This is a genomic window from Pseudomonas sp. 10C3 (genome assembly GCF_036346185.1).
GTDB lineage: Bacteria > Pseudomonadota > Gammaproteobacteria > Pseudomonadales > Pseudomonadaceae > Aquipseudomonas.
Window position 1 is genome coordinate 115344 of sequence record NZ_JASJVE010000003.1, and the last position, 115343, is coordinate 230686.

The following is a 115343-nucleotide window of genomic DNA, read 5'->3' on the forward strand; positions in this document are numbered from 1 at the left end:
CGATAACGTGCGCAGTGGCCTGAGCAGTGATTTGGGTGTGTGTGCCAAATCGCGAACGGAAAATATCCGCCGAATGGCGCACTTTGCTCGCCTAATGGTAGATGCTGGCTTGGTGGTGATTGTCTCGGCGACCTCACCTTTGCGCCGGGAGTGGCAACCCCTTCGATACAGTCGACCTAGGGGCTGTTCACCCTGTGTTAATATCGCGCCCCTGTTCATTTTGTATTTGGGTTGCCCATGAAGTTGTCCATGCCGCGTTTCGATCAAGCGCCTGTCTTGGTAGTTGGCGATGTCATGCTCGACCGTTATTGGCATGGCGGTACCTCACGGATTTCACCGGAGGCACCGGTGCCGGTGGTCAAGGTCGAGCAGATAGAGGATCGCCCAGGCGGTGCTGCCAACGTTGCCTTGAATATTGCAGCCCTGGGTGCGCCAGCCTCGCTGGTGGGTGTAACCGGGGAAGATGAGGCGGCCGAAAGTCTGGCCAATAGCCTGAAAGCGGCGGGTGTGACCGCACGTTTTCAGCGCATCGCCCATCAACCGACCATCGTTAAACTGCGGGTCATGAGTCGTCACCAGCAGTTGCTGCGTATCGACTTCGAAGAACCGTTTGCCACCGATGCCTTGGCGCTGAGCGCAGATGTCGAAGACATGCTCGACGGCATCAAAGTGCTGGTGCTGTCCGATTACGGCAAAGGCGCGCTGAAAAACCATCAAGTATTGATTCAGGCTGCGCGTGCTCGGGGTATCCCTGTCCTTGCTGACCCTAAAGGTAAGGATTTTGCGATCTACCGCGGCGTCAGCGTGCTTACGCCGAACCTCAGTGAATTCGAAGTCATTGTCGGCCATTGCTCCGATGAGGCTGAACTGGTCGCCAAGGGCGCGAAGTTGATGAGTGAGCTGGAGCTGGGTGCATTGCTGGTGACCCGTGGCGAACACGGCATGACCCTGTTGCGTCCTGACTGTCCGGCCCTTCATTTGCCGGCGCGTGCCCGTGAAGTGTTTGACGTCACGGGTGCGGGCGATACCGTTATTTCTACCTTGGCGGCGGCGATTGCTGCCGGTGAAGAGCTGCCGCACGCCGTTGCGCTGGCCAATCTGGCCGCCGGCATCGTGGTCGGCAAGCTGGGTACAGCCGCTATCAGCGCGCCGGAGTTGCGTCGTGCGATCCAGCGTGAAGAAGGCTCGGAGCGTGGGGTGTTGAGCCTCGATCAATTGCTCCTGGCAATCGACGATGCGCGTGCGCACAAAGAATCGATCGTCTTCACCAACGGCTGTTTCGATATTCTCCATGCCGGGCATGTGACCTACCTGGAGCAGGCGCGCGCGCAAGGCGATCGGCTGATCGTTGCGGTCAATGATGATTCGTCTGTCAGCCGCCTGAAAGGGCCTGGACGGCCGATTAATAGTGTCGACCGACGCATGGCTGTGCTGGCGGGATTGGGCGCTGTGGATTGGGTGATCAGCTTTCCTGAGGACACCCCGGAAAACCTCCTGTCCCACGTCAAGCCTGACGTGTTGGTCAAGGGCGGGGATTACGGCATCGATCAAGTGGTCGGTGCTGAAATCGTTGAAGCCTATGGTGGCAAGGTGAAGGTGTTGGGGCTGGTTGCCAATAGTTCGACCACCGCTATCGTCGAGAAAATTCGCAGGCAGTGATGGGGGGAGGCGTCAGCCGTGCTGACGCCTTCATCGCGAATAAGACTGCGCGTTCCGATTGCTCCCGCACTGCGACTGCTCCGCAGCCTTCGGCAACTCCTACAGGTGAGACGCCAATCTGTGGGATCACTTGCTCAGGGTGCTTCGGGCAAGGTCGATCAATTGCCGGGCTTTGCTCGTCAGGCGCTTGAGGCCGGTCTTCTTTGGCGCTGGGGTCAAACCCTGTTGCCGGAGCCAATCCTTCCAGCGAATCCGCTCATCACGCACAACCCAACCTTCCTGCGGTGCAAAACTTTCGGCCAGGTACAGGCCGCGGGTGCTGGCCGGTTGCAGCTTGTCGCGCTTGAGGGTGTACAGCTCGGGTTTGGGCAAGCCATTTTCCAGGGGCATCAGGTACAGGTCGGGGCGGCTGCGGTTGAGTCGTGCCACCAACTGATCGTTTTCCAGGCTCTCATCAACGTGAAACAGGCTCATTGGCCGCGCTTCTTTGGGCACTTCCAGACGCATGTCGTAAATCAGCTGCAGAGACGACGTCGGCAGGTGCACGTAAGCACGCGGGCGCTCAATCAGGGGCATGCTCCCGCAGCGCACGGGTCTGGCAGCACCGGACAGCGGGCTTAAACGAAAAGGCAGGGCTTCGCGGTAATGCAGCGCCGAGGCATAGGGCGCAGGCAGCCAGGTGTCATTGAAGCGTCCGCTCAGCCAGCCTTGCGGGGTTTCGATCAAGCACTCTTCAGCGACTTCCTGAATGGCGGTGTGCAGTGGCAGATTCAATTCGTGCGCGGGCACGTAGCCGGAAATCAATTTCAGTACGACATCGCCACGGTCTCGCCGACGCTGTCTGACCAGCACCCAGTAATCGCGGTTCTGCCAGTTCAGGGTCAAGCGCACCGACACCCCGAGGTTGGCCAGCTCCACAGAAAAGCGTTCCACATCGGCCACTTCGATCTTGCGTCGACGTTGCAGGGTCTGGGCGAAATTCAACGGCATCCCGATGCTCTGGTAATTCAGGCCTTCGGGAGTGGCTTCGACAGCGAGCGGCAGGGTTTTAAAGTTGTTGGGGTTTTTTCGAATCAACGTTCGCGGCATGTCGGCTCCTTCTTGCGTTGGGGTCGGCCGCCGCCTGAATCAGGTTTGACGGCGAATCACGGCGGCGGCAGTCGCCACGTTATGGGCCAGGTGCAGCGGATTAATAGTCCCGACAATAGCACTGGCGACACCCGGATGGGCAAACAGCAACTCGAAGCTGGCCTGCACCGGGTCCACGCCGGGGCTCAGGCACACATGACCGCTGGCCAGCGCCTTCTTCACCAGGATGGCTTTGCCATGGCTGGCGGCGTAGTCCAGTACCGGCTTTTCACTTTGTTCGTTGAGATTGTAGGTGACCATCGCGCAATCGCCTTCGCGCAACGCCAGCAGGCCGCCTTCGACAGTTTTTCCGGAAAAACCGTAGCCGCGAATCTTGCCTTGCTGCTTGAGTTCGGCCAGTGCTTGATACACACCGGAATCGTTGAGCACGGCCAAATCATTGCCGTCGGAATGGACCAGCACTAGGTCGATGAAGTCAGTCTCAAGGCGCTTGAGGCTGCGCTCCACCGACAGCCGCGTGTGTTCGGCACTGAAGTCGTGGCGCGATTGGCCGCCCTCGAACTCCTCGCCGACTTTGCTGACAATCACCCATTCTTGACGCTGCCCTCGCAGCAATGGGCCCAGGCGCTCTTCGCTGGTGCCGTAGGCGGGGGCCGTGTCGATCAGGTTGATGCCCAGATCGCGAGCCAGCTTGAGCAGCATCTGTGCTTCTCGATCATCGGGGATCGTGAAACCGTTGGGGTATTTGACCCCTTGATCACGGCCGAGCTTGACGGTGCCCAGTCCCAGTGGCGAAACACGCAGACCGGTACTGCCGAGCGGGCGGTGCAGTTCATGCAGGGTTTTCATGGCAGCAGTTGATCCCAAATCGGTTGGGCCATGGGCGGTTTCGGCAGGCCGACGGCTGGCGACTGCGGTGTCGGATGGACACCGTCGCGGGCCAGTGCGGCCAATACCCGATCAGCAAAGTCAGGGGCCAGCGCCAGCTTGGTCGGCCAGCCCACCATCAGGCGTTGTTGCACGGAAAGATAGGCGTTGTCCGGGCGCACCAGGCCGGACTGCGCCGGTTCGGCCCGATCAATACGCAAGGTCGCCCATTGCGCCTGGCTGAGGTCGACCCACGGCAGCAAGTTGCCAAGTTCTTTTTTGGCCGCAGCGATCTGAGCCTCGGGTTCGCGGGCGACGCCCTCAGCTTCGGCCAGATCCCCTCCCAGGTACCAGACCCATTGGCCATCGGCTGCGGGGTGGGTGGTGACGGTGACCCGAGGTTTCGGCCCGCCGCCCAGGCAATGGGCATACAAGGGCTTCAAGGTCGGTCCTTTGACCAACACCATATGCAGCGGGCGGCGTTGCATAGGGGGATGGGACAGCCCCATGGACTTCAGCAGCTCGGCGTTACCCGCGCCCGCGCTCAAAACCACACGCTGGGCGAGGATCTCGCGGCCATCGACCCGCAGGCCGATCAGATCTTCACCTTCGAACAGGGGTTCGATTTTTGTGCCCGCCAGCAGGCTGTCGCCGGACAGTTCGGCGAGACGCTCGACCAGACTGGGCACGTCGATCACCAGTTCGGCCAGTCGATAGACCTTGCCCTTGAACCCGGGACTCTGCAGCGCCGGAGGCAGGTCATTGCCGGTGACGTGATCGACCCTGCCGCGTACGGCCTTGCTGGCGAAAAAACTGGTGAGGTTGCCGGCGAGGGTGCCGGGTGACCATAAGTAATGCGCTTCGGACAGCAAGCGTACGCCAGACAGGTCCAGCTCGCCTTTGCCCGCGAGCGCATCACGCCAGCGACGCGGCATGTCGGCAATCGCTTCGGAAGCACCGCTCAGTGCGCCGTGCAGCGCATATTTGGCGCCGCCGTGGATGATCCCCTGAGACTTTGTACTTTGCCCGCCGCCGAGGCTGGCGCTTTCCACCAAAACGGTCGAGAACCCTTGACGGCGCAGGCGCGCATTGAGCCAAAGACCGGCAACACCGGCGCCGACGATCAGGACGTCAGTGGTCATAGGGGATGGAGTGAGCGCAGATGGCATGAGCGACCTCGGTGGCTAAACGGATGTCGCCATTATAGGGGATCGCGTTTTCAATGCCCGGCGGTTTTCGAGAACAGTTGAATCACCACCACGCCGAGGACGATCAGGCCCATGCCAAGCATCGCGGGCACGTCGAGTTTCTGCCCGTAAATGAACAGCGCGGCGATGCTTACCATGACGATGCCCATGCCCGCCCAGACCGCATACGCGACCCCCACCGGAATGCTGCGCACTACCAGCGTCAGCATCCAGAACGCAATGGCGTAACCCACGATCACCAGCAGCAATGGCAGTGGCGTGCTGATGCCTTTGACCGCTTTCATCGAGACGGTAGCGATAACTTCTGCGCAGATGGCGATGGCCAGATAGTAGTAGGCGGTCATGACGGGATTCCTCTTCATTAGCCACGCATTCTAGAGATTGCTTGGATGGGGTAAAGTCATTACCTATCTTTCTGCGCGATAGGTTGGTGTGCTTTGCAATGGAACCTCGAGCAAATTCGTTTATTCGTCAGCGTAGCCGAACAGCGCTCGTTTTCGGCCGTGGCGCGTGATCTGCAGCGCGCACAATCGGCGGTCAGCAGTGGTATCGCGCTGTTGGAGGCTGATCTGGGAGTCAGCCTGTTCGACCGCAGCAGTGGCCGTCAGCCACGCTTGACCGAAGCCGGTAGTGCGTTGCTCGAAGAAGCGCGAGAGCTGTTGCGCCAGTGTGAGCGTCTGGACGGTCGGGCACTGGCCTTGATGCGTGGCGAAGAGGCCCGCTTGCGACTGGCGCATGACGAAGCCATGCCTTATCAACCGGTGCTGGACAGCCTGGAGGCGCTGGCTGAACAGTTTCCCGGTCTGGAGGTGCAACTGGCCAGCGGCGCCCAAGGTGATGTGGCGCGCAAACTGGTGGAGCGCCGCGCCGATCTCGGGCTGCTGTTTCATCATGAGCAGATGCCCGAAGCTCTGGAACGCCGGGTGCTGGGCAGCGTCGAAATGGTCACGGTCTGTGCAGTGGGGCATCCATTGGTCAACGCGTCACGGGTCAGTCGTCAGCAGTTGGGGCGCCATCGGCAGCTATTGATCGCGCCTCAGCAAAGCGGCTATCCCGGTGGCGAACCCATCAGTGCACAGGTCTGGCGTGCCGACAGCTTTTACGTGATGGCTGAATTGCTCATGCGTGGCCTCGGCTGGGCCTGGTTGCCCCGGCATGTGGTGCAGTACCCGGCTTACCAGCATCAGATGGTCGAGCTGATCAGCGACTGGACCCCGCCGGCCCTGGTGGTGGAGATGGTCTGGCGCCGTGACGAACCACTTGGTCCGGCGGCCCGGTGGCTGGCCGAATGCTTTGCCCGGCATTTGCAGGCGATTGGCTGATAAACTCCGCCGCCATGAATAGAACTCTTTATACCCTGCTGTTTCATCTCGGTTTACCTCTTGTCGCGCTGCGCCTGTGGTTGCGGGCGCGCAAAGCCCCGGCGTACGCGCAGCGAGTCAGCGAGCGGTTTTCGTTCGGTCTGCCGCCCATGCAGCGCGGCGGCATTTGGGTGCATGCAGTGTCGGTGGGTGAAAGCATCGCAGCGGCGCCGATGATTCGCGCCTTGCTGACGCGTTATCCACAGTTACCGATCACTGTGACCTGCATGACGCCGACCGGTTCGGAGCGGATCAAGGCGCTGTTCGCTGACGAGCCGCGCATTCAGCATTGTTATCTACCCTACGATTTGCCTTGGGCAGCCGGACGTTTTCTCGATCATGTCGCGCCTCGGCTCGGGGTCATCATGGAAACCGAACTGTGGCCCAACCACATTCACCAATGCGCCAGGCGCGGTATCCCGGTAGTCCTGGCCAACGCCCGACTGTCAGAGCGCTCGGCACGCGGTTATGGGCGTTTCACCAAGCTGACCCGACCGATGCTTGCCGAAATGAGCGGATTCGCCGTGCAGACCGAAACCGAGGCCCAACGCTTTCTCGATCTGGGGGCGCGGCGCGATTGCGTAGAAGTGACAGGTTCGATCAAGTTCGACTTGAGCATCGACCCGCAGCTGTTGATGCGCGCCGCTGAGCTGCGTGAGCAATGGCACACGCGCCAGCGCCCGACATGGATCGCGGCCAGTACCCACGCCGGCGAAGATGAAACCGTGTTGGCGGCGCACCGTCAGTTGCTCCTCCGCCATCCCGATGCGTTGCTGATCCTGGTCCCGCGTCACCCCGAGCGCTTCAACAGCGTTTACGATTTATGCCAGCAGCAAGGCTTCGAGACGGTTCGTCGCTCGACGGCGCAAGCGGTGACGTCAACCACGTCGGTGTTGCTGGGTGACACCATGGGTGAACTGCTGTTTCTGTACGCGTTAGCCGATTGCGCGTTTGTCGGCGGCAGCCTGGTGCCCAATGGCGGGCACAACCTGCTGGAACCTGCGGCATTGGCCAAGCCGGTCTTGAGCGGCCCGCACCTGTTCAACTTTCTGGAAATCGCTGCGCTGCTGCGTCAGGCTGGCGCGTTGGAAGAAGTGAGTGATGTGGCGGGGCTGGCGGTCGCGGTGCAGCGCCTGTTCGATCAGCCGCAGTTGGCGCGCATCATGGCCGATGCCGGCCTGACAGTGATGCGTGCCAATCAGGGCGCTTTGCAGCGGTTACTGGCAATGTTGGCGCGGGTGGCGAAGCTGTAAGGCCGTCGCAAGCCTCTGTGGGGAAGGCCGTCAATACTCCGAAGGCTTCTCCAGGTTTTTCTGTGCCGCCTTCGCCAGGTCTGGTGGCAGGAAGTCTTTGTCCGGGTTGTAGTCGGCTTTGAGGTAGCGCGACAACCCCTGCAAGTCAGCCGGGCTCAGCGTGCCCGCCGCCTGCTTCAAGCGCAGGTTGTCGATGAGGTAGTCATAGCGCGTGTTGTTGTATAAACGCACCGAGTTGTACAGCTGGCGCTGGGCGTCGAGCACATCGACGATATTGCGCGTCCCGACCTGATAACCGACTTCGGTCGCTTCCAGTGCACTTTGGTTGGAAATGATCGATTGTTTGCGTGCCTGAACCTGTTCGACATCGGTGTTCACGGCGCGGTGCAGGTTGCGGGTATTTTCCACGACCTGACGACGCAAGGCTTCGCGGCGCTGCTCGATCTGGCTCAGGCGTGCATAGGCTTCACGCACTTGTGAACTGGTCAAGCCACCACTGTAGATCGGAATGTTCAACTCAACGCCAACGCTGCGTTGTTCGACGTTGCCGCCATAATTCTGACCCGTGAAGTTGGGGTTGCTGAAACCCAGCGCGTCGTTATCCCCGCGCTTGTACGAAGCGACCGCATCGAGAGTCGGCGCATGCCCGGCTTTGCGTTGGCGCAGGGTTTCTTCAGCGGCGCTCACCGCGTAGTTACTGGCAAGCAGGTTCAGGTTCTGTTGCGACGCGGTGTCGACCCAGGCTTTGGCATCGTTGGGCGTTGGCGCCAACACGGGCAGGGTGTGGACGATGCCTTCGATGGCGTTGTAGTCGCGGTTGGTCAAGGTCACCAGCGCCTCGAACGCATCGTCTACCCGACGCTTGGCGGCGATTCGGTTGGCGCGCGCTGTGTCGTAACTGGCTTGGGATTGCAGTACGTCGGTCTTGTCCGACAGGCCAACGTCAAAGCGCTCGTTGGCTTGATCCAGTTGGCGCTTGAACGCGGCTTCTTCAGCCTTGGTCGAGGCCAGGGTGTCCTGGGCGCGCAGGACCTCGAAGTAGTCTTGCGCACTCTGCAAAATGAGGTTCTGCTCGGTCGCGGAAAGCTCCAGCGCCGCCTGTTCGTTGACGGCCTTGGCGGCCTGTAACTGGAACCAGCGATCCGCGCGGAAGATGGGCTGGCTCAATGTTGCTTGATAGGCCGTGCCGCTACGGGTAGCGGTCATTGATGGCTGATCCATTTGAGTGCGGGTATTGCTGACACCCGCGCCTGCAGACAGGTTAGGCAGCAGACCGGCGCGAGCCTGGGGCACGATTTCCTTGCGGGCCGAGTAATCAGCGATAGCGGCAGCCAGGTCTGCGTTGTTATTCACGGCATCCTGGTACACGTTGACCAGGCCGGTCTTGGTCGGTATGGGCGCGTCTGCTGCCCAGGCCATTCCGTTGGAAGCACAAGACACGGCAAGCGCCAGTGAAAGTTTGCGCAGCATGAGACGTTCCCTAGAGTTGATAGTGCAATGAGGATGTGAAGATCGCTGCTACGGGGCACGATCCGCAACGCAGCGAGTGTAGTTCTCGGGGTTGCTCACAACAATCCTGTATATCCGCCATTTATCGAACGATATAAGAGGAAGTTGGCGTTCTGTCCATATCTTGCACTAGACTGGTCGGGTTCTTGTCGGGGTGCCTTGCTATGAGGCTGAGATCGGTTAATCCGGATCCCGTTGAACCTGATCAGGTTAACGCCTGCGTAGGGAACAAGATTTCTCGTCTCCCGGCGAGTCCTCTTGAGTGTCGTCCGGGGTCGATTGTTCAATAAATGAACAGTACGCCTCCTTTCTATACTCAGCGCCAGCCTTGGTGCGTCCGTGTCATTCAGGTTTGCTCCGACAATTAATCCGCCGCTGGATGATGCCTGGAGTGCCCGTGATGAGTAAAAAACTAAAAGACGCCACCAATTTGAGCGATTCGGCCAAGGTCGACTCGGGGTCAGTGCAGCCCTTTACCCGCTCGCAAAAAATCTATGTTCAGGGTTCGCGCCCGGACATTCTTGTGCCGATGCGTGAAGTGACTCTGGGTGTGACGCCCACCGACTTTGGCGGCGAGATCAACGCGCCAGTGGTTATTTATGACACCTCGGGCCCTTACACCGATCCCAACGTGATCATCGACGTGCGCAAAGGCCTGGCAGACATCCGTTCGCCGTGGATTGAGTCGCGTAACGACACCGAGCGCCTGGCGGGGCTGAGCTCCAACTTTGGCCAGGAACGTCTGAGCGATGCCGAACTGACAGCCCTGCGCTTCGCCCATGTGCGCAACCCGCGCCGGGCCAAGGCCGGCGCCAACGTAAGCCAGATGCACTATGCGCGTCAGGGCATCATCACCGCCGAGATGGAATACGTCGCCATCCGCGAAAACATGAAACTTCAGGAAGCCCGCGCCGCCGGTCTGCTGACTCCGCAGCACGCGGGTCACAGCTTCGGCGCCAGTGTCCCGAAAGAAATCACCGCTGAATTCGTCCGTGACGAAATCGCCCGCGGTCGCGCGATCATTCCGGCCAACATCAACCACGTTGAACTGGAACCGATGATCATCGGCCGTAACTTCCTGGTGAAGATCAACGGCAACATCGGCAACAGCGCGCTGGGTTCTTCCATCGAAGAAGAAGTCGCCAAACTGACCTGGGGCATCCGCTGGGGTTCTGACACTGTCATGGACCTGTCCACCGGCAAACACATTCACGAAACCCGCGAATGGATCATCCGTAATTCGCCGGTCCCGATCGGCACCGTGCCGATTTATCAGGCGCTGGAAAAAGTCGACGGCGCGGCTGAGGACCTGACCTGGGAGCTGTTCCGCGACACCTTGATCGAGCAAGCCGAGCAGGGCGTCGACTACTTCACCATTCACGCTGGCGTGCTGTTGCGGTATGTACCGCTGACCGCCAAACGCGTGACCGGGATTGTGAGCCGTGGTGGTTCGATCATGGCCAAGTGGTGCCTTGCGCATCACCAGGAAAACTTCCTGTACACCCATTTCGAAGACATTTGCGAAATCATGAAGGCCTACGACGTCAGCTTCTCGCTGGGCGACGGCCTGCGTCCGGGCTCGATTGCCGATGCCAACGATGCGGCGCAATTCGGCGAGCTGGAAACCCTCGGCGAGCTGACCAAGATTGCCTGGAAGCATGACGTGCAGACCATGATCGAAGGCCCGGGCCATGTCCCGATGCAGCTGATCAAAGAGAACATGGACAAGCAGCTGGAATGCTGTGACGAGGCGCCGTTCTACACCCTCGGGCCGTTGACCACCGACATCGCACCGGGTTACGACCACATCACCTCGGGCATCGGTGCGGCCATGATCGGCTGGTTCGGTTGCGCCATGCTCTGCTACGTCACGCCTAAAGAACATTTGGGCTTGCCGAACAAGGATGACGTGAAGACCGGGATCATTACCTATAAAATCGCGGCCCACGCGGCGGACCTGGCCAAAGGGCACCCTGGCGCGCAGATTCGCGACAATGCCTTGAGCAAGGCGCGCTTCGAGTTTCGTTGGGAGGACCAGTTCAACCTCGGCCTCGATCCTGATACCGCACGCTCGTATCATGACGAAACCCTGCCGAAGGACTCGGCCAAGGTCGCGCACTTCTGCTCCATGTGCGGACCGAAGTTCTGCTCGATGAAAATTACCCAGGAAGTTCGGATATACGCCGCCAACCAGCACATCGAAACCGTGGATGCGGCCGTGCAGGAGGGCCTGCGAGAACAGGCCGAGCGCTTCAAGCAGGAAGGCAGTCAGCTGTACAAAAAAGTTTAAGTCTTTTGGCCTGAATGCGGGGTGTCTGACACCCCGCATCCGCGAAGAGGTCAGGCAAGGCACCAAAAAAACAAAGGGTTAACCCCTATCATCTGCTCCTCTGAGATAACCCCGTGAACCCTTCAACCAATACCTATTCCCCCGACGTCGCGGTGCCTGCGGGCAAGCGTGTGTTCGGCGGTCGTGATTTGTTTTCCCTGTGGTTTTCCCTCGGCATTGGCCTGATGGTCCTGCAAACCGGCGCGTTGCTGGCGCCGGGGCTGGGCTTGTCAGGGTCACTGCTGGCGATTTTTCTTGGCACCCTCGTCGGCGTTTTGCTGCTGGCCGCCGTGGGTGTGATCGGTAGCGATACCGGGCTTTCGGCCATGGCCGCGCTCAAGCTCAGCCTTGGCACCCGTGGCGCGTCGCTGCCAGCGGTGCTGAACCTGCTGCAATTGGTGGGTTGGGGCGCTTTCGAGATCATCATCATGCGTGACGCCGCCAGTCTGCTGGGCGCGCGTGCGTTTGCCGAGGGCAGTCTATGGGCTAACCCTCTGCTCTGGACGTTGTTCTTCGGCGCGCTGGCCACCTTGCTGGCGGTCAGCGGACCGCTGACTTTCGTCCGTCAGATACTGCGCAAGTGGGGCATCTGGCTACTGTTGGCTGCGTGTGTGTGGTTGACTTGGAACCTGCTGACCAAAACCGACTTGTCCGCACTCTGGTCGCGTGCCGGTGACGGTTCGATGCCGTTTGCCGTGGGTTTTGATATCGCCATTGCCATGCCGTTGTCCTGGCTGCCATTGATCGCCGACTACTCGCGGTTCGGCAAACGCGCCAAAAGTGTCTTTGGCGGCACAGCGCTGGGCTTCTTTATCGGCAATTTCTGGCTGATGAGCCTGGGCGTTGCCTACACCCTGGCGTTCGCGCCGAGCGGTGAAATCAATGCGTTGCTGCTGGCGTTGGCCGGTGCCGGACTGGGTATTCCACTGTTGCTGATTCTGCTCGACGAGTCAGAAAACGCGTTCGCCGATATTCACTCGGCGGCGGTGTCCAGCGGGATTCTGCTGCGTTTGAAGGTAGAGCATCTGGCATTGGCCATCGGTGTGATCTGCACCCTGATCGCCTGCTTTGCACCGCTGGCGCAGTACCAGAACTTCCTGCTGCTGATCGGCTCGGTGTTCGCACCGTTGTTCGGTGTGGTGTTGGTGGACCACTTCATCCAGCGTCGCCGCCGCAGCCAGATGGCAACAGTAGGCTTTCGCGGGATGACGCTGTTGGCCTGGCTGGGTGGCGTCAGCACCTATCACCTGCTGGCCAACATGTACCCTGACGTGGGTGCAACACTGCCAGCCCTGATTGTGGCTGGCGTGCTGCAACTGTTGCTGGGTCAGACATTCAACCGCGGCGCGGGAACAGTTCCGGCTTGAGGATGCCATTGAGCTGAAGGTAAGACATCTTCAGCTCAATGTGGCCGTTGGCATAAGGGGCAATCGTCGCCACCTCGTATTTTAGAATGACTCCGCCAGAGGTCAGGGCGACGTTAGGGGTTTTCTGGAACAGCCACGTCTTCACGAACGCGGGGTCCTGAGTGAACCGGGTGTTGATCATCCATTCTTTGTGGGCTTGCTGCGCTGTCAGCCAGAATGCCTCTTCCTGGCCCGGTAAAAGCATGTCTTGCAGGGTCAGTGCTCTGTGTTGCTGACGGGAGTAGTTGATGAATCCGCGACCGGGTGTTCCCTGTTCGTCACCGGTGTCCAGATAACTGGACAGTTCGACAATCACCAGACCGTCATGCTGGTCGCGTACCTTGGCTTGCAGATAGCTGCCGTTGTGGCTTTGCGCTTCACGCAGGAATTGTTCTTCATAGACTTTGAGCGACACCGGCAACGGTGCGTTCGGCGAGGTACGGGTCATTTTCAGCAAGGACTTCTCGACAAGACTGTCGAGCGTCGGCTCGCTCTGAAAATGCACCGTATCGACGTTCACCAGTGGGCAGTCAGCCACGGTGCAGCCCGGCTTGATCTGTTCCGAGGCATCACGCCGGACTTCAAGCGGTGCACGCATGTCGGGCTGGAACAGGCTCTGGCAGGCGCCCAGCATCAGTGCGATGCACGCGAGCGAAGTGATCCTCAAAATTGACATGTTGATCCTTGGCAGTAACAAAAAAAGCGAGTTGACGTGTTTCGACTGCAAGCAGCCCCATCAGTTCGCCACTAGGCTAATTAGAAGTTGTTTGCGACCTGGCCGTCTACCCCGGTTGCCCCAATGACTGGTTTAAAGGGCTGCATCCGGTGAAAGACCGCGCTAGGATGGCGCGAAGTCGACGTGGGCCAGTAGCGAGAACTATATGAGTGATACGACCAGATCCGTCCCGGTGGCGGTGGCAATTACGAAGCGTGAAAACTGCTTCAAGGGTTTTTACCGCCTCGACCGCATGCACCTGCGCCACGAGCTTTTCGGTGGCGGCATGAGCAACGAAATCAGCCGTGAGTTGTTTGTTCGTCACGATGCGGTGTGCGTGCTGCCCTACGATGCCAAGCGCGACGAGGTGGTCCTGATTGAGCAGTTTCGAGTCGGTGCACTGGGCAAGGTCGATAACCCGTGGTTGATTGAGCTGGTGGCCGGTCTGATCGACAAGGACGAGGAACCAGAAGAGGTTGCCCACCGCGAGGCAGAAGAGGAAGCTGGACTTACTTTCAGTGCGATGTTGCCGATCACCAAGTACTTTCCATCGCCGGGTGGCAGCAGTGAATACGTTCACCTGTACTTGGGGCATTGCGAAAGCGAGGGGGCGGGAGGGTTACACGGGCTGGAAGCGGAAGGCGAGGATATTCGCGTGACGGTGTGGTCGCTGGACGATGCGCTACAGGCCGTACGTGATGGACGAATTTTCAACGCGGCCACTCTTATTGCATTGCAATGGCTGGCATTGAACCGTACTGAAGTCAGGGGGCAATGGTCGTGAACCTTGTGCGCGAGCGCTACCGTGTTGACCTTGTCGGGCTGCAAGCGGCCTGCGAGGCCAACTATGCGCGCTTGATGCGATTGCTCCCCGACATGCGCAACCAGCAACGCTCGCGTCGGGTGGCCGTCACCCAGGGCGATCAAATGCTCGGTGTGCTGGCCGTCGAAGTGCTGCTCGATTGTCCGTACACCACCACCCTGCAAGTGCGTCAGGAACACAGCCTGCCGTGGCTGCCGGTGCCCAAGCTCGAAGTGCAGGTCTATCACGACGCCCGCATGGCCGAAGTCATCGGCGCCGAACATGCCCGCCGGTTTCGCGGCATCTACCCTTATCCCAATGCCGCCATGCACCAGCCGGATGAAAAAGCCCAGCTCAACCTGTTTCTTGGGGAGTGGCTGAGCCATTGCCTGGCGTGCGGGCATGAGTTTGAAGTGGTGCGCTAAGGCGGCTGTGGAAGGGCTCTATTAAACAGCTACGCGCGGGGAGTTTTCCCCTGTCGCGCGCTGAAGTGACGTGAATCCATTACAGACTTACTGTTTTGTGGGGGCACTGCGGACGGCGATCAAATCATGCTTGAACAGACTAAATGATGCGGCCAACAGTACAGCGTCTTTAATAAGGAAAGAGGTAGCGCTGCCCATGGCAGGGAAACCGCCAGCAGATGCTTCCCATCCACCTGGTGTAGAAATGATGAGTGTCAAGGTAGTGAGGAACGTGACGACGGAGGCCGCGGCTGCGACGACAGAAACCCTTGGTATCCAGGCTCCGACCACCAATCCCAAGCCAATGGCCCATTCGGCCACGCCCAGCGCATAGCTTGCGCCTTGCACGCCAAAGGCCAGGTACAGCCATGAGAATAGCGCGCTGTTAGACATCAGCGGGATCAGCGATTGTGCCTCGTAAGGGAACCATTTGGTGTAACCAAACAATGCAAAAATCAACACGAGCGTCCAGCGCATGAGTTGAACATCGATGTTGGAGTGGCAAAGGCGATTCAGGGCGCATCCGTGCATGGGTAAATCTCAGTGTTATGGGGGAGATTTCAATATAGCCGGCGTCTTGTTCTGCGTTGCCGTGTAGACATATCTGGAATGAACTTTGCTGGCTAAGTCCGCTCGTTACCCTCATTGTTCGGCCTCCATGTGAGGGAAAGAGTCTTGCACGCTATGTCTGGTTGTCTGTCAGAGATAAGTCGATGTAATGCAGATTTTGATATCCCCTCAAATGTAAGCCGAATCGTTGGACAGGTTTGCCGCCTCTACCATCGGCCGCCATAATCGTCGCAGACCCCGCTCAAGGAGATGGCCTTGCCGAGCCCCCCCAACCCTATCGCCGATTCTTCAGTCCTGCTGGTCCAGCTAACCGACAGCCATTTGTTTGCCAATGCAGACGAAAAGCTGCTGGGCATGAGTACCTTTGAAAGCCTGAACAAGGTGATTGAGTGCGTCCTGGCTGAGCAGTCGCAGATCGACCTGCTGATCGCCAGCGGTGATTTGTCCCAGGACGGCAGTCTTGAGTCCTACCAGGCGTTTCGTCAGGCCAGTGGGCGGATTCAGGCACCGGCGCGTTGGTTTCCCGGGAATCACGATGAGGTGCCGGCGATGACCGAGGCTGCGCGGCAGAGCGATTTTCTCGCGCCGATCATCGATCTCGGCCATTGGCGTATCACCCTGCTGGACTCTTCGGTGCCTGGTTCGGTGCCGGGGTATTTGCAGGATCAGCAATTGCAGCTGTTGGCGCAGTCCCTGAGTGAAGAGCCTGATCGCCACCATCTGGTGTGCCTGCACCACAATCCGGTGAACATCGGTTGTGCCTGGATGGACCCCATCGGCCTGCGTAACCCCGAGGCGCTGTTTGCCGTGCTTGATCGATTCCCGCAGGTGCGCGCTGTACTCTGGGGCCATGTCCATCAGGAATACGACCAGCTGCGCAATGGCGTACGGCTGCTGGCCTCACCGTCCACCTGCATTCAGTTTGCACCGGGCAGTGTCGAGTTCAAGGTCGACAGCACCGCGCCAGGCTACCGCTGGTTGCGTCTGCACGCAGACGGCCGCCTTGAAACCGGTGTGTCGCGGGTAGAGGGGCTGGCCTTTGACGTGGATTACAGTGGCCGAGGTTATTGAGCGATCCGTCCTGATTTGAGTGGGAAATGTCTGAAGGCGAGTCAACGGGCGGCAGTCCCTGTAAACTGCGCGTCTTTGCTTGCGCTCAAAAGTTTCAGGAGGGAATGTGACCGGCGAACCATCCACACTGTTGTATATCCATGGTTTGAACAGCTCGCCGCGCTCAAAGAAGGCCAGCCAGTTGTCGACCTTGATGCAAACGCTTGGCCTCGATGAGCATTTGCGGGTGCCGGAGCTGCATCATCACCCGCGTCAGGCGATTGCTCAGCTCGACGCATTGATCACCGAGCTGGGTCGACCGCTGCTGGTCGGCAGCTCCCTCGGCGGCTACTATGCCACTCACTTGGCTGAGCGCCATGGCCTCAAGGCTCTGCTGATCAACCCGGCAGTCATGCCACATCGGCTGTTCGACGGGTATATCGGTACCCAACAGAATCTTTACAGCGGTGAAAGCTGGGAGTTGACCCACGACCATGTGCAGGCTCTCGCCGAACTGGAAGTGCCCGCCCCGCAGGATCCGTTGCGCTTCCAGGTGTGGTTGCAGACAGGTGATGAAACCCTGGACTACCGCAGTGCCCAGTCCTATTACCGAGCGTGCGCCTTGCGCATTCAGCCTGGCGGCGATCACAGCTTTCAGGGCTTTACCGAGCAGTTGCCGGCGTTGCTGGGTTTTGCAGGCTTTGCCCCGGCGCTGCTCCAGGCGATTGATCGTTCTGTGCTGTAACACCTGTAATCAATTGACTGATATTCCGAAATTTCACGAACGACTGATGACGAGACCCCATGGCCAATCCCAGCGCTAGCTCTTATAACGCAGACGCCATCGAAGTCCTCTCGGGCCTCGACCCGGTACGCAAACGCCCGGGCATGTACACCGACACCACGCGGCCGAACCACCTCGCCCAGGAAGTCATCGACAACAGCGTCGATGAAGCCCTTGCCGGGCATGCGAAATCGGTGCAGGTCATTCTTCACGCCGACAACTCGCTGGAAGTGTCCGATGACGGTCGCGGTATGCCGGTGGACATTCACCCGGAAGAGGGTGTGTCTGGCGTCGAGCTGATCCTGACCAAACTGCACGCGGGCGGCAAGTTCTCGAACAAGAACTACCAGTTCTCAGGCGGCCTGCACGGCGTGGGGATTTCCGTGGTGAACGCGCTCTCGAACCATGTTCGGGTCCGGGTCAAACGCGACGGCAACGAATACGAAATGACCTTCGCTGACGGCTACAAAGCCAGCGAACTGGCGGTTATCGGCACGGTTGGTAAACGCAATACCGGGACCAGCGTGTACTTCGCTCCGGACCCTAAATATTTCGACACGCCGAAATTCTCTGTCAGCCGCCTCAAGCATGTGCTCAAAGCCAAGGCGGTATTGTGCCCGGGGCTGTTGGTCAGCTTCGAAGACAAAGCCACCGGCGAGAAAATCGAGTGGCATTTCGAAGACGGCTTGCGTTCTTACCTGCAAGATTCGGTCAGCGAGTTTTTGCGTCTACCGGATGAACCATTCTGCGGCAGTTTCGCCGGTAATAAAGAAGCCATCGATTGGGCTTTGCTCTGGTTGCCCGAGGGTGGCGACAGCGTTCAGGAAAGCTACGTCAACCTGATTCCTACCCAGCAGGGCGGGACCCACGTCAACGGCCTGCGCCAGGGTTTACTTGACGCGATGCGCGAGTTTTGCGAGTTCCGCAACCTGCTGCCGCGTGGCGTCAAACTGGCGCCCGAAGACGTCTGGGAGAAGATCGCGTTCGTCCTGTCGATGAAAATGCAGGAGCCGCAATTCTCCGGCCAGACCAAAGAGCGGCTGTCATCGCGTGAAGCGGCGGCGTTCGTCTCTGGCGTGGTCAAGGACGCATTTAGCCTGTGGCTCAATACGCACTCCGAACTCGGTATGCAGTTGGCGGAATTGGCGATCAACAACGCTGGTCGTCGCCTTAAGGCCAGCAAGAAGGTTGAGCGTAAACGCGTCACTCAAGGCCCCGCGCTGCCTGGCAAGCTGGCCGACTGCGCCGGACAGGACCCGATGCGTTCCGAGCTGTTTCTGGTCGAAGGCGACTCCGCTGGCGGTTCGGCCAAACAGGCGCGAGACAAAGAGTTTCAAGCGATCTTGCCGTTGCGCGGCAAGATCCTTAATACCTGGGAAGTCGATGGCGGTGAAGTGCTCGCCAGCCAGGAAGTGCACAACATCGCCGTGGCCATCGGCGTTGACCCGGGTGTGGCCGACATCAGCCAGCTGCGTTACGGCAAGATTTGTATTCTCGCCGACGCCGACTCCGACGGCCTGCACATCGCAACGTTGCTTTGTGCGTTATTCGTCCAGCATTTCCGCCCGCTGGTGGACGCGGGCCACGTCTACGTTGCAATGCCGCCGCTGTACCGGATCGACCTGGGCAAAGAGATCTACTACGCGCTGGATGAGTCGGAGCGTGACGGGATTCTTGATCGTCTGATCGCGGAGAAAAAGCGCGGTAAGCCACAGGTCACCCGATTCAAAGGCCTGGGTGAGATGAACCCGCCCCAGCTTCGCGAAACCACCATGGACCCGAACACCCGGCGCCTGGTCCAGCTCACCCTGGACGATTACGCGGCGACCTCGGAAATGATGGATATGTTGCTGGCAAAAAAACGCGCGGGCGACCGCAAGACCTGGCTCGAATCAAAAGGCAATCTGGCCGAGGTTCTCACTTGATGAGAGGCTGGTTCGTCGCGTTATGGCTGATCGCTTCACCGGTATTCGCAGCGCCGCTGGCTGAACTGAAGATGCTGTCCGAACATGCGGTCGAGGGCATGGTGGGCGGTAATCTGTCGGGACTGGCGTCTTGCAATGGCGAGCTGTGGACAGTATCGGACCGCGATGATGCCTTGCTGTACAGGCTCGATACCTCTTCGGTGGTGTGGAAGGCCGAGGCGAATACCATTGACGTGCCGACCGTGCCGGACAGTGGTCTGGCGTTGAGTGTGCGTTCGATGGTCGGGGCGTCGTCGCTGGTTCGTGGGGGCGCCCTGGATTTCGAAGGCGTGACGTGCGACGCGGCGGGGAATCGTTACCTGGTCAGCGAGGGGTACGCGGCGGTGCTGCAAGTGCCTGTTTCCGGCGCGCCGAGTTGGTTGAAGCTGCCGCCGAGTCTGGTCCGCCAGGCGCGTGCCAAGGGAATGCTCCAGCACTTCAATGCGATCTTCGAGGGTATCGCGATCAATCCGGCCGGAGATCGGCTGTGGCTGGCGGCCGAGCGGCAGAAGCGCGGGTTGCTGGTGGTCCATCGTGATCAGGCTGCCTGGAGCTGCAAAGGGGGTTGCGTGATCCTCAGTGAGGCGGGCAAGCAAACCATGCCGGCGCAAATGGACAGTCGCGAGGCGCCAAAAGACTTTTCCGATATTTCGCTGTTCAACGGCAAGCTGTTTACCCTGGAACGCGCCGCATATCGAGTCTGTCGTCGCGATCTGGACACTGGGAAGGTCGAGCTTTGCTGGTCGTTCGCCGATGATGCATTGGTGCCGTCGCGACGTTATTCGCAGCCTTACGGACTGGCCGAGGCGCTGGTTATAGACGCGGAAGGCGCCTGGATCGGTGTCGACAATAACTTTGGCGCCCGAGCCGATGGCGAGAAACGTCCGATAGTCTGGCGTTTCGCGGCACCCGAGGGTGGTTGGAGCGCCAAGCCGTGAGTCAGCAACTTCCCGGCAAGCGTGCGGGCCGCGTGCTGATGATTCTGGCGTGGGGTGCTGCGCTGTTTCTGGCCACACGCTTTTTCGGGCAGTGGGAGGCGCGCCAGGAAAACCCCAATACGGAGGTAACTTCGCAACACGGTGATGGCTATATCGAAGTGCAACTGCTGAGCAACGGCCAGGGCCATTTCGTCAGCAGTGGTCAGATCAATGGCCAGACGGTGCAGTTTTTACTGGATACCGGCGCCACCGACGTTGCGATTCCCGGCAAGGTAGCCGATACATTGCGACTCAAACGCGGCACGCCGGTGACGGTCAATACCGCCAATGGCCGGAGCGAGGGTTTTCGCACCACGATCGACCGTCTGCAAGTGGGCGATATCGTCCTGCATGACGTACGCGCCCTGGTGGCGCCCGGTCTGGAAGGCGAACAGATACTGCTGGGCATGAGCGCAATGAAACAACTTGAATTCACCCAGCGCGGCGGCACTATGCTGCTGCGCCAGACCACGAAATGATGAGGCTTGCATGAGCAATTCCCTTGACCTCAGCCTGGATGGCGTAGAACGCCGATCACTGGCTGACTTCACAGAACAGGCCTACCTCAACTACTCCATGTACGTGATCATGGACCGTGCCCTGCCGCATATCGGCGACGGCCTGAAGCCTGTACAGCGGCGTATTATCTACGCCATGAGCGAGTTGGGGCTCGATGCCGACTCCAAGCACAAGAAGTCGGCGCGTACCGTCGGCGACGTTCTCGGTAAATTCCACCCCCATGGCGACTCGGCCTGCTATGAAGCCATGGTGCTGATGGCGCAGCCGTTCAGCTATCGCTACACGCTGGTCGACGGCCAGGGTAACTGGGGCGCGCCGGATGATCCGAAGTCCTTCGCCGCCATGCGTTACACCGAAGCCCGGTTGTCGCGCTATTCCGAAGTGCTGCTCAGCGAACTGGGTCAGGGCACGGCGGATTGGGTACCGAACTTCGACGGAACCCTCGACGAGCCGGCCGTGTTGCCGGCGCGCCTGCCGAATATTCTGCTCAACGGCACCACCGGCATCGCCGTGGGCATGGCCACTGATGTACCGCCGCATAACTTGCGTGAAGTCGCCTCTGCCTGCGTGCATTTGCTCGATGAGCCCACGGCCACGATCGAAGAGCTGTGTGAGCACATTAAGGGCCCGGATTATCCGACCGAAGCGGAAATCATCACCCCGCACGCCGATCTGCTGAAAATGTACGAAACCGGCAAAGGCTCGGTGCGCATGCGTGCGGTGTATCGCATCGAAGACGGCGATATCGTCGTCACTGCGTTGCCGCATCAGGTGTCCGGCGCCAAAGTGCTGGAGCAGATCGCTGCGCAGATGCAGGCCAAGAAGCTGCCGATGGTCGCCGATTTACGCGACGAGTCGGATCATGAGCATCCTTGCCGCATCGTGATTATCCCGCGTTCCAATCGGGTCGAACTCGACGAGTTGATGCAGCATCTGTTCGCCACCACCGAGCTGGAATCCAGCTACCGGGTGAACATCAACATCATCGGTCTCGATGGCAAGCCGCAACTCAAGAACCTCAAGGCGTTGCTCAGCGAGTGGCTGGTGTTCCGTATCGGCACCGTGCGCCGACGTTTGCAATTCCGTCTGGACAAGGTCGAGCGCCGCCTGCACCTGTTGGACGGTTTGCTAACGGCTTACCTGAACCTTGATGAAGTCATCCATATCATCCGCACCGCGGAACACCCGAAAGCGGAGCTGATCGAGCGGTTCGCGCTGTCGGAAATTCAGGCTGACTACATCCTCGACACGCGTTTGCGTCAACTGGCTCGCCTGGAAGAAATGAAGCTGCGGGCCGAGCAGGATGAGTTGCGCAAGGAACAGGCGCGTCTGCAATCGCTGCTGGGCAGCGAAACCAAGTTGCGTAAGCTGGTGCGCACTGAGCTGATCGCGGACGCTGAAACGTATGGCGACAACCGTCGCTCGCCTATTGTGTCCCGCACTGAAGCCAAGGCGTTGTCGGAAAACGAGCTGATGCCGACCGAGCCGGTCACAGTTGTGCTGTCGGATAAAGGTTGGGTGCGTTGCGCCAAGGGTCACGATATCGACGCCACCGGTCTTTCCTACAAAGCCGGGGATAGCTTCAAGACCTCGGCCGCCGGGCGCTCCAACCAATTTGCGGTTTTCATTGACTCTACGGGGCGCAGCTACTCGCTGCCGGCACATACCTTGCCGTCCGCCCGTGGCCAGGGTGAACCGTTGAGCGGTCGTCTCACGCCGCCGCCGGGTGCGAGCTTTGAATGTGTACTGTTGCCGGACGACGACGCGCTGTACGTCATCGCTTCCGACGCAGGCTATGGCTTTGTGGTTAAAGGTGAAGACCTGCAAGCCAAGAACAAGGCGGGCAAGGCGTTGCTGAGTCTGCCTAATGGCGCCAAGGTGATTCTGCCGCGGCCAGTGGCTGATCGTGAGCAAAACTGGCTTGCGGCAGTGACCACTGAGGGACGCTTGTTGATTTTCAAAGTCAGTGATTTGCCGCAGCTGGGCAAAGGCAAGGGCAACAAAATCATCGGTATTCCGGGCGAGCGTGTGGCCAGCCGCGAAGAGTACGTGACCGACCTGGCGGTGGTCCCGGAAGGCGCGACATTGGTGCTGCAAGCCGGCAAGCGCACCCTGTCGTTGAAGGCTGATGACCTCGAGCATTACAAAGGGGAGCGCGGTCGACGCGGTAACAAGCTTCCCCGAGGCTTCCAGCGTGTGGATGCATTATTGGTCGAAAGTAGCCTGTAATGCCGGAATAGAGCGCTCGGTCTTCATTTGGCCATGATGGCCGACGCATAATCGCTGGAGTCATGAGCAATATTCACGGATGATATGACGTCTTGAGTCACCAGCGTGGCTGAGTGCCTTCATGTATTTTGTGAGTATTGACGCTGTGGTGTGCCTTGTGGCGACTACCTGGATGGGATGATGAATTTTTTACGCCTTCCTTTTGTTTTATTAATGACCGGCGTAATTGGGCTTGCCGGTTGCAGCATGCAACAACCGACTTCGTTATATCAGCTTGACGCCGGTGAGCCGGGTCAACCTAAACAAAGTGCAGGGCTGGCTGTTTTGTTGGGGCCGGTTTCAGTGGCCGATTACCTTCAACGTGAAACCCTGTTGCAACGGCAGCCGGATGGCAGCCTGACGGCATCGGCCGATGGTCGCTGGGCGGGTAGTCTGTCTTCTGACATCGATCAACTACTGTTGCGCCGACTGGCCTGGAAGCTGGACAGTCAGCGGGTGGTGCTGGCACCGGCTGTCGCTGGTTTTACACCGGATGTGCAGGTCTTATTGTCCATTACCCGGCTTGATTCGGGTGTAAGCCAACCAGCGGTGCTCGATGCTCAGTGGCGCTTGCTTGATCGCAGGGGCCAGGTTCGCGATAGCCGACTGATTCACCTGGAAGAGCCCCACGTCGGGACCTCTGCTGCACAGGTAAAAGCGCAGGGCGTACTTTTGCAGCGTCTGGCCGATCAGTTGAGCGTTGCGGTCAAACCCCTGGCCAACCAGCCTGCGGACGAACCTAAAAAGCAGCCTTCGGCTCAGACTCGCACTAATAAAGAGCAAGATCAGGGCAGACCAAAGATTCCCTTGGCTTCACCGATTCGTACGGATATGGAAGTGTTCCGCTTCTAAGGAAGTGGCTCCACCGCCCAATAAAAAGCCCACAGCGATGTGGGCTTTTTATTGGGCGGTGACTCACCAACACCTTCAGGCTGGCGCAGGCTTATCCGCGATGGCGGTATCCGCTAAACCTTGCCCCGGCTCTCATGCATCCGCGCCAGTTGGCGTTCGAGCATGGATGGGTAGGGTTCCATCAGCCGTTCGACGCAGCAAGCGCCTTCCGGGCTGGCGATAGGTCGGATACGGGCGCGTTGGCGGATCAGGACATCATCACTGATCTTGCGCTCCACCAGCAGCAGGTTCCGGCTGTGTTGTGACAGCGCAAGTGCATCTTGGGCGGTTTCGGTCAGCAACAGGTCGATTTGACTCAAACCGAACAGCCCGTCACTCAGGGTCAGGCCTAACTGCAATTGCAGAGTGATGCCGCTGTCGGCGACCTCGATCTGCAAGGCATGGCCCAGGGCGCGCAGGAGCTCGCCACAGCAAATTGCGTTGGTCAGGTAATCCTCGCCACTGTCCTGGCTATGGAACAGCATCAGCGTGCTGCCATCGTTCAGGGTGTGCAGTTCGCTTTGATACAGCGATGCCGCCTGATCCAGGCAGTCACGGTAACGTTGCAGCAAATCGGTCAGGCGAGCGCGGGGCAAACGGCGCAGTTGATCCTGGGCGCCAAGCTGTACGGCCAGTACCGCACTGTGTTGCGGCTGGCTCGGGACAATCGGAGCGTGCTTGACCACGGGTGCGGGGGTGGAATGATCACGCAGATCGGCGAAGGGGTCTTCTTCGTCCTCTTCATCTTCTTCCGCGACGATGCGCCTCGGCGCTTGCGCTGGCAGGCGAGGTTTAGGTGCTTCATCGAAACCAGGTTCGTGCAGGTCGTTCGCGGTAAACCCGGGTTCGTCGTCCTCTTCGGTTTCAAGGTGCGGATCGTTGCCAGCGTGTTCGTCGTATTCGGGTTCCGGAACGGGCTGAGGTTCAGGCGGTTCGGGCGCGAACGAGGCGTGCAGTTGACGGGCCAGGTCGCCGATTTCATCCTGACGCTCGGTGGCGGGTGTGTGCTCGTCGATATCGCGCAGCCACACGCGCAATTGCAGCAGGGGCGTCGAGATATAACGACCCAGACGCAAGCTCAGCGCCAGTGCCAATGCCAGCAGAATGCCGCTGAGGATGCCCATGCTTTGCAAGCTGATGGTCATCGGCTGCTGGAATTGCGCCATGTCCAGGCTGATGCGCAGATGCCCGGCGATCACGTCCTGGAAGGTGATTTTGATCTCGTACAAGCCTTCGGCTTCACCCAGCAGGCCGTTTTTAGGGCGCTGACCGGCTTCTGCAAGGATGCGGTTATCCACGCTGTAGATGGCTGCGTGGGCCACTAGCGGGTTCTTCACCAGATTGCCCAACAGTACGTTGAGACTGAGGATGTCGTTGGACACCAACAGTTCCGTGGCGGACGTCGCGGTTTGCGTGGTCAGGGCCTGGCCGAGGGCATCAGCCTGTTCGTGCATGGCCTGCTTGAACTGCAGGCCCATCACGCAGGCATAGATCACCAACGCCAAGGCGACCAGAATCACGTTATGGCTGGCTATGCGCAAAGCAAGCGGTACACGCCTATGGCGCAATGCCCGAAAGATCAGCAGGAAAAAATTATCGGTTTTAACTGGCGTGGGCCGGTTCACTGAGCACGGTTCTTTTGGTGAAGTTGCCGGGCAGTATAGCGACCGACCCTTGAGCGGCAAAGCGCTCGCTGTGCCCGATGGTCACTGAAAGTGGTTAGAATGCGGTTTTTTTCCACTGCGGGGGTGCGCCTTGCGCGAAATCGTCCTGATAAACATCACTGGTGAAGACCGTCCGGGTCTCACTGCGGCCATTACCGGGGTGCTTGCCCAGGGTGGGGTGAATATTCTCGATATTGGTCAGGCGGTGATCCACGACACGTTGTCGTTCGGCATCCTGGTTGAGATTCCGGGAACCGAACAAGGCTCCTCGGTGCTTAAAGACATCCTGTTCACGGCTTACAAGCTTGATCAGCAGGTGCGCTTCACGGCAGTTTCCGAAGAGGACTACGCGCACTGGGTCAACGGGCAGGGCAAGGCGCGGCATATCGTGACGTTGCTCACCCGTAAGGTCACGGCCGAGCAATTGCAGCGTGTCAGTTCCATTACCGCCAAGTATGGCCTGAACATCGATCAGATTGATCGCCTGTCGGGACGCATGCCGCTCGATACGCCAGCCGATAAAGGCAAGGGTTGCATCGAGTTTTCCGTGCGCGGCGAGCCGGCCGATCCAGGTGCGATGCAGGCCGAGTTCCTCAGCGTGGCGCAAGAACTCAATGTTGATATCGCGTTCCAGCAGGACTCGCTGTTTCGGCGCAACCGCCGTCTGGCGGTATTTGACATGGACTCGACGCTGATCGAGGCTGAAGTTATCGACGAGCTGGCCAAGGCGGCCGGTGTCGGCGAGCGGGTGTCGGAAATTACTGAGCGGGCCATGCGTGGCGAACTGGATTTTCGCGCCAGTTTCAAAGAGCGACTGGCGCTGCTTAAAGGCCTGGACGTCAGTGTGCTGGATGAAATAGGGGCTTCGTTGCGTCTGACCGAGGGCGCCGAAACCCTGTTCGCCGAGCTCAAGAGATTGGGCTACAAGACTGCGATTCTGTCGGGTGGTTTCACTTATTTCGCCAAACAGCTGCAAGCCAAGTTGGGCATCGACTACGTGTTCGCCAATGAATTGGAAGTGGTCGATGGCAAGGTTACCGGCGTGGCCATCGAGCCGATCGTCGATGCTCGACGCAAAGCCGACCTGCTGCGTGAGTTGGCGCACAAAGAAGGCCTGAGCCTTGAGCAGACGATTGCCGTCGGTGACGGGGCCAATGATTTGCCGATGTTAGCGATTGCCGGTCTTGGCGTCGCTTTCCGAGCCAAACCGCTGGTCAAACAGTCGGCCAAACAGGCGATCTCGACGCTGGGGCTGGACGGGATTCTATACCTGCTCGGTTTTCGTGATCGGGATGGGCGGGGCTTATAAGGTTTTTGCTCCCTCAGTCTGACTGGGGGAGCAGGCTTGCCTACCAAGTGCTACCAGGTGCGCCGCCTGTTACAAAGACGTCCACAACGAGTCGAACTCTTGTCCGGACGTCGCATCTTCGGCGCCGCCGGCGATGCCTTTCTTGCGTGGTGCCTCAATCGTCTGGTATTCGAACTGATTGAAGCTGCCGGTGCCGGTACGACGCTTGCCCAGGCCGGCCCGACGCTCTTCGCCGTTGGTGTTGATCCTTACCTTGTTGCCTTCCTGAAAGGGCAGGCGCGGCGCCAATAACGTCGCTGGCTGGTCGATTGCGCGCACTTCAGGCAGCAGCAGTGCCCGCAGGTATTGGCTGCTTGGCTCGCTGACGCGTACCAGTTGCAGGCCGCATGGCTGAGCATAGGGTGCAACCAGTTCAATACCCATTTGCGTGCCGCCACCGCGAACCTGACGAATCCAGCGCACGACCGCGATACTCCAGCCCTGACCGGCACCGTCTTGAATGCCGACCATTTCCCCTGCCTGTAACTGAGGCGGAACGTCTTTGGGCCACGCCAGGCAGTAGCCGCCCGGACTGTGGTTGATAACGTTCAGGGCGTGGGTCGGGAACGTCTGCTGGGCGTTGGACACCGGGTCGCCACCGTCCACTTCGGCCTGCTGATACTGAATCTCCTCGTACGGCAGCATGCTGTCCGATGTGCCGTCACGCTCACTGTCGAAGGTGGTGGCCCACGCATCGGTGGAGGCGATTTTGGCGAACTGCGTCGTGAACTGTGCAGTCTGACTGACGGCGGGCAGTTTGAGCATCTCGCTGAACGACTTCTGTCCGCCCAGGTAATAGTGCAGGGCGTTCATCCCAAGGCACAAGGTCAGGGTGCCTTGGCCGGCCGTGCGCTGAAACGTCCGTTCGGAGACGTCGCCCCAGGCCGCCGCCAGGTGTTGCAACAGATCCAGAGTGAAGCCGTGGGGTACTAGCAGCGGCGATTGCCCGCGTTTCTCCTCGGGCAAGTCCAGGTAGTCCTTGATGGCTGCCGCCAGTGGCAGTGGATTGATGCCCAGCAGACCGGGCAGTTGCTCATCAAGGAACAGTGACTTGTAACGCGGTGGCGCATCGACGGTCTGTGCTACAGCGAACAGGCTGGAGTCTTCCGCTGGCGATTGCAGCTTGATCAATGCACTCCAGGACCCGAGGACTTCGGCCAAGCGGCCGATATTGAGCTGACGCATCTGGTTACAGCGCGAACAACCCAAGAGCAAAGCCACCCCATACGTTTGCTCGATGCTCAGCGTCTGGGTATGGCTCGCCAGGCTGTCGGGCACGGCGATGTTATTTAACTGATGCTGACGCGCAATCAGATAAATCTGATGCAGCTCAAGCCACAGGCCCTCTGGTACGGGGCAATACAGTTGACTGGCGCGAATCAAAGAGCCATTGAGGCAGTGCATAGCGCGCTGCATGGCGGTGGTCAGCAGCGAAGCTCTATCTTTAGTCAGGTTCGGCGAGACGCGCGCGATGATCTGTTTGTAGCCAATGGCCAAGTGGTTTTGCAGGGCCTGGCAGAGGTTCGCAACTTTACGCGGGCGTTCGTCGAGCACAATCGCCTGACTGAGGAAGTGCCGCTCAAGGTTCTTGCAGACGTAATAAACCTCGGGGCGCAGGAGTTCGAGCAATTGCAGGCGGTTGTCGCTGGGCGTCAGTAACTGGCTGAGCTCGCCCATACTTTGGTAGAGCAGGCGGGCGGTTTCACCGAGATTGGCTTTGGGCAGGCTTGAGATCCAGCGTTTCAGGTCGCGCGGAGTGGCATCGCAGAACGACAGGCTCGACTGCGTTGGCGTGGGTACACGCAGCAACAACTCCAGACTTGAATTACTCATTTGCCCGACAAACTCCAACAGCACAATGGCTCGAGCGGCTGCTCATCTGAACATTGCCAGATTCGACTTTAGCAGCATAGGCGTGCAGTCGCAGCCTTTGATGATCGAGTGCCGCCGACGGGCGGCAATACTCGCCCGTCAGTCTATCGGATTGAGGGTATTGAGCGGCGTGACTTGACGTCACGCCTGGGCAGCCAGGCCTATGGCTTGCCCCATCTGCACCGGAGTGCCTGCGGCAAGCTGTTCGGCCCACTTTACTTGATTTGGCCCGAACAGCACGATGGCGGTGGAGCCCAGTTTGAAGCGTCCAAGCTCAGCGCCTTTCTCCAGATGAATCGGCGCGCGAGCAGCTTCGTCATAGCGTACGGTTTTCAGCTCGCGTTTGGGCGGTGTAACCAAACCGGCCCAGACTGTTTCAATCGAGGCGACGATCATCGCGCCCACTAACACCACGGCCATTGGGCCACGCTCAGTATCGAACAGGCAAACTACGCGTTCGTTACGGGCGAACAGCTCAGGGACGTTTTCGGCTGTGGTCTGGTTGACCGAGAAAATGCGTCCTGGCACGTAGACCATTTCACGCAAAGTCCCGGCCAGCGGCATGTGGACCCGATGGTAGTCTTTTGGCGACAAGTAGATCGTCGCGAATTCACCACCCATGAACGGTGCGGACAGGTTTGCATCACCGCCCAGCAGTTCCAGCACGCTGAAGCTGTGACCCTTGGCCTGGAAAATTCGACCATGATCGATTGGGCCCAATTGGCTGACTGCGCCGTCGGCAGGGCTGAGGATCGCGCCAGGCGTTTCATCCAGCGGTCGTGCGCCAGGCTTCAGGGCGCGGGTGAAGAAAGCGTTGAAATGCTCATAAGCGGTCAGGTCTTCGACCAAGGCTTGCGTCATGTCCACCTGATAGCGCCGGGCGAACCAGGCGGTGAAGGCATTTTTGAACCAGCGCACCTTGCACTCGGCAACGCAGCCCGCCAGACGAGACAACAAATGGTGTGGCATCAGGTACTGGCTGAGGATAAACAAACGCTGTTTCATCAAAATTCCTAAAGCGAAGCATCTATAAAAAGTTGCAGTTAAAAGAGGTTGCAATACGGGCCCTGGTCAGCGGTGACCCGGGCTGATGGATCGCCTCATTTTTCGACAGGCGTATCTGGGTGGTTACCCCATTCGCCCCACGAGCCGGCGTAACCTTTGACGCGCGGATAACCCAGCGCCTTGGCCACCAGATAGGTGAAGCCGGAGCGATGGTGGGTCTGGCAATGGGTGATCACTTCCTTGTCCTTCGTGATGCCCAGGCTTTCAAGAATCTGCGGCATGTCCTTGCGGATGCGTAAATTGCGTGCCGGGTCCATGCCAGCGGTCCATTCGAAATTGACCGCCCCGGGGATGTGCCCACCCTTGGCTGCGAGGACTTTTTCGCCTGAGTATTCAGTCGGTCCGCGTGCGTCCCAAATTGCCAGATCAGCAGCGCCCAGACGACATTGCAGGTATTCGCGGGTCGCGGTCGGCTCGCCGTGCAGGGTCAATGGCACGGGGCCTCCGACGTTCGGCGGAACCTCGCTCGAGAGTGGCCGCGCTTCAGCTCGCCAGGCATGCAGGCCGCCGTCGAGGTAGTGATAGCGTGAGTGACCAATCACGTCCAGCAACCAGATAAAGCGTCCGGCCCAGCCGCCGCCTTCGTCGTCATAGACCACGTAAACCGCTTTAGGATTATGCCCCAGCTCACCGAACAGGACTTCAAGCTGGGCCTGCGACGGCAAAAGGCCCGGCGCGGGTGGGTGGCCCATTTGTGTGCGTTTCGGATCGACGAAGCGTGCGCCGGGAATGTGTCCGGCGCTGTAGCTCGCGCTACTGGTCAGATCGACAAGAATCAGTTCTGGCGCGTCAAGGCGGGCCAGCAGGTCGCTGGGCTCGATGACCAGCGGCAAGCTAGAGAAGTCCGGCATTTAGTTCTCCAGATCAGAAAAAAGAGGCAAATTGTAGCTTACGCGTCAGGCTTTGCGGGCGCTAAAGCTGCTTAAGGCGCGCTCGATACATTGCGCGGTTTTACCAAAGGCCTGCACGCTGATTTCCGAGAGTGGTCCGCCGCCTTGATCGGCAAACACCAGCATGACCACCTTACCGTTGCTGCTGAGTGAGCGTAGCAACAGATGCTCGCCGGTAAACAGCCCTTTCAGCTGTCCGGGCAACAGCGCCGAAAACTGCGCGTTGTTGGCTGGATTCAAGCGCAATTGGGTCGGTTGCGCGAGCAAGCGTTGCAAGACGGTGCTTTCACTGATTTGCAGCGTGAGGTTGGCCGCGCTTTTGTCCAGCCCTGCAATTTGATGAACGCGCAGGGTGGTCATGTTGCGGTCCGTCATCAATAGCATGACGCGCTGCATGCCGCAGGCCACTAACGCATCGCGGGCGGAAGTAGTCAGGTGCATTGCGTTGTTGAAGCCGCTGGGCTCGACCAACAGCTCGGTGCAGCATTTGCGCCAGGCCAGCAGTGCCTCGGCCGACGGTGGCGGCGCAGGCAGCAGGCCACGGTGCATCCGCCGTGTTTCCCACGGCCAGATCAACGCTTCTGCAGGGTGCCAAAGCCCGCGCGCCCAATGTTGGCGAGCGCTTTGCACCGCCTGTTGGTGCAGTTGCTGTTGCACTTCACTCAGGGGTTGTTGCAGGTACAGGCTGGTGAGCAACTGCCAGCGCAGGCTGTGCGGGGTATCCCAGGCCTGTTGCGCCGACAGCGCGATGCCGTTGGCCAGCAGGATGGTATTGGCCGGATGGTTGAGCCAGCGTTGCAGGGCAGGGTCCTCGTCCAGCAGTTGCCGCTGGCGTAACGGGTGGAGATGGTCGCGGGAAATACGTATCGCTTTGACCAGCAATCGGCGTTCACTGATCAGCAGCCGATAACCCTGCGTGACCCACATGGGCAGGCGCCAGGCTTCAGCCACTGTCAGGCACAGTTTGAGCAGGCTGACGCCGAACAATTGGGTTTCAACGATCAGCGCCGACTCGCCCTTGTGAATCACCCTCAGCTCCCATTCCTCAAGCAGTGTGGGATGGGCGACCGCCATTGGCCACAGCGGCGACAAGAACAGCAAACTGCCCCAGTGAATATCCTGCCAGAGCCGAGCCAGGCGACTGGCGAACAGCCCGTTGGCCTGCTGCGTTGCGTGCTGGCTGATCAGCTGTAACTGGCGCAGGGCTGGTGGTATGTCCTGCGGGGCCCGCGCGGGCAGGCGCTGGAGCAATTCTTCGGTACGTTTCAAGCCCAGGCGGTTGATGGCGACTTCAAGACTTTCCGCCGGTTCCGACAAGCCCGTACTGTGATGATTGGCTTCACGCAATACGCTGAGCACCAGCGACGGACTTTCCTGCATCAGCTCGGCAATCTCGCGCAACGAGCGGCGGCTATCAGCCAGTGCACCGAGCACGCGTTCGTGGCTGGCGATTGGCACAGGCAAGCGGATGCTCTCCAGTTGCTTGAGCCAAGCGTCGAGGCTGCGTGGGACGGGAAGCTGTGCTGAGGTTTCTGGGGGCATGCAGGGGCCTGTACGGCTAAGAGGTCAGGATAATGTCGTATGCCGGGTTCAAGGACCGATCGACGCCAGACTCCCCGCTATGCGGGCCGAACTGGCTTTTCGCCTTAACTGACTATAGTCTGGCGCACTTATGCCGATAAGTAGAAGAAGAGTTTCAAGAACTTCCGCTCATGACCTCGAACCCGACTCAGTAAGAACTTTCTATCTATGGCTAAAATTATCGGCATCATTGTCGTTTTCGCTAGTGTGCTCGGCGGATACGTCCTTTCTCACGGCAAGATTGCCGCGCTGATCCAGCCTTTCGAGGTCATGATTATCGGTGGCGCGGCATTGGGTGCGTTCCTCCAGGCCAACCCTGGTTACACGACCCTCCTCGTGATCAAGAAGTCGCTGAAGATGTTCAGCACGCGCTTCAATCATGCGTTTTATCTGGAAGTTCTCAGCCTGATCTACGAGATTCTCAACAAAAGCCGCCGCGAAGGCATGATGGCGATTGAAGGTGATATCGAAGATGCCGCGGCCAGCCCGATTTTCGCCAAGTACCCCGGCGTGCTCAAAGACGAGCGCATGATCGCTTATATCTGCGATTACCTGCGGATCATGTCGTCAGGGAACATGGCGCCGCACGAGCTTGAAGGCTTGTTCGACATGGAATTACAAAGCATGAAGGAAGAGCTGGACCATCCTTCCCACGCGGTCACCGGGATTGCCGATGCGATGCCCGGTTTCGGTATCGTCGCGGCGGTGCTTGGCATCGTGGTGACCATGGCTTCGCTGGGTGAGGGTGACCAGGCTGCGATCGGCATGCACGTGGGTGCCGCACTGGTGGGTACCTTCTTCGGTATTCTCGCTGCGTACGGTTTCTTCGGCCCGTTGGCCACGTCTCTGGCCCATGACGCCAAGGAAGAGCTGAACGTTTTTGAAGCCATCAAGGCGTCGCTGGTTGCCTCGGCCTCGGGCATGCCGCCATCACTGGCTGTGGAGTTCGGTCGCAAGGTTCTGTATCCAGCGCATCGCCCCAGCTTCAGTGAGCTGGAGCAAGCGGTTCGCGGTCGCTGAGTCATGGAAAATAATCAGCCGATAATCGTCAAGCGCATCAAGCGCTATGCCGCCGGGCACCACGGCGGCGCCTGGAAAATCGCTTTTGCCGACTTTGCGACGGCGATGATGGCGTTCTTTCTGGTGTTGTGGCTGATGTCCTCGGCCACTCCGGAACAGAAACTTGCCATTTCCGGGTACTTCAAGGATCCGATCGGTTTCAGTGAAAGCGGCACGCCGTTCATCATTGACCTGGGGGGGTCGCCAACGCTTGCGCCCGACAAAACCTTGAATCCCGAAGTCGAGACCGTGCCGCAGCAAGACAAAATCAAGATCGAGAGCGAAAAGGTCGACGCCGTTGCAGAGCAAGTCGAGCAGGAGCGTCTGGATATGCTGCTGCAAGAGCTGCAGAACAAGGTCGAGGAAAATCCGGAACTGAAGAAGTTCAAGGACCAGATATTGTTCGAAATCACCCAGGACGGTTTGCGCATACAGATCATGGACGCTGCAAATCGGCCGATGTTCGACATTGGCAGCGCTCGTTTGAAGCCGTATTTCGAAGATATCCTGCTGGCCATGGCAGACACTATCCGAACTGTGCCGAACAAAATCAGCATCAGCGGTCATACGGACGCTACGCCTTATGCCGGGACCAAAGAGTTCGGCAACTGGGAGTTGTCGTCGAACCGAGCCAACGCTGCGCGTCGGGCGTTGGTCGCGGGTGGTTATCCTGAATCGCAAGTGGCGCGCGTCGTCGGGTACGCGTCGTCATCCTTATACGATCATGAAAACCCGCAGAACCCGGTGAACCGTCGTATCGACATCATTGTGCTGACCAAGAAAGCCCAACAGCGTATCGAGGGTACCCAGTCAGCACCGCAAACGCCTGAGTCCGGGACGCCAGCACCCGGTGCCGCTGCTCCGGCTGTCACCCCTGGTACTTCAGTAGATCCGGCCCCGCAAGCACCCCTGCAGCCCCATGAACTGCGAGACAAGCTCAACATCTTTGAAGATGGCGTGTTGAAGATGGATGAGACCAAGAAGTAGGGTGGGTCAACAGGTGCAAAAAAGCCGCGATGATCGCGGCTTTTTACTGCGTGCAGGAAAGCTTAGTAACTGTTTTCAGGCAGGCTGGCGATGATCGAGCGGTAGCTGTTCATCCGTTGTTGCTGAACGCGGCCTTCTTCAAGGGCCTTGAGCAGGGCACAGCCCGGTTCGCGATCATGTTTGCAGTCGCGGAAACGGCAGGTTCCGATCAAATCATTGAATTCGATGAAGCCAGCTTCGACATCGGCGCGGCTGACATGGCCCAGGCCGAACTCGCGAATTCCCGGGGAGTCGATCAAGTCGCCGCCGCGTGGAAAGTGGAACAGGCGCGCGGTGGTCGTGGTGTGAGTGCCCTGACCCGACAGTTCGGAAAGCGGGCCGACACGGGCTTCGACTTCCGGGAGCAAGCTGTTGACCAGCGACGATTTACCGACACCGGACTGACCGACAAACACGCTGATATGCCCGTCCAGCTGGGTTTGCAGCTGCTGCATGCCGTCGCCTTGATGGGCGGACACTTCCAGTAGTGGGTAGCCCAACTGCCGATAAACTGCCAGCAACGCATTGAGCGCTGGAGCGTTTTGGTCGTCGATCAGGTCAGCCTTGTTCAACAGCAGCAGAGGACGAATCCCCGCGTGTTCGGCGGCAACCAGATAACGGTCGATCAGGTTGGCGTGCGGCTCCGGCATCGGCGCGAAGACGATCACGATTAGATCGACGTTGGCGGCAACCGGCTTGAGCTGACCACGGCTGTCCGGGCGGCAAAGCTCGGTTGTGCGGGGCAGTTGCGCGACGATGACGCCGATACCCTGATTGCCGGCACGCCAGACAACCCGGTCGCCGGTGACCAGCGCCGGCAGGTTGGCGCGCAAGTGGCAACGGAACACTTGACCGGTTTGCTCGCCTTCCTGTGCCTCTACTTCGACCTGCACACCAAAGTGAGCGATCACAAGCCCTATTTGCTCAGGGCCGAGATCGCCGCCCTCAAGTGTTTCAAGGGTCTGCGATTCACGTTTGGCGGCGCGGGAGGCGCGCTCGCCCTGAATCTTTTCGATGCGCCAGTTTTGGCGACGATTGAGTTGGCGTTTGGCCATGGGTGTTCCGAGTCGATAAAGCAGCTGATTAGGTAAAACGCCGCAAGTCTAGCATGTCCCGCTAGGCTAAACTGCGCGCCTAAGTTGAGGAGTCGCGACATGCCCACGCAAGAAAAATTTAGTAAGCAGAACCTGATTTGGATCGACCTGGAGATGACCGGTCTGGACCCGGACACCGACGTCATTATCGAGATGGCGACCATCATCACCGACAGCGAACTGAACACGCTGGCTGAAGGGCCGGTGATTGCCGTGCATCAAAGTGACGAGACGCTGGCCCGCATGGATGAGTGGAACACCCGTCAACACGGTGGCTCTGGCTTGACTCAACGGGTCCGTGACAGCCGCATCAGTACCGCTGAAGCCGAAGCGCAGACCCTGGCCTTTATCCAGCAATGGGTGCCGGAACGCAGCTCGCCGATCTGCGGTAACAGCATTTGTCAGGATCGTCGCTTTCTGTATCGGCACATGCCAACGCTGGAGCACTACTTTCATTACCGCAACCTCGATGTTTCCACGCTTAAAGAGCTGGCAGCCCGCTGGGCGCCAAACTTGAAGAAGTTCGAGAAGGGCGGCTCCCATCTGGCGATGGACGATATTCGCGAATCGATCGGCGAATTGCGTCACTACCGTGAGCACTTCATTAAGGTGTAACAGGTCAGCAACGTTATGTGAAAGCTGAGACGTGGCGATAAATTTCGCCGCGCCCTCTTTTGGTGCCTCGTCTGACTGGTTAGACTGCGCGGCTTTATCGCGGGGACTCCGCCATGTTGCTGATGCTTTATCTAATCGCCATCACTGCGGAGGCCATGACGGGGGCGCTGTCAGCCGGACGGCGAGGGATGGACTGGTTTGGCGTGGTGCTGATTGCTTGCGTCACTGCACTGGGTGGCGGTTCGGTCCGTGACGTGTTGCTGGGTCATTATCCTCTGACCTGGGTCAAACACCCTGAATACCTGGTTCTGACCAGCGTCGCGGCGTTGGTGACCGTCTTCATTGCGCCGTTGATGCGCCATTTGCGTTCGTTGTTTCTGGTACTGGATGCGGTGGGGTTGGTGGCGTTCACGCTGATCGGCTGCATGACAGCGCTGGAGACCGGGCATGGCATGCTGGTCGCGTCAGTCTGCGGGGTGATTACCGGGGTATTTGGCGGCATCTTGCGAGATATCTTCTGCAACGACATCCCGTTGATTTTCCGTCGCGAGCTTTACGCCAGCGTGTCATTCGTGGCGGCCTGGTGCTATCTGATCTGCCAATATCTGGGGTTACCCAATGAGCAGGCAATTCTGATCACCTTGTTTGGCGGTTTTTTGTTGCGGCTGCTGGCGATCCGTTTTCGTTGGGAAATGCCCAAGTTCGTTTACAGCGACGAGCCGTAAAATCCGGACCTGCACCGTTTCATCGCCCATGTTGCCTCAATGCCCACTCCACATGCTCACGCACCAGCTCCGACGGGTAGTCGCGTCGAGCTTCCAGCGCTTCCAGCACGGGAATGGTCGATGGTGCATTGCCCAGCCCAACCGCCAGATTGCGCAACCAGCGCTCATAACCGGCGCGGCGCAGGGGCGAGCCTTCGGTGTTGCTGAGGAAGGTCGTTTCATCCCACAGGAACAACTCGGCCAGCCCCGCATTGTCCAGATTATGCCGTGGCTGAAAATCACCCTGGCTGGTGGGGCGGGCGAAGCGGTTCCAGGGGCAGACGATCTGGCAGTCATCGCAACCGAACACACGATTCCCAATCAGCGGGCGCAGCTCTTCAGGGATCGCCGTCTTGAGCTCGATGGTCAGGTAGGAAATGCAGCGTCGGGCGTCCAGCACGTAAGGGCCGACGAACGCTGCAGTAGGGCATATATCCAGGCAGGCCGTGCAGCGCCCGCAATGTTCGCTGGTGTGCGGCGGGTCGACGGGCAGCGGCAGGTCGACGAACAACTCACTGAGGAAAAAATAGCTGCCGGCCTTGCGATTGAGTATCAGGGTGTTTTTGCCGATCCAGCCCAGCCCGGCTTGTTCGGCGATGGCTTTTTCCAGTACCGGTGCACTGTCGACGAACGCCCGATAACCAAACGGACCGATGGCGTGCTGGATGCGTTCGGCCAGTTGCTGGACGCGTTTGCGGATCAGCTTGTGATAGTCGCGGCCCAGGGCGTAGCGCGAGACGTAGGCTTTTTCCGGCTGGGCCAGACGTTGCGCCATTTCAGTGTCGCCCGGCAGATAGTCCATGCGTAGCGACACCACGCGCAGCGTCCCCGGCACCAGCTCTTCCGGGTGCGAACGTTTGCTCCCGTGGGCGGCCATATAGTCCATCTCGCCGTGGTAACCCGCATCGAGCCAGCGTTGCAGGTGCTGTTCATGCTCAGCCAGATCCAGGCCGGCGATCCCGACTTGCTGGAAGCCCAACTCGCGTCCCCAGGTCTTGATCGATTGGGCCAGGGCGGCCAGGTCGGCGGTAATTGGCGGATTGGCAATAATAGCGGGCATGTGAAGAGGAAACCGGAGCGGAGGTGCGTATAATTCTGCCAGACATCGGAGCCTATGACGCATGTTGCCAACTAAACCCGACGCATTGTACTGCGCAGCCCACGTGCGAGACCTCGACGCCCGCCTGATTGCGGCCGGCACGCCTGGCATTGAATTGATGCAGCGTGCGGCCCATGCGACGTGGCGAGCATTGCGTCGCCATTGGCCAGAGGCACGTGAATTGACCGTGCTGGCAGGGCGTGGGAATAACGCCGGTGACGGATATCTGGTCGCGGCGCAGGCCCGGCGAGCGGGCTGGCAGGTCGTGGTGCTGGCGGTGGGTGATCCTGCACAATTGTCTGGCGACGCCTTGCAGGCACACGCCGAGGCGGTGAAGGCGGGCGTCAGCATCGTGCGCTGGTCCACCGAGCGGGTGCTGAGCGGCATTGTCCTCGATGCGCTGCTTGGTACGGGCCTGAGCGGTGAGGTGCGAGAGCCTTACCGCAGCGCGATCAATACGATCAATGCCAGCGGTCTGCCTGTCGTGGCGGTCGATATTCCTTCCGGGGTGTGTGCCGACACCGGTAAAACCCTTGGCGTTGCGGTTCGGGCTCAGCTCACGGTGACCTTTATCGGTCTGAAGCTGGGGTTGCTCACCGGCGATGCCGTGGACCGGGTTGGCGAGTTGGTATTCGATGACCTGCAGGCCGATCCGCTGATCGTGGCGCAAACGCCCGTCAGTGCTAAACGCCTGGATACGTTTAATTTGCCGCGTCTGGCCGCTCGATCTGCCTCGGCGAACAAAGGGCTGTTCGGTCGCGTGTTGGTGATTGGCGGTGATCACGGGTTTGGTGGTGCGGCCCTGTTGTCGGCAGAAAGCGCCTTGCGCAGTGGTGCGGGCATGGTGACGCTCGCGACCCGCCGTGAACATGTGCCGGCCGCGCTGACGCGAGCCCCGGAAGTCATGAGCGCGGGCATCAGCTCGGCCAATCAATTGCGCGCCTTGATCGAGCCGGCTGCCGTGCTGGTGGTGGGGCCTGGTTTGGGTCAGGCCAGTTGGGGGCGCAGCCTGTTGTCAGCGGCGGCCAATGCCCAGCGTCCGCAAGTGTGGGACGCCGATGCGCTGAATCTGTTGGCCGTTGGCGTTGTGACCCTGCCGCCCGATAGCGTGATCACCCCGCATCCAGGCGAAGCGGCGCGGTTGTTGGGGGTCAGCACTCAGGCGGTTCAGGCGGATCGTCCGGCTGCGGCGCAGGCGCTGGCACAGAAATACAAGACGGTTGTCGTCCTCAAAGGGGCGGGCAGCCTGATTGCCAGCGTCGATGGGCGGCTGGCGTTGTGTGATCACGGTCATCCGGCGATGGCCACTGCTGGTTTGGGCGATGTGCTCGCTGGACTGGTCGGGGCGCTGATGGCGCAGAAACTGCCGGCGTTCGAAGCGGCGTGTCTGGCGGTCTGGTTACACGCCAGCGCTGGCGAGCGTGCAGGGAAATCGGGCCGGGGGCTGGCGGCCAGTGATGTCATTCCAGCCATTCGTCAGTTATTGGAGGAACAGTCACCGTGTCTGAACTAACGCTGCACCTGGCCGATGAAGACGCCATGATGAGCTTCGGTTCACGTATCGCTCAGGTTACCGAAGGGCTTGGGGTGATCTTTCTCGAAGGCGACCTCGGTGCGGGCAAAACCACCCTGTCACGCGGGATTATCCGGGGCTTTGGGCATGTCGGTGCCGTCAAAAGCCCGACCTTCACCCTGGTCGAACCCTATGAAATCGGACCGGTTCGGGCCTTTCACTTTGATCTGTACAGGCTGGTCGATCCGGAGGAGCTAGAGTACATGGGTATCCGTGATTACTTCGATGGGAGTGCGCTTTGTCTGATCGAGTGGCCCCAACGTGGTGCGGGCTTTTTGCCAAAGCCCGACCTGACCATTACCATTAGGACGCATGCGGAAGGTCGATCACTGACTTTGAGCCCGAGAGGCTCGCGTGGCGAAACCTGGTGTGCCGCTTTGGCTTTGGAATTCAAATAAATGATGGGGTTAGGTATGCGCATGCGCGCGCTGGTTACTGTTGTAGGTCTGCTGCTGACGGCGCTGGCTGTTGACGCGTTAGCCGCTACACAGGTACGAAGTGTTCGCTTATGGCGCGCACCGGACAACACTCGGCTGGTTTTCGACTTGTCCGGGCCGGTCCAGCACAGTGTTTTCACCCTCACATCACCTGATCGTTTGGTTATCGACATTAACGGCGCGACGCTGGCGGCGCCGTTGAAGATCTCTACGGCTAACACCCCGATCACCAGCATGCGTTCGGCTCAGCGCACGCCGACCGACTTGCGCGTGGTTATCGACCTGAAAAAGGCCGTAAACCCGAAAAGCTTTATCCTCGCTCCCAACCAGCAGTATGGCAACCGTCTGGTGGTCGATCTGTTCGATCAGGACGCCGAGGCGAGCCCGGTGGTGCCCGATACAGCGGCCAACACCGCGCCCGCTGCGCCCGTCAGTCCGGCCAAGCCTGAGATCAGGCTGGTGCCTGTTCCCAACGGCAAACGCGATATCGTGATTGCCATCGACGCTGGCCATGGTGGCGAAGACCCTGGCGCGGGTGGTGCGCGAGGTCAGAAAGAAAAAGACATCGTGCTGTCTATTGCCAAAGAACTGCAGCGCCAGATCAACTCGGAGAAAGGCTACCGTGCGGAGTTGACGCGTACTGGTGATTATTTCATTCCGTTGCGCAAACGTACGGAGATCGCCCGCAAGAAGGGCGCCGACCTGTTCGTTTCGATCCACGCCGACGCCGCGCCGTCCTCGGCCGCGTTCGGTGCGTCGGTGTTCGCCCTGTCCGAGCGCGGTGCTACGTCCGAAACCGCGCGCTGGCTGGCCGACAGTGAAAACCGTTCCGACTTGATTGGTGGTGCTGGCGCCGTAAGCCTCGACGACAAGGACAAGATGTTGGCCGGGGTGCTGCTGGACTTGTCCATGACCGCCTCACTGTCTTCCAGTCTCAATGTCGGGCAGAAAGTCCTGAGCAATATTGGGCGCGTTACGTCGCTGCACAAATCCCGGGTCGAGCAGGCCGGGTTTATGGTGCTCAAATCTCCGGATATCCCATCGATCCTGGTAGAGACCGGCTTCATCTCCAACTCGGAGGAAGCGGCGAAACTCGCAGGTTCATCTCATCAGCAGGCATTGGCGCGCTCGATCAGCTCGGGTGTGAAACAGTTCTTCCAACAGAATCCACCGCTGGGCACCTATATCGCCTGGCTGCGGGACAGTGGCAAGATCGTCCAGGGGCCGCGCGACCACACGGTTCGCTCGGGTGAGACGCTGGCCATGATCGCGGTTCGTTACCAGGTGAGCGTGGCGACACTACGTCATGCCAACAGCTTGAGTTCCGATGAGCTCAGAGTGGGGCAGCGGCTGGATATCCCGAGTAATGCGTTGGCAGCTCAGCCATGAGCGAGTCGGCAGTGGACGGTGTGACCGACAGTGTTGAGATCAATAGCAGTGCGCGGATTGAGCTGCTTAGCCCGCGGCTGGCGAACCAGATCGCGGCCGGTGAGGTGGTCGAGCGGCCTGCATCGGTGATCAAGGAGCTGCTGGAAAACAGCCTGGATTCAGGGGCGAAGCGCATCGATATCGATGTCGAACAGGCCGGGATCAAGCTGTTGCGTGTCCGTGATGACGGCGGCGGGATTTCCTCCGATGATTTGCCGTTGGCGCTCGCACGGCACGCAACCAGTAAAATTCGCGAACTGGAAGACCTTGAACGAGTGATGAGCCTGGGCTTTCGGGGTGAGGCGCTGGCGTCGATCAGCTCGGTGGCGCGTTTGACCCTGACCTCGCGCACCCGTGATGCCGATCAAGCATGGCAGGTCGAAACCGAAGGCCGCGACATGGCCTCGCGGGTGCAGCCCGCCGCTCACCCGGTGGGCACTTCAGTCGAAGTCCGCGATCTGTTCTTCAATACCCCGGCGCGGCGCAAATTCCTCAAAGCCGAAAAAACCGAGTTCGATCACCTGCAAGAAGTGATCAAACGCATGGCGCTGGCGCGTTTCGATGTCGCGTTTCATTTACGGCACAACGGCAAGACGATCCTCAGCCTGCACGAAGCGAATGATGACAACGCTCGCGCCCGGCGTGTGGCAGCCATCTGCGGTCCAGGCTTTCTGGAGCAGGCGCTGCCGATCGAGGTTGAGCGCAACGGTCTGCACTTATGGGGCTGGGTCGGTTTGCCGACGTTCTCCCGTAGTCAGGCAGACTTGCAATATTTCTACGTGAACGGCCGTGCGGTGCGCGACAAACTGGTCGCCCATGCGGTGCGCCAAGCGTACCGCGATGTACTGTTCAATGGTCGGCACCCGACCTTCGTCCTGTTTTTCGAAGTCGATCCGGCGGTGGTCGACGTTAATGTGCACCCGACCAAACACGAAGTACGCTTCCGTGACGGGCGCATGGTGCATGACTTCCTGTATGGCACGCTGCACCGTGCGCTAGGGGATGTCCGCCCGGAAGATCAGCTGGCGGGTACCGCTCCAGCGACGGCGCTGATCCGCCCGAGCGGCCCGGATGCGGGTGAGTTCGGCCCTCAAGGCGAAATGCGCCTGGCCAATAATCTGCTGGAACAGCCACAGGCCGAACCTTACGTGCGGCCGGCGGGCTCAGGTTCAGGCGCTGGGTATCAATACCAGTACTCGCCTCGCACCTCCGCGCCACTGCCGACGGCCGAGGCGCAAAGCGCGTATCGCGAGTTCTTCGCGCCGCTGCCTGAAGGCGGTGCGGCGCCTTTACCTGGCTCTCAGGACGACATCCCGCCGCTGGGGTATGCCCTGGCTCAGCTCAAGGGGATTTATATCCTCGCGGAAAATGCCCACGGTCTGGTGCTGGTGGACATGCATGCCGCCCACGAACGCATCATGTACGAACGCTTGAAAATCGCCATGGCCAGCGAAGGACTGAGCGGCCAGCCATTGCTGGTCCCGGAATCCATTGCAGTCAGTCAGCGTGAGGCCGATTGCGCCGAAGAACATGTCACCTGGTTCCAGCGCCTGGGCTTCGAGCTACAGCGGCTGGGCCCGGAAACCCTGGCGATTCGGCAGATCCCGGCGTTGCTCAAGCAAGCCGAAGCCAATCGGCTGGTGCATGATGTGTTGGCTGACCTGATGGAATACGGCACCAGTGACCGGATTCAGGCACACCTCAACGAGCTGCTGGGGACCATGGCCTGTCACGGCGCGATTCGCGCCAATCGGCGCCTGGCCCTGCCGGAGATGAACGGGTTGCTGCGCGACATGGAAAACACAGAGCGCAGTGGCCAATGCAACCATGGTCGACCGACCTGGACCCAGATGGGTCTGGACGATCTGGACAAACTTTTCCTGCGTGGTCGCTGATGAGTGCTTTGCCCCCGGCTATCTTCCTCATGGGCCCCACCGCTGCAGGCAAGACCGATCTGGCCATTGAGCTGACCAAGGTTCTGCCCTGCGAGCTGATCAGCGTCGATTCGGCGTTGGTGTATCGCGGCATGGACATCGGCACCGCCAAACCGTCCAAAGAGCTGTTGTCCGAGTTCCCCCATCGCCTGATCGACATTATTGACCCCGTGCAAAGCTATTCGGCTGCCGAATTTCGTGCCGATGCATTGGCTGCGATGGCCGACATCACTGCGCGCGGCAATATTCCGCTGCTGGTGGGCGGCACCATGTTGTATTTCAAGGCATTGCAGGAGGGGTTGGCGGATATGCCGCCCGCCGATGCGAGCGTTCGTGCGCAGCTAGAAGCCGAGGCCGCCGCGCTTGGCTGGCAGGGCTTGCACGATCAATTGGCCCAGGTTGATCCGGTGTCGGCGGCGCGAATTCATCCCAATGATCCACAGCGGCTGATTCGAGCTCTGGAAGTTTATCGGGTGAGCGGATTGAGCATGACCGCACATCGCGAGCAACAAACTGCGCAAAGTACTGACGCAGCCGCTTCGGGACGTCATCAATTGCCCTATACTGTCGCAAACCTGGCCATCGCTCCGGCAGATCGCCACGTACTGCATGACCGTATTGCGCAACGATTTGTACATATGCTGGAACAGGGGTTCGTTGACGAGGTCCTAGCTCTGCGAGCACGAGGTGACCTGCATGCGGGGTTGTCGTCGATGCGAGCCGTGGGCTATCGCCAAGTCTGGGATCATCTGGATGGCAAACTGACGTGGGACCAGATGCAGGAGCGTGGCGTTATTGCCACGCGCCAGTTGGCCAAGCGACAGTTTACCTGGTTGCGTAGTTGGGCAGATTTGCAGTGGCTGGACAGTCTGGCTTGCGACAATCTGCCACGTGCCTTGAAATACATGGCATCGGTCTCCATATTGAGCTGATACCGTGCAATTGCCGTCTATCCTTGGGGGGTGGCGGCCTAAGTCAATTTGCTTACTATTTTTTTTCTATTGATCCTTAAAGGAGTGCGGCACATGTCAAAAGGGCATTCGCTACAAGACCCTTACCTGAATACTTTGCGTAAAGAGAAGGTTGGGGTTTCGATTTATCTGGTTAACGGTATCAAGCTGCAAGGCACGATCGAGTCCTTTGACCAATTCGTAATTTTGCTGAAAAACACCGTCAGCCAAATGGTTTACAAACACGCTATCTCTACCGTTGTGCCAGTTCGTCCAATTCGCCTGCCTAGCGCAGCCGAAACGGAGCTGGGCGACGCTGAGCCAGGTAACGCCTGATAGGAGTCTGCTTTGTTCTTTGAGCGCCACGGTGGTGGTGAACGGGCCATTCTCGTTCACTTGGATGGTCAGGACCCTGAGGCGCGTGAAGATCCGCAGGAGTTTCAGGAGCTGGCGATTTCTGCTGGCGCCGAGACCGTCGCGTTTGTCAGCGTGCCGCGTCATCGGCCAACAGCTAAATACCTGATCGGCAGCGGTAAGGTCGAGGAACTTCGCGACCTGGTCAAAGCCGAGCACGTAGATATCGTGATTTTCAATCACGTCCTCACGCCCAGTCAGGAGCGCAACCTCGAACGTGTTTTCGAGTGTCGCGTGCTTGATCGCACAGGTTTGATTCTGGATATCTTCGCGCAACGAGCGCGCACTCATGAAGGCAAATTGCAGGTCGAGCTGGCCCAGCTTGATCACATGAGTACTCGTCTGGTTCGTGGCTGGACCCACCTGGAGCGACAGGGCGGCGGCATCGGCATGCGCGGTCCAGGTGAAACCCAACTGGAAACCGACCGGCGTTTGTTGCGTGTGCGTGTGCGGCAGCTCAAGAGCCGTCTGGAGAAGGTCCGCAGTCAGCGGGACCAAGCCCGTCGCGGTCGCAAGCGCGCCGATATTCCTTCGGTGTCGCTGGTGGGATATACCAACGCGGGCAAGTCGACGCTGTTCAATGCGATGACCGACTCCAATGTCTTTGCCGCAAACCAACTGTTCGCGACCCTAGATCCCACCCTCCGTCGTCTCGAACTCGATGACTTTGGGCCGATCGTGCTAGCTGATACGGTCGGTTTCATTCGCCATCTGCCACACAAGCTGGTCGAGGCGTTTCGCTCCACACTCGAAGAATCGAGCAACTCCGATTTGCTCTTGCACGTCATCGACGCTCATGAGCCTGAGCGCATGGCGCAGATTGAACAGGTGATGGCGGTGCTGGGCGAGATCGGTGCGGATGGCTTGCCGATCCTTGAGGTGTACAACAAACTCGATTTGCTTGAAGGGGTCGAGCCCCAGATTCAGCGAGATGCCGATGGCAAGCCGCAGAGGGTCTGGGTGTCTGCCCGTGATGGTCGAGGGCTGGATCTGCTTAAACAAGCAGTGGCTGAACTGTTGGGCGATGATTTATTCGTTGGCACCTTGCGCTTGCCTCAACGTTTTGCTCGACTGCGTGCTCAGTTCTTCAAGTTGGGCGCAGTTCAAAGCGAAGAACATGATGAGGAAGGCGGGAGTTTGTTGGCGGTACGTTTGCCGCGTGTTGAGTTCAATCGCCTGGTGAGTCGCGAAGGAATGCAGCCGCAGGAATTCATCGAGCAACACACTTTGCAATAAAAGCCTGAGAAAGCGGTTGTGCCGCGGACACAGGCATTCTGTAGCATTGGTTGGCGTGCCGTGGGCGCGTCTTTGCTTTATCAGATGGAGAGCGCTATGGCTTGGAATGAGCCGGGTGGCAACTCGAATAATCAGGATCCTTGGGGTGGTAAGCGCAAGGGCGGCGACCGCAAGGGGCCACCAGATCTCGACGAGGCCTTCCGAAAGCTGCAGGAAAGCCTGAACGGGTTGTTCGGTGGTGGTAAAAAACGTGGTGGCGGCGAGGACGATGGTCAACGCAAGGGCGGCGGTTTAGGTCTGCTCGGCATTGGTCTGGTCGTCATTGCGGCTGTCTGGCTGTATAGCGCCATCTATGTCGTGGATGAGCAGGAGCAGGCCGTAGTGCTGCGCTTCGGCAAGTACTACGAAACCGTCGGTGCGGGTCTGAATATCTATTTCCCGCCATTCGATCGTAAATATATGGAAAACGTCACGCGTGAGCGTGCCTATAGCAAGCAAGGGCAGATGCTGACCGAAGACGAAAACATCGTCGAAGTGCCGCTGACCGTGCAATACAAAATTACCAACCTGAAAGATTTCGTGCTGAACGTCGATCAGCCGGAAGTCAGTCTGCAGCATGCGACTGAGAGCGCTTTGCGCCACGTAGTGGGTTCCACTGCGATGGATCAGGTGCTGACTGAAGGTCGTGAGCTGATGGCCAGTGAGATCAAGGAGCGTCTGCAGCGCTTCCTCGATACGTATCGCACCGGCATCACCGTGACTCAGGTGAACGTACAAAGTGCTGCTGCGCCGCGTGAAGTTCAGGAGGCGTTCGATGATGTGATTCGCGCCCGGGAAGACGAACAGCGTTCGCGTAACCAGGCTGAAACCTATGCTAACGGTGTGATTCCCGAAGCGCGTGGCCAAGCTCAACGCATCGTCGAAAATGCCAATGGCTATCGCGATGAAGTCGTGTCCCGCGCCAAGGGTGAAGCTGATCGTTTTACCAAGCTGGTCGTCGAGTACCGCAAGGCTCCAGAAGTGACGCGTGAGCGTCTATATCTGGACACCATGCAAGAAGTATTCAGCAACACCAGTAAGGTTCTCGTGACCGGTGGCAACAAAGGGCAGAACAACCTGCTCTATCTGCCATTGGACAAGATGATCGAAAGCGGTCGTAGCACCACTGCTCCGACAACCGGCGCACCTGCCGCTGCCAATGAAATCGGCGCACGTGCTGCGACCGAGTCTCAACAGCAGCACGATGCGCGTTCAAGGGAGAGTCGCTGATGAGCAATAAATCGCTGATCGCCCTGATTGTTTGTGTCGTGCTGGCGGTCGTTGCCTGGAATAGCATCTACATCGTTGCTCAGACTGAGCGTGCGGTCTTGCTGCAATTCGGCCGTGTCGTCCAGGCGGACGTCCAGCCAGGTCTGCATGTGAAGGTTCCGTACGTCAATCAGGTGCGCAAGTTCGACGGGCGCTTGATGACCCTCGATGCACCGACGCAACGTTTTCTGACGCTGGAAAAGAAAGCGGTCATGGTTGATGCCTATGCCAAGTGGCGGGTGAAGGACGCTGAGCGTTTCTACACTGCGACTTCCGGTCTCAAGCAGATCGCTGATGAGCGTCTGTCACGCCGTCTTGAATCCGGGCTGCGCGATCAGTTCGGCAAGCGCACCTTGCATGAAGTGGTGTCGGGTGAGCGTGATGCGTTGATGGCGGATATCACCGCTTCGCTCAACACGATGGCAAGCAAAGAGCTGGGCATTGAAGTTATTGATGTCCGGGTCAAAGGCATTGACCTGCCGAAAGAAGTGAACCGCAGCGTTTTCGAGCGGATGAGTACCGAACGTGAGCGTGAAGCGCGTGAGCATCGGGCCAAAGGTAACGAGTTGGCAGAAGGCATTCGTGCCGATGCCGATCGTCAGCGTCGGGTTCTTCTGGCAGAAGCCTATCGTGAGTCTGAAGAAGCTCGCGGTGATGGCGATGCCCAGGCGTCCGCGATCTACGCCAAGGCCTACGGTCAGGATCAGGAGTTCTACGCGTTCTATCGTAGCCTGCGCGCCTACCGTGAAAGCTTCGCGAACAAAAGCGACGTGATGGTGCTGGACCCGAGCAGCGATTTCTTCCGTTATCTGGAAAAATCCAAGCCGTAACCGGTTCACCCCGCCGGGCGGCAAAACCGCCTGGCGGGGTGATCGTTTAGGAAAACGTGTGTATGATGCGGCAGCCGGGAAAATCCCGGCTTTTTTGCGTCTGCACGATTGATTGGCCATGGCGTGGTAAAGCGCTGGGCAAGGTTTTTCGAGGAGAGCGGTTTGTAAAGCGGGTCTCGGACCGCTCGTTCTGTTGGGCTTGCATGTAAAAGCGCTCAGAATGTGACCGCACTCTGCTTCACTCAAGGCTCGCCCTCAGGGCTGGCCGCCCGGATCATAGGGGATTGGCGTAATGGCAACGGTTGACCGCTGGCTGCTACCAGATGGCATCGAAGAAGTACTGCCGCCGGAAGCGGCGCGCATTGAAGTGGCGCGCCGTCAGGTGTTGGATCTGTTCCAGAGCTGGGGCTATGAGTTCGTCGTCACCCCGCATATCGAATACCTGGAGTCGTTGCTCACGGGCGCGGGTCAGGACCTGGATCTGCGTACCTTCAAGGTGATCGATCCGCAATCAGGCCGGCAAATGGGTTTCCGTGCCGATATCACGCCGCAAGTGGCGCGTATCGATGCGCACACCTTGCGCCGCGAAGGGCCTAGCCGTCTGTGCTATGCCGGCAGCGTGTTGCATGCGCAGCCGCGAGCCTTGTCGTCCTCGCGTAGCCCGATTCAGTTGGGCGCCGAGTTGTACGGCGATGCCAGCCCGAGCAGTGATGTCGAAGTCATTAGCCTGATGTTGACTATGCTGCAGCTGGCCGACGTGCCTGATGTGCATATGGACTTGGGCCATGTCGGTATTTACCGTGGCCTGGCACGTGCCGCCGATTTGTCTGGCGAGGTCGAGCAGCTGTTGTTCGACGCTTTGCAGCGCAAGGCGATAGACGAAGTCATCGCGCTCACCGCTGATTTGCCAGCTGATCTGGCTGCGATGCTGCGGGCGCTGGTCGATTTGTGTGGTGGTCGTGAAGTGCTTGCGTCCGCTCGTGATCGACTGGCCCATGCGCCTGCTCCAGTGTTGGCTGCCCTGGATGATTTGCTGGCGATTGCCGAGCGCCTTTCCGCGCGCTTCCCGCAATTGCCTCTGTACTTCGATCTTGGTGAGTTACGGGGTTATCACTACCACACCGGCGTCGTGTTTGCGGTGTTCGTGCCGGGCGTAGGTCAGATGATCGCCCAGGGCGGTCGCTATGACGACATCGGCGCGGACTTTGGTCGGGCGCGCCCGGCTACGGGCTTCTCCACGGATTTGAAAACCCTGGTCACCCTGGGGCGTGCGGACATCGAGCTACCGTCTGGCGGTATCTGGATGCCGGACAGTACTGATGCGGCACTCTGGCAGCAGGTCTGCCAATTGCGTAGCGAAGGTCATCGTGTGGTTCAGGCATTGCCTGGGCAGTCGGTGTCTGCCGCGCGTGAAGCCGATTGTGACCGGCAATTGATTCAGCATGATGGGCTTTGGCAGTTAGTGCCGCTGGCTTCTTGAGTTTCCCTGTCGGCCGCAGCCGGCACCAAGTTTGCGCGAATGAGGACAAGTGTTATGGGTAAGAATGTCGTAGTCCTGGGCACCCAATGGGGTGATGAGGGCAAAGGCAAGATCGTTGATCTGCTGACCGAACATGCTACCGCTGTAGTTCGATACCAAGGGGGCCACAACGCGGGTCACACCCTGGTCATCGATGGCGAAAAAACCGTATTGCACCTGATTCCGTCCGGTGTGCTGCGCGAAGGCGTGCAGTGCCTGATCGGTAACGGTGTGGTGGTTGCGCCTGACGCACTCATGCGAGAAATCATCAAGCTTGAAGAGAAGGGTATTCCGGTACGTGAGCGTCTGCGTATCAGCCCTTCCTGCCCGCTGATCCTGTCCTATCACGTTGCGCTGGATCAGGCGCGTGAGAAGGCTCGTGGCGAGCTCAAGATCGGCACGACCGGTCGTGGTATCGGCCCGGCCTACGAAGACAAGGTCGCACGTCGCGGTCTGCGCATCGGCGACCTGTTCCACCGCGAGCGTTTCGCGGCCAAGCTGGGTGAGCTGCTCGATTACCACAACTTCGTTCTGGTCAATTACTACAAAGAACCGGCCATCGACTTCCAGAAAACACTCGACGAGTGCATGGAATACGCTGAACTGCTCAAGCCGATGATGCTCGACGTCACTGCTGCGCTGCATGAAATGCGCCGCGAAGGCAAAGACATCATGTTCGAAGGTGCCCAGGGTTCGCTGCTGGACATCGATCACGGTACTTACCCGTACGTGACCAGTTCTAACACCACGGCGGGTGGCATCGCGACCGGTTCTGGTTTTGGTCCGATGTACCTGGATTACATCCTCGGCATCACCAAGGCTTACACCACTCGCGTCGGTTCGGGTCCTTTCCCGACTGAGCTGTTCGACGATGTTGGTGCGTTCCTGGCCAAGCGCGGTCACGAGTTCGGTGCAACCACCGGTCGCGCTCGCCGTTGCGGCTGGTTCGATGCCGTCATCCTGCGTCGCGCAATCGAGATCAACAGCATCTCCGGTCTGTGCCTGACCAAGCTCGACGTGCTCGACGGTCTGGAAACCATCAACATCTGCATCGGTTACAAGAACGAAAATGGTGCAGTGATCGATGCTCCAACCGATGCTGACAGCTACATCGGCCTGATGCCGGTTTACGAAGAAATGCCGGGCTGGACCGAATCGACCTTGGGCGCTAAAACCCTGGAAGAACTGCCCGCAAACGCCCGTGCTTATATCAAGCGTGTGGAAGAGTTGGTCGGCGCGCCGATCGATATCATTTCCACTGGCCCGGACCGCAACGAGACAATCGTGCTGCGTCATCCGTTTGCTTGATAAATCGTTGAAATAGTTACTGGAATGCGACAAAGGGCCACTTATGTGGCCCTTTGTCGTTTCTGTCTATCGGTTAGTGCTGGCGCGGCACGGCGCTTGCTGTAATTATCGTTCCAAAGAGTGCCATCATTTTAATGGCATCCGTAGTAGAGGAATAATCCCGTGTCCGCCGTCCTTTCTCTTTTACGTAGCCGCTTGTTGCGGCCTGTGTTCATTGCCCTGGGTGTCGCCCTTTTGGTGCAGGTGTTGGTCGCGGTTGCTCTGACCCGGAGCACGGTGACGGCGCTTGAGGCAGATTTGGCCACTCGACTAGGTGTAGATTCGCAACACCTGTCTGCGGAGCTGGAGCAAGCGAGTCGGGAAGTTACTTCCAGTCTGGATGCGTTGTCATCCAGCACTCGTCAACGCCTGAGTGCAGGTTTGTCATCGCGTCTGAAGGATGAGCAGGTGCAGCTGCGCGGCACGCTCGAAAAAGACCTCAAGGACTCGGCCAATGATATGGCGCAGTTGCTGGCGGCGGTCGCTCCGCGTGCCATGTGGGATAACGATACGCCGACTCTGTCGGAGTTTGCCCGCCGCGCTCAGCGCAATCCCAATGTGCTGTTTGTCATCTATGACGATGCTCAAGGTGAGCACCTGACGCGTTATCTGAATCGCGATAGCCCGCAGATCAAAGCCTTGCTCGCCAAAGGGGAGGGTGACCGGGCGATGGATAAAGTCCTGAACGCCGCCAGGAATGATCCTTCGGTGTATTACGTCGAGGCCGCGATCAGTCCTAATGGCGTCGAAATCGGCAAGGTGCTGATGGGGGTTTCTACCGCAACGGTCGAGCAGGACCTTGCGGCTCTGGACAAGCGCTTCTCCGCTTTAATTGTCGGTGGCGAACAGTTGGTCTCTGACAGTTTGGTGGGGGCGGCGGCCGATAGTTCCGCCGCGTTACGTACGCGTTTGCAGGGGGCGCAAACCGCTGCCTCGGCAATGGCCGCCAACACCAGCATCACGGTCCAGGAGGCGGCAGCGACATTGCGCTGGAGGATCGGTCTGGGACTGGCACTGGTCGGTCTCGGCGTATTGCTGCTGCTGGCCGTAGTGCTCGGGCGCCGGGTCGTGAGCAAATTGCACCTGCTGATTGCAGCGCTGGATGATCTGGCTGCTGGCGAAGGCGACTTGACCAAGCGCGTACAGCTCAACAGTAACGACGAAATCGGTGACATGGCGTCAGCGGTCAATCGTTTTGTCGACAAGCTTCAGCCTATCGTGCGTGAGGCGGGGGATGTGGCGCAGCGTACCGGGGTGGAAATTGGCGCCTTGAGCCTGCGTAACGCCGGGTCGGGCAAGGCGGCTGAATTGCAGCGAGATGAAGTGGCCGCCAGTCTCAAAGCCCTTTCGCAGATGGCGGATGAGGCTCAGGCAGAAAGTAATGCAATGCAGGCGGCCTTGAAGCAGGTTGTCGACATTCGAGTCGCGACCGACGAAAACACGCGGACGTCAACGCAGGTGGGTAACTTGATCGAAGCGTTGGCGGGGCAGGTTGATACCGGCGCCAAGGTCATTGAGCGTCTGGCCCAGCAAAGCGAGCAGATTGAAGTGGTGTTGACGGTTATTCACGGTATTGCCGAGCAAACCAATTTGCTGGCCCTTAACGCGGCAATCGAGGCTGCGCGGGCGGGTGAGACGGGTCGCGGTTTTGCGGTGGTGGCAGACGAAGTGCGTGCGCTGGCCAGCAAGACTCAAAGCTCCACAGGTGATATCCAGGCGCATATCGGGGCCTTGCAGCAGGGTGCCAAAGAAGCGGTGGCAGCCATTGGCTTGGCAGGTCGGCAGGCCAGCGAGGGGCTGGCGGTGTTGCGCAGCAGCGCCAAGCTGCAATTGACGGTGCAGGCATCGGTAGAACAGGTTCATGCCGCCATAGGTCTTGCAACCGAGGCTGCGGCGCATCAGGCGCAGGGCGCGCAAGCGGTGAGGGGCCGAGTGGAAGTTATTCATGCTCAGGCTCAGCGCGCGGCTCAGGCGGTTGTAGAAACCACGGCCAGCGGTAAGGTGCTTGATGGTCTGGCTGCACAATTGAAGGCAAGCCTGGGTCAGTTCCGCGCCTGACGGCGCTGAGCTACAGAGTTGGAAGAGGGTGCGCCAGGCGCACCCTGGGGTGGCGGCTTTTGATGGTTGATCTAGAATCTCAAACGCAGAAAACACAAAACCGAGCACGGGGCTCGGTTTTGTTTGAATTGGTGCCCAGAAGAAGACTCGAACTTCCACGACCTTGCGGTCACCAGCACCTGAAGCTGGCGTGTCTACCAATTTCACCATCTGGGCAGTTCGTTGGGTTCAGCAGCAGCTGTTAAGCTATTGTTTACTTTCAACTACAACAACGTTTGCCGTCGTTGTGGGGCGCATCATACGGAGGAGCTTAGTACCTGTAAACCCCCGTTGTGAAAAATATTTTTGAAATAGCGAACGGAGATAGCAAATGGTGTCTTCGCGTTTCAATCCGGTATATGCCAAACTAAATATATATAGATAAGGTGAACTCATTCTAATGGCCGATTGGCAGTCCCTCGATCCCGAGGCCGCTCGTGAAGCGGAAAAATACGAAAACCCTATCCCCAGCCGTGAGCTGATTTTGCAGCACCTTGCCGATCGAGGGTCTCCGGCGAGTCGCGAGCAATTGGTGGAAGAGTTTGGTCTGACAACTGAAGACCAGTTCGAAGCCCTGCGTCGCCGCTTGCGCGCAATGGAGCGCGATGCTCAGTTGATATACACCCGCCGGGGCACCTATGCCCCCGTGGACAAGCTCGACCTGATCCTGGGGCGGATTACCGGCCACCGTGACGGTTTCGGCTTCCTCATCCCTGATGACGGCACCGATGACCTGTTCATGAGCCCTGCGCAAATGCGTCTGGTGTTCGACGGCGATCGTGCTTTGGCGCGGGTTTCCGGTCTTGATCGTCGGGGTCGTCGCGAAGGCGTGATCGTCGAAGTGATCTCCCGTGCGCACGAAACCATCGTGGGTCGCTACTTCGAAGAGAGCGGCATCGGTTTTGTCGTGCCCGACAATCCGAAGATCCAGCAGGAAGTCCTGATTACCCCTGGCCGCAACTCCAGCGCCAAGATCGGTCAGTTCGTCGAGGTGAAGATTACTCACTGGCCGACGCCGCGCTTCCAGCCGCAAGGCGATGTGGTCGAAGTCGTGGGCAATTACATGGCGCCCGGCATGGAAATCGACATTGCCCTGCGCACCTACGATATTCCGCACGTCTGGCCTGAAGCGGTGCTCAAGGAAGCTGCCAAGCTCAAGCCGGAAGTGGAGGAGAAAGACAAGGAACACCGCGTCGATCTGCGTCATCTGCCGTTCGTGACCATCGATGGCGAAGATGCTCGCGACTTCGACGATGCGGTTTTCTGCGAAGCCAAGCCCGGCAAGCTGCGTCTGTTTTCCGGTGGCTGGAAGTTGTACGTCGCCATCGCCGACGTATCGAGTTACGTCAAAATCGGTTCGGCGCTGGACGCTGAATCGCAAGTGCGTGGCAACTCGGTGTACTTCCCCGAGCGCGTGATTCCGATGTTGCCCGAGCAGTTGTCCAACGGCTTGTGCTCGCTGAATCCGCACGTCGATCGCTTGGCCATGGTCTGTGAAATGACCCTGTCCAAATCCGGCGAGATGACTGATTACCAGTTCTACGAGGCAGTCATTCACTCCCATGCCCGCCTGACCTACAACAAGGTCAGCTCGATCCTGGAGCAGCCAAAAACGGCTGAAGCCAAGGAATTGCGTGGCGAATACGCTGGCGTCGTGCCGCACCTGAAGCAGCTTTATGCGCTGTACAAAGTGCTGCTGAGTGCTCGTCATACCCGTGGCGCGATTGATTTTGAAACTCAGGAAACCCGGATCATCTTCGGTACTGAGCGCAAAATCGCCGAAATCCGGCCGACCACGCGCAACGATGCGCACAAGCTGATCGAGGAATGCATGCTGGCGGCCAACGTGGCCACGGCTGAATTCCTGAAAAAGCACGAAATTCCAGCCTTGTACCGTGTGCACGATGGTCCGCCGCCAGAGCGTCTGGAAAAACTCCGGGCCTTCCTCGGCGAGCTGGGTCTGTCGCTGCACAAGGGCAAAGACGGTCCGTCGCCGAAGGATTACCAGGCGCTGCTGGCAAGCATCAAGGACCGTCCGGATTTCCATCTGATCCAGACCGTGATGCTGCGTTCGTTGAGTCAGGCGGTGTACAGCGCGGATAACCAGGGTCACTTTGGCCTGAATTACGAGGCGTATACGCACTTCACTTCGCCGATTCGTCGCTATCCGGATTTGCTCACGCACCGGGCTATCCGCAGCGTGATCCATTCCAAGCAAGACACCCCGCACGTTCGCCGTGCGGGTGCCATGACCATCCCGAAAGCGCGCATCTATCCATACGATGAGGCGATTCTGGAGCAGTTGGGCGAACAGTGTTCCATGAGCGAGCGCCGTGCCGACGAGGCTACGCGTGACGTGGTCAACTGGCTCAAGTGCGAGTTCATGAAAGACCGCGTGGGCGAGTCGTTCCCGGGCGTGATCACGGCGGTTACCGGTTTTGGTCTGTTCGTTGAGTTGACCGACATCTATGTCGAAGGCTTGGTGCACGTCACTGCCTTGCCGGGCGATTACTACCACTTTGATCCAGTGCATCACCGCTTGGCGGGCGAGCGCACCGGTCGCAGCTTCCGTCTGGGCGACACTGTTGAAGTGCGGGTCATGCGCGTCGATCTCGACGAGCGCAAGATCGACTTCGAGATGGCTGAAAAAACCATCAGTGCGCCGATTGGTCGCAAGCGTCGTGGCGCTGAGCCGGCTGCGCCGGAAAAAGCAGCTGCGCCAGCCAAGGCGGGGCGCCGTGGCGCTTCGACCAAGGCTGCGCCAGTGACTGAAGCCTATCGCCCAAGCGATGCCGTCGCAAAAAACGCGGAAGTGCGCAAAAGCCGTGAGCTGAAGCAAGCCTTGCTGGCAGAAGCGAAAGGTGGTGGAAAGGCGGCGTCGGGAAAGTCCAGTAGAGTGGATTCCGATTCGTCGGCCAAGCCAGCCAAACCGAGCAAACACCGTAAAGGCCCGCCAAAAGCGGGCTCGGCCTCTGCTGCGAAAAGCGGTGGGGTGCGTAAACCTAAGGCCAAGTCATGAGTCAGTTGGAAAAAATCTACGGTTTGCATGCTGTAGAAGCGTTGTTGCGTCACCACCCGAAACGCGTCAAGCAAGTCTGGCTGGCTGAAAACCGCAACGATCCGCGGGTTCAGGTGTTGATCCAACTGGCTAACGAAAATCGTGTGTCTGTGGGTCAGGCCGAGCGTCGCGAAATGGACGTCTGGGTCGAAGGCGTGCACCAAGGTGTGGTTGCCGAGGTCAGCCCGAGTCAGGTGTGGGGTGAAGCCATGCTTGATGAGTTGCTCGACCGTACCGAAGGCGCGCCACTGATTCTCGTGCTCGATGGTGTGACCGATCCGCATAACCTCGGCGCGTGCCTGCGCACTGCCGATGCGGCTGGTGCGCTCGCGGTTGTGGTGCCAAAGGACAAATCGGCGACATTGACGCCGACGGTCCGGAAAGTGGCCTGCGGCGCGGCGGAAGTCATCCCGTTGGTGGCGGTCACCAACCTAGCCCGCACCCTTGAGAAGCTTCAGCAGCGCGGCCTTTGGGTCGTGGGTACGGCGGGTGAGGCTGAGGTTGAGCTGTATCAGCAAGACCTGACCGGCCCGACGATTCTGATCATGGGCGCCGAAGGCAAGGGCATGCGTCGCTTGACTCGCGATCATTGCGATTACTTGGTGCGCCTGCCGATGGCCGGCAGCGTCAGCAGCCTGAACGTCTCTGTGGCGACGGGCGTGTGTCTGTTCGAAGCGTTGCGTCAGCGCAGCGTCAAGGCAGCCGCGAAGAAGTAACCCTTGTAGGCGCGCTTGTCCGCGATGGAACGATAACGCTGTGTGTCAGGCAGACCGCGTCGTTGCTATCGCGGGCAAGCGCGCTCCTACAAGTATTGAGTAGTACTCATTGCTCAAATAATCACCAATTGCCTTGCGCCCCACCAAGCCCTTCTCTACAATTGCGCCCCTTGCTGTCATGGCAGGCGCTCATGTGCCTGTCCCTGAGCAAGACAAACAGTGTCATTCACTCCTTGTCTGACCGCTTTTTAGTTAGCGGCAGGCTACAACCCGTAAGGAGCATTCATGCGTCATTACGAAATCATCTTTTTGGTCCACCCGGATCAAAGCGAGCAAGTCGGCGGCATGGTTGAGCGTTATACCAAGCTGATCGAAGAAGACGGCGGCAAAATCCACCGTCTGGAAGATTGGGGCCGTCGTCAACTGGCCTATGCAATCAACAATGTTCACAAGGCTCACTACGTGATGCTGAACGTTGAATGCACCGGTAAAGCTTTGGCTGAACTGGAAGACAACTTCCGTTACAACGATGCCGTGATCCGTAACCTGGTCATCCGTCGCGACGAAGCCGTTACTGGCCAGTCCGAGATGCTCAAGGCTGAAGAAAACCGCAGTGAGCGCCGTGAGCGTCGTGACCGTCCTGAGCACTCCGACAGCGCCGATGGCGATGACGGCGACAACAGCGACGCCAGCGATAACGCTGACGAGTAATCCACGGACCTTTTGAGGAGCCAATTACATGGCACGTTTCTTCCGTCGTCGTAAATTCTGCCGCTTCACCGCTGAAGACGTGAAAGAGATCGATTACAAAGATCTCAACACTCTGAAAGCCTACGTATCCGAGACCGGCAAAATCGTTCCAAGCCGTATCACTGGTACAAAAGCACGTTATCAGCGTCAGCTGGCCACCGCTATCAAGCGTGCCCGCTTCCTGGCCCTGCTGGCCTACACCGACAGCCACGGCCGCTGAGACCAGGCAGTCGACAAAGTAGTAAGGGATAGAACGCATGCGCGCCATGGCTAATTTCATCATGCGCGGCCGCGTGCAGGCCACTCTCGTAGTGGTCGGATGTGCGGCGTTGCCGCTGTTGTTCTGGTTGAGTGCTGCCGCGGGTTGCCTTGTGCTTCTGCGGCGCGGTTTGAGTGATGCCGTTGGCATCCTCGCCTGGGCTCTGCTGCCGGCATTGGTCTGGTGGTATTTCGGTGAACCCCGCACGCTTATGGTGTTGTTGGGTTCGCTAGGGTTGGCAGCGTTGTTACGTGCCAGCGAGTCTTGGGTCCGCGTGCTGCTGGTCAGCGTGGCATTGGGTCTGTTGTATGCAGTAATCCTGGGAGCGGTTTTCCGCGAACCCATCGACGCGATGGCGCTGGAGTTGCAAAAACTCCTGCCGCAAGTCCTCGATGGTCTCTACCAGCAGTTATCGGTAGAAGAGCGAGCGCGTCTAGGGGCACTGATTGCACCGGTCCTTAATGGCCTTATAGCGGCTTTGTTGCAGATCGTCAGTGTGTTGAGCCTGATTCTTGGGCGTTACTGGCAAGCGTTGTTGTACAACCCGGGTGGTTTTGGCCGCGAATTTCGCAGCATAAGACTCCCGCGGGTACCGGCGTTGGTGCTGCTGGTGTGCATGCTTCTGGGGCCGAATTTCGGTCCGCAGATGGCGATGTTGACACCGTTGTGCAGCGTACCGCTGGTGTTTGCAGGGCTGGCCTTGATACATGGCCTGGTGGCTGAAAAGCACCTTGGCAGGTTCTGGTTGGTGGGGTTGTACGTAACGCTGTTGCTGTTTATGCAGCTGATCTATCCGTTGCTGGTGGTGTTAGCCATCGTCGACAGCCTGATTGATTTTCGCGGTCGTTTCGCGTCGAAAGACGTCGATAACGGGTCTGCGAACGGTGAAGGTTAAAAGTTAAGAGGATTTTCACATGCAACTGATCCTTCTGGAAAAAGTCGCCAACCTGGGCAACCTGGGCGACAAAGTGAATGTTAAGGCCGGTTACGGTCGTAACTTCCTGCTGCCGTACGGTAAAGCTACCGCTGCGACCGCTGCCAACGTGGCTGCGTTCGAAGAGCGTCGTGCTGACCTGGAAAAACTGGCTGCAGACAAAAAAGCTTCTGCTGAAACTCGTGCTGCCCAACTGGCTGAGCTGGAAGTGACTATCACTGCCACCGCCGGTGACGAAGGCAAGCTGTTCGGTTCGATCGGCACCCACGACATCGCTGATGCACTGACCGCCTCTGGCGTTGAAGTTGCAAAAAGCGAAGTTCGTCTGCCGAACGGCACTATCCGTAACGTTGGCGAATTCGACGTAGCCGTGCACCTGCACAGCGACGTAGAAGCCACTGTACGCGTTATTGTTGTAGCCGCTTAAAGCAACACTCAATCGTCTGGCGACTTGCTCGTCAGACGGTTAACATCGGGCACGATCCTGTTCACAGGTCGTGCCTTTTGTCTTTTTGTTCCCCCTGATTCCGTGTGGCCATGAACGATATTTCCGCGCCCGAGCAATACGATCTGCAAACCGCTGCCCTCAAGGTGCCGCCGCACTCCATCGAGGCCGAACAGGCTGTGCTCGGTGGCCTGATGCTGGATAACAACGCCTGGGAGCGCGTGCTCGATCAAGTATCGGACGGCGATTTCTATCGACATGACCACCGCCTGATTTTTCGTGCTATCGCCAAACTGGCTGATCAAAACAGTCCGATTGACGTGGTCACCCTTGCCGAGCAACTGGACAAGGAAGGTCAGACCTCGCAGGTCGGCGGCCTGGGCTACCTCAGTGAGCTGGCGAAAAACATTCCGTCGGTCGCCAACATCAAGGCTTACGCGCAGATCGTGCGTGAGCGGGCGACCTTGCGTCAGTTGATCGGCATCAGTGCCGAAATCGCCGACAGTGCGTTCAACCCTGAAGGTCGCAGCGCCGCCGAGATTCTCGACGAGGCCGAGCGGCAGATCTTCCAGATTGCCGAAGCACGTCCAAAAAGTGGCGGCCCGGTCAGCGTCAATGACCTGCTGACCAAAGCTATCGACCGCATCGACACGTTGTTCAACACCGATAACGCGATTACTGGCCTGTCTACCGGTTATACCGACCTCGACGAGAAAACCAGCGGCCTGCAACCGTCTGACTTGATCATCGTTGCGGGTCGTCCGTCGATGGGTAAAACCACGTTCGCCATGAACCTGGTAGAGAACGCGGTTCTGCGCAGCGATAAGGTAGTTCTGGTCTATTCGCTGGAGATGCCAGGCGAATCGCTGATCATGCGTATGCTGTCGTCGCTGGGTCGTATCGACCAGTCCAAAGTTCGCGCCGGGCGCCTGGAGGACGACGATTGGCCACGCCTGACCTCGGCGGTCAATCTGCTCAACGACCGCAAACTATTCATCGATGACACCGCTGGCATCAGCCCTTCAGAGATGCGCGCGCGTACTCGCCGCGTGGTGCGTGAACACGGCGAAGTCGGCCTGATCATGATCGACTACCTGCAACTGATGCAGATCCCGGGTTCCAGCGGTGACAACCGTACCAACGAGATTTCCGAGATTTCTCGCTCGTTGAAATCCCTGGCCAAAGAATTCGCCTGCCCAGTGGTCGCCTTGTCCCAGCTCAACCGTTCCCTTGAGCAGCGCCCTAACAAGCGCCCGATCAACTCCGACTTGCGTGAATCCGGAGCGATCGAGCAGGATGCTGACGTCATCATGTTCGTTTACCGGGACGAGGTGTACCACCCGGAAACCGAGCATAAAGGCATCGCCGAGATCATCATCGGCAAGCAGCGTAACGGTCCCATCGGTACAACGCGGCTGGCGTTCATCGGCAAATACACCCGTTTCGAGAACCTCGCGCCGGGCAGTTACAACTTCGACGACGAGTGATTCGCTGGCGACCTTGCAGGCACGTCAGCGCCTGCAGGGGATTTCAGCCTGCACACCCTTTTCCGACCATTGCGGTCGGAATTGGTTATTTTTTGTGCTATATTCCGCGACCGCGATTTTGTCGATAAAAATCGCCTCCCTGAACACCAACGCCGGTCATCGTCATGCAAGCAGCCAAGCCGTTATTTGACTATCCCAAGTACTGGGCCGAATGTTTCGGACCAGCGCCTTTCCTGCCCATGTGCCGGGAAGAAATGGATCAGCTGGGTTGGGATTCCTGCGACATCATCATCGTTACCGGGGATGCGTACGTTGACCATCCGTCGTTTGGCATGGCAATCATCGGCCGGCTGCTGGAGTCCCAGGGCTTCCGCGTCGGGATCATTGCCCAGCCGAACTGGCAGTCCAAAGACGACTTCATGAAGCTCGGTGAGCCAAATCTGTTCTTCGGTGTCGCTGCCGGCAACATGGACTCGATGATCAACCGCTACACCGCCGACAAAAAAGTGCGCTCCGATGACGCGTATACGCCTGGCGGTATGGCCGGTAAGCGTCCAGACCGTGCCAGCCTGGTGTACAGCCAGCGCTGCAAAGAAGCCTACAAGCATGTGCCGATTGTATTGGGCGGTATCGAAGCCTCGTTGCGCCGCATTGCCCACTACGATTATTGGCAAGACCGGGTTCGTAACTCGATCCTCATAGACGCCTGCGCCGATATCCTGCTGTACGGCAACGCGGAGCGGGCCATTGTCGAAGTCGCCCAGCGTCTGTCCTACGGTCACAAGATCGAAGACATCACCGACGTGCGCGGCACCGCATTCATTCGTCGCGACACGCCGCAAGGCTGGTACGAAGTTGATTCCACGCGTATTGACCGTCCGGGCAAGGTCGACAAGATCATCAACCCGTACGTCAACACCCAGGACACCCAGGCCTGCGCCATCGAGCAGGAAAAAGGTCCGGTGGACGATCCGCAAGAAGCCAAGGTCGTGCAGTTGTTGGCCAGCCCTCGGATGACTCGCGATAAGACAGTCATTCGTCTGCCGTCCATGGAAAAAGTCCGCGCTGACGCCGTGCTCTATGCCCACGCCAACCGCGTGTTGCACCTGGAAACCAACCCGGGCAACGCCCGCGCACTGGTACAGAAGCACGGCGAAGTGGACGTCTGGTTCAACCCGCCACCGATTCCGATGACCACCGAAGAAATGGACTACGTGTTTGGCATGCCCTATGCGCGTGTTCCGCACCCGGTGTATGGCAAGGAGAAAATCCCGGCCTACGACATGATCCGTTTCTCGGTGAACATTATGCGTGGCTGCTTCGGCGGCTGTACCTTCTGCTCGATCACCGAGCACGAAGGGCGGATCATTCAGAACCGTTCCGAAGAGTCGATCATTCGCGAGATCGAAGAAATTCGTGACAAGGTTCCGGGTTTTACTGGCGTGATCTCTGACCTCGGCGGCCCGACCGCGAACATGTATCGCATCGCCTGCAAGAGCACCGAGATCGAATCCGCCTGCCGTAAACCGTCCTGCGTGTTCCCTGGCATTTGCCCGAATCTGAACACCGACCACTCGGCGCTGATTCAGCTGTACCGCAGCGCCCGGGCATTGCCCGGCGTGAAGAAAATCCTGATCGCCTCCGGCCTGCGTTACGACCTGGCTGTCGAGTCGCCGGAATACGTCAAAGAACTGGTGACCCACCACGTCGGTGGTTACCTGAAGATCGCCCCGGAACACACCGAGGAAGGTCCGCTCAACCAGATGATGAAACCGGGCATTGGCAGCTATGACAAGTTCAAGCGCATGTTCGAGAAGTATTCGAAAGAAGCCGGTAAAGAGCAGTACCTGATCCCGTACTTCATCGCAGCCCACCCAGGCACCACCGATGAAGACATGATGAACCTGGCGCTGTGGCTCAAGGGCAACGGTTTCCGCGCCGATCAGGTGCAGGCGTTCTACCCGTCGCCGATGGCCACCGCCACCGCTATGTATCACTCGGGCAAGAACCCGTTGCGCAAAGTGACCTACAAGAGCGACTCGGTCACTATCGTTAAAAGCGAAGAGCAACGCCGGCTGCACAAGGCATTCCTGCGCTACCACGACCCGAAAGGCTGGCCGATGCTGCGTGAAGCCCTCATACGCATGGGCCGCTCCGACCTGATCGGGCCGGGCAAGAATCAGCTTATCCCGCTGCATCAACCCGCGACGGATAGCTATGAAAGCGCCCGTCGCAAGAACTCGACGCCGGCTGGCAGCCATAAGGTTGCCAAGACCACGAAGAGCACGCTGATTCAGACCCAGCACACGGGTCTTCCACCTCGTGCAAGCGATGGCGGCAACCCGTGGGACAAGCGCGAAGAGGCTAAAGCAGCGGCGTTTGCCCGCAACAAGCAGGCGGCCAAAGAGCGCATTGAGGCCGCCAAGGGCGGCAAGAGCCAGCGGCCCGTGCGCAAGCCAGTGGTTCCACGCTAAGCAGCGAGCCCATGCACCACAACGCCAGCCTCAGGCGAGCGTTGTGGTCAGGCCGTCAGGCGTGTTTAACGTCTTCGGTCAAGGTAGCCGGCCTCCTTCGAACACCGTGAACTCCCCATCAGGCACTTTCGATTTAAGTGCCATGAGCCCCGCAGTGCAGGACTGGCAGGTCGGATAGGTTGAAAAAACCTCTATCGATTCCACCTTGGTAAAGTCAATTTTATCGGCGTTTAGTGCGTTCAATATCATGTGCTCGCTGTCCATCATCCTGTGATTTCCTGACGCGTTAGCGGTCAGGTCGGGAAGGAAGAGGGCCTCGTGAGGGTCCGCTTTACGCGTGCCGACCGGGTTTTTAGTTCGCTGAGCATTGATGTAATGCGTTTTGTCCGGCGACACCGCGATGCCTGCCTTGGTGATGTTCCAGTTTTTCAGCGTGGAGTCATCGCCTTTGTCGACCTGTTTTGTCAGTGGAAAATCAAGACGAGGCTTTTTTAAGCCTGACAGGCTGTAATAGACTTTCGTCGGTTGGCTGTCTGAATCTTTTGATTTGATTTTTACGTACGCGAAGTTTTTGTTTTCAGGGGTCAGGCGTTGTGTCGTTGCCCGCTGTGTAATGTTGTCTGCGGTAAATGTTGTCTCTGACACGTGCAGCCTGTTCAGTTCAGTGGCAATCCCCGCTCTCGCTGTCAGCGGAGTGTTCAGGTCGAGCGACGTCCATGAGGGCCTGTTAACACGAGCAGCCACAACAGCGCGGTCTTGAGTATATTTGCAAAAGAGTGCCGCCTGCTGAGGCGTAGTACCCATGTCGAAAGGCCCCCCTACAAATGTGCTGATGTAGGTTTCCCTTCCCGCAACGATGTCCCGCCTGATCGCGTTCAGGTCGGCGTCGATGACGGCGGGGCTAAGTTCTTTTATGTACCTGTTCGCATCATAAGAGCCATTATAAATATAGATAAGATAGTGTTCATCTTTGAGGCGGGTTGCCGAGTCCACGTTATTAATGTTCACCTGTATTCTGGTTAAGGCCAGCGACCGGTCGTCAAAAAAATTTCCAGAGTAATAAATGCCCTCGTCCGCCTGGGTAACGATGACTCTCGCGCCGCCGACTGTTCGTTTTGCGACAACAGCCGAAATGATACGGGTATCTTTTATACCCTCCACCAGACCCTCTTTAATCTCGATCTGTTTGAAAATATCGTTTCCCCCCGTAACGTTTGCCGTAATTTTCTGCTTGTAGTTTTTAGGCAGAAGTAGCGTGGTTGCTGGTTGTTTAATGAGTCGGCCGTTTTTTATTTCATGGACACTGCGTTGATGAACCAGTGTGCCCGTATCGGCGGCGGTCACGCGCCTATCTGTAAACCAGGGCACGGCATCGACCCCCTGTGTCCGGGCCGCGTCAACGTTACTGTGTCCTGCATTAATGAACCTGTTCGCGGCACACTTAATAAGGTCGTCCGGTGATCTTTTAAGTCGGCAAGGCACTTTCAAGAGCGGGTCCAATTCATCTGCTTTGTTTAAAGCCCGTGCCCGCTTCAATACAGACTGCCCGTTCTCGCGGGTTATCTTTTTATACGTAATGCCGCCAGCTTCCAGAAAGAGATCATCCCCCCAGCGCGTCCAATGTTTAGTAAGGTTCGGTGTCGTGTCCAAAAGCGTCCAGCCGCCATTCTGATCATTGAGTGCGATGTCTGTGGGCACATGGCGACTGAGGCTGCCTTGGTCGTTGATACGCATCAATGGCGCGCCATAGGGCTGACGTGTCATGGGGTCGACAAGATAAGGTGTCGAACCTTTTGCCGATGAACGAAGGTCATGATAAGTCAGCACGTTTTGATGCTGATTGACCTTTCGCACGCGATAGCGGCTGTCTGATAATGTCCAGGCGGCTTGTTGTTCGTCGGTGACCAGACGTAAACCCTTATTGCCATGACGGACTGTCGTCAGCCGATCCCTCAACTGTTTGACGCCAACCCGAAGTAAGCGCGTGCCTGCATGATTCAGTTTCAGGACGACGTGCGTGCCGGAGGTGAACAGGGTGAAAACTCCGTCTAACGGGTTAATTGCCGTCACTGCGGTGACAAGGTAGTTGCCGGCAAGAGGCGCCAGGCGGGGCAGGTTGGCTCTGAGGCCAAATGTCGCGGCATTGCGCACGAAGCGAAACGTGAGGCTGCCGACTTTTGCCAGCGGCGCTATTAGAGAAAGCACATCAAAAGCAAGTCCGATCGTGGCCATGATGATAGTGCGAAGGTCGCCCGACTTGATGCCCGAAACAAGATCTTCCAGTGGACCCCATATAGGGATGACGTAGTCTTTCAGAAACGCCACCGCATCGACCGAGCCGTCGAACAGGGTGACTCCCCTGGCCGCTTCGCGCAGTTTACTTTCGCTTTCGAAAAGATAACCTTGGGCCACGTCACGGCCTATCTGCGCCGCTCGCAACGGTCGCCAGGTCTCCGCCAGCGCTGTTGTGTGCTGGGCAGGAAGATACCCGTGGAGAAAGTGAACAACCGCGGTAGAAGTGGTGTTTAACAGCGGCGCAGCCCCTGTGGCGTGTGCGTTCAGGTCGAATGGCAGCAGCGTCCCACGACGCATAAAGGCGCTGTTGCGGAGCTTGATTGCATTGGATATCGGCGCAAGAGCGAGGTCATCCCTGCGACGGATAAACCCTGCATAAGGCAACACTTCATGAACGTTTTCTCGGCCTTCATGGGTGGCGTGGATGATGAATCCATACCGCGCCATCAGTGGCAGGAAATTGCGATCATCATCGTCCAGCGCAATGTTGGCGGTAGGTTTACGCAATCCATATAACTGAACATGGCCTTGTTCAATGGCGTCGCGTTCTTGCTTGGGAAGATCGCTGATGAGCGCCATGATGATGTGTTCATAGGCAGCCTTTGTGCTTTTCAGCCATGACCCGAAGTCGGCCTCGAATGCGGTGGGTATGTCAGGAAGGCCTTTGTATCTTAAAAACTGCGGGTGGAAGGCGCCAAGCTCATAGAGATAGGGCGGGATCCACGCAGGGTTATCCCCCTTTAATCGACCAGAGGCCAGCAGGTCCAGAGCCGAATAACTCGCGGGTCCGTTAGGGTAGAAGTTTCTGTAGTCGACTGAATAACGGCGTCTGTTGGCCTGTAGGGTCATGTCCAGGTCTGTCTCCGGAAAACTGATGAATTCAGTCTCTGGAGGCAAGTTCCATTCGGCCAGTGTTTTTCGTGTCATATCCAGGCGTTGGGGGGCAGGTTGTTTAAGCTGTTGTATGGCGTTCTCTAGCGTTTCTTCGTGGTCGGTAAACTGCGCCATTGCCGTGTTGCGCTGTTCCGTTGAATAGCCTCCGTCTTCCGTGGGCTGGATCACTGTGTGCGCAGTGGCCCACTGTATGGCTGGCGGTGTAAGTGTTGCCGAAATCAATAACTCTTGTTCGGGTGTCGCCGTGCCGAGCAAGGTCGATGCATAGGTTGAGAGCTGCTGGTAATTCATCGTCAGCGCCGAGCCGGGTTCAATGGCGTGGGCAAGGTTGATGCCGTGTTGAAAATGCACCCACGCCGAACTCCATCGGTACCCGAGTTCGGGGGGCGAACCTTCAATCTGGAAGTCGACCGGGTAATGCGCTCTCAGCAAGAAACTGACCAGCACTGCCGTTTTGTCATAGGCCGCTATGCCGTGCTGCTGGTAGTGCTTTTCAATGTCGTCACGCAGGGCGCTGTAACTTTTCCCCGCGTTTTCTGGGCTTTCAAATTCATAGCCCAGCAGGTTTGAGGCAGGGTCCAACGCCCGCGCGAGCGCGTGATGTACCAGTTTCGCAACGATGGCCGGTGATGTCCTCTGGTGTGCGTGGGCTCCATACCAGCCCAGGGCAACTAGCAGGCTATGGGCAAGACGTTGTCCTTCGGCAGACTCCACGATCTTTGCAAACGTGGTCATTGGATAGGCGCGAATGTCGGCGATCAGCGACGACCTCAGAAAGGTCCCGCCGAGTTGATCCACCCAAGGCGCAGCACTGCCTGACATGAAGTGTTTGAGCGTCTCGATGACGAGTGCGCCGTCGATGTTCTCGCCGATATCTACCGTTTCACGGGTGATGATTCGAAGTACTGCTTCTTGGGTGGCTTGCAGCGCATCAATGCAAACCCGACTCTCGACCTGATTTGTTGGCGGCGTCAAACCATAGCGTTTCAGCAGTTGAAAGGGTTGTACCGTACCGTCGCCGTACAGTGCTCCACCCAGTTGATCTGCGGTATCAAACAGTGCTTTCAGGGCGTCCCTGAGTTCGTCCGATGCCCTGATGATCAGGGTCAGATCGTGATCTGTTCGTTCAGCATCATATCCGCGCAGCCCCTGGGTCCTGGTAATACTGACCTCGGTGAGTGACCCTATTTTTTGAGCCGCACAGACGTCGATAAATGTACGGGTGGCCGCGAAGGCATTCAACGTGTCGACTGCCGCGGCATAGTCCTTGTGAAAGGGCGTGCCGGGAGTGGGTTGAAGACGGGGTATTTCGAAGTTGAAATCGCTGGCAGTTTTTTTCGCAGTAAGCACGTCCAGCAACAGTGCGAAGTCACCCAATTCAGGGCGGCCCCAATGAGTGAAAGGTGTGTGTTTGGTCGGTGCTGCTAATGAGGTTTCAATGTTGGCGTTGAGCATTTCTATTGAGGTTGTCTCTAAAGATGTCATTTCCACGACTCGATCTATGCCCTCGCTGGGGGAGTCTTGTTCGTGCCCGCCCATGATCAATGGGTGGACCATCTAAGCCGGGAGCGCCAGGAAGCCTGCTTTACATAGTTATTGTGTGTGTGGGATTCACCAGGCGCTGGGCCGCAGAGGGACTTTCTGAAGGAAACCGTTCAGGGCGCAGGTTTTTTGGGCGCAAGCACTGTTTGTGTGCAACGCTTGCACCGCAGGTCAGACATGGCGCTTTAATGGTGCCCAACGCTGCTGCTGTACCGAGGAACCGCCGTATTTGCCCGGATGGCATAAGTCTTGCGCGGTTCCATTACCGTCCAGGCTCGCAGGAGGCACGCCGTGTCGATTCATATCGCCTTGCACCATGTCACGCATTACCGCTACGACCGCGCGGTCGAGTTGGGTCCGCAGATCGTTCGACTCCGTCCGGCGGCGCATAGCCGTACACGCATTTTGTCTTATGCCTTGAAAGTCCAGCCTGAGCAGCACTTCGTCAACTGGCAGCAGGACCCTCAAGGTAACTATCTGGCCCGCCTGGTCTTCCCCGAAAAGACCAACGAGTTACGCGTAGAGGTTGATCTGGTCGCCGAGATGGCGGTGTTCAACCCGTTCGACTTCTTTCTTGAGCCGTACGCGGAAAAAATCCCCTTTACCTACGCCAGCGATGAACAGCGAGAGCTGGCGCCGTACCTTGAAAAATTGCCGCTGACCCCGAAGTTTTCGGCTTATCTGGCGAGCATTGATCGCACGCCATTGCCTGCCATCGATTTTCTGGTGGCGCTGAACCAGCGCTTGAGCCAGGACATCGATTACCTGATTCGTATGGAGCCTGGCGTGCAGACGCCGGAATTCACCCTGGAAAACGCTTCCGGCTCATGCCGCGATTCGGCCTGGTTGCTGGTGCAGTTGCTGCGTCACTTGGGCATGGCTGCGCGTTTCGTGTCGGGCTACCTGATCCAGCTCAAGGCGGATGTCGAAGCGCTCGACGGGCCGTCCGGCACCGATGTCGATTTCACCGATTTGCACGCGTGGTGCGAGGTGTATCTGCCCGGTGCTGGCTGGGTCGGACTTGATGCAACGTCCGGTCTGTTCGCGGGCGAAGGCCATATTCCATTGGCTTGCAGCCCGGAGCCGTCTTCTGCGGCGCCGATCAGTGGCCTGGTCGAGCCCTGTGAAACCGAGTTCACTCATGAAATGTCGGTCGAGCGCATCTGGGAAGCGCCCCGCGTCACCAAGCCCTACAGCGAAGAACAGTGGCTGGCGATCCAGGCCCTTGGGCACAAGATCGACAGTGACCTGACCCGTGATGACGTGCGCCTGACCATGGGCGGCGAACCGACGTTTGTATCGATTGATGACCGTGATGGCGATGAGTGGAACACCGCCGCCCTCGGCCCAGAAAAACGTCGGTTGTCTGCCGAGTTGTTCCAGCGCATGCGTAAGCATTACGCGCCAAAGGGCCTCGTGCACTTTGGGCAGGGCAAGTGGTACCCCGGCGAGCAATTGCCGCGCTGGTCTCTGAACTGTTTCTGGCGTCGCGATGGGCAGCCGGTATGGCGTAACAACGCCTTGGTCGCAGATGAAACCGAAGACTACGGTGCCGATGGCACGTTGGCCGGACGTTTCCTTGCCAGCGTTGCAGAGCGCCTGAAACTGCCCGCGCGCTTTGTATTCCCGGCCTATGAAGATAATTTCTATTACCTGTGGCGCGAAGGTGCGTTGCCGCTGAACGTCGGGGCCGAGGATTCGCGTCTGGCTGACCCGCTGGAGCGTGATCGCCTGCGCAAAGTGTTCGCCCAAGGGCTGGACAAGGTCATCGGGCAAGTTCTGCCCCTGGCGCGCAATGCGGCGGGCGACCTGTGGCAGAGCGGTCGCTGGTTTCTGCGCGACAATCATTGCCGGCTGGTGCCGGGGGATTCGGCACTCGGTTATCGACTGCCGCTGGCGTCGCAACCGTGGGTCAAGGCGGCGGAATACCCATTCATTCATCCGACTGACCACAATCAGGCGTTTGCTGAACTGCCTGCCAGCGAGCAGTTGCAGACGCAGCTCTGCGGCTTGACCGAGCACGCAAACCCAGGCGCCGAGCGCGAGCCCAAGATCGATGAGTCGGCCGATTGGCTGACGCGTACCGCGTTGTGCGCCGAAGCGCGAGAAGGGCGGTTGTACCTGTTCATGCCGCCGCTGGAGAAACTCGAGGACTACCTCGAACTGGTCGCTGCCATCGAAGCCACTGCCGAGGAACTGCACTGCCCGGTATTGCTCGAAGGGTATGAGCCGCCCAGCGATCCACGGTTGTCGAATTTCCGGATCACCCCTGATCCGGGTGTCATCGAAGTCAATGTGCAGCCCTCTGCCAGTTGGGATGAGTTGGTTGAACGCACCGAATTTCTCTATGAACAGGCGCGGCTGACACGTCTGACCACCGAGAAATTCATGATCGATGGTCGCCACACCGGTACCGGCGGTGGCAACCATTTCGTCCTCGGCGGCGCGACCCCTGCGGACTCACCCTTTCTACGGCGTCCGGATTTGCTGCGCAGTTTGCTCAGCTATTGGCACAACCATCCCTCATTGTCGTATCTGTTTTCCGGCTTGTTTATCGGCCCGACCTCACAAGCGCCGCGTGTCGATGAGGCGCGCAACGATTCGCTGTACGAACTGGAGATTGCCTTCGCGCAAATGCCGGAACCGGGCGAAGAATGTGCGCCGTGGCGGGTGGACCGGTTGCTGCGAAACCTGTTGATCGATGTCACCGGCAACACGCACCGCGCTGAGTTCTGTGTCGACAAACTCTACTCGCCTGATGGTGCGACGGGGCGTTTGGGCCTGCTGGAACTGCGCGCATTTGAAATGCCTCCCCATGCCCGCATGAGCCTGGCCCAGCAGCTGTTGCTGCGTGCATTGGTCGCGCGTTTCTGGCGTGAGCCGTATGCGCCCGCCAAGTTGGCGCGTTGGGGCACCGAGCTGCACGACCGCTTCATGCTGCCGCACTTTATCGAGCAGGATTTTGCCGATGTCATTGTCGAGCTGAATGCCGCCGGTTATCCAGTGCGTGCCGAATGGTTTGCCGCGCATCTGGAGTTCCGTTTCCCGAAAGTCGGCGATTACGCGGTCAGCGGCATCGAACTGGAAGTGCGTCAGGCACTGGAGCCTTGGCATGTGCTGGGTGAAGAAGGGGCTGCGGGAGGCGCGGTGCGCTATGTCGACTCGTCGCTGGAGCGCTTGCAGGTCAAGGTCAATGGCTTGCCGCCGCAGCGTTACATGCTGACCTGCAATGGCATCGCGGTGCCGCTGCAGCCGACAGGACGGGTCGGCGAGTTCGTTGCGGGCGTGCGTTATCGTGCGTGGCAGCCCTCCAATTGTTTGCAGCCGACCATCCCGGTGCACGCGCCGTTGGTGTTCGACCTGCTCGACACGTGGATGCAGCGTTCGCTGGGGGGTTGCGAGTATCATGTCGCGCATCCTGGGGGGCGCAATTACGAGACGTTGCCGGTGAATGCCAATGAGGCAGAAAGCCGTCGTCTGTCGCGTTTCTTCCGTATTGGCCATAGCCCCGGCAAGCTGCAAGTGCCGTTGTTGAGCATTAATGATGAACTGCCGATGACGCTGGATATGCGCCGCCACTAGCAAGCCCATTGAGGGAGATGCCACGCGCAGGGTTTGCCTGAGCGCGTGACATTTTTCTGTACTCATTCGATGTCTTTTGTTGTCTGCCGAGACTTTCATGCCTGACCTGCTTGACCGTTATCCGCTGACTGCGGGTACTTATCACGAGATGCTCGATGCCAGTGGCGCTGTTCGTCCGCATTGGCAGCGCCTGTATGAGCATCTGCAACGCAGCACGCCCGCGCAGTTGATGCAGCGTCAGGCGTTGCTGACTCGGCAGATTCAGGAAAACGGGGTGACCTACAACGTCTATGCCGATCCAAAAGGCGCAGACCGGCCTTGGGAACTCGATCTACTGCCACACCTAATACCGGCTCAGGAATGGCAGCACGTCGCTGCGGGCATCGCTCAGCGGGCGCGATTGCTCAATGCGGTACTGGCCGACCTGTACGGTCCTCAGCAGTTGATCGCCGACGGCTTGCTGCCGGCGGAGTTGGTGTTCGGGCATAACAATTTTCTGTGGCCGTGTCAGGGCGTGAAACCGCCCGAAGGCACGTTCCTGCACATGTACGCTGTGGATTTGGCGCGCACTCCCGACGGCCGCTGGTGGGTAACCGCCGACCGTACCCAAGCGCCCTCGGGCGCCGGTTTTGCGCTGGAAAACCGGCAAATCGTTTCGCGCGCGTTCCCGGACATGTACCGCGACTTGCAGGTGCAGCACCTGTCGGGCTTTTTCCGCGCCTTGCAAGAGACGCTGGTGCGCCAGGCGCCCAGCGACAACGAAGCGCCACTGGTGGTCCTGTTGACCCCCGGCCGCTTCAACGAAAGCTACTTCGAACACCTTTATCTCGCTCGCCAACTGGGTTATCCGCTGGTCGAAGGCGGCGATCTGACGGTGCGCGACGCCACGGTTTACCTGAAAACGCTCAGTGGCCTGCGTCGGGTTCACGCGATCATGCGTCGGCTCGACGATGACTTCTGCGATCCATTGGAGTTGCGCACCGACTCTGCGCTGGGCGTTCCCGGCTTGCTCGAAGCGGTGCGCCAGGGGCGGGTACTGGTCGCCAACGCCTTGGGCAGCGGCGTTCTGGAATCACCTGGCTTACTGGGCTTTCTGCCGAAAATCAATCAGCACCTGTTTGGTGAAGAATTGATCCTTCCGTCCGTGGCGACATGGTGGTGCGGCGAACCTCCGGTGCTGGCCCAGGCGCTGGAAAAACTTCCTGAACTGCTGATCAAACCAGCGTTCCCGTCACAAAGTTTCACGCCGGTGTTCGGCCGCGATTTGAATGCCGAGCAGCGTCAGGCATTGGCGGAGCGGATGCAGGCCCGGCCTTACGCGTATGTTGCGCAGGAGCTGGCGCAACTGTCCCACGCACCTGTGTGGCAAACCGATGGCGATCAGTTGCAACCTCGGGCGATTGGCATGCGGGTGTATGCCGTCGCCTGCGCCGACGGTTATCGGGTGCTGCCGGGTGGATTGACCCGGGTGGCTGCCGAGGCCGATGCCGACGTGGTGTCGATGCAGCGTGGCGGAGCGAGCAAGGACACCTGGGTCTTGGGTGAGCGTGTCTATGGTGTCGAACCGTGGAAAGGTCAGCGTGCCCTCGGTGTGCGTGACCTGATTCGACGTGATCCTTATCTGCCATCGCGGGTGGTGGAGAATTTGTTCTGGTTCGGCCGCTACTGCGAGCGTTGCGATGACAGCGCTCGGTTGTTGCGGATCATGTTGGCGCGTTATGTCGATGGCGACGACCCTTTGGCCCTGCAAGCGGCGGTAAAGCTGGGCGAGAGCCTGCACTTGCTGCCGGACGAGGAAGAGGGGGGCGAACTGCATGAGCGTTTGCTCGCGGGGCTGTTGGGCGAAGACGGGGTCTTCAGCCTGCGGGCCAACCTGCAACGCCTGCAATGGGCGGCATCGCAAGTGCGCGGCAAGCTGTCGCGAGAAAACTGGCAAGCGCTGGTTGAACTGCAGCGCGAAACCATGAGCCTGGAAACAGACGATCCCGACTTTGGTGAACTGCTGGACTTCCTCAACCGTCTGGTGATGTCACTGGCAGCCTTGTCCGGCTTTGCTCTGGACGACATGACCCGCGATGAAGGCTGGCGCTTTTTGATGATCGGTCGACGTATCGAGCGGCTACGGTTTCTCAGTACCAGCCTGGCGGCGTTTCTGCGCGATGCTGCGGTAAACGATGACGCGGGCCTGGAGTGGCTGTTGGAGCTGGGCAATAGCAGCATCACCTACCGCTCGCGTTACCTGGCAGTGCCGCAATTGATTCCGGTGCTCGACTTGCTGTTGCTCGATGAGCAAAACCCGCACGCGGTGTTGTTCCAGTTGAAGCTGGTGTCGAGTTCGCTGGTCCGTTTGAACGAAGACTTCGGCGCGCCTCGCGATACCAGCTTGCCGTTATTGATCAGACGCCTGTCGGCCTTCGACCTTGGCAGCCTGGAGAACTCGCTGTTCGGCCAGGGCAGCGTGCGCGCTGTACTCGATGGTCTGGCCGATTTGCTGCAGAGCATCGGCGAGGCCAGCGGCCAAGTGTCGGACCGATTGGCCTTGCGCCATTTTGCCCACGTCGATGATGTCAGCCAGCGCACGGTGTCCGTCTGATGAGCGCTCATTACCAGATTTTTCACGACACTCATTACGAATACGACAGCCCGGTGTCCCTGGCGCAGCAATTGGCGCATTTGTGGCCACGGCCTTGTGCTTGGCAGCGTTGTACCGAGCAGCAATTGTTGATCAACCCGACGCCCACTAGCCGACGGGATGAGCTGGATGTATTTGGCAATCCGCTCACGCGCCTGGCGTTCGAAAGGCCGCATGATGAATTGAAGGTCAACGCACGACTGCGGGTCGAAGTGTTGGCCCGGCCGTCGCTGGACTTTAGCCTGTCCGCCGATTGGGATGCCACGCGCAGCGCGTTGACCTACAGCGGGCGGCCGATGTCACCAGCGATTCTAGAAGCGTGCCGGTTCCGCTTCGAGTCCCCGTATGTGCATTTGAAACAAACCTTCGTCGACTTCTCCGAAAGCTGTTTTCCGCACGATCAGCCGTTATTGCTGTGCGTGCAGGCGTTGATGGAGAAGATTTTCAGTGAGTTCACCTTCGACGGTGAAGCCACTCAGGTGGCAACGCCGCTGGTCGAGGTGTTGGAAAATCGACGCGGGGTGTGTCAGGACTTTGCCCACTTGATGCTTGCCTGCCTGCGTTCGCGCGGCCTTGCGGCACGCTATGTCAGCGGTTATCTGCTCACCCAGCCACCGCCCGGCCAGCCACGCATGATTGGCGCAGATGCGTCGCATGCCTGGATTTCGGTATTTTGTCCGGTGTTGGGTTGGGTCGATTTTGATCCGACCAACAATGTGCAGCCAGCGTTGGAGCACATCAGCCTGGCCTGGGGCCGGGATTTCTCCGATGTATCGCCGTTGCGTGGGGTGATTCTGGGGGGAGGCAGTCATGACCCGGAGGTTCGGGTGACGGTGATGCCGGTCAGCGCCGAGGCCGATTGACCTTGGTGGATACGTTCTGAAGGGGGAGGTGCCATGGTCTGCCGCATGAGCGACAGACGTGGCGTACGGGCTTCGTCGATTGGCGAAGCCCCGCGGTTTCAGCTGGCAGGCGTTTGCTCTGGAGTCGCCTCAGCGTCGTCGGCAGGCTCTTGGCCTTCAACGGTTTCGCCTTCTGCGCCGGTTTCAGTCAGGGCAGCATTCTTTTTCTGCAGCTTTTCCTCTTTCTTCTGCTCTTTTGCCAGATCTCTCTGACGTTTGGCGAAGGAATAGTTAGGTTTAGCCATGGGCGGTCCTCTGTATAAGGCGGGAAATGCCGCTATTCTGCCTGAGAACCGGGTCGGGCACACGGCGTTGTGTGCTCAACGGTCTCTGCGAGGCATTTGACCGGCTGGTCAGGTCGGCTTTTGGTCTGCCCACTTCGGGGCTGCCAAGGGTTTCCAGGCCTCCAGGGCGTCCAGCAGTTCGCTCGGCGACTCGCTGATCTGCAGCATGCCGCGGTGCTGCTCGCGGACAAAACCTTCGCTGGCCACGTGGTCGAGAAAGTCGGTCAGTTTGCTGTAGAAACCGCTCACGTCCATCAGACCCAGCGGCTTTGCGTGATAGCCCAACTGGCCCCAGGTCCAGACTTCGAACATTTCTTCCAGCGTACCCAGACCGCCCGGCAAAGCGATAAAAGCATCGCTCAGCTCTGCCATACGCGCCTTGCGGGCGTGCATGCCATCGACGACTTCGAGTCGGGTCAGGCCTTTGTGGCCGATTTCAGCATTTTGCAGGCTTTCGGGGATGATCCCGATCACTTCGCCGCCCGCCGCCAAGGCGGCATCGGCCACGATCCCCATCAGGCCGACGGCACCGCCGCCGTAGACCAGAGTCAACTTGCGTTCAGCCAAGGTACGGCCCAACGCAATCGCAGCTTCGCGGTACACCGGGTTAGTACCGGCGCTGGCACCGCAAAATACACATACGGATGTTAAAGACATTGCCTGCTCCATGATCATCGATGCTCACAGAGTAAGGGCTCGGGCACCTCAGTCCAAGCGCCAGTCGCGTCCTGGTTATTCGTAATGGTGTTCATAGGTACCGCTGGCGCCGCACGCATAAGCGGCAAACAAGCTGCGAAACAGGCTGTTGAGGTGCATGATGTGTGCTCCAGTGAGTGATGATGGCCCCATGTTAGGGCGTCGCTACTCGCTTGGCTGGTTGATTGTTTCGATGACGTCGATAGCTGTAGACAGTGACATGCGTTGCGTTGACGCAGGTCATTGGAACTTGACCGCAGATCAGGCAGTCTTCCAACAGACAGTTTTTTCAAAAAAATTACCCTGCCTTGGAGATTCACCATGCTTCGTAAACTTGTTGCTGTATCCCTGCTGACATTAGTCAGTGGCCACCTGTTGGCGGCAGAGTGCAAGGTCGACATCGATTCCACGGACCAGATGTCCTACAGCACTAAAGAAATCACTGTCGACAAAACCTGCAAAACGTTCACTGTTAATCTGACCCACTCCGGCAGCTTGGCAAAAACTGTCATGGGCCATAACTGGGTGTTGGCCAAAGAAGCTGACGCGCAACCCGTCGCTACCGACGGTATCGGCGCAGGCATCGACAAAAATTACCTGAAAGACGGTGATGCCCGGGTCATTGCGCACACCAAAGTCATTGGTGCTGGCGAAAAGGATTCGGTGACGTTCGATGTGTCGAAGCTTAATGCCGCTGAAAAATATGCGTTTTTCTGCACGTTCCCAGGCCACATCAGCATGATGAAAGGCGCTATCGTCCTGAAGTAACGCTTGCGCACAGTGTCATGGCCCGGCCCCGCGTCGGGCTATGACGCTTCAGCCATCCTGAATGTCATGCGAATGGTTTTACCCGCCAGCTCATTGCGGCTCACGGCGCCTCCCGGGCGACGCGGCCTGCGCTGATCGCCGATCAGTGTCCACTGCCGATTCGCGGCATGGCAGGTCAAGAGCGATTGCAGGTTTTGCCCATCCGGCTGGGTATACGTCTGCCAACTGCATATCCCGCGATATTCCTTTTCCCCGGATTCGGGAAACCCCGGTACACCTTTTTGCAGCGCATCACGCACGGCGATTGCGCCGCTGGTCGTACTGCTGCGTTGCGCGTACCCGGCCCCATAAAAACCCTCCGTGACGAAATCCACTTCGCTTAACTGCAGCGTGCAGTCTGGAAGGTGCCACGCCAGCGGTACTTCAAAGCTGAATGTCTGCGGTAAATCGCTTGGGCGAGTGTCCAGGTGTAACTGTGGGTGGTGATAAGGGCAGCCGTGCTGGCCCGGCATCGGATCGTATTGGGCCGTTCCCCGCAGGGCGGTGTTCGCGGGCATTTCGCCAATCAACATAAAGTGGGTGCTGCTGCGGTAACCGCTGTCGTTGGCGGGGGGCTCGCAGGTGGCGATTGCGATCCAGCTGATGACGCCGAGACCAGCGAACAGTGGAAGAAACCAGGCACGCTGAATCATCGAAAGGCGTTGAAGGTGATAAGCCCTGTAGGCACTGAGCATCCAACTGAGTCCTTGCGCGAAACGTCTGACAACAGGTTGCCTAACGCATCGCGCCAACTCAATGGGTTAACAGAAATCGGGAAGTTTCCTACAGCGCTATGCTCGGTGCAGTGTGTTCTTCTTCAGGACGTCATCTTAAAGATGGCCTGCGCATTGCTGCTGTCGAAGTTCAGATCGAGCTTGTCGTCGACGGGGTCGAGTTTGCGCTGGATAAATTCGACAAACGAGCCGGGCACCTGATGCTCATGCAACTGGCCATTGGTGTCCGCCATTGCGCGACTCACGGTGCAGGCCTTGTAGGCGGTTTGCATCACTCGGCCCGATGCGGACACTTCGATGCAGGCCTTCATAGGCCGATCCTTGCGGTTCTGGTCGGCCACTAAAGCCTCAAGGTCGGTGACCCGGTCGGTCAGGTGATTGAAGCTATTGCCTTCGGTGGCGATCCAGGCCATTTCCGCGCTCTCGCTCAGGACTTGCTGATAATCCGCGTGCTGCACCACGCCATGCTGGCGCTCGAATGCGTCGTACAGCCCCGGCAGCAAGCGATACGCTTCGGCCAAGGTGCAGTGACGGGTCAGTTGCAGGCGTTTGAGGATGCTCAAGTGCTCGGCGTTCAGCGGATCGCGGCTGGAGCGGGCCACGCGGCTGACGGCCCCCTGAAACGCTTCGCTGAACCGACCGGGATGCAGTTCGGAAACGAAGAACTGGGCGATGTCTTCCGGCAGATCTTGCTGGCGATAAGCCCAGCCAGTCATGTTCAGTTTGGTCAGTGGATACGTGCGCACGTCAGTAAAGCCCAACGGCTCCAGTAAGCGAGTGAACGCCAGGCGACCGCGCGGCAGTTCGCCGTTATCGAACCAGTCCACGGTACGAATCGCGCCGTGGTCGAACAGCACTTTGCGGCCATTTTCGGCTTGTTCGTCGACGTATACGCGACCTGCTGGCACAGCCTCCACCAGCTTGTGGAGTAGGCACAGGTTCAGCGCTTCAGCCAACCACGCGCGATGCAGCGCGCTGTCGCTCCAGCTGAAGGCGTGCAGCCCTTCCGGTACTTCGACGTGGGATTCAAGCCACTGCGCAGCGGGTTGGCCGACGACGGAGGCGACGAGAGAGAAAAGGCCTTGGAACGAGGACATGGGCAGCGGCTCTGGCTGAATGAGAGGTGCCTATGAAAGCGTTGATCAGCCAGCCGGACAAGCGAAAAAAAACGGCAGGTTCATTCCGTTTTCTATTGTTGAAACGCCATCCCTCTGTAGGCGCGGGCTTGCAACTACGCGTCCCGCCGCGATCAGCTTGATACGGTGTGTCAGTTACACCGCAATCGCGGGCAAGCCCGCTCCTACGTGGGTTCTGTGTTGTTTTACGGCGCGAATGGCAGTTCGCGCTTGTGCTGCGTTTTTGCGTAGGTGTCGCGGATGATCTTGAAGGCTTCTTCGCGGACCGTCTCGCCATGCAGGAACGCATCGATCTCGGCATAGGTCACGCCGTGGGACGCTTCATCCGGTTTGCCGGGTACCAGGTCTTCAAGGTCAGCGGTGGGGACTTTTTCCACCAGCGATTGCGGGGCGCCAAAACTGCGGGCGATGGCCCGGACCTGATTTTTCACCAGGCCGCTGAGTGGTGCCAGGTCGCAGGCACCGTCGCCGAACTTGGTGAAAAAGCCCATCACGGCTTCCGCCGCATGGTCGGTGCCGATCACCAGCCCTTGGCGCGCGCCGGCGATGGTGTATTGCGCGACCATGCGCATCCGCGCCTTGGTGTTGCCCATCACAAAGTCTACCGCGCTGGCGTGTTGGCCTTCGAATGCCTTGATCTGCGCTGCCAGCGCTTGCACGGACGGACCGATATTGACTGTGTGCGACTCGTCCGGCGCAATGAACTCCAGACATGCCTGGGCTTCGTGCTCGTCGAACTGGACCTGGTACGGCAGGCGGACTGCGATGAACCGATAGCTATCATCCCCGGTGCTTTTACGCAATTGCTCGACGGCGCGTTGCGCGAGCAAACCGGCGGTCAGCGAGTCGACACCGCCACTGATGCCCAGTACCAGGGTCTTGAGCCTGGCGTTCTGTAGGCATTGCTGGATAAAGGCGATCCGTCGGGCGACCTCGGCTTCAAGTGCATTCTGGTTGGCGAAAGGCGGCTGGACCTTGAGCTGTTCAGCGATCTGGAGCTGTACGGCTTGCATGATTCACTCCTTAACAGGTTGTGCAGAAACGGAAGGGTTGGAAACCGGGCTCGCAGGCACTTCGAACACATGCCGAAGGTAGGCGACAAAGTTGGGGTCCTTGCATTGCGTCTTACCGGGTTCGTCGGAAATTTTCGCCACGGCCTGACCCGCGCAAGCCGTCATTTTAAGCACAATGCTCAAGGGCTCTACACCGGGGATGTCGGCGGTGAGATTGGTCCCGATGCCGAAGCTGACGTTGATTCGACCTCGTAGCGTACGGAATATATCCAGCGCCTTGGGCAGGTTCAGGCCGTCGGAGAACACCAGGGTCTTGCTCATCGGGTCGATGCCGAGCTTCTGGTAATGATCAATGCATTTTTCGGCCCACATGATCGGGTCGCCGGAATCATGGCGTAACCCGTCGAACAGTTTGGCGAAGTACAGATCGAAATCGTTGAGGAAGGCGTCGGTGGTGATGCAATCGGTCAAGGCAATACCTAGCAGGCCACGGTATTCACGGACCCAGCAGTCGAGCGCGGCACTTTGACTGTCGATCAGCCTCGGGCCGAGTTGCTGGTGGGCCATGATCCATTCGTGGGCCATGGTGCCGAGCGGTTTGAGGTCCAGCGTGCGGGCCAGTTGCACGTTGCTGGTGCCGACGAACTGGCCGGGGAAGTCGCGCTTGAGCACGCTGACCACTTCCTCTTGCACGCGGTAGGAGAAGCGCCGACGGGTGCCGAAGTCCGCAACTTTCAGTTCTGCCAGCTCATCGGCGGTGGCGTTGGCGTATAGCCAGTCGAATTTGCGATACAGCTGATCACGCGCCTGCACGAGCAATGTGTCGGGGTGGCGATGACGGTTGCGCACTTCGCTGACAATGGCCAGCAGCGGCACTTCGAACATAATCACGTGCAGCCACGGCCCGTGGAGGCGGATGCACAGCTCACCGTTCTCGATGCTGGTCTGCACATAGCGCATGTTGAAGCGGAACAAACCGAGGAAGCGCAGGAAATCAGGCTTCATAAAGCTGATGCGCTCAAGAAAACCCAGTTGAGCGTCGCTCATGGACAGCTCGCAGAGCAGCTCGATCTGATGACGGATCTCGGCCAGATAAGGCCGCAGGTCTTCGCCATTGCGGCAACGAAACTCCCACTCCACGTCGACGTTTGGGTAGTTGTGCAGCACCGCTTGCATCATGGTCAGCTTGTAGAAGTCGGTGTCGAGCAGGTTCTGCACGATGCGATCGGAGAAGGCGCTCTCACTCATGTTGTCAGCTCTCCAGAGCGGCCGATGGGGGGTTGGGCTCGCAACGCTCAGGCAACGCTGTAAAGGCGCTGCTGACGTCCGTGCGGGCTGCTGGGCCGGCATTGTCGCCCCTAACTTGTCGGGTTATCCAACTGTTCCAGCATCCAGCGCACGAAATCGCGGATTTTCGGCACTTCTGCCGTGTGCTCCGGGTAGGCCAGGTAATAAGCATCACGGCTAGGCAGCGTGTGGGGCCAGGGGATGACCAGCTTGCCGTCCGCCAGCTCCTCCTCGACCAGAAACCGCGGGAGCAGCGCAACCCCGCACCCGACCTGCGCGGCGCGTATGCACATATAGAACGTCTCGAAGCGCGGTCCGTGGTAGCTGTGTTCGGTGTGGTAACCCTGGCTGTCGAACCAGTCATGCCAGGCTTGCGGGCGTGAGGCGCTTTGCAGCAGCACCAGATCGCTCAGTTGGGTCGGGTCGGTAAACGGTGTGTCCGGCAGGCTGCCGGGCGCGCAGACCGGAATAAGTTCTTCGCTGAACAGCTTTACCGACTCGGCTCCCGGACGGGCGCCTTGGCCGAAATAGAACGCCATGTCACAGCGGCCCTGAATCAGGTCGTCGGGTTCCTGTTCATCCATCAGGTCCAGATGGATGTGCGGATGGCGCAATCGCCAGCCCTTGAGTCGAGGCACCAGCCAGCGGGCGCCGAAGGTCGATGGCGTGGACACGCGCAGCACTTCGGTTTCGCCACCGTAGGAACGCAGGTAGTGGGTCGACATTTCCACCTGCGTGAGGATTTTGCGCACTTCGCCCAAGTACAGCGCGCCGGCCGGGGTCAGTTGCAGACGTCGGCGCACGCGGCGAAACAGCAAGTGCTGTACCAGATCTTCAAGCTGGGCGACTTGTTTGCTGACGGCGCTTTGCGTCAGGTTCAGCTCTTCGGCCGCGCGGGTAAAACTCAAGTGCCGGGTCACTGCCTCAAAGCATTGCAACGCGGTGATTGATGGCAGATAACGTTTGTTGAGCATGCTCAGGCCTTATGTTTTTCGAGGCTGCCACGTGCAGACGGGAGGGCAGCATGAATAAACGGAATGATATCTCGCCTAATGGTCGTTTGTTCGCACGTCTCAGGCCAGCTATTAGTAGAGCCTGACGCTTCACCTATCTTTCGATTTCCGTTTTTCATTTCAAGAATCAAGGAGACAACATGCTTACCGACTTGCTCAACCGCCTCGGTGTCGATCCCGCCCTGTACCAGAACGGCGATCAGGCTGTGCACACGCCTGTCGATGGCAGCCGTATCGCTTCCGTGCATTGGGAAGGGCGAGCGGAAGTCGAGCAGCACGTCACCCGTGCCGAACACGCGTTCGAGGCCTGGCGTAAAGTCCCGGCGCCTCGCCGTGGTGAGCTGATTCGTCTGTTCGGTGAGGCCCTGCGCAAGCACAAGGCCGAGCTGGGTGCGCTGGTGTCGTGGGAAGCCGGCAAGATCACTCAGGAAGGCCTGGGTGAAGTGCAGGAAATGATTGATATCTGTGATTTCGCCGTCGGTCTGTCGCGCCAGTTGTACGGTTTGACCATCGCTTCTGAGCGCCCTGGTCACCATATGCGCGAAACCTGGCACCCGCTGGGTGTCGTTGGCGTGATCAGTGCGTTCAACTTCCCGGTCGCGGTCTGGGCCTGGAACACTGCACTGGCGCTGGTCTGCGGCAATGCCGTGATCTGGAAGCCGTCGGAGAAAACCCCGCTGACCGCACTGGCCTGCCAGTCGTTGTTCGAAGGCGTGCTCAAACATTTCCCTGATGCCCCTGCTTACTTGAGCCAGGTGGTTATCGGTGGGCGTGAAGCCGGCGAAGCACTGGTCGACGACCCACGCGTGGCGCTGATCAGTGCCACTGGCAGTACGCGCATGGGCCGCGAAGTCGCGCCGAAAATCGCTGCACGCTTTGCCCGTAGCATTCTTGAACTGGGCGGCAACAACGCAATGATCCTCGGCCCAAGCGCCGACCTCGATCTCGCTGTGCGCGCGATTCTGTTCAGCGCCGTCGGTACGGCTGGCCAACGTTGCACCAGTTTGCGTCGCTTGATTGCCCACGAATCGGTCAAGGACGAAATCGTCAGCCGCCTGAAAACCGCCTACGCCAAAGTACGCATCGGTCATCCGCTGGAAGGCAATCTGGTCGGTCCGTTGATCGACAAAAACAGCTACGAAAATATGCAGGACGCCCTTGAACAGGCCCTGAGCGAAGGCGGTCGAGTATTTGGCGGCAAGCGTCAATTGGTCGAGCAGTTCCCCGATGCTTACTACGTGTCCCCGGCCATCGTCGAAATGCCAGAGCAAAGTGATGTGGTTTGTACCGAAACCTTCGCCCCGATTTTGTACGTGGTGGGTTACGACGATTTCGCTGAAGCCGTGCGCCTGAACAACGCCGTGCCGCAAGGCCTGTCGTCGTGCATTTTCACGACGGACGTGCGCGAAGCAGAGCAGTTTATTTCTGCGTTGGGCAGCGACTGCGGGATCGCCAACGTCAACATCGGCCCAAGCGGTGCGGAAATCGGCGGCGCTTTTGGCGGTGAGAAAGAAACCGGTGGCGGTCGTGAGTCGGGCTCGGATTCATGGCGCGGTTACATGCGTCGCCAGACGGCGACCGTGAACTACTCCCTTGAATTGCCGCTGGCGCAGGGCATTACGTTCGACTGACAGTCCCTTGTCGCGGGCAAGTCCGCTCCTACAGGTTCTGCGTTGTCCTTGTAGGAGCGGACTTGCCCGCGATTGACTTGATTTGGGGTTTTTGCGATGGCGCTACGCGAAGAATGTCTGTGGGAAAAGCTGACGCCACAACGGCCTGAGGCCGAGGCGCTCAAGGGCGAATTGACGGTCGATGTGTGCGTGATTGGCGCGGGCATCACCGGGTTGTCGGCAGCGATTCATTTGTTGGAGCAAGGCAAACGGGTCGCCGTGCTTGAGGCCCACCGCACCGGCCATGGGGGCTCTGGGCGCAATGTAGGGCTGGTCAACGCCGGGTTGTGGATACCTCCAGACGAGATTGAAGCCGGCTTCGGAAAGAAAGTCGGCAGTCAGTTGAATCAGATGCTCGGCGCCGCGCCGTCGTTGGTGTTCAGCCTGGTCGACAAATACAACATCGATTGCCAGTTGCGCCGCGAAGGTACACTGCACATGGCGCACAACGCCCGTGGCGAAGCCGATCTGCGCAGTCGCGAGGAACAATGGAAGCGTCGGGGCGCGCCGGTCGAGTTACTCACCGGCAAGGCGTGCCAGGACGCCACCGGCACTCAGAAAATATCCGCAGCCCTGCTGGATCGCCGTGCAGGCACATTCAACCCGATGGCCTTCACCAGCGGGCTCGCAAAAGCCGTGGGCAGCCTCGGCGGTCAACTATTCGATCACTCCCCGGTCACCCGCCTGGAACGTCAGGGCGAGCGTTGGTGCGTCATCACCGAACACGGTGCCGTGCTGGCCGAGAAAGTGGTGATTGCTTCCAATGCGTATACCGAAGGCGAATGGACGGAGCTGCGCCGTAACTTTTTCCCGGGTTATTACTATCAGGTCGCCTCGGCGCCACTGACCGAAGAGGCTGCACAGCGGATTTTGCCGGGTGGGCAGGGTTCCTGGGACACGCGCCAGGTGCTCAGCAGCATTCGTCGCGACGCTGATGGTCGTCTGTTGTTAGGCAGCCTGGGCAACGGTAATCAGAAGCCGGCCTGGTTCCTCAAAGCGTGGGCAGACCGCGTCCAGCAGCATTATTTCCCCTACCTCAAACCGGTGGACTGGGAATTCACCTGGACGGGCTGTATCGCGTTTACCCCTGACCACCTGTTGCGGCTCTTTGAGCCTGCGCCGGGGTTGGTGGCCGTCACCGGTTATAACGGTCGAGGCAACACCACGGGCAGCGTCGTGGGTAAGGCGTTTGCCGATTACCTGTGCCATGGCGATACCAAGGTGTTGCCGATTCCGTTTGCGCCGATGCTGCCGTTGTCGGGTGTGGGGCTGCGCAGCTGCCTTTATGAGGCGGGTTTTTCCCTGTATCACGCGGGCCAGTGCCTGCGAATCGTGATTTGAGGAGAATTTTCTGGCAACGAGCGGCGCTTTTTCGCGCACCAACTAACCTCTAATGGTGCGTCCCGTAGCGGACGCGCACCGCGGATGTGCACTTCGGTTACGCGTACGGTTACAGTCGGGTTGCACGGGGTCGCCTGCATGGGTTGCAAGTTTTAAGGGGGATGGTTGCTCTTTTATATAAGGAGGGTTGTACCTGTTCCGGTTTAGACGGTTGCACGCCCAATGAAAAAGGGCACAAAACGGTCGAATAACAACAAAACAACGACTTTTTTCAGAATAAAAAACCTATGGCACGCCACTTGCTCTGCGCTTGTAGCTGAATCGAAGCTTCCGCTGAAGTTGCTGTGCTAACTAAAACACCTCAGGAGCACCATCACATGTCGCAGACGTTTTACAGGAAAGGTTTTCTGGCACTCGCAGTTGCTACTGCATTGGGTGTTTCTTCGTTTGTTCAGGCAGATGTCAAAATTGGCGTAGCAGGTCCGATGACCGGTGCGAACGCGTCCTTCGGTGAGCAATACATGAGAGGCGCCCAGGCTGCAGCGGACGCGATCAATGCCAGCGGTGGTGTAAACGGCGAGAAAATCGTATTGGTCAAGGGCGATGACGCCTGCGAACCGAAACAGGCGGTCGCGGTAGCCAACCGTCTGACCGATCAGGACAAAGTGGTGGGCGTGGTTGGGCACTTCTGCTCATCGTCGACGATTCCTGCTTCAGAAGTGTATGCCGACGCAGGCATCATCGTGATGACCCCGGGTTCCACCAACCCCGTCGTCACCGAGCGCGGCCTGAAAGCCATGTTCCGTATGTGTGGGCGTGATGATCAGCAGGGCATCGTCGCCGGCGATTACATCGTCGATGTGCTCAAAGGCAAACGCGTTGCTGTGATCAACGACAAAGACACTTACGGCAAGGGTCTGGCTGACGCTACGTCGAAGCAGTTGACCGCGCGTGGTGTTAAACCGGTTATTGAAGAAGGTCTTACCCGCGGCGAAAAAGATTTCAGCGCCCTGGTCACCAAGATCCGTTCAGAAAAAGCCGATGTCGTTTACTTCGGTGGCCTGCACCCGGAAGCCGGCCCACTGGTCCGTCAACTGCGTGAACAGGGCCTCAAAGACGTTAAGTTCATGTCCGATGACGGCATCGTGACTGACGAGCTGGTGACCACCGCCGGTGGTGCTCAGTACGTCGACGGCGTGTACATGACCTTCGGTGCCGACCCTCGCATGTTGCCAGACAGCAAGGTTGTGGTTGAGAAGTTCCGCTCCTCCGGTTACGAGCCTGAAGGCTACACCCTGTATGCCTACGCGTCTGTGCAGGCCTTGGCTGCCGCGTTCAATGGTGCCAAGTCCAACAAAGGCGAGGCTGCCGCCGAGTGGCTCAAAGCCAATACGGTGCAAACCGTAATGGGCAAGAAAAACTGGGACGGTAAAGGCGACTTGAAAGTCTCCGATTACGTGGTTTACCAGTGGGATGCACAAGGCAAATACCATCAGCTGGAAAAACAGAAGTGAGATAAACGCATCGCAGAGCCTGCGTCTCCCGACATAAGTCGTCAGAAGCAGGCTCAGCTTTGGTAATGGGTTCTAATTTCTTCTGGAGCCACTTGAACCCGGCCAGATGCGCCTCACAAGGGCTCATCGAAACCGGATTCAACGTGGCCTCTCAAGCGTGTGAGAGTGCATGATGGACGGTATTTTCCTGCAGCAAATTATCAATGGCCTGACCCTCGGGTCGGTCTACGGCCTGATCGCCATCGGCTACACAATGGTCTACGGCATCATCGGCATGATCAACTTCGCCCACGGCGAGGTGTATATGATCTCTGCGTATCTCGCGGCGATCAGCCTGGCTCTGCTGTCCTCCTTCGGTATTCAATCCTTTCCGCTGTTGATCTTCGGGACGTTGCTGTTCACCGTCTTTGTGACCGGTGTGTATGGCTGGGTCATCGAGCGTATCGCTTACAAACCGCTGCGTAACTCCACCCGACTGGCGCCGCTGATCAGTGCCATCGGCGTTTCACTGATCCTGCAGAACTATGCGCAGATCAGCCAGGGTTCACGGCAACAAGGTGTGCCGACGTTGCTGGCCGGGGCGTTGAAACTGGATATCGGGACAGGTTTCGTCCAGATCACCTACACCAAAATCTTCATTCTGGTTGCAGCGTTTGCCGGGATGGCCCTGCTGACCTACATCATCAAGTACACCAAGCTGGGCCGCATGTGTCGCGCGACCCAACAAGACCGCAAAATGGCTTCGATCCTCGGGATCAACACGGATCGGGTCATTTCCTACGTGTTCATCATCGGTGCAGCCATGGCTGCACTGGCCGGTGTCCTGATCACCTTGAACTACGGCACCTTCGACTTCTACGCAGGCTTCGTGATCGGTATCAAAGCGTTCACCGCTGCGGTGTTGGGCGGGATTGGCTCGCTGCCTGGGGCCATGCTCGGCGGGATTATCCTGGGCATCTCCGAGTCGCTGTTTTCCGGACTGATCAACTCTGACTATAAGGACGTCTTCAGCTTCTCGCTGTTGGTACTGATCCTGATTTTCCGTCCTCAAGGCCTGTTGGGTCGCCCACTCGTGGCGAAGGTGTAAGTATGTCTGCAGCCAATAATAAACCTATCGATATCAAGAAAAGCCTGGTTGACGCCATTCTGGCCGGGCTGATCTCCCTGATTGTGTTCGGCCCGGTTGTCGGCGTGGTGCTCGATGGCTATAGCTACAACCTGCAACCCACCCGTGTGGCGTGGATGGTCGGGATTGTCATGGTCGGGCGTTTTTTCTTGAGCCTGTTTCTGCAAACTGCACAGGGCCTGAAAGTACTGCAAGGGTTCGAAGTCACCGGCTCAGGCGTGCATGTGCGGGCACCTGACCACAAGTCAAAGCTGTACTGGGTCATTCCGCTGCTGATCGTGATTGCCATCATCTTCCCGATCTTCGCCAACAAGTACCTGCTGACAGTGGTGATTCTCGGCCTGATCTACGTATTGCTGGGCCTTGGCCTCAATATCGTGGTCGGTCTGGCCGGTCTGCTCGACTTGGGTTATGTGGCGTTCTATGCCATTGGTGCCTATGGCCTGGCGCTGGGTTATCACTACCTTGGGCTGGGGTTCTGGACGGTCCTGCCGCTGGCGGCCATCACGGCTGCGCTGGCCGGATGCATACTTGGCTTCCCGGTATTACGAATGCACGGTGACTATCTCGCCATCGTGACCCTGGGCTTCGGTGAAATCATTCGTCTGGTGCTGACCAACTGGCTGTCTTTTACCGGCGGACCGAACGGCATGCCGGTGCCATCGCCGACCTTTCTCGGCCTGGAGTTCGGGCGGGTGGCCAAGGATGGTGGGATACCTTTCCACCAGTTCTTCGGGACTGAATACAACCCGAACCTGAAATTCCTGTTCATTTACACCGTGCTGTTCCTGGTGGTCCTGCTGGTGCTCTACGTCAAACATCGCCTGACTCGCATGCCGGTCGGTCGTGCGTGGGAAGCGCTGCGTGAAGATGAAATCGCCTGCCGCTCCATGGGCCTGAACCATGTTCTGGTGAAGCTCTCTGCGTTCACTATCGGTGCGTCCACTGCCGGTTTGGCGGGTGTGTTTTTCGCCAGCTATCAGGGGTTCGTCAACCCGACGTCGTTCTCCTTCTTCGAGTCGGCGCTGATCCTCGCCATTGTGGTGCTGGGGGGCATGGGCTCGACCATCGGTGTGGTGATTGCGGCATTCGTTCTGACCGTCGCCCCGGAACTGCTGCGCAGCTTCTCGGAATACCGTGTGTTGTTGTTCGGCATCCTGATGGTGTTGATGATGATCTGGAGACCGCGTGGCTTGATCCGTATCAGCCGGACCGGTATTACCCCGCGTAAAGGAGTGGCGCCATGAGCGATGAAGTCATTCTTTCGGTAGAGAACCTGATGATGCACTTTGGTGGGATCAAGGCGCTCAGCGACGTCAGCCTGAAGGTCAAGCGCAACTCGATCTTCGCCTTGATCGGGCCTAACGGTGCCGGCAAAACCACGGTGTTCAACTGCCTGACCGGTTTCTACAAAGCCTCGGGCGGTCGGATCGAGCTGAATGCCCGCGGCACCCGTACCAATATCATCCAGTTGCTGGGTGAGTCCTTTCGCGCCACTGATTTCGTCGCGCCAAAAGCCTTCGCCAGCCGTCTGTTCTACAAAATGTTCGGCGGCACGCACCTGGTGAATCGTGCCGGTCTGGCACGCACATTCCAGAACATCCGCTTGTTCAAGGAAATGTCGGTACTGGAAAACCTGCTGGTGGCTCAGCACATGTGGGTCAACCGCAGCATGGTGGCCGGGATTCTCAACACCAAGGGCTACCGCAAAGCTGAAAGCGATGCCCTGGACCATGCTTTCTACTGGCTGGAAGTGGTGGACCTGGTGGACTGCGCCAACCGTCTTGCGGGCGAGCTGTCCTACGGCCAGCAACGGCGTCTGGAAATCGCCCGGGCCATGTGCACACGGCCGCAGATCATTTGCCTGGACGAACCGGCTGCGGGCCTCAACCCGCAGGAAACCGAAGCCTTGAGCAAAATGATTCGGTTGCTGCGCGACGAACACGACCTGACAGTGGTGTTGATCGAGCACGACATGGGCATGGTCATGAGTATTTCCGATTACATCGTGGTCCTCGACCATGGCAACGTGATCGCCGAAGGTGGCCCCGATCAGATCCGCCACGACCCGAAAGTGATTGCCGCGTACCTGGGCGCTGATGAAGAGGAGTTGGTATGAGCGAACCGATCCTCGAACTGAAAGAGATCGATGTGTTTTACGGGCCGATCCAGGCCCTGAAAAAAGTGTCATTGCACATCAACGAAGGTGAAACCGTCAGCCTGATCGGCTCCAACGGTGCCGGCAAGTCGACCCTGTTGATGTCGATCTTCGGCCAGCCACGGGCCGCCAGTGGGCAGATCATTTATCGCGGCGTCGACATCACGCAGAAGTCTTCGCACTACATCGCCTCCAATGGCATTGCGCAGTCGCCAGAAGGGCGGCGGGTGTTTCCCGACATGTCAGTCGAGGAGAACCTGCTGATGGGCACCATTCCGATTGGCGACAAGTTCGCCACGCAAGACATGCAACACATGTTCGACCTGTTCCCACGGCTCAAGGAGCGCCGTAATCAGCGCGCCATGACCATGTCCGGTGGTGAGCAGCAAATGCTCGCCATCGCTCGCGCATTGATGAGCCGACCCAAACTGCTGCTGCTCGATGAGCCGTCGCTGGGGCTGGCGCCGATCGTGGTCAAGCAGATCTTCCAGACCCTGCGTGAACTGGCCTCCAGCGGAATGACGATCTTCCTGGTGGAACAGAACGCCAACCACGCGCTGAAGCTCTCTGATCGCGCTTACGTGATGGTTAACGGTGAGATCCGCCTGACAGGTACCGGGCAGGAGTTGTTGGTCAACGATGAGGTCAGGAACGCTTATCTCGGCGGTCACTGATCCGCACTCAAACAGGCTGTAAATACCAAGCGCGCCCCGGGTGAATTCACTCGGGGCGCGCTTTTTTCAAATTGTGGAAAACAATTTTCACAAGCTCTGAAAGCGCGGCATAAAGCCGCTGCAAATAGTTGTTTTGTCACGCTTTTGACTTGTCCAAGATTGCTGTGGAAGCGGCTGTGGGTAACATGGGAGTAGCTGGCTGAAGCCCTTGTTGTACGCGGGCTGTAGAAGGTTGGTTGTTTTTTGATCAGTGGTTTTTACGCGAGCTCCAGTGCGTTCTGTCAACGTTTATATAGCTGGTTATTCATACAGCTAATTTATCGGTGCAACCTGTGGATAAGTCTGTGGGCAAGCACTGGAAAGGTTCGGCTAAGGGCCGTAGTTACTGGCATGGGGCCTTCACCTGCAGTTTTGGCCTGGCCGGCTGATTTTTGCCTGCTACACGCGCGGATCCCAGGGTCAAGTGAAAAACTTCCGATATCCGCACGCTGGCCCTGAATTGGCGGGTTTGAGCGAATGTGCACTTGCCCCCAAAGACTGTGGGTCTGGCTGTGGATAAGGTGGGTAAAACCCAGTGCAGCCCATATGGAACGTGGCTTTGCCTCGATAGAGTGTTTTTTGTACAGTCGCAGCCAGCGCAGAAGGCTGATTTATCCCCAAAGGGTTGCTGGAAACCCGCTTGGGCGGGCATTCTGCTGACCTGTTTCCCTTATCCGTCATCATGGCTGCGCTACGTTCAAGCCAAATCAGGAGAAAGACATGACTTCCACTGTGTTCATTACCGGTGCCACTTCCGGCTTTGGCGAAGCGTGCGCCCGTCGATTTGCCGACGCTGGCTGGTCGCTGGTGCTGACGGGCCGTCGTGAGGAGCGCCTTGACGCGCTGTGCGCCGAGTTGTCCAAGCAGACCAAAGTCCATGGCCTGGTGCTGGACGTACGCGACCGTCAGGCCATGGAGAGCGCTATCGAGGGCCTGCCGGCTGAGTTCGCGACCCTGCGCGCGCTGATCAATAACGCCGGTTTGGCACTGGGTGTGGACCCAGCGCCGAAATGCGATCTGGATGACTGGGACACCATGGTCGACACCAACATCAAGGGCCTGCTGTACAGCACCCGTTTGTTGCTGCCACGGTTGATCGCTCACGGGCGTGGGGCCGGGATCATCAACCTGGGCTCCATCGCGGGCAATTATCCGTACCCGGGCAGTCACGTGTATGGCGCGTCCAAAGCGTTCGTCAAACAGTTTTCGTTGAACCTGCGCTGCGACCTGGTAGGCACTGGCGTGCGTGTGACCAACATCGAGCCGGGCCTGTGCGAAAGCGAGTTCTCGCTGGTGCGTTTCGCCGGTGACAAGGCGCGTTATGACGCCACGTACGCTGGTGCCGAGCCGATCCAGCCACAGGATATCGCCGAGACCATCTTCTGGGTGCTGAACACGCCTGCGCACATCAACATCAACAGCCTTGAGTTGATGCCGGTGAGCCAGACTTGGGCTGGTTTTTCGATTGATCGCAGCCGGGGCTGAGTCAGCGGCTGCACATCGTTTATGGCGTGCTCAACCCAGGCAAACCGGTTGACCCACAATTTGCGCTTGCGCGGTGAGGGTCAAGACGGAATCTACAGATTCTTTGCCAGAGAAGGCGGTGTCAGGGTTGGCCGAAATACTCAGCCAATCCGCTGTAGCAGGTCGCCAGGTGATAGGGCGTGGTCGACGGCATATCGTTGCGGCTGACCTTGCCATCGGCATCCAGGCATTCATGCCAGCCTGCCGGGTGCAGAAAGCGTTGTTGCAGGGCCACCAGTTGGCGCGCCAGTAATGCATCGCTGTCAGGCCGCAAGGTCAATGCCCGCAGGTATTCGGCCTGCGCCCAGATTCGCTGGGTGCCATCGCGCACCGCGCCGTTCACTTCCAGCATTGCCTTGACCGCACCTGTTTGCAGGTCGACGCCATGTTGCTCGGTAAATGCGAACGCTCGGCTCAGCGATGCGTGCAGGGGACTGTTGCGCAGCAGTGGTGAGGACTCCAGCAAGAAAAACCATTCGAACTGATGCCCCGGTTCGAACCAGTTATTCACAGCCTCCGTCGGTTTTTCCAGTATTACGCCGTGCACCGGGTCGATGAATCGCTGCTGCATCGCGGCGACCAACGCGGCCAATGCTGCTTGAGTGGGCAGGTCTTCGCGCACTGACACCGTGGCGAGGAAGGCCTCGGCCAGATGCATCAATGGGTTCTGCAGTGGACCACTGTCGAGGAACGACCAATCCTGACCGAGACAGGCTTCGTATAGCCCGTCGCCATTGGTGAAGCGCTCGGCCACCACGTTCAGGGCAGCATTGAGTACCGATTCGACCAGCGGATCGCGCACTTTGGCCCAGTAATGAGCGCAGGCGAAAATGATGAACGCGTGGGTGTACAGGTCTTTGCACCGATCCAGAGGCCCACCTTGTGGATCGATGCTGTAAAACCAGCCACCGTATTCGGCATCATGGAAATGCTGCTGCAAAGAGCGGAACAGCGCTGCGGCATGGACACGTGCATCCGGCGTCGAGGGTTGATCGATCAGGCTGGAGAACAGATACAACTGCCGTGCACACGCCATGGCGCGATAGCGCTTGGGAGGCAACGGCTGATGATCGGCGTCCACGGCCTCATAGGGCAGCGCCAGCGCCGCATTCCAGCCAGAACCTAGCCAGAGCGGCACGATTACCTGCTGGAAATGTAGCTGCACGGCAGCGAATACAGGGGTCAATTCAGGCTTGGAGGCAGAGCTGGAAACATCGGGCATCGGCTGGCGTCACGGCTAGGGCGTTTGCGCGACATGGTAACGCAACGGTGTATTGGGCACACCGTGTTGACCCATTCGCGAATAAATTCGCCCCCACAAAAAAATAGGCGATCTGTGGGGGGATTCGCGAAAGTGCCAACTCATGCGCGTCAGATCACGCCACCTGAGTCAACAGGCCCTGGCGCTCGATGAAGGCAATGATCTGCTCAAGACCCAAGCCGGTTTTCTGGTTGCTGAAGACGAAGGGTTTATCACCGCGCATCTTTTTCGTGTCGCGGTCCATTATTTCCAGCGATGCGCCTACCAGCGGGGCGAGGTCGACCTTGTTGATCACCAGTAAATCCGACTTGCAGATACCGGGGCCGCCCTTGCGTGGCAGTTTGTCGCCGGCCGAGACGTCGATCACATAGAGGGTCAGGTCCGACAGCTCGGGGCTGAAGGTGGCGGACAGGTTATCGCCACCGGATTCGACGATGATCAGGTCCAGTCCCGGAAAGCGTCGGTTCAACTGATCCACCGCTTCCAGATTGATCGAGGCATCTTCGCGAATGGCTGTGTGTGGGCAGCCGCCTGTTTCGACGCCGATGATCCGCTCGGGCGCGAGGGCTTCATTGCGTACCAGAAAGTCGGCGTCTTCACGGGTGTAGATATCGTTGGTGACCACGGCCAGGTTGTAACGGTCGCGCAGGGCCAGGCACAGGGCCAGAGTCAGGGCAGTCTTGCCGGAACCGACCGGGCCACCGATGCCGACACGCAGGGGTTGGCTGTTCATAATGTTCTCCATTGAGCGCTACAAGGCTCTTCACAAAAAAAGATCAGGACCGAAACAGTCGGCTGTATTGACGTTCATGGGCCATGCTCGCCAGCGAGAGGCCGAAGGCGGCGCTGCCGTAATGTCGGGGCTCGGTTGTGGCGGCCTGTTGTTGGGCCTGTTGCAGCAAGGGCAACAGCTCGCTGGTCAGGCGTTGCGCAGCTTGCTGGCCCATCGGCAGGGTTTTCATCAGCACGGCCAGTTGGTTTTCCAGCCAGCTCCATAACCACGCGGCCAAGGCGTCTTGCGGGCTGATTTGCCAGGCACGGGCAGCCAAGGCCCAGCCTAATGCGAAGTGCACCTCTGGCAGTTGCACAAGGAACGCCCGGGCCGGTTGATCCAGTTCAGGCAGACCGTTGAGCAGCTGTTGCAGGGAATAGCCCATCTGCCGGCTTTCCTGATAGAACTCGCGGGTTTCCCGACTGGCGCGGTGTTCCTGGCTCAGCTGGAATAATTGGCCCCAATCGTCCTGTGCCGCTGCGGTGCAGTGGGCCAGCAATAATGGCGCTTCGAAACGCGCCAGATTGAGCAACAGTTGATCGCCTATCCAGCGTCGAGCGCTGCCGGAGTCGGCGACCAACGCTTGCTCGACCGCCATTTCCAGACCTTGCGAATAGCTGTAACCGCCAATCGGCAGCTGCGGACTGGCCAGACGCAGCAGCGCCCAGGCGTTGTTCACGTACGCACGCCAAATTGGTGCATGCGTGGCGGGTAATTAAACTCTTCTTCGCCCGCTCGCGAATGGTGATGGCCGCCACCATAAGCGCCATGCTCGGGTTGGAACGGGGCCTCAATGGATTCGGTGGTTGCGCCGAGCTGGTCGAGCATGGCCTTGAGTACATAGTCATCAAGCAGGCGCAACCAGCCATCGCCTACTTGCAGGGCGACATGTCGATTACCTAGGTGATACGCGGCGCGGGTCAGCTCATAAGCGTTGGAACAGGTAACGTGCAGCAGTCGTTCAGGCCGGGCGCACACGCGAACGATGCGCCCGTCCTCGGCTTGCAGGCACTCACCGTCGCGCAGGGGCGGCTGACCGCGCTCGAGAAATAGCCCAACGTCTTCACCCTCGGCACTGAAGCAACGCAGGCGGCTTTTACTGCGCGCCTCGAAATTCAAATGCAGCTCGGCAGCCCATGTGGCTTGAGGATCGATTCTTCGATGAATCACCAGCATCAGAGTGCTTCCAGCTAAGTGCGATGCAGTAGGCAGAGCAAGGTGCTTGCCAACAGTGATCGTGTGGGGGTTTGCTGACAGAGAGTGCTGCATCTGCGTGCAGATAGCACGCAGAGGGGCACCCTATTGGTGCGTAGCACTGATTGGGGCGCTATTGCGGGTCACTCGGTACTGCCAAGCCCTTGCCAATGGTTGGCGCCGATAAAGATGAAGCGCAACTGCTGGGTGATTTTAGCTCTAGGCGTCAGGTGTTCGGCAAGGTTCTCGGCGGGTGGGTCGATCAGCTCTGGGAGCATGGCGAAGACGCTTTTCACCACCAGATCGGCCATGACAGACAGGTCATCAGGGTTGAGGTGTCGCAATTTTGGCATCCCCGCCAAGTCAGTGGCGAGGTCAGCGCTGATGCCTTCACGCAGGGCGCCCAGCGCCTGACGCACTTGAAGCGAGCCCCCATATTGTTCGCGGGCCAGAAACAGAAACTGTGAGCGGTTGGCGGCAACCACCTCGAGAAAGATTTTCACCGACGCGTCAATGATCCCGGTCGCCACGAAGGTGTTGTGCCGCACCAGCCGAATGGTTTCGCGAAAGGTTTCGCCCACTTCGCAGACCAAGGTCAGGCCCAGTTGATCCATGTCCTCGAAATGCCGGTAGAATCCGGTCGGCACGATGCCCGCTGCTTTGGCCACTTCACGCAGGCTCAGGCTGCCGAATCCTCGGCCGCTCTCCATCAAGCTGCGAGCGGCGTCGAGCAAGGCGTGACGGGTTTGTTGTTTCTGTTCGGCGCGGAGCAGCATGGGGCAGCAGATATCTGAAAGGAGACTGCTCGGCACTCTATCAAATGAACTTCGCATGCGTCGAATCGACCGCTGCAAAAGTGAATATCAGTCAACAGCAGGAATCCGCTGACAGTGAGCCGGCTAAACGATCAGAACCGCCTTCAGTGCTCGGCTGAGTGAGCAGACTGGCGTTGACGTCATCGAATCGAATTCAGCTTATTTGCCACGTTGACCAAACCTGAGCGGCTTTTTCCAGTCGAACAGCAAAGTCGTTCGGAGGCGCGTCCCTACATATGTGGGCGTGTTACCGCTATCAGGAGAATCGTGCAATGACGCGCGGCAGTAAAATTTTTAGCGGTATTAGTGCCACGCTGTTGGTGTTGTTGGCCGTTCTGGGCATTGTGATTGCGACGTTCGATTGGAACCGAATCAAACCGACCCTCAACGAAAAAGTCTCTGAGGCCCTGCATCGACCCTTTGCAATCAATGGCAATCTCGCGGTGCAATGGCAGCGTGAACCTGACCAAGGCGGTTGGCGCGCCTGGTTGCCGTGGCCGCATTTCGTCGCTGAAGACCTGACGCTAGGCAATCCGGACTGGTCGAAAAGTCCGCAGATGGTCATCCTCAAGCGTGTTGAGTTTCGTTTGGCACTCCTGCCGTTGTTGCTTCAACAGGTTGTGATCCCGCGAATCGATTTAACCGGGCCCGATGCGAAGCTGGAACGCCTGGCCGATGGCCGCGCCAACTGGACCTTCGACTTGCCCAAGGTCGACGCAAACGCCGAGCCTTCGAAGTGGGTGATCGACATCGGTACGATTGGCTTTGATAAAGGACTGGTCAGTCTCAATGACCAGCGCCTCAAAACGCAAGTCGAACTGGTCATTGATCTGTTGGGCAAACCCATCCCGTTTAGCGATATCGTCGGCAGTGGCCAGGCGAAAAAAATCCACGATCAGGGCGTCGTGCCGCAGGATTACACCTTTGGCCTGACGGTCAAAGGGCAGTATCACGGCCAGAAACTCAGTGGCACCGGCAAAGTCGGTGGGTTGCTGGCGCTCAAAGACGCAACACAACCTTTCCCGCTGCAAGCCGATCTGCAGATTGCCGACACCCATATTGCGGTTGCCGGCACCCTGACCGACCCGCAAAACCTGGGTGCGCTGGACCTGCGCCTGAAGCTCGCGGGCAGCAGCCTGGCTAACCTGTACCCGCTGACCGGTGTCACGTTGCCGGACTCGCCAGCCTATGCCACCGACGGTCATCTGGTTGCCAAACTGCATGAGCCCGAGGGCGCGTCGTTTCGGTACGAGGGCTTCAACGGCAAGATCGGCAACAGCGATATCCAGGGTGATCTCGGTTATGCCGCCAGCCAGCCGCGTCCGAAGCTGACCGGGACCCTTGTGTCCAACCAGTTACTGCTGGCCGATCTGGCGCCATTGATTGGTGCCGACTCCAATGCCGCGCAGAAAAAGCGCGGGGGCGACAGCAAGCAACCTGTAGGCAAGGTGCTACCCGTTGAAGCGTTCCGCACCGAGCGCTGGCGCGATATGGATGCCGACGTCGAGTTCACCGGTAAGAAAATTGTCCAGAGCACAGACTTGCCGTTCACTGACCTGTACACCCACGTGGTGCTCGACGACGGCCAGTTGAGCCTGCAACCCCTGCGCTTTGGCGTGGCGGGCGGCAAGCTGGACGCGGACATTCGTCTGGACGGACGTGCCACGCCGCTGCAAGGGCGGGCGAAGCTCACCGCGCGTAACTTCAAACTCAAGCAGCTTTTTCCGACATTCGAGCCCATGAAAACCAGCTTCGGCGAGCTGAATGGTGACGCAGACATCAGCGGGCGCGGCAATTCGATAGCCGCGTTGCTGGGAACGTCCAATGGTGATCTGAAAATGTTGGTCAACGACGGCGCCATCAGCCGTGGGTTGATGGAGATCGCCGGGCTCAACGTCGGCAACTATGTGGTCGGCAAGATGTTTGGCGACCAGACAGTGAAGATCAATTGTGCCGCAGCTGATCTGGGGATCAAGAACGGCCTCGCCACAACCCGGTTGTTCGTGTTCGACACCGAGAACGCGATCGTCTACATCGATGGCACGGCGAACTTCCGCAGCGAGCAGCTGGATCTGAAGATCAATCCGGAATCCAAGGGCATGCGCGTGTTTTCGTTGCGTTCGCCCCTGTATGTCCGCGGGCCGTTCGCCAAGCCTGACGCCGGTGTTGAGACCGGGCCGCTGCTATTAAGAGGGGCGGGGATGGTGCTGTTGGGGGCGGTCATGGGACCCGCTGCCGGTTTGCTCGCCCTGGTGGCGCCTAGCGGAGGCGAACCGAATCAATGCGCACCGTTGCTGGAACAGATGAAAGCGGGCAAGGCACCGAAGACGGTGAAGTGAATTAGACAGATCGCATTCTCTGGTGGATGCCGCCCGGTCTCCGACGCCGCGCTGTCGCGCAGCAGACTGAGTCTCGATTCTGCCCAGAGGGAGTGGGAGCTGACTTGTCTGCGAAGAAACCGGGGTGCGCTCGACTCGGCACGACCTTCCTGAAGTGGTGAATTCAACCATTTTGCGACTGCTGCGCAGCCGATTCGCAGACAAGTCAGCTCCCACGAAGTAAATCACCTACTTTACCGTGGGAGCCGGGGGACGCTTACAAATCTTTCAAAATATCCGCCATGTCATCGGCGTGCTCTTCTTCCTGAGCAAGGATCACTTCGAAAATACGCCGGGTGGTCGGGTCCTGTTCGCCGATGTATTGAATGATTTCGCGATAGCTGTCGATGGCGATCCGCTCGGCGACCAGGTCCTCGTAGACCATTTCCTTAAGCGTGTTGCCGGCGACGTACTGTGCGTGGGAGTTTTTCGACAGGGTGTCGGGATTGAATTCCGGTTCGCCGCCCAACTGTACGATCCGCTCCGCCAGCAGGTCCGCATGCTCGGCCTCTTGCTGAGCGTGCTCGAGGAACTCGGTGGCCGCGACGTTAGCTTTCAGGCCTTTGGCCATGTAGTAGTGGCGCTTGTAGCGCAGGATGCACACCAGTTCTGTGGCCAGTGACTCGTTGAGCAAACGCAATACGGTTTCACGGTCAGCGCTGTAACCCTCGGTTACGGCACCGTTTTCCACATTCACGCGCGCACGTTGGCGCAAGCTGCTCACATCTGATAATTGCTGCTCGTTGCTCATCATCAATCTCCAGGGCTAATCCGGTTTCCGTCTCGCTTTCGAGAGCTGCCCGTTAAAACCTTCAAATGGGTACTCCGGCGTGATCGGTACGTAGTTGAGAGTGATGAACAACGAGAAAGTTTTATTGAGATGGGGGTGATTGGTCCATTGCCAGTTTCAATTGGACACGAGACAGTGAGCCCGCATTGCGCAGGTACCGTTAAGGTTGAAGTCCTCTCTGCAAAGGATCCGGGTTTATGACGCAAGAGTTGGCGACGCGTTATCCGCTGGTGATGGTTCCGGGTTTATTAGGGTTTGTCCGGGTGGTGGTGTACCCCTACTGGTTCGGGATCGTGTCGAGGTTGCGGCAGGGTGGGGCCAAGGTCTTCCCGGTGAGGGTGTCTGCAGTCAATTCCACAGAAGTGTGCGGCGAACAATTGCTGCAACAGATCGAGCGAATACTGCGCGAAACGGGAGCGGCCAAGGTCAACCTGATTGGCCATAGTCAGGGCGCACTGACCAGTCGCTACGCCGCAGCGAAACGCCCGGATCTGGTGGCGTCCGTGACCTCGGTCGCGGGCCCCAACCATGGCTCGGAGCTGGCGGATTACCTGGGACGAAGCTTCCCTCCCGGCACGGTCCGACGACGCTTGCTCAACGGCGTCATGCGCCTGATGGCCGGGCTGATGCGCCTGTTGGAGACCGGCTATCGCGGGCCGAAGTTGCCGACCGATGTCGATGCGTCTCACCAATCGCTGACCACCGAAGGCGTGTCGCTGTTCAACCGCCGCTGCCCGCAAGGCTTGCCCGAGACGTGGGGCGGGCAGGGCGAAGAGTCGGTCAACGGTGTGCGTTATTACTCGTGGTCTGGCACGTTGCAGCCAGGGCGCAGTGATCGCGGACGTAATCGTCTGGACGGTACCAACGTCACCTGCCGCCTGTTTGCCCGGACCTTTACCCGAGAACGCGGGCATTGCGACGGTATGGTCGGGCGTTTCAGTTCGCACCTGGGGACGGTCATCGGCGATGACTATCCGCTCGACCATTTCGACATCGTTAACCAGACACTCGGGCTGGTGGGCAAGGGGGCTGATCCGGTGCGGTTGTTCACCGAGCATGCCGAGCGTCTCAAAGCTGCAGGGCTATAAGGCTGCTGATGGGGCCCGCAAGGGTGTTTTCCAGCGTTCCGCCAGCACCACGCCGCCCAGCGTCAGCGCACCACCGAGCAAGTGATACAGGGCCAGACGTTCGCCCAGCACTGCAGCGGCAATCAGTGCGGTGATGATCGGCAACAGGTTGAAAAATAACGTCGTGCGACTCGGGCCCAGACGGCTGATGGCGTGCATCCACATCAGCGGGGCCAGCATCGAGGTCGGAATGCAGGCATACAAAATCAAAGGGATATTGCTCGGGCTCAGCCCTGCTTTGGGCGACAGTATAAACAGCGGCAGCAGAACAATAATCGCCACCAACACTTGCAGGTACAGCAGTTGCAGGGGCGGCATGCGCAATTGCCACTTTTTGAGCAGCGTGCTGTAGACCGCATACGCCAGGGTCGCGACCAGCATCATTGCGTCGCCCATGTTCACACCCTGCTCGATCAAGGTACTCAGGTTGCCCGCTGAAATCACCACCAAGACCCCGCCAAACGACAGCACCGCACCCACCAGCGCCCCTGCGGTCAGGCGATTACCGAGACTGGTGATCGACAGCGTCAGGGCCATCATCGGCATCAGCGACAGAATGATCCCCATGTTGGTGGCCGAGGTCAGGGTCGCGGCGAAGTACGCCAGGCTTTGATACACCGCCATGCCGAGCACGCCGAGGATGAAAACTTTCCCCAGGTTGGGTTTTATCATCGTCCAGTTGCTCAGCACTGGTTTGAGCATGAAGGGCGTGAACAGGATCCCGGCCAGCACCCAGCGATAGAAACCGATCTCGGCGGGGAAGATCACCCCCACGGCCAATTTGTTGACGACGGTATTGCCGGCCCAGATCAAAATGGCCAATAACGGATACAGGTATTGCATGAGGACAACCACAACAGAAATGAGGCTGGATTATCCCCTGTCTGGATCGATGGCTATACTCTGTTTCAGACAATATCCCCTTGAATACAGACAGCATGAACAACAAGCTTTTAAGCATTCCAGACTTTTCCGGGCTGCCGTCCCCGGTTTACCTGCGTCACGACGAGTTCGGCGCTGACACTCACAGTGCGTCGCACAGCCACGCCTGGGGCCAGCTCAACTTTGTCGCCCATGGGGTGATGGAACTGGATATCGCCGGGCAGCGCTTTATCTCGCCACCGCACTATGCCGTGTGGATACCCCCCACTACCGAACACAGTTGCTACAACCGCCAGGCTATCGTTTATCGCTCGGTCTATCTCGCCCTCGAACATTGCGCCAGTTTACCGAGCGAGCCGTGCACGCTGGTGATCAGCGATATTCTCAAAGCGATCCTCAATGACTTTGCGGAACGGGACGTGAAAATCCCTGAGCGCGAAGCTGATATCCGGTTGGCGCAAGTGGTGGTCGATCAATTGCGCGTGGCGCAGGTGCAAACGCGTTATCTGCCTTATGCACAAAGCCCAGGGCTGCACAGCGTGCTCCAGGCCTTGCAGGCCGATCCCGGGGATAATAGGCCCTTGGTCGAGTGGGCGCGTGAGGTGCATGTCAGTGAACGGACATTAGCGCGCTTGTGCCTGCGCGAGCTGGGGATGAGCTTCGGTGACTGGCGTCAGCGCATGCGATTTCTGGCGGCCATCGAGGCGCTGGAAGGACGTCGCTCTGTGCAGGAAATCGCTTTCGATATGGGCTACAGCAGTGCCTCGGCGTTTATCTCGATGTTCCAGCGTCTGGCCGGATGTACGCCCGAGCAGTATCGGCGGCAGGCAAAAAAAGCCTGATAGACAGATGCCGTAACACATGGCGGAGCGTTGGCTACACTTCAACGCGAACCGTGCTGCCCGGTGCGGTAATCAGGAGAAAACTCCATGAAGATGCTGCATATACCTTTGCTGATCGTGGGTGTGTTGATGTGTGCCCAAGGATTCGCCGCCACAGAACAACAGAACAAGATGGCCGCGTGCAATGCGGACCCCCAGGCGAAAACCCTAAAGGGCGATGAGCGCAAAGCGTTCATGAGCAATTGCCTGAAGGCGTCACCCGCACCGGCAGCCAAGGCGGTCACGCCTCAGCAACAGAAAATGAAAGACTGCAATGCCGATCCTCAGGCGAAAGCGCTGAAGGGTGATGAGCGCAAAGCATTCATGAGCCAGTGTCTCAAAAAATAATCGACAACCGGCTGCCATGACAGGCACAGCGGTACGTCCAGCGCATTTAAACCTGCGATTGCCGGCCTTGATTCGGGTCGTCATCGCCGGCGTGGTCGGCTGATCATCGGCACGGCTATCGGATCGCTGGTCCTCGACCCCGAACGCTGGCAGACTGCCCACCTTTTCGAGCCGTTCGTTTTGGGGCTGTCATGCCAACGTTTTCTCCGCGTCACGTGTTGTTGGCCAGTTGGATCATCATTTTTTGCGGTTTGTTACTGGTCTTGCCGTTCAAACTGCTACCGAGTCTATTGGCTGGGTTGCTGGTGTACGAGCTGGTCAACATGCTCACACCGAAGCTGCAGCGTCTGATTGCAGGAGATCGTGCGCGCTGGCTGGCGGTGGCGTTGCTGGGCACGCTGGTGGTCAGTGTGCTGGCCTTGCTGTTTGCAGGCGCGATCAGTTTCTTGCTGCACGAAGCAGAAAATCCTGGCGCATCGCTGGATAAATTCATGATTCTGGTGGACCGCGCTCGCGGGCAACTGCCACCGTTCATCGACAGTTATCTGCCCGCCAGCGCCGCCGAGTTCCGTGTGTCGCTGGGTGCCTGGCTGGCGAAGCATGTGGGCGAGTTACAGCTGCTAGGCAAGGGCGCGGCGCACATGTTTGTCACGCTGCTGATCGGTATGGTGTTGGGGGCGATCATCGCCTTGCAGCAGGTGAGCGACGTTCACAAGCGCAAACCGCTGGCGGCGGCGCTGTTCGATCGTCTGAGTTTTTTGAGTCAGGCCTTTCGTAATATCGTTTTCGCGCAGATCAAGATTTCCCTGCTGAACACCGCGTTTACCGGGATCTTTCTGGCGGTGGTCATGCCGTTGTTCGGGGTTCACCTGCCGCTGACCAAAACGCTGATCATCCTCACCTTCCTGCTTGGCCTGCTGCCGGTGGTGGGGAATCTGATGTCCAACACGCTGATCTTCATTGTCGGTATGTCGCTGTCGATCTGGGTGGCCGCAGCGGCACTGGGTTATCTGATCGTGATCCACAAGCTCGAGTACTTCCTCAACGCGCGGATCGTCGGCGGCCAGATCAGTGCCAAATCGTGGGAATTGTTACTGGCGATGCTGATCTTTGAAGCAGCCTTCGGCCTGCCCGGCGTTGTGGCCGGGCCGATTTATTACGCGTATTTGAAAAGTGAGTTGAGGGGTGTCGGGCTGGTTTAGCGCGGTATCAGATCGACCGTTTCGGGCCATTTGCGAATGAGTTCACTCCCACAGAAGCATGCGATCTTCTGTGTGAGCCAACTGTCTGACTGAATCAGCCGTAGCGCTTCTTGGCTTCGATCGCCAAGCCGCTGCCGATGCTGCCGAAGATGTTGCCTTCCACATGGCGGGCGTTGGGCAGCATGGCCGAGACGCTGTTGCGCAACGCCGGAATGCCGCTCGAGCCGCCGGTGAAGAACACCGTATCAACCTGATCGACACTCACGCCCGCATCATTAAGCAGCTTCGACACGCTGTTGCGCACCCGCGTCAGCAATGCGCCGATGGCTGACTCGAACAACGCCCGGCTCAGTTCCACGCTCAAGCCAGGCTGAATCCGGTCCAGCGCAAGATGGCGGCTTTCTTCGTGGGTCAGCTGGATCTTGGTTTCTTCCACTTCCATCGCCAGCCAATGCCCGGCGCGCTGCTCGATCAGCTTGAACAGGCGGTCGATGCCGCTGGTGTCCTCGATGTCGTAACGCATGCTGCCTAACGCCAGCTGGGATTTCTGCGAGTACACGGCATTGATGGTGTGCCAGGTCGCCAGGTTCATGTGGTGGCTGGTGGGCATGTAGGCCTGACTCTTCATCCGGCTGCCGTAACCGAACAGCGGCATCACGCCTTGCAGGCTCAGTTGCTTGTCGAAATCAGTCCCGCCGACGTGTACGCCGCCGGTGGCGAGAATGTCGTCGTGACGGTCGGCGATGAAGCGCCGGTCCGGCGACAGGCGTACCAACGAGAAGTCCGAGGTACCACCGCCAATGTCGACGATCAATACCAATTCTTCGCGCTCGATGGTCGACTCGTAGTCGAACGCCGCTGCGATGGGTTCGTACTGGAAGGAGACTTCCTTGAAGCCAATCTTGTGGGCGACTTCCACCAGGGTGTCTTCGGCTTCCTGGTCGGCGGCGGCGTCGTCATCGACAAAATGCACCGGGCGGCCCAGTACCACTTCATCGAACGCGCGGTCGGCGGTGACCTCGGCGCGTTTTTTCAGCTCACCGATAAACAACCCCAACAGGTCCTTGAACGGCATGGCCGTGCCCAGAACGCTGGTGTCGTGTTTGATCAGTTTGGAGCCCAACAGGCTTTTCAGCGAGCGCATCAGGCGGCCTTCATAGCCGTCCAGGTACTCGTGCAGTGCCAGACGGCCATACACCGGGCGGCGTTCTTCCATGTTGAAGAACACCACCGAAGGCAATGTAATTTTGTTGTCTTCCAGCGCGATAAGCGATTCCATGCCAGGGCGCAGCCAGCCGACAGTGGAGTTGGACGTGCCGAAGTCGATACCGCAGGCACGGGCTGGAGATTCGTTTTTCATGTGTTCCATGTTCCAGTTAAAAAACGGCCGCGCAGTGTATGTCAGCGCACCGCAGATGCGTAGGGCAAACGTCGGTTAGATGCAGTTAAATGCTGATTTTGAGGATCGATCCGTGCGCAAGGCTTGAACTGGCCGCACTTGCCCCCAATCTTGCGGGTATTGCCTGGCGCCTGAGCGGTTTATAAGCTGAACTCATCACGGGAGTCCGCTCGTCAGCCGCTAAGCTTGCAACGTTAATCGATCCAAACGCGCCGAATGAGAGGATGCTATGCGCAGAGCATGGGCGTTTCGGGGCTAAGCTGAATAAATTTGGGGAGGGTGACCGTTAGATGGACTTCAAAGACTACTACAAGATTCTTGGCGTAGAGCCGACGGCGGACGACAAGGCGATCAAGACCGCGTACCGCAAAATGGCGCGCAAGTATCACCCTGATGTCAGCAAAGAAGTGGGCGCAGAAGCCAAGTTCAAAGAGGCTTCAGAGGCTTATGAAGTCCTCAAAAGCGCGGAGAAACGCGCCGAATACGATGACCTGCGCAAGTACGGCCAGCAGGGCCGTCCATTCCAGGGGCCGCCTGGGTGGCAGGGTCGTGGTGCGCCTCAAGGTGGTTTCGGGGATGAAGCCGGGGGCGATTTTTCAGACTTTTTCAGCTCGATCTTTGGTGGTCGGGCTCAGCAAGGCCGTGCGCACAGCGCCGGTCGCCGTGGACAGGATGTAGAGATGGAACTTCCGATCTTCCTTGAAGAAACCCTGTCGACCGAATCGAAACAGGTCAGCTTCAAGGTCGCGCAACACAGCGCTGACGGCCAGCGTATGCCGGACATCACCAAGACCCTGAACGTGAAAATCCCGGCCGGTGTCGCCGACGGTGAGCGTATCCGCCTAAAAGGGCAGGGCGCGCCGGGTGTGGGCGGTGCGGCCAACGGTGATCTGTACCTGATCATCCGTCTGGCACCTCATCCGTTGTTCGATGTCGAAGGTCATGACCTGATCATCACCGTACCGTTGACCCCATGGGAAGCTGCTCTGGGTGCCAAAGTCGCGGTGCCGACCCTGACTGGCAAGATCCACCTGACCATCCGGCCGGACAGCCAGAGCGGTCAGCGCTTACGCGTCAAAGGCAATGGTTTGGTCGACAAAAAGGGGCTGCGGGGTGATCTCTACGCCCAGCTTAAAGTCGTCATGCCCACGTTTTCTGACGAAGAAACCAAGGCGATTTGGCAAAGCCTGGCTGAAAAAGCCGCCTTTGATCCGCGGGTCCAATGGAGTAACTGATCATGAGCAGCACCCTGATCGTAGAGCTGGATATGAAGGAATTCTGTCAGGTAACCGAGATACCGGCTGCCTACGTGATCGAAATCGTCGAACACGGCATCCTCGAACCTCAGGGGCAAAAGCCGGATGACTGGTTGTTCGACGCCCACGCCCTGGCGGTCGCCAAGCGAGCGCTGAAATTGCAGCGTGACTTGGATCTGGAATGGCAAGGGGTGGCTGTGGCGCTGGATCTGTTGGACGAAGTCGAGCTTTTACGGGCCGAGAACCGCATGCTCAAGCAGCGCTTGGGGCGGTTTTTGCTGGAGTAGTCTGGAACTCTCGCCAACGAGGCTGTGCGGCCCGGATGTTCCTACAGTAGTTCACGTTCCCACTGTAGGAGCCAACGTGTTGGCGAAGCGCTCAATCAGGCACTCAATGCTTCGGTAAAGTCACCGTAAACGTCGTGCCATCGTCACTGTTCGACGTGACCTTGATACTGCCCTGATGGGCATTGACCACTTCCCTGACGATAAACAGCCCCAGCCCAAGGCTGGTCGATGGTTGGCCGACGACTTCGCTGGCGCTGCGTACCAGCGGGTCGAAAATCGTTGCGATCGCATCCTCCGCAATAGGCTCGCCGAAGTTGTGCATGAGCAGGGTAACGTCGTGCTCATCGGCAGTGAGGGTCAGGCTGATTTTGCGGTTGTTGGAGCCGTGCTGTAGCGCATTGCCAATCAGGTTTTGCAGCAATTGATCGATGCGCCCGCGATCCCATTCACCGTGGGTATCACCGCTGACCACAAGACTTGGATCGCAGTGCGGCTGACCGGCGCAGGCTTCTGCGATGGCCTCGCGACAGGCGCTGGCCATGTCCATGGGCTTACGCTCGACCGGCAAGCTGGCACCCAGACGGCTGCGCACGAACTCGAGTAAATCCCGAACCATCGCCCCCATGTGCCGGGTGCCACCTTTAATGCGTGCCACATAAGCCTGCGCGCTTTCATCGAGGTCGAGCTTACGCGCCAGCAGTTCTGTGGACATGCTGACCGCTTGCAAAGGCGTGCGCAGATCATGTCCCAGAATCGCCAGGAAGATATCCCGTGAGCGTGTCACTTGCTCGGCATAGGCCGCGGTGGACTCGGCCAGCGCTTCATCGATGGCTTCGTTGAAGCGAATCATGTCTTGAAAGTACGTCAGATCTGGCGACTCCAGACTGGCGACCCATAATCGAATCACGCTGGCACGCAAATGACGAAATTCAGACGTCATCTGCACTAAATCAAAGCCTACGTTATGACGCAACTCGCCATGGCTGGCGGCTGCCTGATCCAGTGTCGGGGATTTTTCCGGGCCTTCGCCTTTCGCTTTGGCCGCCTGTTCGCTTGCAGTCTGCGAGGTGGTCATGTCCCGGGCGGCCGCCAGCAGAATCGTTTTGGCGTGGTCACGTAGCTCGATTCGGTTCATCGAGTCGGCTGCAGGCTTTATGGTTTTTGCGAACTTTTCCCACTCATCGACTATACGGTCAACCTGTTGGACGATGAATTCAGAGAGGCGCATGGCCGGTTACCTTGCTGGGCAGCTATAAATGAGGTGGCGCATCTTAGCGTCTTTGTCTCGTTTCAAGCACTGCCAGGTTCCGGGCGGCCTGTTAACGCTTCAAAACAGGCCGCATCGAAACCAACGGCATCAGAATAGAAAGTACCGTTGTGCCATGGGCAACACTGCAGCGGGTTCGCACCACAACAACACGCCATCGGCCTTGACCTGATACGTCTGTGGATCGACGTCGATTTTTGGCAGGTAGTCATTGTGGATAAGATCGGTTTTTTTTACGTTGCGACAGCCCTTTACCACGCTGATTTTCTTTTTCAGGCCCAGTGATTCGGGGATCCCGGCATCAAGCGCCGCCTGGCTGATGAAGGTCAGGCTGGTGGCGTGCAGCGAGCCACCGTAACTGGCGAACATAGGTCGGTAATGCACGGGCTGCGGCGTCGGAATCGAGGCGTTGGCATCGCCCATCAGGCTGGCGGCGATGGCGCCACCTTTCAGAATCAGGCTGGGTTTTACCCCGAAGAACGCAGGACGCCACAGCACCAGATCGGCCCATTTACCCACTTCGATCGAGCCCACTTCATGGCTGATGCCGTGGGTAATCGCCGGGTTGATGGTGTATTTGGCGATGTAACGTTTGGCGCGGAAGTTGTCGTTGCCGGGGCCGTCTTCAGGCAGCGGGCCGCGCTGCTTCTTCATTTTGTCGGCGGTTTGCCAGGTGCGCATGATCACTTCGCCGACGCGGCCCATGGCCTGGCTGTCGGAGCTGATCATCGAGAACGCGCCGAGGTCGTGCAGGATGTCCTCCGCGGCGATGGTTTCGCGGCGGATGCGGCTTTCGGCGAACGCCACGTCTTCGGCAATACTCGGGTCCAGGTGATGGCAAACCATCAGCATGTCCAGGTGTTCGTCGATGGTGTTTTTGGTGAACGGACGGGTCGGGTTGGTCGAACTGGGCAATACATTCGCAAAGCCGCAGGCCTTGATGATGTCCGGGGCATGGCCGCCACCCGCGCCTTCGGTGTGATAGGTGTGAATGGTGCGGCCCTTGAACGCGGCCAACGTGGTTTCCACAAAGCCGGATTCGTTGAGCGTGTCGGTGTGGATCGCCACCTGCACATCGTATTGATCGGCCACGCTCAGGCAGTTGTCGATGGCGGCCGGCGTGGTGCCCCAGTCTTCGTGCAGCTTGAGGCCAATGGCCCCGGCCTTGACTTGCTCGATCAGGGGTTCGGGCAGGCTGACATTGCCCTTGCCGGTGAAACCGATGTTCATCGGGAAGGCATCGGCAGCTTGCAGCATGCGCGCCAGATGCCACGGCCCTGGGGTGACCGTGGTCGCATTGGTGCCCGTGGCCGGGCCGGTGCCGCCGCCAATCATGGTGGTCACGCCGCTCATCAAGGCTTCTTCGATCTGCTGCGGGCAGATGAAGTGGATATGGGTGTCGACGCCACCGGCAGTCAGGATCATGCCTTCGCCAGCAATCACTTCGGTGCTGGCGCCGACCGCGATGGTGACGTCAGGCTGGATATCCGGATTGCCGGCTTTGCCGATGGCGGCAATGCGTCCGTTCTTCAGGCCAACATCTGCTTTGACGATGCCCCAGTGGTCGATGATCAGGGCGTTGGTAATCAAGGTATCGACGACCTCGGCCGCCAGCAATTGGCCCTGGCCCATGCCGTCACGAATGACTTTGCCTCCGCCAAACTTCACTTCCTCCCCATAGGTGGTGAAATCTTTCTCGACTTCGATCCACAGCTCGGTATCGGCCAGCCGCACGCGGTCGCCAACGGTGGGGCCGAACATGTCGGCGTAGGCTTGTCTGGAAATCTTCATGGCGATCCCTTGGTTCGTTCGGTGCCTGTACCGGCCTCTTCGCGGACAAGTCCGCTCCTACAGGTGAAACGCAATCCATTGTGGGAGTGGGCTTGTCCGCGAAGGCGTCCGTTCAGATGAAAAATGTCGGTCTGGCGAAATGAATCATTTCAATCCAACTCACCCATGACCCGACCGGCAAAGCCGAACACCCGGCGGTGGCCGGCCAGGTCGACCAGCTCCACATCCCGCGACTGGCCGGGCTCGAAGCGCACGGCGGTGCCAGCGGGGATGTTCAGGCGCATGCCACGGCTGGCCATCCGGTCGAAGGTCAGGGCGTCGTTGGTTTCGAAAAAGTGATAGTGCGAGCCCACCTGAATGGGCCGGTCACCGCTGTTGGCGACGTTCAGGTTGATCGTGCGACGGCCGGCATTGAGTTCGATATCGCCGGGCTGGATCTGGTATTCGCCAGGGATCATTCGGTCTTCCTCGCCAGAGTTTTGTAATAAATGGCTGTCGCTTTGTATTCACCGTCGGGGTTGCACGCGTAATCGGGCAACTTGCCGGCGCAGGTGTAGCCCAACGAGCGATAGAAGTTTTCAGCAGGCGAACCGGACTCGGTTTCCAGGTACAGCAGACCGCGCTTGTGTTGGTGCGCCGCCAACTCGACTGCCCCCATCAACTGTCCGCCCAACCCTCGCCGTTGCGCGACGCTGAGCACCAGCAGTTTTTGTACTTCGGCGCGATTCAGGCCGTTCTGTTTCTCGCACAGCGACAGTTGCACGCTGGCCAGCACCTGCTCTTCCTGAACGACTGCCCACAGCAGTAAGTTGCCTTTTTCCAGCGCTGCACGCACCCCGTCGAAATAGGTGTAGGCCTCACTGGCCGAGAGATTGGCCATGAACCCCACCGATGCGCCTTGCTTGACGGCGTCCAGCAGCAACTCGACCAGACCTTGGCGATAGTGGGCAAAGCTTTCGGCAGTGACGCGTCGTAACTGGGCGGCGTTCATGGCGGTGTTACTCCTGATGGGGTGCGGGAGCCGGGGCATCCGGTGACAGGTTCAGTTGCATAAAGGTCAGGTCCAGCCAGCGACCGAACTTGGTCCCGACCTGCGCCATCTGGCCTGTGACCGCGAAACCCAGGCGCTCGTGCAGGTGCACCGAGGCGGTATTACCGCTTTCGATAGCGGCGACCATCATGTGTTTGTCGCAGGCCTTTGCACGTTCGATCAGTGCCTGCATCAGTCGCGGGCCGAGGCCGTTACCACGTTGGTCGGCGCGCACGTAAACCGAATGCTCGACGGTATGCCGGAAGCCGTCGAACGGACGCCAGTCGCCGAACGAGGAGTAACCCAGTACCTCGTCAGCCGCATCGACTACCACCAAAATAGGGTAGCCCTGAGTCTGGCGAGCGTCGAACCAGGCCTTGCGATTGGCGAGATCGACTGCTTGTTCGTTCCAGATGGCCGTGGTGTTGAGCACGGCGTCGTTGTAGATATCGCGGATGCCGGCAAGGTCGGCTTCCACTGCGTCACGAATGAGGTATGTCATTACAGGGCTCGCAGGGTCAAAAATCAGACAATCGGTTGGTGTACGGTGACCAGCTTGGTGCCGTCAGGAAAGGTCGCTTCGACCTGGATCTCCGGGATCATTTCCGGGATACCTTCCATCACCTGTTCGCGGCTGAGCAGGGTGGTGCCGACATGCATCAGCTCGGCAACGGTTCTGCCATCACGGGCGCCTTCCAGCAGTGCGGCGGAGATGTAGGCCATGGCTTCCGGGTAATTGAGCTTTACCCCTCTGGCCAAACGCCGTTCGGCAACCAGACCGGCGGTGAATATCAGCAGTTTGTCTTTTTCGCGTGGTGTCAGGTCCATTGTTTAATCCGTTTCAAATGGGTCAGGCCGCCGCGATCCTGTAGGCGCTGGCTTGCCTGCAATCGGCCGCGAAGCGGTCGTGCTTTAAAATTGCGTGAAGATCCTGCATCAGGTGCTCCATATTCTAGGTGCAACCGCTTCGCGCCCGAGCAATGCCGGGCGCAGCAGCGTCCATAACTCGATCAGCCAGGCGCGTGCGTGCAGGGCTTCGTCAGCCAGGCAGCGGGCGACCAACAGGCCGGGCAATTGGGTCAGGTTACCGCGTACCGGGTTTTGCAGGTTGCGGCAGGTTTCCAGCAACTCACTGCTGGCCTCGCCGGTCATCAGCAGCGTGGCAAAAACCGGCTTGCCATCCAGGCCGATGGGCGAATCGAGCAGGCCATCGCCGCCTATGATTCGCTGGCGTTCGTGCCACAGCCATTGGCCATCGCGGCGAATATCCAGCTGCGATTGAAAATGGCCCAGGTCGAAACGCTCGCCACTGGCCGGGCGACCCAGCGCAACCATGTCCCAGTAGCACAGCCGCGCATCGCCTTGCAGCTCAATATGCGTGGTCAACTCGGCCTGGGCGGCGCTAAAGACGATGGTTTCCTGCGGCAGCCATTCCAGCGTGGCGCCCGCTTCAACGCGCAGTTCCAGCTGCTGGTATGCCGGGCTTGCGGCGCGGTACCACTTGGCGGCGCCGGGGCTGGTCAGTTGTGCCCACGCGTTTTTACCGACGGTGGCGCAAATATCGAGTCGATCCCCGCCGGCAATCCCGCCCGGAGGGTGAACAATGATGTGCTGACAGACCTGCGGACCTTCGGCATACAGGTGTTTTTGCACCCGTAGCGGGCCTTGATGCCGACGCATGACGGGCCGTGTGCTGTCACCGAAACGCCCATAGCCCAGCTCCAGCTCGGCATGCCAACTGGGGGTGAACAGCGCGGTGTGGGCAGGAAGGTTCATTCGTCGTTATGTGTATGAGGTATGCAGGGAGACCGCACCTTAGCGGATTGGCGCATCAAATTGTAACCAGACCACGAACCCCTTGCGTTTCCATGTCCTCGCCACGGCCTTGCTGGACGATTTCGCCACGGGACATCACCAGGTATTGATCGGCCAGCTCGGCAGCAAAGTCATAGAACTGCTCCACCAACAAAATCGCCATGTCCCCACGTGCCGAGAGCTGTTTGATCACCGCGCCGATCTCTTTGATCACCGAGGGCTGGATGCCTTCAGTCGGCTCATCGAGGATCAGCAGGCGAGGGCGACTGGCCAGCGCGCGGCCAATGGCCAGTTGCTGTTGCTGACCGCCGGACAGATCGCCGCCGCGTCGTTGTTTCATTTGCAGGAGCACCGGAAACAGCTCGTAGATAAATGCCGGGACTTCCTTGGCCTCGGAGCCAGGGAAACGTGACAGGCCCATGAGCAGGTTTTCTTCTACGGTCAGACGCCCGAAAATTTCCCTGCCCTGAGGTACGTAAGCGATGCCCGCGTGCACCCGTTGATGGGGTTTAAAACCGGTGATGACCTTGCCTTCCCATTGCACCACGCCTTCCTTGGAAGGCAGCAGCCCCATCAGGACTTTGAGCAGCGTGGTCTTGCCCACGCCGTTACGGCCGAGCAAGCACGTTACTTCTCCGATTTTCACGTCGAAAGACAGGCCGCGAAGGATATGGCTACCGCCGTAATACTGGTGGAGCTTGTCGACTTGCAGCATAGGTAAGTTCTCAAGCAAATAGATGTGCAGGAATGTGCGTTATCGCCCTAAATACACTTCAATCACCCGTTCATTCGTCTGCACATCGTCCAGCGACCCTTCAGCCAGTACGCTGCCTTGATGCAGGACGGTGACGTGATCGGCTATCGAACCGACGAAGCCCATGTCGTGCTCCACCACCATCAATGAGTGCTTGCCCGCCAGGCTTTTGAATAGCTCGGCGGTGAACTCGGTTTCGGCGTCGGTCATCCCTGCGACGGGTTCGTCGAGCAACAGCAATTGCGGGTCCTGGACCAGCAGCATGCCGATCTCCAGAAACTGCTTCTGACCGTGGGACAGCAGCCCCGCCGGACGATGCATCGAAGACGTCAGGCGGATGGTTTCCAGCACTTCATGGATACGGTCGCGCTGCTCGCCGGTCAGGCGTGCACGCAAGCTGGCCCACACGGATTTGTCCGTTTTCTGCGCCAGCTCCAGGTTTTCGAACACGCTCAAGGCTTCGAACACCGTTGGTTTCTGGAATTTACGGCCGATCCCCGATTGGGCAATCTGCACTTCACTCATCTGCGTCAGGTCCAGGGTCTCGCCGAACCAGGCCTTGCCGTGGCTTGGGCGAGTCTTGCCGGTGATCACGTCCATCAGCGTGGTTTTGCCCGCGCCGTTGGGACCGATGATGCAGCGCAGCTCGCCGACGCTGATGTACAGGTTCAAATTGTTCAACGCCTTGAAGCCATCGAAGCTGACGCTGATGTCTTCCAGGGTCAGGATCGTGCCGTGTCGCGTGTTAAGGCCTTCTTCGGCACGCTGGCCGAGGCCGATGGCATCCCGGCTGGTGCCCGCGTCTGAATTCGGATCGAGGATCGGTTCGAGCATGAAGGCGGGTGTCGGTGTGGTTTTCATTGCTCGCCCCTTTTCTTCAGCAGGCCAATCACGCCTTTGGGCAGGTACAACGTCACGCCAATAAACAGCGCACCGAGAAAGAACAGCCAGTACTCGGGGAAGGCCACGGTAAACCAGCTCTTCATGCCATTGACCAGTCCGGCGCCCAGCAGCGGGCCGATCAGCGTGCCACGTCCGCCCAAGGCGACCCAAACGGCCGCTTCAATGGAGTTGGTCGGCGACATTTCGCTGGGGTTGATGATGCCGACTTGCGGCACATATAGCGCCCCGGCCAGGCCGCACAGTACTGCGCTCAGGACCCAGACGAACAGCTTGAAACCGCGCGGGTCGTAGCCGCAGAACATCAGGCGGTTTTCGGCGTCACGCAGCGCGGTCAAGACCCGGCCGAATTTGCTTTGCGCCAGACGCCAGCCGACAAACAGGCTGCCCACCAGCAGGACCACGGTGGCCAGAAACAAGGTTGCCCGGGTGCCCTGCGAACTGATGCTGAAGCCCAGAATGCTGCGGAAGTTGGTGAAGCCGTTGTTGCCGCCGAAGCCGGTTTCGTTGCGAAAGAACAGGAGCATCCCGGCGAAGGTCAGGGCCTGGGTCATGATCGAGAAATACACGCCCTTGATCCGCGAGCGGAAGGCGAAGAAACCAAAGATCAACGCCAGTAAGCCGGGGGCCAAGACCACCAGGCACATGGCCCAGAGGAAGTGATTGGTCCCGGTCCAGTACCAGGGCAGTTCGGTCCATGACAAGAAGGTCATGAATGCAGGTAACTCATCGCCTGCCGCTTCGCGCATCAGGTACATGCCCATGGCATAACCGCCGAGGGCGAAGAACAGTCCGTGTCCCAGCGACAGCAGCCCGGCGTAACCCCAGACCAGGTCCAGCGCGACGGCAACGATGGCGTAGCACAGAATTTTGCCCACCAGCGTCAGGGTGTAAGCCGAGACATGCAGGCTGTTATCGGCTGGCAGTAACGACAACAGTGCCAGTGCGACCAGCAGCACGAGCACGACTGCGCAGAGGGCCAGGGTGATTTTCGGGCCGGCCTTTTGCGCGGCCGTCACCATAAGAGTCTGGTTCATCAGTCGATCACCCGTCCTTTGAGTGCGAAGAGCCCTTGCGGACGTTTCTGGATAAACAGAATGATCAGCGCCAGGATCAGGATCTTTCCGAGTACGGCGCCGATCTGCGGTTCGAGGATTTTGTTGGCGATGCCCAGCCCGAAGGCCGCCATCACACTACCGGCCAATTGACCGACCCCACCCAGCACCACGACCAGGAACGAGTCGATGATGTAGCTCTGGCCCAGGTCCGGGCCGACGTTGCCGATCTGACTCAAGGCCACGCCACCCAGGCCAGCGATGCCTGAACCAAGACCGAAGGCCATCATGTCGATGCGCCCGGTGGGCACGCCGCAG

99 protein-coding genes, 1 tRNA gene, 1 pseudogene and 1 riboswitch (2 of these 102 cut by a window edge) are annotated in these 115343 nt (G+C 58.8%); of the genes and pseudogenes, 59 read left to right on the forward strand and 42 right to left on the reverse strand.

Annotation, left to right across the window (positions count from 1 at the left end):
• Positions 1-241 (forward strand): annotated as a pseudogene (locus tag QN399_RS03905) (adenylyl-sulfate kinase) (its annotated part extends 62 nt beyond the left edge of the window); the annotation flags it as partial.
• A complete protein-coding gene (gene hldE, locus QN399_RS03910) occupies positions 238-1659 on the forward strand; it encodes a bifunctional D-glycero-beta-D-manno-heptose-7-phosphate kinase/D-glycero-beta-D-manno-heptose 1-phosphate adenylyltransferase HldE (RefSeq protein WP_322177543.1) in 1422 nt (473 codons plus the stop codon). The pseudogene QN399_RS03905 and the gene hldE, both read left to right, overlap by 4 nt.
• 126 nt (positions 1660-1785) lie before the next feature.
• On the opposite strand, the gene QN399_RS03915 is transcribed toward hldE, so the two are convergent.
• The 4 genes from QN399_RS03915 to QN399_RS03930 are packed head-to-tail and all read right to left on the reverse strand — an operon-like array spanning position 1786 to position 5167.
• Positions 1786-2748: a metal ABC transporter ATPase gene (locus QN399_RS03915; protein ID WP_322177544.1), complete on the reverse strand. Its 963-nt coding sequence runs from the start codon at positions 2746-2748 to the stop codon at positions 1786-1788.
• Between the two features lie 39 nt (positions 2749-2787).
• Positions 2788-3597 (reverse strand): aldo/keto reductase, encoded by an 810-nt coding sequence (locus QN399_RS03920; protein ID WP_322177545.1) that lies wholly within the window; start codon positions 3595-3597, stop codon positions 2788-2790.
• On the reverse strand, positions 3594-4784 hold the full coding sequence (locus QN399_RS03925) for an FAD-dependent oxidoreductase (protein WP_330200585.1): 1191 nt from the start codon (positions 4782-4784) through the stop codon (positions 3594-3596). The genes QN399_RS03920 and QN399_RS03925 overlap by 4 nt, the downstream gene beginning before the upstream one ends.
• 50 nt (positions 4785-4834) lie before the next feature.
• Positions 4835-5167 (reverse strand): multidrug efflux SMR transporter, encoded by a 333-nt coding sequence (locus tag QN399_RS03930; RefSeq protein ID WP_322177547.1) that lies wholly within the window; start codon positions 5165-5167, stop codon positions 4835-4837.
• 93 nt (positions 5168-5260) lie between these two features.
• Between QN399_RS03930 and QN399_RS03935 the strand changes: the two genes are divergently transcribed.
• Together QN399_RS03935 and waaA are read left to right on the forward strand one after the other, a co-directional pair.
• Positions 5261-6145, forward strand: coding sequence for a LysR family transcriptional regulator (locus QN399_RS03935; protein ID WP_322177548.1), 885 nt, complete (start codon positions 5261-5263; stop codon positions 6143-6145).
• A gap of 14 nt (positions 6146-6159) precedes the next feature.
• Entirely contained in the window at positions 6160-7437 is a 1278-nt protein-coding gene (waaA, locus tag QN399_RS03940) for a lipid IV(A) 3-deoxy-D-manno-octulosonic acid transferase (RefSeq protein ID WP_322177549.1), read from the forward strand.
• A 30-nt stretch (positions 7438-7467) separates the two neighbouring features.
• On the opposite strand, the gene QN399_RS03945 is transcribed toward waaA, so the two are convergent.
• Complete coding sequence (locus tag QN399_RS03945; protein ID WP_322277948.1) at positions 7468-8907, reverse strand: TolC family outer membrane protein; 1440 nt, start codon at positions 8905-8907, stop codon at positions 7468-7470.
• A 179-nt stretch (positions 8908-9086) separates the two neighbouring features.
• Positions 9087-9191, forward strand: a riboswitch (TPP riboswitch).
• Between the two features lie 155 nt (positions 9192-9346).
• Between QN399_RS03945 and thiC the strand changes: the two genes are divergently transcribed.
• Positions 9347-11236, forward strand: coding sequence for a phosphomethylpyrimidine synthase ThiC (gene thiC / locus QN399_RS03950; protein ID WP_330200586.1), 1890 nt, complete (start codon positions 9347-9349; stop codon positions 11234-11236).
• A 113-nt stretch (positions 11237-11349) separates the two neighbouring features.
• Positions 11350-12642, forward strand: coding sequence for a putative hydroxymethylpyrimidine transporter CytX (cytX, locus tag QN399_RS03955; protein ID WP_322177551.1), 1293 nt, complete (start codon positions 11350-11352; stop codon positions 12640-12642).
• On the opposite strand, the gene QN399_RS03960 is transcribed toward cytX, so the two are convergent.
• On the reverse strand, positions 12611-13357 hold the full coding sequence (locus QN399_RS03960; RefSeq protein ID WP_330200587.1) for a DUF3298 domain-containing protein: 747 nt from the start codon (positions 13355-13357) through the stop codon (positions 12611-12613). The two genes, cytX and QN399_RS03960, sit on opposite strands and share 32 nt — an antisense overlap.
• Before the next feature lie 205 nt (positions 13358-13562).
• Between QN399_RS03960 and QN399_RS03965 the strand changes: the two genes are divergently transcribed.
• On the forward strand, positions 13563-14180 hold the full coding sequence (locus QN399_RS03965) for an NUDIX domain-containing protein (protein WP_322277949.1): 618 nt from the start codon (positions 13563-13565) through the stop codon (positions 14178-14180).
• Entirely contained in the window at positions 14171-14623 is a 453-nt protein-coding gene (locus QN399_RS03970; RefSeq protein ID WP_219062406.1) for a DUF1249 domain-containing protein, read from the forward strand. Before QN399_RS03965 ends, QN399_RS03970 begins: the two co-directional genes overlap by 10 nt.
• An 87-nt stretch (positions 14624-14710) precedes the next feature.
• Here QN399_RS03970 and QN399_RS03975 read toward each other — a convergent pair whose 3' ends face one another.
• Positions 14711-15193, reverse strand: a complete 483-nt coding sequence (locus QN399_RS03975; protein WP_330200588.1) for a DUF417 family protein — start codon at positions 15191-15193, stop codon at positions 14711-14713.
• Positions 15194-15487: 294 nt separating this feature from the next.
• Between QN399_RS03975 and cpdA the strand changes: the two genes are divergently transcribed.
• The 7 genes from cpdA (at position 15488) to QN399_RS04010 (ending at position 23646) form a co-directional block, all read left to right on the forward strand.
• The gene (gene cpdA / locus QN399_RS03980) at positions 15488-16303 is read left to right on the forward strand and encodes a 3',5'-cyclic-AMP phosphodiesterase (RefSeq protein WP_330200589.1); all 816 of its coding nucleotides are present in this window, start codon (positions 15488-15490) and stop codon (positions 16301-16303) included.
• Between the two features lie 106 nt (positions 16304-16409).
• Entirely contained in the window at positions 16410-17027 is a 618-nt protein-coding gene (locus QN399_RS03985; RefSeq protein WP_322177555.1) for a YqiA/YcfP family alpha/beta fold hydrolase, read from the forward strand.
• Positions 17028-17086: 59 nt separating this feature from the next.
• Entirely contained in the window at positions 17087-18991 is a 1905-nt protein-coding gene (gene parE / locus QN399_RS03990) for a DNA topoisomerase IV subunit B (RefSeq protein ID WP_322177556.1), read from the forward strand.
• Positions 18991-19968, forward strand: coding sequence for an esterase-like activity of phytase family protein (locus tag QN399_RS03995; protein WP_322177557.1), 978 nt, complete (start codon positions 18991-18993; stop codon positions 19966-19968). The genes parE and QN399_RS03995 overlap by 1 nt, the downstream gene beginning before the upstream one ends.
• On the forward strand, positions 19965-20486 hold the full coding sequence (locus tag QN399_RS04000) for a TIGR02281 family clan AA aspartic protease (RefSeq protein ID WP_322177558.1): 522 nt from the start codon (positions 19965-19967) through the stop codon (positions 20484-20486). The genes QN399_RS03995 and QN399_RS04000 overlap by 4 nt, the downstream gene beginning before the upstream one ends.
• 10 nt (positions 20487-20496) lie before the next feature.
• Positions 20497-22755 (forward strand): DNA topoisomerase IV subunit A, encoded by a 2259-nt coding sequence (gene parC, locus QN399_RS04005; RefSeq protein WP_322277953.1) that lies wholly within the window; start codon positions 20497-20499, stop codon positions 22753-22755.
• 180 nt (positions 22756-22935) lie between these two features.
• Positions 22936-23646 (forward strand): PqiC family protein, encoded by a 711-nt coding sequence (locus QN399_RS04010; RefSeq protein ID WP_322177560.1) that lies wholly within the window; start codon positions 22936-22938, stop codon positions 23644-23646.
• Between the two features lie 113 nt (positions 23647-23759).
• On the opposite strand, the gene QN399_RS04015 is transcribed toward QN399_RS04010, so the two are convergent.
• Positions 23760-25310 carry a histidine kinase gene (locus QN399_RS04015; protein WP_322177561.1) on the reverse strand — a complete coding sequence of 517 codons (1551 nt, stop codon included), beginning with the start codon at positions 25308-25310 and terminating at the stop codon, positions 23760-23762.
• A gap of 130 nt (positions 25311-25440) precedes the next feature.
• Between QN399_RS04015 and serB the strand changes: the two genes are divergently transcribed.
• On the forward strand, positions 25441-26658 hold the full coding sequence (gene serB / locus QN399_RS04020) for a phosphoserine phosphatase SerB (protein ID WP_322177562.1): 1218 nt from the start codon (positions 25441-25443) through the stop codon (positions 26656-26658).
• Positions 26659-26727: 69 nt separating this feature from the next.
• Here the strand turns inward: serB and QN399_RS04025 are convergent, their stop codons facing one another.
• From QN399_RS04025 to QN399_RS04040, 4 genes are all read right to left on the reverse strand, one after another.
• Positions 26728-28530 carry a molecular chaperone gene (locus tag QN399_RS04025; protein ID WP_322277955.1) on the reverse strand — a complete coding sequence of 601 codons (1803 nt, stop codon included), beginning with the start codon at positions 28528-28530 and terminating at the stop codon, positions 26728-26730.
• 180 nt (positions 28531-28710) lie between these two features.
• Positions 28711-29580, reverse strand: coding sequence for an archaetidylserine decarboxylase (gene asd / locus QN399_RS04030; RefSeq protein WP_322182998.1), 870 nt, complete (start codon positions 29578-29580; stop codon positions 28711-28713).
• Between the two features lie 89 nt (positions 29581-29669).
• Entirely contained in the window at positions 29670-30485 is an 816-nt protein-coding gene (gene rhdA / locus QN399_RS04035; protein ID WP_330200590.1) for a thiosulfate sulfurtransferase, read from the reverse strand.
• Between the two features lie 45 nt (positions 30486-30530).
• Positions 30531-32066, reverse strand: a complete 1536-nt coding sequence (locus tag QN399_RS04040; RefSeq protein WP_330200591.1) for an HDOD domain-containing protein — start codon at positions 32064-32066, stop codon at positions 30531-30533.
• 207 nt (positions 32067-32273) lie between these two features.
• Between QN399_RS04040 and motA the strand changes: the two genes are divergently transcribed.
• Together motA and motB are read left to right on the forward strand one after the other, a co-directional pair.
• On the forward strand, positions 32274-33125 hold the full coding sequence (gene motA / locus QN399_RS04045) for a flagellar motor stator protein MotA (protein ID WP_322177565.1): 852 nt from the start codon (positions 32274-32276) through the stop codon (positions 33123-33125).
• 3 nt (positions 33126-33128) lie between these two features.
• A complete protein-coding gene (motB, locus tag QN399_RS04050; protein WP_330200592.1) occupies positions 33129-34151 on the forward strand; it encodes a flagellar motor protein MotB in 1023 nt (340 codons plus the stop codon).
• A 62-nt stretch (positions 34152-34213) separates the two neighbouring features.
• Here motB and rsgA read toward each other — a convergent pair whose 3' ends face one another.
• The gene (gene rsgA / locus QN399_RS04055) at positions 34214-35245 is read right to left on the reverse strand and encodes a small ribosomal subunit biogenesis GTPase RsgA (RefSeq protein ID WP_219062421.1); all 1032 of its coding nucleotides are present in this window, start codon (positions 35243-35245) and stop codon (positions 34214-34216) included.
• Between the two features lie 99 nt (positions 35246-35344).
• On the opposite strand from rsgA, the gene orn reads away from it, so the two are divergent.
• Both orn and QN399_RS04065 read left to right on the forward strand, forming a co-directional pair.
• On the forward strand, positions 35345-35899 hold the full coding sequence (gene orn / locus QN399_RS04060; RefSeq protein ID WP_322177568.1) for an oligoribonuclease: 555 nt from the start codon (positions 35345-35347) through the stop codon (positions 35897-35899).
• Positions 35900-36012: 113 nt separating this feature from the next.
• On the forward strand, positions 36013-36624 hold the full coding sequence (locus QN399_RS04065) for a trimeric intracellular cation channel family protein (RefSeq protein WP_322277958.1): 612 nt from the start codon (positions 36013-36015) through the stop codon (positions 36622-36624).
• A 19-nt stretch (positions 36625-36643) separates the two neighbouring features.
• Here QN399_RS04065 and queG read toward each other — a convergent pair whose 3' ends face one another.
• Entirely contained in the window at positions 36644-37723 is a 1080-nt protein-coding gene (gene queG, locus QN399_RS04070; RefSeq protein WP_322277959.1) for a tRNA epoxyqueuosine(34) reductase QueG, read from the reverse strand.
• Positions 37724-37784: 61 nt separating this feature from the next.
• Between queG and QN399_RS04075 the strand changes: the two genes are divergently transcribed.
• The 12 genes from QN399_RS04075 (at position 37785) to QN399_RS04130 (ending at position 52796) form a co-directional block, all read left to right on the forward strand.
• Positions 37785-39275, forward strand: a complete 1491-nt coding sequence (locus QN399_RS04075) for an NAD(P)H-hydrate dehydratase (protein ID WP_322277960.1) — start codon at positions 37785-37787, stop codon at positions 39273-39275.
• The gene (gene tsaE, locus QN399_RS04080) at positions 39263-39733 is read left to right on the forward strand and encodes a tRNA (adenosine(37)-N6)-threonylcarbamoyltransferase complex ATPase subunit type 1 TsaE (RefSeq protein WP_322277961.1); all 471 of its coding nucleotides are present in this window, start codon (positions 39263-39265) and stop codon (positions 39731-39733) included. Before QN399_RS04075 ends, tsaE begins: the two co-directional genes overlap by 13 nt.
• A 3-nt stretch (positions 39734-39736) precedes the next feature.
• Positions 39737-41161 (forward strand): N-acetylmuramoyl-L-alanine amidase, encoded by a 1425-nt coding sequence (locus tag QN399_RS04085; RefSeq protein ID WP_322278491.1) that lies wholly within the window; start codon positions 39737-39739, stop codon positions 41159-41161.
• Between the two features lie 38 nt (positions 41162-41199).
• Complete coding sequence (gene mutL, locus QN399_RS04090; RefSeq protein ID WP_323569474.1) at positions 41200-43095, forward strand: DNA mismatch repair endonuclease MutL; 1896 nt, start codon at positions 41200-41202, stop codon at positions 43093-43095.
• Positions 43095-44066 (forward strand): tRNA (adenosine(37)-N6)-dimethylallyltransferase MiaA, encoded by a 972-nt coding sequence (miaA, locus tag QN399_RS04095; protein WP_322177573.1) that lies wholly within the window; start codon positions 43095-43097, stop codon positions 44064-44066. The genes mutL and miaA overlap by 1 nt, the downstream gene beginning before the upstream one ends.
• 93 nt (positions 44067-44159) lie before the next feature.
• On the forward strand, positions 44160-44420 hold the full coding sequence (hfq, locus tag QN399_RS04100) for an RNA chaperone Hfq (protein WP_219062428.1): 261 nt from the start codon (positions 44160-44162) through the stop codon (positions 44418-44420).
• 12 nt (positions 44421-44432) lie between these two features.
• Positions 44433-45734 carry a ribosome rescue GTPase HflX gene (hflX, locus tag QN399_RS04105; RefSeq protein WP_322177574.1) on the forward strand — a complete coding sequence of 434 codons (1302 nt, stop codon included), beginning with the start codon at positions 44433-44435 and terminating at the stop codon, positions 45732-45734.
• A 96-nt stretch (positions 45735-45830) separates the two neighbouring features.
• Positions 45831-47003: an FtsH protease activity modulator HflK gene (gene hflK / locus QN399_RS04110; RefSeq protein ID WP_322177575.1), complete on the forward strand. Its 1173-nt coding sequence runs from the start codon at positions 45831-45833 to the stop codon at positions 47001-47003.
• Positions 47003-47872, forward strand: a complete 870-nt coding sequence (gene hflC, locus QN399_RS04115; RefSeq protein WP_322177576.1) for a protease modulator HflC — start codon at positions 47003-47005, stop codon at positions 47870-47872. The genes hflK and hflC overlap by 1 nt, the downstream gene beginning before the upstream one ends.
• A gap of 292 nt (positions 47873-48164) precedes the next feature.
• Positions 48165-49352, forward strand: coding sequence for an ATP phosphoribosyltransferase regulatory subunit (locus QN399_RS04120; protein WP_322177577.1), 1188 nt, complete (start codon positions 48165-48167; stop codon positions 49350-49352).
• Between the two features lie 54 nt (positions 49353-49406).
• Positions 49407-50699, forward strand: coding sequence for an adenylosuccinate synthase (locus QN399_RS04125; RefSeq protein ID WP_219062433.1), 1293 nt, complete (start codon positions 49407-49409; stop codon positions 50697-50699).
• 162 nt (positions 50700-50861) lie between these two features.
• Positions 50862-52796 carry a methyl-accepting chemotaxis protein gene (locus tag QN399_RS04130; protein ID WP_322177578.1) on the forward strand — a complete coding sequence of 645 codons (1935 nt, stop codon included), beginning with the start codon at positions 50862-50864 and terminating at the stop codon, positions 52794-52796.
• A 129-nt stretch (positions 52797-52925) separates the two neighbouring features.
• On the opposite strand, the gene QN399_RS04135 is transcribed toward QN399_RS04130, so the two are convergent.
• Positions 52926-53012: transfer RNA gene (locus tag QN399_RS04135), tRNA-Leu, on the reverse strand.
• A 223-nt stretch (positions 53013-53235) separates the two neighbouring features.
• Here QN399_RS04135 and rnr point away from each other — a divergent pair.
• The 8 genes from rnr to QN399_RS04175 all read left to right on the forward strand — a co-directional run bounded on the left by rnr (position 53236) and on the right by QN399_RS04175 (position 62958).
• Positions 53236-55854 carry a ribonuclease R gene (rnr, locus tag QN399_RS04140; RefSeq protein WP_330200593.1) on the forward strand — a complete coding sequence of 873 codons (2619 nt, stop codon included), beginning with the start codon at positions 53236-53238 and terminating at the stop codon, positions 55852-55854.
• Positions 55851-56609 (forward strand): 23S rRNA (guanosine(2251)-2'-O)-methyltransferase RlmB, encoded by a 759-nt coding sequence (rlmB, locus tag QN399_RS04145; protein WP_322177580.1) that lies wholly within the window; start codon positions 55851-55853, stop codon positions 56607-56609. The genes rnr and rlmB overlap by 4 nt, the downstream gene beginning before the upstream one ends.
• Positions 56610-56894: 285 nt before the next feature.
• Positions 56895-57320 (forward strand): 30S ribosomal protein S6, encoded by a 426-nt coding sequence (rpsF, locus tag QN399_RS04150; protein WP_020293663.1) that lies wholly within the window; start codon positions 56895-56897, stop codon positions 57318-57320.
• 28 nt (positions 57321-57348) lie between these two features.
• Positions 57349-57579, forward strand: coding sequence for a 30S ribosomal protein S18 (gene rpsR, locus QN399_RS04155; protein ID WP_002551829.1), 231 nt, complete (start codon positions 57349-57351; stop codon positions 57577-57579).
• A gap of 37 nt (positions 57580-57616) precedes the next feature.
• Positions 57617-58513 carry a hypothetical protein gene (locus QN399_RS04160; protein ID WP_219062437.1) on the forward strand — a complete coding sequence of 299 codons (897 nt, stop codon included), beginning with the start codon at positions 57617-57619 and terminating at the stop codon, positions 58511-58513.
• A 19-nt stretch (positions 58514-58532) separates the two neighbouring features.
• Positions 58533-58979: a 50S ribosomal protein L9 gene (gene rplI / locus QN399_RS04165; RefSeq protein ID WP_322177581.1), complete on the forward strand. Its 447-nt coding sequence runs from the start codon at positions 58533-58535 to the stop codon at positions 58977-58979.
• Between the two features lie 110 nt (positions 58980-59089).
• Positions 59090-60484 (forward strand): replicative DNA helicase, encoded by a 1395-nt coding sequence (dnaB, locus tag QN399_RS04170; RefSeq protein WP_219062439.1) that lies wholly within the window; start codon positions 59090-59092, stop codon positions 60482-60484.
• 164 nt (positions 60485-60648) lie between these two features.
• The gene (locus tag QN399_RS04175) at positions 60649-62958 is read left to right on the forward strand and encodes a YgiQ family radical SAM protein (protein WP_322177582.1); all 2310 of its coding nucleotides are present in this window, start codon (positions 60649-60651) and stop codon (positions 62956-62958) included.
• A 78-nt stretch (positions 62959-63036) separates the two neighbouring features.
• Here QN399_RS04175 and QN399_RS04180 read toward each other — a convergent pair whose 3' ends face one another.
• Positions 63037-67632, reverse strand: a complete 4596-nt coding sequence (locus QN399_RS04180) for a hypothetical protein (RefSeq protein ID WP_322177583.1) — start codon at positions 67630-67632, stop codon at positions 63037-63039.
• 348 nt (positions 67633-67980) lie between these two features.
• On the opposite strand from QN399_RS04180, the gene QN399_RS04185 reads away from it, so the two are divergent.
• The 3 genes from QN399_RS04185 (at position 67981) to QN399_RS04195 (ending at position 74766) form a co-directional block, all read left to right on the forward strand.
• Entirely contained in the window at positions 67981-71271 is a 3291-nt protein-coding gene (locus QN399_RS04185; RefSeq protein WP_323565836.1) for a transglutaminase family protein, read from the forward strand.
• Between the two features lie 97 nt (positions 71272-71368).
• Complete coding sequence (locus QN399_RS04190) at positions 71369-73864, forward strand: circularly permuted type 2 ATP-grasp protein (RefSeq protein ID WP_323569180.1); 2496 nt, start codon at positions 71369-71371, stop codon at positions 73862-73864.
• Entirely contained in the window at positions 73864-74766 is a 903-nt protein-coding gene (locus QN399_RS04195) for a transglutaminase family protein (protein WP_322277968.1), read from the forward strand. The genes QN399_RS04190 and QN399_RS04195 overlap by 1 nt, the downstream gene beginning before the upstream one ends.
• A 98-nt stretch (positions 74767-74864) precedes the next feature.
• Here the strand turns inward: QN399_RS04195 and QN399_RS04200 are convergent, their stop codons facing one another.
• Both QN399_RS04200 and QN399_RS04205 read right to left on the reverse strand, forming a co-directional pair.
• Positions 74865-75050, reverse strand: a complete 186-nt coding sequence (locus QN399_RS04200; protein WP_219062446.1) for a hypothetical protein — start codon at positions 75048-75050, stop codon at positions 74865-74867.
• A 108-nt stretch (positions 75051-75158) separates the two neighbouring features.
• The gene (locus QN399_RS04205) at positions 75159-75746 is read right to left on the reverse strand and encodes a TIGR00730 family Rossman fold protein (protein ID WP_330200594.1); all 588 of its coding nucleotides are present in this window, start codon (positions 75744-75746) and stop codon (positions 75159-75161) included.
• A gap of 360 nt (positions 75747-76106) precedes the next feature.
• On the opposite strand from QN399_RS04205, the gene azu reads away from it, so the two are divergent.
• On the forward strand, positions 76107-76553 hold the full coding sequence (gene azu / locus QN399_RS04210) for an azurin (protein WP_322177588.1): 447 nt from the start codon (positions 76107-76109) through the stop codon (positions 76551-76553).
• Between the two features lie 38 nt (positions 76554-76591).
• On the opposite strand, the gene QN399_RS04215 is transcribed toward azu, so the two are convergent.
• From QN399_RS04215 to QN399_RS04235, 5 genes are all read right to left on the reverse strand, one after another.
• On the reverse strand, positions 76592-77287 hold the full coding sequence (locus QN399_RS04215; RefSeq protein WP_323565834.1) for a hypothetical protein: 696 nt from the start codon (positions 77285-77287) through the stop codon (positions 76592-76594).
• Positions 77288-77409: 122 nt separating this feature from the next.
• Complete coding sequence (locus QN399_RS04220) at positions 77410-78423, reverse strand: DUF1338 family protein (RefSeq protein WP_322177590.1); 1014 nt, start codon at positions 78421-78423, stop codon at positions 77410-77412.
• A gap of 224 nt (positions 78424-78647) precedes the next feature.
• Positions 78648-79475: an ammonia-dependent NAD(+) synthetase gene (gene nadE / locus QN399_RS04225; protein WP_322177591.1), complete on the reverse strand. Its 828-nt coding sequence runs from the start codon at positions 79473-79475 to the stop codon at positions 78648-78650.
• 3 nt (positions 79476-79478) lie between these two features.
• The gene (gene pncB / locus QN399_RS04230; RefSeq protein WP_322177592.1) at positions 79479-80723 is read right to left on the reverse strand and encodes a nicotinate phosphoribosyltransferase; all 1245 of its coding nucleotides are present in this window, start codon (positions 80721-80723) and stop codon (positions 79479-79481) included.
• 110 nt (positions 80724-80833) lie between these two features.
• Entirely contained in the window at positions 80834-81736 is a 903-nt protein-coding gene (locus QN399_RS04235; RefSeq protein WP_330200595.1) for a LysR family transcriptional regulator, read from the reverse strand.
• A 179-nt stretch (positions 81737-81915) separates the two neighbouring features.
• On the opposite strand from QN399_RS04235, the gene QN399_RS04240 reads away from it, so the two are divergent.
• The 8 genes from QN399_RS04240 to QN399_RS04275 all read left to right on the forward strand — a co-directional run bounded on the left by QN399_RS04240 (position 81916) and on the right by QN399_RS04275 (position 91782).
• Complete coding sequence (locus tag QN399_RS04240; RefSeq protein ID WP_330200596.1) at positions 81916-83406, forward strand: aldehyde dehydrogenase family protein; 1491 nt, start codon at positions 81916-81918, stop codon at positions 83404-83406.
• Positions 83407-83502: 96 nt separating this feature from the next.
• A complete protein-coding gene (locus tag QN399_RS04245) occupies positions 83503-84786 on the forward strand; it encodes an FAD-binding oxidoreductase (RefSeq protein WP_322277976.1) in 1284 nt (427 codons plus the stop codon).
• Between the two features lie 377 nt (positions 84787-85163).
• Positions 85164-86300, forward strand: a complete 1137-nt coding sequence (locus QN399_RS04250) for a branched-chain amino acid ABC transporter substrate-binding protein (RefSeq protein ID WP_322177596.1) — start codon at positions 85164-85166, stop codon at positions 86298-86300.
• A 172-nt stretch (positions 86301-86472) separates the two neighbouring features.
• Entirely contained in the window at positions 86473-87387 is a 915-nt protein-coding gene (locus QN399_RS04255) for a branched-chain amino acid ABC transporter permease LivH (protein WP_219062578.1), read from the forward strand.
• 2 nt (positions 87388-87389) lie between these two features.
• Positions 87390-88673: a high-affinity branched-chain amino acid ABC transporter permease LivM gene (livM, locus tag QN399_RS04260; protein WP_322177597.1), complete on the forward strand. Its 1284-nt coding sequence runs from the start codon at positions 87390-87392 to the stop codon at positions 88671-88673.
• Entirely contained in the window at positions 88670-89545 is an 876-nt protein-coding gene (locus QN399_RS04265; RefSeq protein WP_322277981.1) for an ATP-binding cassette domain-containing protein, read from the forward strand. The genes livM and QN399_RS04265 overlap by 4 nt, the downstream gene beginning before the upstream one ends.
• The gene (locus QN399_RS04270) at positions 89542-90258 is read left to right on the forward strand and encodes an ABC transporter ATP-binding protein (protein ID WP_322177599.1); all 717 of its coding nucleotides are present in this window, start codon (positions 89542-89544) and stop codon (positions 90256-90258) included. Before QN399_RS04265 ends, QN399_RS04270 begins: the two co-directional genes overlap by 4 nt.
• Positions 90259-91017: 759 nt before the next feature.
• Positions 91018-91782 carry an SDR family oxidoreductase gene (locus tag QN399_RS04275; RefSeq protein WP_322277984.1) on the forward strand — a complete coding sequence of 255 codons (765 nt, stop codon included), beginning with the start codon at positions 91018-91020 and terminating at the stop codon, positions 91780-91782.
• 121 nt (positions 91783-91903) lie between these two features.
• Here QN399_RS04275 and QN399_RS04280 read toward each other — a convergent pair whose 3' ends face one another.
• The 5 genes from QN399_RS04280 to QN399_RS04300 all read right to left on the reverse strand — a co-directional run bounded on the left by QN399_RS04280 (position 91904) and on the right by QN399_RS04300 (position 95824).
• The gene (locus QN399_RS04280) at positions 91904-93043 is read right to left on the reverse strand and encodes an AGE family epimerase/isomerase (protein ID WP_322177601.1); all 1140 of its coding nucleotides are present in this window, start codon (positions 93041-93043) and stop codon (positions 91904-91906) included.
• 154 nt (positions 93044-93197) lie between these two features.
• Positions 93198-93815: an urease accessory protein UreG gene (ureG, locus tag QN399_RS04285; RefSeq protein ID WP_322177602.1), complete on the reverse strand. Its 618-nt coding sequence runs from the start codon at positions 93813-93815 to the stop codon at positions 93198-93200.
• Positions 93816-93858: 43 nt separating this feature from the next.
• A complete protein-coding gene (locus QN399_RS04290; protein WP_322177603.1) occupies positions 93859-94533 on the reverse strand; it encodes an urease accessory UreF family protein in 675 nt (224 codons plus the stop codon).
• The gene (ureE, locus tag QN399_RS04295) at positions 94530-95030 is read right to left on the reverse strand and encodes an urease accessory protein UreE (protein ID WP_322277986.1); all 501 of its coding nucleotides are present in this window, start codon (positions 95028-95030) and stop codon (positions 94530-94532) included. Before ureE ends, QN399_RS04290 begins: the two co-directional genes overlap by 4 nt.
• A gap of 161 nt (positions 95031-95191) precedes the next feature.
• Positions 95192-95824, reverse strand: coding sequence for a TetR family transcriptional regulator (locus QN399_RS04300; RefSeq protein ID WP_322177605.1), 633 nt, complete (start codon positions 95822-95824; stop codon positions 95192-95194).
• A 311-nt stretch (positions 95825-96135) separates the two neighbouring features.
• Between QN399_RS04300 and QN399_RS04305 the strand changes: the two genes are divergently transcribed.
• Complete coding sequence (locus QN399_RS04305) at positions 96136-98202, forward strand: AsmA family protein (RefSeq protein ID WP_322177606.1); 2067 nt, start codon at positions 96136-96138, stop codon at positions 98200-98202.
• A 256-nt stretch (positions 98203-98458) separates the two neighbouring features.
• Here the strand turns inward: QN399_RS04305 and QN399_RS04310 are convergent, their stop codons facing one another.
• Positions 98459-98995: a bacterioferritin gene (locus QN399_RS04310; RefSeq protein WP_219062474.1), complete on the reverse strand. Its 537-nt coding sequence runs from the start codon at positions 98993-98995 to the stop codon at positions 98459-98461.
• A 233-nt stretch (positions 98996-99228) separates the two neighbouring features.
• Here QN399_RS04310 and QN399_RS04315 point away from each other — a divergent pair, with 233 nt between their 5' ends.
• Positions 99229-100119: a triacylglycerol lipase gene (locus QN399_RS04315; protein WP_322177607.1), complete on the forward strand. Its 891-nt coding sequence runs from the start codon at positions 99229-99231 to the stop codon at positions 100117-100119.
• Here the strand turns inward: QN399_RS04315 and QN399_RS04320 are convergent.
• A complete protein-coding gene (locus QN399_RS04320; RefSeq protein ID WP_322177608.1) occupies positions 100114-101001 on the reverse strand; it encodes a DMT family transporter in 888 nt (295 codons plus the stop codon). The two genes, QN399_RS04315 and QN399_RS04320, sit on opposite strands and share 6 nt — an antisense overlap.
• Before the next feature lie 95 nt (positions 101002-101096).
• Between QN399_RS04320 and QN399_RS04325 the strand changes: the two genes are divergently transcribed.
• The 3 genes from QN399_RS04325 to QN399_RS04335 all read left to right on the forward strand — a co-directional run bounded on the left by QN399_RS04325 (position 101097) and on the right by QN399_RS04335 (position 103471).
• Positions 101097-101882 carry a helix-turn-helix transcriptional regulator gene (locus tag QN399_RS04325; RefSeq protein ID WP_322277989.1) on the forward strand — a complete coding sequence of 262 codons (786 nt, stop codon included), beginning with the start codon at positions 101097-101099 and terminating at the stop codon, positions 101880-101882.
• 87 nt (positions 101883-101969) lie between these two features.
• On the forward strand, positions 101970-102269 hold the full coding sequence (locus tag QN399_RS04330) for a PsiF family protein (protein ID WP_322177610.1): 300 nt from the start codon (positions 101970-101972) through the stop codon (positions 102267-102269).
• Between the two features lie 191 nt (positions 102270-102460).
• Positions 102461-103471: a hypothetical protein gene (locus QN399_RS04335; protein ID WP_322177611.1), complete on the forward strand. Its 1011-nt coding sequence runs from the start codon at positions 102461-102463 to the stop codon at positions 103469-103471.
• 94 nt (positions 103472-103565) lie between these two features.
• Here the strand turns inward: QN399_RS04335 and QN399_RS04340 are convergent, their stop codons facing one another.
• Positions 103566-104831 carry an Hsp70 family protein gene (locus QN399_RS04340; protein ID WP_322177612.1) on the reverse strand — a complete coding sequence of 422 codons (1266 nt, stop codon included), beginning with the start codon at positions 104829-104831 and terminating at the stop codon, positions 103566-103568.
• 329 nt (positions 104832-105160) lie between these two features.
• On the opposite strand from QN399_RS04340, the gene cbpA reads away from it, so the two are divergent.
• Positions 105161-106105: a curved DNA-binding protein gene (cbpA, locus tag QN399_RS04345; protein WP_322177613.1), complete on the forward strand. Its 945-nt coding sequence runs from the start codon at positions 105161-105163 to the stop codon at positions 106103-106105.
• 2 nt (positions 106106-106107) lie between these two features.
• On the forward strand, positions 106108-106413 hold the full coding sequence (locus QN399_RS04350; RefSeq protein ID WP_322177614.1) for a chaperone modulator CbpM: 306 nt from the start codon (positions 106108-106110) through the stop codon (positions 106411-106413).
• A gap of 103 nt (positions 106414-106516) precedes the next feature.
• On the opposite strand, the gene QN399_RS04355 is transcribed toward QN399_RS04350, so the two are convergent.
• The 11 genes from QN399_RS04355 to urtB all read right to left on the reverse strand — a co-directional run.
• Positions 106517-107641, reverse strand: coding sequence for a HAMP domain-containing sensor histidine kinase (locus tag QN399_RS04355; RefSeq protein ID WP_330200597.1), 1125 nt, complete (start codon positions 107639-107641; stop codon positions 106517-106519).
• A 129-nt stretch (positions 107642-107770) separates the two neighbouring features.
• A complete protein-coding gene (gene ureC, locus QN399_RS04360) occupies positions 107771-109471 on the reverse strand; it encodes an urease subunit alpha (protein ID WP_330200598.1) in 1701 nt (566 codons plus the stop codon).
• Positions 109472-109620: 149 nt separating this feature from the next.
• Positions 109621-109929, reverse strand: coding sequence for an urease subunit beta (locus QN399_RS04365; protein WP_322177617.1), 309 nt, complete (start codon positions 109927-109929; stop codon positions 109621-109623).
• Positions 109926-110462: a GNAT family N-acetyltransferase gene (locus QN399_RS04370; RefSeq protein WP_322177618.1), complete on the reverse strand. Its 537-nt coding sequence runs from the start codon at positions 110460-110462 to the stop codon at positions 109926-109928. The genes QN399_RS04365 and QN399_RS04370 overlap by 4 nt, the downstream gene beginning before the upstream one ends.
• A 7-nt stretch (positions 110463-110469) precedes the next feature.
• Positions 110470-111003: an N-acetyltransferase family protein gene (locus QN399_RS04375; protein WP_322177619.1), complete on the reverse strand. Its 534-nt coding sequence runs from the start codon at positions 111001-111003 to the stop codon at positions 110470-110472.
• A gap of 23 nt (positions 111004-111026) precedes the next feature.
• A complete protein-coding gene (ureA, locus tag QN399_RS04380; RefSeq protein WP_322177620.1) occupies positions 111027-111329 on the reverse strand; it encodes an urease subunit gamma in 303 nt (100 codons plus the stop codon).
• Positions 111330-111437: 108 nt separating this feature from the next.
• Complete coding sequence (locus QN399_RS04385; RefSeq protein WP_322177621.1) at positions 111438-112277, reverse strand: urease accessory protein UreD; 840 nt, start codon at positions 112275-112277, stop codon at positions 111438-111440.
• 55 nt (positions 112278-112332) lie between these two features.
• A complete protein-coding gene (gene urtE / locus QN399_RS04390; protein ID WP_322177622.1) occupies positions 112333-113031 on the reverse strand; it encodes an urea ABC transporter ATP-binding subunit UrtE in 699 nt (232 codons plus the stop codon).
• Positions 113032-113070: 39 nt separating this feature from the next.
• Complete coding sequence (urtD, locus tag QN399_RS04395; RefSeq protein ID WP_322177623.1) at positions 113071-113931, reverse strand: urea ABC transporter ATP-binding protein UrtD; 861 nt, start codon at positions 113929-113931, stop codon at positions 113071-113073.
• The gene (gene urtC / locus QN399_RS04400) at positions 113928-115007 is read right to left on the reverse strand and encodes an urea ABC transporter permease subunit UrtC (RefSeq protein ID WP_330200599.1); all 1080 of its coding nucleotides are present in this window, start codon (positions 115005-115007) and stop codon (positions 113928-113930) included. The genes urtD and urtC overlap by 4 nt, the downstream gene beginning before the upstream one ends.
• Positions 115007-115343, reverse strand: partial view of an urea ABC transporter permease subunit UrtB gene (urtB, locus tag QN399_RS04405; protein WP_330200600.1) — the end only. 1166 nt of this gene lie beyond the right edge of the window; 337 of the gene's 1503 nt are visible here — the last part of the coding sequence; its start codon lies beyond the right edge, outside the window; it ends in the stop codon at positions 115007-115009. Before urtB ends, urtC begins: the two co-directional genes overlap by 1 nt.

Bases quoted from the DNA above. Each gene is read 5' to 3' on its own strand.
- QN399_RS04205 (WP_330200594.1), bottom strand. From the start codon at position 75,746: ATGTCTTTAACATCCGTATGTGTATTTTGCGGTGCCAGCGCCGGTACT.
- miaA (WP_322177573.1), top strand. From the start codon at position 43,095: ATGAGTGCTTTGCCCCCGGCTATCTTCCTCATGGGCCCCACCGCTGCA.
- ureC (WP_330200598.1), bottom strand. From the start codon at position 109,471: ATGAAGATTTCCAGACAAGCCTACGCCGACATGTTCGGCCCCACCGTT.
- QN399_RS04250 (WP_322177596.1), top strand. From the start codon at position 85,164: ATGTCGCAGACGTTTTACAGGAAAGGTTTTCTGGCACTCGCAGTTGCT.
- QN399_RS04245 (WP_322277976.1), top strand. From the start codon at position 83,503: ATGGCGCTACGCGAAGAATGTCTGTGGGAAAAGCTGACGCCACAACGG.
- QN399_RS04025 (WP_322277955.1), bottom strand. From the start codon at position 28,530: ATGAGTAATTCAAGTCTGGAGTTGTTGCTGCGTGTACCCACGCCAACG.
- dnaB (WP_219062439.1), top strand. From the start codon at position 59,090: ATGAACGATATTTCCGCGCCCGAGCAATACGATCTGCAAACCGCTGCC.
- QN399_RS04370 (WP_322177618.1), bottom strand. From the start codon at position 110,462: ATGAACGCCGCCCAGTTACGACGCGTCACTGCCGAAAGCTTTGCCCAC.
- QN399_RS04125 (WP_219062433.1), top strand. From the start codon at position 49,407: ATGGGTAAGAATGTCGTAGTCCTGGGCACCCAATGGGGTGATGAGGGC.
- rhdA (WP_330200590.1), bottom strand. From the start codon at position 30,485: ATGCCGGACTTCTCTAGCTTGCCGCTGGTCATCGAGCCCAGCGACCTG.
- hflK (WP_322177575.1), top strand. From the start codon at position 45,831: ATGGCTTGGAATGAGCCGGGTGGCAACTCGAATAATCAGGATCCTTGG.
- QN399_RS04120 (WP_322177577.1), top strand. From the start codon at position 48,165: ATGGCAACGGTTGACCGCTGGCTGCTACCAGATGGCATCGAAGAAGTA.
- cbpA (WP_322177613.1), top strand. From the start codon at position 105,161: ATGGACTTCAAAGACTACTACAAGATTCTTGGCGTAGAGCCGACGGCG.
- QN399_RS04180 (WP_322177583.1), bottom strand. From the start codon at position 67,632: ATGACATCTTTAGAGACAACCTCAATAGAAATGCTCAACGCCAACATT.
- rnr (WP_330200593.1), top strand. From the start codon at position 53,236: ATGGCCGATTGGCAGTCCCTCGATCCCGAGGCCGCTCGTGAAGCGGAA.
- QN399_RS04010 (WP_322177560.1), top strand. From the start codon at position 22,936: ATGAATTTTTTACGCCTTCCTTTTGTTTTATTAATGACCGGCGTAATT.
- QN399_RS04255 (WP_219062578.1), top strand. From the start codon at position 86,473: ATGGACGGTATTTTCCTGCAGCAAATTATCAATGGCCTGACCCTCGGG.
- QN399_RS03965 (WP_322277949.1), top strand. From the start codon at position 13,563: ATGAGTGATACGACCAGATCCGTCCCGGTGGCGGTGGCAATTACGAAG.
- QN399_RS04330 (WP_322177610.1), top strand. From the start codon at position 101,970: ATGAAGATGCTGCATATACCTTTGCTGATCGTGGGTGTGTTGATGTGT.
- QN399_RS04175 (WP_322177582.1), top strand. From the start codon at position 60,649: ATGCAAGCAGCCAAGCCGTTATTTGACTATCCCAAGTACTGGGCCGAA.
- livM (WP_322177597.1), top strand. From the start codon at position 87,390: ATGTCTGCAGCCAATAATAAACCTATCGATATCAAGAAAAGCCTGGTT.
- azu (WP_322177588.1), top strand. From the start codon at position 76,107: ATGCTTCGTAAACTTGTTGCTGTATCCCTGCTGACATTAGTCAGTGGC.
- QN399_RS04325 (WP_322277989.1), top strand. From the start codon at position 101,097: ATGAACAACAAGCTTTTAAGCATTCCAGACTTTTCCGGGCTGCCGTCC.
- nadE (WP_322177591.1), bottom strand. From the start codon at position 79,475: ATGCAAGCCGTACAGCTCCAGATCGCTGAACAGCTCAAGGTCCAGCCG.
- QN399_RS04215 (WP_323565834.1), bottom strand. From the start codon at position 77,287: ATGCTCAGTGCCTACAGGGCTTATCACCTTCAACGCCTTTCGATGATT.
- QN399_RS03995 (WP_322177557.1), top strand. From the start codon at position 18,991: ATGAGAGGCTGGTTCGTCGCGTTATGGCTGATCGCTTCACCGGTATTC.
- QN399_RS03970 (WP_219062406.1), top strand. From the start codon at position 14,171: ATGGTCGTGAACCTTGTGCGCGAGCGCTACCGTGTTGACCTTGTCGGG.
- QN399_RS04075 (WP_322277960.1), top strand. From the start codon at position 37,785: ATGTTGCCAACTAAACCCGACGCATTGTACTGCGCAGCCCACGTGCGA.
- pncB (WP_322177592.1), bottom strand. From the start codon at position 80,723: ATGAGTGAGAGCGCCTTCTCCGATCGCATCGTGCAGAACCTGCTCGAC.
- ureA (WP_322177620.1), bottom strand. From the start codon at position 111,329: ATGGACCTGACACCACGCGAAAAAGACAAACTGCTGATATTCACCGCC.
- QN399_RS04065 (WP_322277958.1), top strand. From the start codon at position 36,013: ATGTTGCTGATGCTTTATCTAATCGCCATCACTGCGGAGGCCATGACG.
- QN399_RS04085 (WP_322278491.1), top strand. From the start codon at position 39,737: ATGGGGTTAGGTATGCGCATGCGCGCGCTGGTTACTGTTGTAGGTCTG.
- QN399_RS04240 (WP_330200596.1), top strand. From the start codon at position 81,916: ATGCTTACCGACTTGCTCAACCGCCTCGGTGTCGATCCCGCCCTGTAC.
- QN399_RS03975 (WP_330200588.1), bottom strand. From the start codon at position 15,193: ATGCACGGATGCGCCCTGAATCGCCTTTGCCACTCCAACATCGATGTT.
- QN399_RS03960 (WP_330200587.1), bottom strand. From the start codon at position 13,357: ATGTCAATTTTGAGGATCACTTCGCTCGCGTGCATCGCACTGATGCTG.
- rlmB (WP_322177580.1), top strand. From the start codon at position 55,851: ATGAGTCAGTTGGAAAAAATCTACGGTTTGCATGCTGTAGAAGCGTTG.
- QN399_RS04335 (WP_322177611.1), top strand. From the start codon at position 102,461: ATGCCAACGTTTTCTCCGCGTCACGTGTTGTTGGCCAGTTGGATCATC.
- QN399_RS03945 (WP_322277948.1), bottom strand. From the start codon at position 8,907: ATGCTGCGCAAACTTTCACTGGCGCTTGCCGTGTCTTGTGCTTCCAAC.
- QN399_RS04365 (WP_322177617.1), bottom strand. From the start codon at position 109,929: ATGATCCCTGGCGAATACCAGATCCAGCCCGGCGATATCGAACTCAAT.
- QN399_RS04200 (WP_219062446.1), bottom strand. From the start codon at position 75,050: ATGGCTAAACCTAACTATTCCTTCGCCAAACGTCAGAGAGATCTGGCA.
- thiC (WP_330200586.1), top strand. From the start codon at position 9,347: ATGAGTAAAAAACTAAAAGACGCCACCAATTTGAGCGATTCGGCCAAG.
- QN399_RS03930 (WP_322177547.1), bottom strand. From the start codon at position 5,167: ATGACCGCCTACTACTATCTGGCCATCGCCATCTGCGCAGAAGTTATC.
- rplI (WP_322177581.1), top strand. From the start codon at position 58,533: ATGCAACTGATCCTTCTGGAAAAAGTCGCCAACCTGGGCAACCTGGGC.
- QN399_RS04375 (WP_322177619.1), bottom strand. From the start codon at position 111,003: ATGACATACCTCATTCGTGACGCAGTGGAAGCCGACCTTGCCGGCATC.
- QN399_RS04280 (WP_322177601.1), bottom strand. From the start codon at position 93,043: ATGCCCGATGTTTCCAGCTCTGCCTCCAAGCCTGAATTGACCCCTGTA.
- orn (WP_322177568.1), top strand. From the start codon at position 35,345: ATGCCCACGCAAGAAAAATTTAGTAAGCAGAACCTGATTTGGATCGAC.
- queG (WP_322277959.1), bottom strand. From the start codon at position 37,723: ATGCCCGCTATTATTGCCAATCCGCCAATTACCGCCGACCTGGCCGCC.
- QN399_RS03925 (WP_330200585.1), bottom strand. From the start codon at position 4,784: ATGCCATCTGCGCTCACTCCATCCCCTATGACCACTGACGTCCTGATC.
- QN399_RS04195 (WP_322277968.1), top strand. From the start codon at position 73,864: ATGAGCGCTCATTACCAGATTTTTCACGACACTCATTACGAATACGAC.
- urtE (WP_322177622.1), bottom strand. From the start codon at position 113,031: ATGCTGCAAGTCGACAAGCTCCACCAGTATTACGGCGGTAGCCATATC.
- QN399_RS04190 (WP_323569180.1), top strand. From the start codon at position 71,369: ATGCCTGACCTGCTTGACCGTTATCCGCTGACTGCGGGTACTTATCAC.
- hflC (WP_322177576.1), top strand. From the start codon at position 47,003: ATGAGCAATAAATCGCTGATCGCCCTGATTGTTTGTGTCGTGCTGGCG.
- parE (WP_322177556.1), top strand. From the start codon at position 17,087: ATGGCCAATCCCAGCGCTAGCTCTTATAACGCAGACGCCATCGAAGTC.
- QN399_RS04270 (WP_322177599.1), top strand. From the start codon at position 89,542: ATGAGCGAACCGATCCTCGAACTGAAAGAGATCGATGTGTTTTACGGG.
- QN399_RS04040 (WP_330200591.1), bottom strand. From the start codon at position 32,066: ATGCCCCCAGAAACCTCAGCACAGCTTCCCGTCCCACGCAGCCTCGAC.
- motA (WP_322177565.1), top strand. From the start codon at position 32,274: ATGGCTAAAATTATCGGCATCATTGTCGTTTTCGCTAGTGTGCTCGGC.
- QN399_RS04275 (WP_322277984.1), top strand. From the start codon at position 91,018: ATGACTTCCACTGTGTTCATTACCGGTGCCACTTCCGGCTTTGGCGAA.
- QN399_RS03915 (WP_322177544.1), bottom strand. From the start codon at position 2,748: ATGCCGCGAACGTTGATTCGAAAAAACCCCAACAACTTTAAAACCCTG.
- QN399_RS04340 (WP_322177612.1), bottom strand. From the start codon at position 104,831: ATGAAAAACGAATCTCCAGCCCGTGCCTGCGGTATCGACTTCGGCACG.
- QN399_RS04355 (WP_330200597.1), bottom strand. From the start codon at position 107,641: ATGCGCCTCTCTGAATTCATCGTCCAACAGGTTGACCGTATAGTCGAT.
- QN399_RS04385 (WP_322177621.1), bottom strand. From the start codon at position 112,277: ATGAACCTTCCTGCCCACACCGCGCTGTTCACCCCCAGTTGGCATGCC.
- QN399_RS04235 (WP_330200595.1), bottom strand. From the start codon at position 81,736: ATGCTCAACAAACGTTATCTGCCATCAATCACCGCGTTGCAATGCTTT.
- QN399_RS04320 (WP_322177608.1), bottom strand. From the start codon at position 101,001: ATGCAATACCTGTATCCGTTATTGGCCATTTTGATCTGGGCCGGCAAT.
- ureG (WP_322177602.1), bottom strand. From the start codon at position 93,815: ATGAACAGCCAACCCCTGCGTGTCGGCATCGGTGGCCCGGTCGGTTCC.
- motB (WP_330200592.1), top strand. From the start codon at position 33,129: ATGGAAAATAATCAGCCGATAATCGTCAAGCGCATCAAGCGCTATGCC.
- rpsR (WP_002551829.1), top strand. From the start codon at position 57,349: ATGGCACGTTTCTTCCGTCGTCGTAAATTCTGCCGCTTCACCGCTGAA.
- ureE (WP_322277986.1), bottom strand. From the start codon at position 95,030: ATGCTGGTGATTCATCGAAGAATCGATCCTCAAGCCACATGGGCTGCC.
- parC (WP_322277953.1), top strand. From the start codon at position 20,497: ATGAGCAATTCCCTTGACCTCAGCCTGGATGGCGTAGAACGCCGATCA.
- QN399_RS04300 (WP_322177605.1), bottom strand. From the start codon at position 95,824: ATGCTGCTCCGCGCCGAACAGAAACAACAAACCCGTCACGCCTTGCTC.
- QN399_RS03920 (WP_322177545.1), bottom strand. From the start codon at position 3,597: ATGAAAACCCTGCATGAACTGCACCGCCCGCTCGGCAGTACCGGTCTG.
- QN399_RS04350 (WP_322177614.1), top strand. From the start codon at position 106,108: ATGAGCAGCACCCTGATCGTAGAGCTGGATATGAAGGAATTCTGTCAG.
- waaA (WP_322177549.1), top strand. From the start codon at position 6,160: ATGAATAGAACTCTTTATACCCTGCTGTTTCATCTCGGTTTACCTCTT.
- QN399_RS04310 (WP_219062474.1), bottom strand. From the start codon at position 98,995: ATGATGAGCAACGAGCAGCAATTATCAGATGTGAGCAGCTTGCGCCAA.
- QN399_RS04160 (WP_219062437.1), top strand. From the start codon at position 57,617: ATGCGCGCCATGGCTAATTTCATCATGCGCGGCCGCGTGCAGGCCACT.
- rpsF (WP_020293663.1), top strand. From the start codon at position 56,895: ATGCGTCATTACGAAATCATCTTTTTGGTCCACCCGGATCAAAGCGAG.
- urtC (WP_330200599.1), bottom strand. From the start codon at position 115,007: ATGAACCAGACTCTTATGGTGACGGCCGCGCAAAAGGCCGGCCCGAAA.
- hldE (WP_322177543.1), top strand. From the start codon at position 238: ATGAAGTTGTCCATGCCGCGTTTCGATCAAGCGCCTGTCTTGGTAGTT.
- QN399_RS04305 (WP_322177606.1), top strand. From the start codon at position 96,136: ATGACGCGCGGCAGTAAAATTTTTAGCGGTATTAGTGCCACGCTGTTG.
- QN399_RS04220 (WP_322177590.1), bottom strand. From the start codon at position 78,423: ATGTCCTCGTTCCAAGGCCTTTTCTCTCTCGTCGCCTCCGTCGTCGGC.
- urtD (WP_322177623.1), bottom strand. From the start codon at position 113,931: ATGAAAACCACACCGACACCCGCCTTCATGCTCGAACCGATCCTCGAT.
- rsgA (WP_219062421.1), bottom strand. From the start codon at position 35,245: ATGGCCAAACGCCAACTCAATCGTCGCCAAAACTGGCGCATCGAAAAG.
- QN399_RS04315 (WP_322177607.1), top strand. From the start codon at position 99,229: ATGACGCAAGAGTTGGCGACGCGTTATCCGCTGGTGATGGTTCCGGGT.
- QN399_RS04265 (WP_322277981.1), top strand. From the start codon at position 88,670: ATGAGCGATGAAGTCATTCTTTCGGTAGAGAACCTGATGATGCACTTT.
- hfq (WP_219062428.1), top strand. From the start codon at position 44,160: ATGTCAAAAGGGCATTCGCTACAAGACCCTTACCTGAATACTTTGCGT.